General features: G+C 59.5%; 102 protein-coding genes and 4 tRNA genes (1 of these 106 cut by a window edge). 66 read left to right on the top strand and 40 right to left on the bottom strand.

Annotated features, from left to right (window positions below; all coding sequences use genetic code 11):
- The 3 genes in view from DTQ13_RS00765 to DTQ13_RS00755 are tightly spaced (at most 45 nt apart) and all read left to right on the top strand, a layout consistent with a single transcriptional unit that may run on beyond the window.
- A protein-coding gene (locus tag DTQ13_RS00765) for an aminotransferase class V-fold PLP-dependent enzyme (protein ID WP_248460756.1) crosses the window boundary here: on the top strand, positions 1-996 show its 3' portion. 216 nt of this gene lie to the left of the window's left edge; 996 of the gene's 1,212 nt are visible here — the last part of the coding sequence; its start codon lies beyond the left edge, outside the window; it ends in the stop codon at positions 994-996.
- Positions 997-1,003: 7 nt separating this feature from the next.
- Positions 1,004-1,450, top strand: coding sequence for an SUF system Fe-S cluster assembly protein (locus DTQ13_RS00760; RefSeq protein WP_081563230.1), 447 nt, complete (start codon positions 1,004-1,006; stop codon positions 1,448-1,450).
- Positions 1,451-1,495: 45 nt separating this feature from the next.
- Positions 1,496-1,852, top strand: coding sequence for an iron-sulfur cluster assembly accessory protein (locus tag DTQ13_RS00755; RefSeq protein WP_043561127.1), 357 nt, complete (start codon positions 1,496-1,498; stop codon positions 1,850-1,852).
- A gap of 39 nt (positions 1,853-1,891) precedes the next feature.
- On the opposite strand, the gene DTQ13_RS00750 is transcribed toward DTQ13_RS00755, so the two are convergent.
- The 3 genes from DTQ13_RS00750 to DTQ13_RS00740 form a co-directional block, all read right to left on the bottom strand.
- Entirely contained in the window at positions 1,892-3,190 is a 1,299-nt protein-coding gene (locus DTQ13_RS00750; protein ID WP_154981391.1) for a class I SAM-dependent RNA methyltransferase, read from the bottom strand.
- Positions 3,187-5,178 (bottom strand): DEAD/DEAH box helicase, encoded by a 1,992-nt coding sequence (locus tag DTQ13_RS00745; protein WP_248461257.1) that lies wholly within the window; start codon positions 5,176-5,178, stop codon positions 3,187-3,189. Before DTQ13_RS00745 ends, DTQ13_RS00750 begins: the two co-directional genes overlap by 4 nt.
- Before the next feature lie 486 nt (positions 5,179-5,664).
- Positions 5,665-6,108 carry a hypothetical protein gene (locus tag DTQ13_RS00740; protein ID WP_043559900.1) on the bottom strand — a complete coding sequence of 148 codons (444 nt, stop codon included), beginning with the start codon at positions 6,106-6,108 and terminating at the stop codon, positions 5,665-5,667.
- Between the two features lie 60 nt (positions 6,109-6,168).
- Here DTQ13_RS00740 and DTQ13_RS00735 point away from each other — a divergent pair, with 60 nt between their 5' ends.
- The 15 genes from DTQ13_RS00735 to dnaE all read left to right on the top strand — a co-directional run bounded on the left by DTQ13_RS00735 (position 6,169) and on the right by dnaE (position 24,789).
- On the top strand, positions 6,169-7,647 hold the full coding sequence (locus tag DTQ13_RS00735) for an NAD(P)H-hydrate dehydratase (RefSeq protein ID WP_248460755.1): 1,479 nt from the start codon (positions 6,169-6,171) through the stop codon (positions 7,645-7,647).
- A 146-nt stretch (positions 7,648-7,793) separates the two neighbouring features.
- Positions 7,794-7,878: transfer RNA gene (locus tag DTQ13_RS00730), tRNA-Leu, on the top strand.
- A gap of 67 nt (positions 7,879-7,945) precedes the next feature.
- On the top strand, positions 7,946-9,274 hold the full coding sequence (gene tig, locus DTQ13_RS00725) for a trigger factor (RefSeq protein WP_248460754.1): 1,329 nt from the start codon (positions 7,946-7,948) through the stop codon (positions 9,272-9,274).
- 149 nt (positions 9,275-9,423) lie between these two features.
- Entirely contained in the window at positions 9,424-10,065 is a 642-nt protein-coding gene (locus DTQ13_RS00720; RefSeq protein ID WP_043559905.1) for an ATP-dependent Clp protease proteolytic subunit, read from the top strand.
- Between the two features lie 69 nt (positions 10,066-10,134).
- Positions 10,135-11,397: an ATP-dependent Clp protease ATP-binding subunit ClpX gene (clpX, locus tag DTQ13_RS00715; RefSeq protein WP_043559908.1), complete on the top strand. Its 1,263-nt coding sequence runs from the start codon at positions 10,135-10,137 to the stop codon at positions 11,395-11,397.
- Between the two features lie 171 nt (positions 11,398-11,568).
- Complete coding sequence (gene lon, locus DTQ13_RS00710) at positions 11,569-14,172, top strand: endopeptidase La (protein ID WP_086431452.1); 2,604 nt, start codon at positions 11,569-11,571, stop codon at positions 14,170-14,172.
- Between the two features lie 126 nt (positions 14,173-14,298).
- Entirely contained in the window at positions 14,299-14,586 is a 288-nt protein-coding gene (locus DTQ13_RS00705) for an HU family DNA-binding protein (protein WP_043559910.1), read from the top strand.
- Positions 14,587-14,677: 91 nt separating this feature from the next.
- A tRNA-Val gene (locus tag DTQ13_RS00700) sits at positions 14,678-14,752 on the top strand.
- A 20-nt stretch (positions 14,753-14,772) separates the two neighbouring features.
- Positions 14,773-15,522: a biotin--[acetyl-CoA-carboxylase] ligase gene (locus DTQ13_RS00695; protein WP_192848253.1), complete on the top strand. Its 750-nt coding sequence runs from the start codon at positions 14,773-14,775 to the stop codon at positions 15,520-15,522.
- A 10-nt stretch (positions 15,523-15,532) separates the two neighbouring features.
- Entirely contained in the window at positions 15,533-16,366 is an 834-nt protein-coding gene (locus tag DTQ13_RS00690; RefSeq protein ID WP_043559914.1) for a type III pantothenate kinase, read from the top strand.
- An 18-nt stretch (positions 16,367-16,384) separates the two neighbouring features.
- A complete protein-coding gene (locus tag DTQ13_RS00685) occupies positions 16,385-18,043 on the top strand; it encodes a ribonuclease J (RefSeq protein ID WP_043559916.1) in 1,659 nt (552 codons plus the stop codon).
- 12 nt (positions 18,044-18,055) lie between these two features.
- Positions 18,056-19,372: a proline--tRNA ligase gene (proS, locus tag DTQ13_RS00680; protein ID WP_192848252.1), complete on the top strand. Its 1,317-nt coding sequence runs from the start codon at positions 18,056-18,058 to the stop codon at positions 19,370-19,372.
- Between the two features lie 2 nt (positions 19,373-19,374).
- Positions 19,375-20,622 carry a lipoprotein-releasing ABC transporter permease subunit gene (locus DTQ13_RS00675; RefSeq protein ID WP_043559921.1) on the top strand — a complete coding sequence of 416 codons (1,248 nt, stop codon included), beginning with the start codon at positions 19,375-19,377 and terminating at the stop codon, positions 20,620-20,622.
- Entirely contained in the window at positions 20,615-21,313 is a 699-nt protein-coding gene (locus DTQ13_RS00670; RefSeq protein WP_043559924.1) for an ABC transporter ATP-binding protein, read from the top strand. The genes DTQ13_RS00675 and DTQ13_RS00670 overlap by 8 nt, the downstream gene beginning before the upstream one ends.
- Positions 21,314-21,360: 47 nt before the next feature.
- The gene (dnaE, locus tag DTQ13_RS00665) at positions 21,361-24,789 is read left to right on the top strand and encodes a DNA polymerase III subunit alpha (protein ID WP_086431448.1); all 3,429 of its coding nucleotides are present in this window, start codon (positions 21,361-21,363) and stop codon (positions 24,787-24,789) included.
- A gap of 39 nt (positions 24,790-24,828) precedes the next feature.
- Here dnaE and DTQ13_RS00660 read toward each other — a convergent pair whose 3' ends face one another.
- The 4 genes from DTQ13_RS00660 to DTQ13_RS00645 all read right to left on the bottom strand — a co-directional run bounded on the left by DTQ13_RS00660 (position 24,829) and on the right by DTQ13_RS00645 (position 29,316).
- Entirely contained in the window at positions 24,829-25,725 is an 897-nt protein-coding gene (locus DTQ13_RS00660) for a hypothetical protein (protein ID WP_248460746.1), read from the bottom strand.
- Between the two features lie 54 nt (positions 25,726-25,779).
- A complete protein-coding gene (locus DTQ13_RS00655; protein WP_081563220.1) occupies positions 25,780-27,606 on the bottom strand; it encodes a cobaltochelatase CobT-related protein in 1,827 nt (608 codons plus the stop codon).
- A gap of 5 nt (positions 27,607-27,611) precedes the next feature.
- The gene (locus DTQ13_RS00650) at positions 27,612-28,580 is read right to left on the bottom strand and encodes an AAA family ATPase (RefSeq protein ID WP_043559934.1); all 969 of its coding nucleotides are present in this window, start codon (positions 28,578-28,580) and stop codon (positions 27,612-27,614) included.
- Between the two features lie 127 nt (positions 28,581-28,707).
- Positions 28,708-29,316, bottom strand: a complete 609-nt coding sequence (locus tag DTQ13_RS00645; RefSeq protein ID WP_043561138.1) for a J domain-containing protein — start codon at positions 29,314-29,316, stop codon at positions 28,708-28,710.
- Between the two features lie 142 nt (positions 29,317-29,458).
- On the opposite strand from DTQ13_RS00645, the gene DTQ13_RS00640 reads away from it, so the two are divergent.
- Both DTQ13_RS00640 and DTQ13_RS00635 read left to right on the top strand, forming a co-directional pair.
- Positions 29,459-29,740, top strand: a complete 282-nt coding sequence (locus DTQ13_RS00640) for a BolA family transcriptional regulator (RefSeq protein WP_227431452.1) — start codon at positions 29,459-29,461, stop codon at positions 29,738-29,740.
- Positions 29,737-30,369, top strand: coding sequence for an outer membrane lipoprotein carrier protein LolA (locus DTQ13_RS00635; protein ID WP_227449710.1), 633 nt, complete (start codon positions 29,737-29,739; stop codon positions 30,367-30,369). Before DTQ13_RS00640 ends, DTQ13_RS00635 begins: the two co-directional genes overlap by 4 nt.
- On the opposite strand, the gene lipB is transcribed toward DTQ13_RS00635, so the two are convergent.
- On the bottom strand, positions 30,353-31,045 hold the full coding sequence (gene lipB, locus DTQ13_RS00630; RefSeq protein ID WP_043561142.1) for a lipoyl(octanoyl) transferase LipB: 693 nt from the start codon (positions 31,043-31,045) through the stop codon (positions 30,353-30,355). The two genes, DTQ13_RS00635 and lipB, sit on opposite strands and share 17 nt — an antisense overlap.
- A 92-nt stretch (positions 31,046-31,137) precedes the next feature.
- Between lipB and DTQ13_RS00625 the strand changes: the two genes are divergently transcribed.
- The 7 genes from DTQ13_RS00625 (at position 31,138) to DTQ13_RS00595 (ending at position 36,670) form a co-directional block, all read left to right on the top strand.
- Positions 31,138-31,223: transfer RNA gene (locus DTQ13_RS00625), tRNA-Leu, on the top strand.
- 235 nt (positions 31,224-31,458) lie between these two features.
- On the top strand, positions 31,459-32,328 hold the full coding sequence (gene galU, locus DTQ13_RS00620) for a UTP--glucose-1-phosphate uridylyltransferase GalU (protein ID WP_043559938.1): 870 nt from the start codon (positions 31,459-31,461) through the stop codon (positions 32,326-32,328).
- A 14-nt stretch (positions 32,329-32,342) separates the two neighbouring features.
- Positions 32,343-33,752, top strand: a complete 1,410-nt coding sequence (pgmG, locus tag DTQ13_RS00615; protein WP_248460741.1) for a phosphoglucomutase/phosphomannomutase PgmG — start codon at positions 32,343-32,345, stop codon at positions 33,750-33,752.
- Positions 33,753-33,809: 57 nt separating this feature from the next.
- Positions 33,810-34,559, top strand: a complete 750-nt coding sequence (locus DTQ13_RS00610; RefSeq protein ID WP_248460740.1) for a ComF family protein — start codon at positions 33,810-33,812, stop codon at positions 34,557-34,559.
- Between the two features lie 32 nt (positions 34,560-34,591).
- The gene (grxC, locus tag DTQ13_RS00605) at positions 34,592-34,852 is read left to right on the top strand and encodes a glutaredoxin 3 (protein ID WP_081563490.1); all 261 of its coding nucleotides are present in this window, start codon (positions 34,592-34,594) and stop codon (positions 34,850-34,852) included.
- Complete coding sequence (locus DTQ13_RS00600) at positions 34,830-35,312, top strand: DUF2147 domain-containing protein (RefSeq protein WP_166651602.1); 483 nt, start codon at positions 34,830-34,832, stop codon at positions 35,310-35,312. The genes grxC and DTQ13_RS00600 overlap by 23 nt, the downstream gene beginning before the upstream one ends.
- A 116-nt stretch (positions 35,313-35,428) precedes the next feature.
- Positions 35,429-36,670, top strand: coding sequence for a lactonase family protein (locus DTQ13_RS00595; protein WP_081563215.1), 1,242 nt, complete (start codon positions 35,429-35,431; stop codon positions 36,668-36,670).
- 63 nt (positions 36,671-36,733) lie between these two features.
- Here DTQ13_RS00595 and ubiG read toward each other — a convergent pair whose 3' ends face one another.
- Positions 36,734-37,498 carry a bifunctional 2-polyprenyl-6-hydroxyphenol methylase/3-demethylubiquinol 3-O-methyltransferase UbiG gene (gene ubiG, locus DTQ13_RS00590; protein WP_043559948.1) on the bottom strand — a complete coding sequence of 255 codons (765 nt, stop codon included), beginning with the start codon at positions 37,496-37,498 and terminating at the stop codon, positions 36,734-36,736.
- 127 nt (positions 37,499-37,625) lie between these two features.
- Here ubiG and DTQ13_RS00585 point away from each other — a divergent pair, with 127 nt between their 5' ends.
- From DTQ13_RS00585 to prfA, 6 genes are all read left to right on the top strand, one after another.
- Positions 37,626-38,909, top strand: a complete 1,284-nt coding sequence (locus DTQ13_RS00585; RefSeq protein WP_043559949.1) for an aspartate kinase — start codon at positions 37,626-37,628, stop codon at positions 38,907-38,909.
- Positions 38,906-39,955, top strand: coding sequence for a nitronate monooxygenase family protein (locus tag DTQ13_RS00580; RefSeq protein ID WP_043559951.1), 1,050 nt, complete (start codon positions 38,906-38,908; stop codon positions 39,953-39,955). Before DTQ13_RS00585 ends, DTQ13_RS00580 begins: the two co-directional genes overlap by 4 nt.
- 72 nt (positions 39,956-40,027) lie before the next feature.
- The gene (locus DTQ13_RS00575) at positions 40,028-41,200 is read left to right on the top strand and encodes a RodZ domain-containing protein (protein WP_248461256.1); all 1,173 of its coding nucleotides are present in this window, start codon (positions 40,028-40,030) and stop codon (positions 41,198-41,200) included.
- 72 nt (positions 41,201-41,272) lie between these two features.
- The gene (gene ispG, locus DTQ13_RS00570) at positions 41,273-42,394 is read left to right on the top strand and encodes a flavodoxin-dependent (E)-4-hydroxy-3-methylbut-2-enyl-diphosphate synthase (protein ID WP_043559955.1); all 1,122 of its coding nucleotides are present in this window, start codon (positions 41,273-41,275) and stop codon (positions 42,392-42,394) included.
- Positions 42,394-43,644: a histidine--tRNA ligase gene (gene hisS, locus DTQ13_RS00565; RefSeq protein WP_248460739.1), complete on the top strand. Its 1,251-nt coding sequence runs from the start codon at positions 42,394-42,396 to the stop codon at positions 43,642-43,644. The genes ispG and hisS overlap by 1 nt, the downstream gene beginning before the upstream one ends.
- Positions 43,641-44,714, top strand: a complete 1,074-nt coding sequence (gene prfA, locus DTQ13_RS00560) for a peptide chain release factor 1 (RefSeq protein WP_043559958.1) — start codon at positions 43,641-43,643, stop codon at positions 44,712-44,714. The genes hisS and prfA overlap by 4 nt, the downstream gene beginning before the upstream one ends.
- Before the next feature lie 21 nt (positions 44,715-44,735).
- Here prfA and DTQ13_RS00555 read toward each other — a convergent pair whose 3' ends face one another.
- Positions 44,736-45,224, bottom strand: coding sequence for a hypothetical protein (locus DTQ13_RS00555; protein WP_248460738.1), 489 nt, complete (start codon positions 45,222-45,224; stop codon positions 44,736-44,738).
- Positions 45,225-45,274: 50 nt separating this feature from the next.
- Between DTQ13_RS00555 and prmC the strand changes: the two genes are divergently transcribed.
- Together prmC and DTQ13_RS00545 are read left to right on the top strand one after the other, a co-directional pair.
- Positions 45,275-46,114 carry a peptide chain release factor N(5)-glutamine methyltransferase gene (gene prmC, locus DTQ13_RS00550; protein WP_248460737.1) on the top strand — a complete coding sequence of 280 codons (840 nt, stop codon included), beginning with the start codon at positions 45,275-45,277 and terminating at the stop codon, positions 46,112-46,114.
- A gap of 200 nt (positions 46,115-46,314) precedes the next feature.
- Positions 46,315-46,773: a DUF4167 domain-containing protein gene (locus DTQ13_RS00545; RefSeq protein WP_081563211.1), complete on the top strand. Its 459-nt coding sequence runs from the start codon at positions 46,315-46,317 to the stop codon at positions 46,771-46,773.
- A gap of 177 nt (positions 46,774-46,950) precedes the next feature.
- On the opposite strand, the gene DTQ13_RS00540 is transcribed toward DTQ13_RS00545, so the two are convergent.
- Positions 46,951-47,025 (bottom strand) — tRNA-Met (locus DTQ13_RS00540).
- Positions 47,026-47,207: 182 nt separating this feature from the next.
- On the opposite strand from DTQ13_RS00540, the gene DTQ13_RS00535 reads away from it, so the two are divergent.
- Positions 47,208-48,413: a mechanosensitive ion channel family protein gene (locus DTQ13_RS00535; RefSeq protein WP_081563210.1), complete on the top strand. Its 1,206-nt coding sequence runs from the start codon at positions 47,208-47,210 to the stop codon at positions 48,411-48,413.
- 58 nt (positions 48,414-48,471) lie between these two features.
- On the opposite strand, the gene DTQ13_RS00530 is transcribed toward DTQ13_RS00535, so the two are convergent.
- The 3 genes from DTQ13_RS00530 to DTQ13_RS00520 all read right to left on the bottom strand — a co-directional run bounded on the left by DTQ13_RS00530 (position 48,472) and on the right by DTQ13_RS00520 (position 52,622).
- Entirely contained in the window at positions 48,472-50,013 is a 1,542-nt protein-coding gene (locus tag DTQ13_RS00530; RefSeq protein ID WP_081563209.1) for an APC family permease, read from the bottom strand.
- A gap of 114 nt (positions 50,014-50,127) precedes the next feature.
- On the bottom strand, positions 50,128-51,630 hold the full coding sequence (locus DTQ13_RS00525) for an APC family permease (protein ID WP_081563208.1): 1,503 nt from the start codon (positions 51,628-51,630) through the stop codon (positions 50,128-50,130).
- Positions 51,631-51,761: 131 nt separating this feature from the next.
- Positions 51,762-52,622, bottom strand: coding sequence for an undecaprenyl-diphosphate phosphatase (locus tag DTQ13_RS00520; RefSeq protein WP_043559970.1), 861 nt, complete (start codon positions 52,620-52,622; stop codon positions 51,762-51,764).
- Between the two features lie 165 nt (positions 52,623-52,787).
- Here DTQ13_RS00520 and DTQ13_RS00515 point away from each other — a divergent pair, with 165 nt between their 5' ends.
- Positions 52,788-53,246: an MlaD family protein gene (locus DTQ13_RS00515; protein WP_043559972.1), complete on the top strand. Its 459-nt coding sequence runs from the start codon at positions 52,788-52,790 to the stop codon at positions 53,244-53,246.
- A 71-nt stretch (positions 53,247-53,317) separates the two neighbouring features.
- Here DTQ13_RS00515 and DTQ13_RS00510 read toward each other — a convergent pair whose 3' ends face one another.
- Positions 53,318-54,382 carry a D-alanine--D-alanine ligase gene (locus DTQ13_RS00510; RefSeq protein WP_248460736.1) on the bottom strand — a complete coding sequence of 355 codons (1,065 nt, stop codon included), beginning with the start codon at positions 54,380-54,382 and terminating at the stop codon, positions 53,318-53,320.
- A 3-nt stretch (positions 54,383-54,385) separates the two neighbouring features.
- A complete protein-coding gene (locus DTQ13_RS00505; protein WP_086431524.1) occupies positions 54,386-54,931 on the bottom strand; it encodes a DedA family protein in 546 nt (181 codons plus the stop codon).
- 150 nt (positions 54,932-55,081) lie between these two features.
- Here DTQ13_RS00505 and DTQ13_RS00500 point away from each other — a divergent pair, with 150 nt between their 5' ends.
- The 7 genes from DTQ13_RS00500 to DTQ13_RS00470 are packed head-to-tail and all read left to right on the top strand — an operon-like array spanning position 55,082 to position 62,183.
- A complete protein-coding gene (locus DTQ13_RS00500; RefSeq protein WP_043559976.1) occupies positions 55,082-56,104 on the top strand; it encodes a lytic transglycosylase domain-containing protein in 1,023 nt (340 codons plus the stop codon).
- A 57-nt stretch (positions 56,105-56,161) separates the two neighbouring features.
- On the top strand, positions 56,162-57,448 hold the full coding sequence (locus tag DTQ13_RS00495) for a D-alanyl-D-alanine carboxypeptidase family protein (RefSeq protein WP_043561153.1): 1,287 nt from the start codon (positions 56,162-56,164) through the stop codon (positions 57,446-57,448).
- Positions 57,435-58,091 (top strand): dTMP kinase, encoded by a 657-nt coding sequence (gene tmk / locus DTQ13_RS00490; protein WP_043559977.1) that lies wholly within the window; start codon positions 57,435-57,437, stop codon positions 58,089-58,091. The genes DTQ13_RS00495 and tmk overlap by 14 nt, the downstream gene beginning before the upstream one ends.
- A gap of 23 nt (positions 58,092-58,114) precedes the next feature.
- Positions 58,115-59,023, top strand: coding sequence for a DNA polymerase III subunit delta' (locus DTQ13_RS00485; protein WP_086431523.1), 909 nt, complete (start codon positions 58,115-58,117; stop codon positions 59,021-59,023).
- Between the two features lie 51 nt (positions 59,024-59,074).
- Positions 59,075-60,616 (top strand): methionine--tRNA ligase, encoded by a 1,542-nt coding sequence (gene metG, locus DTQ13_RS00480; protein ID WP_248460735.1) that lies wholly within the window; start codon positions 59,075-59,077, stop codon positions 60,614-60,616.
- The gene (locus DTQ13_RS00475; protein ID WP_043559984.1) at positions 60,613-61,398 is read left to right on the top strand and encodes a TatD family hydrolase; all 786 of its coding nucleotides are present in this window, start codon (positions 60,613-60,615) and stop codon (positions 61,396-61,398) included. The genes metG and DTQ13_RS00475 overlap by 4 nt, the downstream gene beginning before the upstream one ends.
- The gene (locus DTQ13_RS00470; protein ID WP_192848240.1) at positions 61,395-62,183 is read left to right on the top strand and encodes an MBL fold metallo-hydrolase; all 789 of its coding nucleotides are present in this window, start codon (positions 61,395-61,397) and stop codon (positions 62,181-62,183) included. The genes DTQ13_RS00475 and DTQ13_RS00470 overlap by 4 nt, the downstream gene beginning before the upstream one ends.
- Before the next feature lie 18 nt (positions 62,184-62,201).
- On the opposite strand, the gene DTQ13_RS00465 is transcribed toward DTQ13_RS00470, so the two are convergent.
- Complete coding sequence (locus tag DTQ13_RS00465; protein WP_248460724.1) at positions 62,202-62,630, bottom strand: hypothetical protein; 429 nt, start codon at positions 62,628-62,630, stop codon at positions 62,202-62,204.
- 399 nt (positions 62,631-63,029) lie between these two features.
- A complete protein-coding gene (argH, locus tag DTQ13_RS00460; protein WP_043559990.1) occupies positions 63,030-64,472 on the bottom strand; it encodes an argininosuccinate lyase in 1,443 nt (480 codons plus the stop codon).
- On the opposite strand from argH, the gene DTQ13_RS00455 reads away from it, so the two are divergent.
- Genes DTQ13_RS00455 through DTQ13_RS00425 form a run of 7 tightly spaced genes read left to right on the top strand, consistent with a single transcriptional unit; the run spans position 64,471 to position 70,312 of the window.
- Complete coding sequence (locus tag DTQ13_RS00455) at positions 64,471-65,055, top strand: TlpA disulfide reductase family protein (protein ID WP_181005209.1); 585 nt, start codon at positions 64,471-64,473, stop codon at positions 65,053-65,055. The two genes, argH and DTQ13_RS00455, sit on opposite strands and share 2 nt — an antisense overlap.
- A gap of 11 nt (positions 65,056-65,066) precedes the next feature.
- Positions 65,067-65,855, top strand: a complete 789-nt coding sequence (locus tag DTQ13_RS00450; RefSeq protein WP_248460723.1) for an N-formylglutamate amidohydrolase — start codon at positions 65,067-65,069, stop codon at positions 65,853-65,855.
- Positions 65,852-66,700 (top strand): shikimate dehydrogenase, encoded by an 849-nt coding sequence (locus DTQ13_RS00445; RefSeq protein WP_248460721.1) that lies wholly within the window; start codon positions 65,852-65,854, stop codon positions 66,698-66,700. The genes DTQ13_RS00450 and DTQ13_RS00445 overlap by 4 nt, the downstream gene beginning before the upstream one ends.
- Before the next feature lie 24 nt (positions 66,701-66,724).
- Positions 66,725-67,339 (top strand): dephospho-CoA kinase, encoded by a 615-nt coding sequence (coaE, locus tag DTQ13_RS00440; RefSeq protein WP_081563202.1) that lies wholly within the window; start codon positions 66,725-66,727, stop codon positions 67,337-67,339.
- A 1-nt stretch (position 67,340) separates the two neighbouring features.
- A complete protein-coding gene (dnaQ, locus tag DTQ13_RS00435; protein WP_248460720.1) occupies positions 67,341-68,036 on the top strand; it encodes a DNA polymerase III subunit epsilon in 696 nt (231 codons plus the stop codon).
- Positions 68,033-68,938 carry a glycosyltransferase family 9 protein gene (locus DTQ13_RS00430; RefSeq protein WP_248460718.1) on the top strand — a complete coding sequence of 302 codons (906 nt, stop codon included), beginning with the start codon at positions 68,033-68,035 and terminating at the stop codon, positions 68,936-68,938. Before dnaQ ends, DTQ13_RS00430 begins: the two co-directional genes overlap by 4 nt.
- Before the next feature lie 51 nt (positions 68,939-68,989).
- The gene (locus DTQ13_RS00425; RefSeq protein ID WP_248460715.1) at positions 68,990-70,312 is read left to right on the top strand and encodes a dihydroorotase; all 1,323 of its coding nucleotides are present in this window, start codon (positions 68,990-68,992) and stop codon (positions 70,310-70,312) included.
- A 46-nt stretch (positions 70,313-70,358) separates the two neighbouring features.
- Here DTQ13_RS00425 and DTQ13_RS00420 read toward each other — a convergent pair whose 3' ends face one another.
- Positions 70,359-71,282, bottom strand: coding sequence for a glycosyltransferase family 2 protein (locus DTQ13_RS00420; RefSeq protein ID WP_248460714.1), 924 nt, complete (start codon positions 71,280-71,282; stop codon positions 70,359-70,361).
- Positions 71,283-71,402: 120 nt separating this feature from the next.
- Here DTQ13_RS00420 and DTQ13_RS00415 point away from each other — a divergent pair, with 120 nt between their 5' ends.
- The 5 genes from DTQ13_RS00415 (at position 71,403) to DTQ13_RS00395 (ending at position 77,772) form a co-directional block, all read left to right on the top strand.
- Positions 71,403-72,095, top strand: coding sequence for a tetratricopeptide repeat protein (locus tag DTQ13_RS00415; protein ID WP_143539930.1), 693 nt, complete (start codon positions 71,403-71,405; stop codon positions 72,093-72,095).
- The gene (locus DTQ13_RS00410; protein ID WP_248460713.1) at positions 72,092-73,501 is read left to right on the top strand and encodes a PQQ-binding-like beta-propeller repeat protein; all 1,410 of its coding nucleotides are present in this window, start codon (positions 72,092-72,094) and stop codon (positions 73,499-73,501) included. Before DTQ13_RS00415 ends, DTQ13_RS00410 begins: the two co-directional genes overlap by 4 nt.
- The gene (gene der / locus DTQ13_RS00405; protein ID WP_043560004.1) at positions 73,494-74,861 is read left to right on the top strand and encodes a ribosome biogenesis GTPase Der; all 1,368 of its coding nucleotides are present in this window, start codon (positions 73,494-73,496) and stop codon (positions 74,859-74,861) included. The genes DTQ13_RS00410 and der overlap by 8 nt, the downstream gene beginning before the upstream one ends.
- Positions 74,862-74,948: 87 nt before the next feature.
- A complete protein-coding gene (locus DTQ13_RS00400; protein ID WP_043560006.1) occupies positions 74,949-76,382 on the top strand; it encodes a sugar porter family MFS transporter in 1,434 nt (477 codons plus the stop codon).
- Between the two features lies 1 nt (position 76,383).
- Positions 76,384-77,772: an MFS transporter gene (locus DTQ13_RS00395; protein WP_043561164.1), complete on the top strand. Its 1,389-nt coding sequence runs from the start codon at positions 76,384-76,386 to the stop codon at positions 77,770-77,772.
- A gap of 110 nt (positions 77,773-77,882) precedes the next feature.
- On the opposite strand, the gene ubiA is transcribed toward DTQ13_RS00395, so the two are convergent.
- Entirely contained in the window at positions 77,883-78,812 is a 930-nt protein-coding gene (gene ubiA / locus DTQ13_RS00390; RefSeq protein WP_081563198.1) for a 4-hydroxybenzoate octaprenyltransferase, read from the bottom strand.
- 88 nt (positions 78,813-78,900) lie between these two features.
- Between ubiA and DTQ13_RS00385 the strand changes: the two genes are divergently transcribed.
- The 3 genes from DTQ13_RS00385 to DTQ13_RS00375 all read left to right on the top strand — a co-directional run bounded on the left by DTQ13_RS00385 (position 78,901) and on the right by DTQ13_RS00375 (position 81,792).
- Positions 78,901-79,617 carry a 16S rRNA (uracil(1498)-N(3))-methyltransferase gene (locus tag DTQ13_RS00385; RefSeq protein ID WP_154981411.1) on the top strand — a complete coding sequence of 239 codons (717 nt, stop codon included), beginning with the start codon at positions 78,901-78,903 and terminating at the stop codon, positions 79,615-79,617.
- A 142-nt stretch (positions 79,618-79,759) separates the two neighbouring features.
- Positions 79,760-81,145 carry a glutamate--cysteine ligase gene (locus DTQ13_RS00380; protein ID WP_043560012.1) on the top strand — a complete coding sequence of 462 codons (1,386 nt, stop codon included), beginning with the start codon at positions 79,760-79,762 and terminating at the stop codon, positions 81,143-81,145.
- Positions 81,146-81,162: 17 nt separating this feature from the next.
- Entirely contained in the window at positions 81,163-81,792 is a 630-nt protein-coding gene (locus DTQ13_RS00375) for an outer membrane lipoprotein carrier protein LolA (protein ID WP_156878888.1), read from the top strand.
- Here the strand turns inward: DTQ13_RS00375 and rsmI are convergent.
- Positions 81,789-82,688, bottom strand: coding sequence for a 16S rRNA (cytidine(1402)-2'-O)-methyltransferase (gene rsmI, locus DTQ13_RS00370; protein ID WP_193699524.1), 900 nt, complete (start codon positions 82,686-82,688; stop codon positions 81,789-81,791). The two genes, DTQ13_RS00375 and rsmI, sit on opposite strands and share 4 nt — an antisense overlap.
- Before the next feature lie 11 nt (positions 82,689-82,699).
- On the opposite strand from rsmI, the gene DTQ13_RS00365 reads away from it, so the two are divergent.
- Positions 82,700-84,229, top strand: a complete 1,530-nt coding sequence (locus DTQ13_RS00365) for a penicillin-binding protein activator (RefSeq protein ID WP_248460712.1) — start codon at positions 82,700-82,702, stop codon at positions 84,227-84,229.
- Between the two features lie 102 nt (positions 84,230-84,331).
- Here DTQ13_RS00365 and DTQ13_RS00360 read toward each other — a convergent pair whose 3' ends face one another.
- The 4 genes from DTQ13_RS00360 to DTQ13_RS00345 form a co-directional block, all read right to left on the bottom strand.
- Positions 84,332-84,718, bottom strand: a complete 387-nt coding sequence (locus DTQ13_RS00360) for a hypothetical protein (protein WP_227449703.1) — start codon at positions 84,716-84,718, stop codon at positions 84,332-84,334.
- Positions 84,719-84,885: 167 nt separating this feature from the next.
- Positions 84,886-85,797 carry a lysophospholipid acyltransferase family protein gene (locus DTQ13_RS00355; RefSeq protein WP_248460711.1) on the bottom strand — a complete coding sequence of 304 codons (912 nt, stop codon included), beginning with the start codon at positions 85,795-85,797 and terminating at the stop codon, positions 84,886-84,888.
- A 30-nt stretch (positions 85,798-85,827) separates the two neighbouring features.
- On the bottom strand, positions 85,828-86,763 hold the full coding sequence (gene lpxK / locus DTQ13_RS00350; protein WP_227449718.1) for a tetraacyldisaccharide 4'-kinase: 936 nt from the start codon (positions 86,761-86,763) through the stop codon (positions 85,828-85,830).
- 44 nt (positions 86,764-86,807) lie between these two features.
- A complete protein-coding gene (locus tag DTQ13_RS00345) occupies positions 86,808-88,082 on the bottom strand; it encodes a 3-deoxy-D-manno-octulosonic acid transferase (protein ID WP_248460707.1) in 1,275 nt (424 codons plus the stop codon).
- A gap of 174 nt (positions 88,083-88,256) precedes the next feature.
- Here DTQ13_RS00345 and fabI point away from each other — a divergent pair, with 174 nt between their 5' ends.
- The 5 genes from fabI (at position 88,257) to DTQ13_RS00320 (ending at position 94,722) form a co-directional block, all read left to right on the top strand.
- A complete protein-coding gene (gene fabI / locus DTQ13_RS00340; protein ID WP_043560018.1) occupies positions 88,257-89,108 on the top strand; it encodes an enoyl-ACP reductase FabI in 852 nt (283 codons plus the stop codon).
- Between the two features lie 5 nt (positions 89,109-89,113).
- Positions 89,114-90,208 (top strand): chorismate synthase, encoded by a 1,095-nt coding sequence (gene aroC / locus DTQ13_RS00335; protein ID WP_043560020.1) that lies wholly within the window; start codon positions 89,114-89,116, stop codon positions 90,206-90,208.
- Positions 90,209-90,406: 198 nt separating this feature from the next.
- The gene (locus DTQ13_RS00330; protein ID WP_373364576.1) at positions 90,407-92,314 is read left to right on the top strand and encodes a ribonucleoside-diphosphate reductase subunit alpha; all 1,908 of its coding nucleotides are present in this window, start codon (positions 90,407-90,409) and stop codon (positions 92,312-92,314) included.
- Positions 92,315-92,418: 104 nt separating this feature from the next.
- Positions 92,419-93,441 carry a ribonucleotide-diphosphate reductase subunit beta gene (locus DTQ13_RS00325; RefSeq protein WP_043560023.1) on the top strand — a complete coding sequence of 341 codons (1,023 nt, stop codon included), beginning with the start codon at positions 92,419-92,421 and terminating at the stop codon, positions 93,439-93,441.
- Positions 93,442-93,654: 213 nt separating this feature from the next.
- On the top strand, positions 93,655-94,722 hold the full coding sequence (locus DTQ13_RS00320; protein ID WP_373364575.1) for a polyprenyl synthetase family protein: 1,068 nt from the start codon (positions 93,655-93,657) through the stop codon (positions 94,720-94,722).
- Here DTQ13_RS00320 and murI read toward each other — a convergent pair.
- Both murI and DTQ13_RS00310 read right to left on the bottom strand, forming a co-directional pair.
- Entirely contained in the window at positions 94,719-95,543 is an 825-nt protein-coding gene (gene murI, locus DTQ13_RS00315; protein WP_081563193.1) for a glutamate racemase, read from the bottom strand. The two genes, DTQ13_RS00320 and murI, sit on opposite strands and share 4 nt — an antisense overlap.
- Before the next feature lie 92 nt (positions 95,544-95,635).
- On the bottom strand, positions 95,636-96,379 hold the full coding sequence (locus DTQ13_RS00310) for an orotate phosphoribosyltransferase (protein ID WP_052349051.1): 744 nt from the start codon (positions 96,377-96,379) through the stop codon (positions 95,636-95,638).
- A 205-nt stretch (positions 96,380-96,584) separates the two neighbouring features.
- On the opposite strand from DTQ13_RS00310, the gene DTQ13_RS00305 reads away from it, so the two are divergent.
- A complete protein-coding gene (locus DTQ13_RS00305) occupies positions 96,585-96,839 on the top strand; it encodes a hypothetical protein (protein ID WP_081563192.1) in 255 nt (84 codons plus the stop codon).
- 160 nt (positions 96,840-96,999) lie between these two features.
- Here DTQ13_RS00305 and DTQ13_RS00300 read toward each other — a convergent pair whose 3' ends face one another.
- The 13 genes from DTQ13_RS00300 to DTQ13_RS00240 all read right to left on the bottom strand — a co-directional run bounded on the left by DTQ13_RS00300 (position 97,000) and on the right by DTQ13_RS00240 (position 113,800).
- Complete coding sequence (locus DTQ13_RS00300) at positions 97,000-99,192, bottom strand: pyrroloquinoline quinone-dependent dehydrogenase (protein ID WP_248460703.1); 2,193 nt, start codon at positions 99,190-99,192, stop codon at positions 97,000-97,002.
- Entirely contained in the window at positions 99,185-99,565 is a 381-nt protein-coding gene (locus DTQ13_RS00295; protein WP_227431441.1) for a glycerol dehydrogenase, read from the bottom strand. The genes DTQ13_RS00300 and DTQ13_RS00295 overlap by 8 nt, the downstream gene beginning before the upstream one ends.
- 167 nt (positions 99,566-99,732) lie before the next feature.
- Positions 99,733-101,937: a pyrroloquinoline quinone-dependent dehydrogenase gene (locus tag DTQ13_RS00290; RefSeq protein WP_248460701.1), complete on the bottom strand. Its 2,205-nt coding sequence runs from the start codon at positions 101,935-101,937 to the stop codon at positions 99,733-99,735.
- Positions 101,930-102,274 (bottom strand): hypothetical protein, encoded by a 345-nt coding sequence (locus tag DTQ13_RS00285; protein ID WP_043560029.1) that lies wholly within the window; start codon positions 102,272-102,274, stop codon positions 101,930-101,932. Before DTQ13_RS00285 ends, DTQ13_RS00290 begins: the two co-directional genes overlap by 8 nt.
- 149 nt (positions 102,275-102,423) lie before the next feature.
- On the bottom strand, positions 102,424-102,771 hold the full coding sequence (locus DTQ13_RS00280; protein WP_248460700.1) for a chorismate mutase: 348 nt from the start codon (positions 102,769-102,771) through the stop codon (positions 102,424-102,426).
- The gene (locus tag DTQ13_RS00275; RefSeq protein ID WP_081563190.1) at positions 102,761-103,417 is read right to left on the bottom strand and encodes a metallophosphoesterase; all 657 of its coding nucleotides are present in this window, start codon (positions 103,415-103,417) and stop codon (positions 102,761-102,763) included. Before DTQ13_RS00275 ends, DTQ13_RS00280 begins: the two co-directional genes overlap by 11 nt.
- Before the next feature lie 147 nt (positions 103,418-103,564).
- Positions 103,565-108,112 carry an AAA family ATPase gene (locus DTQ13_RS00270; RefSeq protein WP_248460698.1) on the bottom strand — a complete coding sequence of 1,516 codons (4,548 nt, stop codon included), beginning with the start codon at positions 108,110-108,112 and terminating at the stop codon, positions 103,565-103,567.
- Between the two features lie 46 nt (positions 108,113-108,158).
- Complete coding sequence (locus tag DTQ13_RS00265) at positions 108,159-108,815, bottom strand: thioredoxin domain-containing protein (RefSeq protein ID WP_248460697.1); 657 nt, start codon at positions 108,813-108,815, stop codon at positions 108,159-108,161.
- Between the two features lie 87 nt (positions 108,816-108,902).
- Entirely contained in the window at positions 108,903-109,787 is an 885-nt protein-coding gene (locus DTQ13_RS00260; RefSeq protein WP_081563187.1) for a hemolysin family protein, read from the bottom strand.
- A gap of 56 nt (positions 109,788-109,843) precedes the next feature.
- Complete coding sequence (ybeY, locus tag DTQ13_RS00255) at positions 109,844-110,335, bottom strand: rRNA maturation RNase YbeY (RefSeq protein WP_081563186.1); 492 nt, start codon at positions 110,333-110,335, stop codon at positions 109,844-109,846.
- The gene (locus DTQ13_RS00250; RefSeq protein WP_043560041.1) at positions 110,304-111,407 is read right to left on the bottom strand and encodes a PhoH family protein; all 1,104 of its coding nucleotides are present in this window, start codon (positions 111,405-111,407) and stop codon (positions 110,304-110,306) included. Before DTQ13_RS00250 ends, ybeY begins: the two co-directional genes overlap by 32 nt.
- On the bottom strand, positions 111,404-112,789 hold the full coding sequence (miaB, locus tag DTQ13_RS00245) for a tRNA (N6-isopentenyl adenosine(37)-C2)-methylthiotransferase MiaB (RefSeq protein ID WP_248460695.1): 1,386 nt from the start codon (positions 112,787-112,789) through the stop codon (positions 111,404-111,406). Before miaB ends, DTQ13_RS00250 begins: the two co-directional genes overlap by 4 nt.
- 51 nt (positions 112,790-112,840) lie before the next feature.
- Positions 112,841-113,800, bottom strand: a complete 960-nt coding sequence (locus DTQ13_RS00240; protein WP_081563184.1) for a 1-acyl-sn-glycerol-3-phosphate acyltransferase — start codon at positions 113,798-113,800, stop codon at positions 112,841-112,843.
- Positions 113,801-113,985: the final 185 nt, after the last annotated feature.

The raw sequence follows: 113,985 nt of genomic DNA, 5'->3' as shown, positions 1-113,985 counted from the left end.
GTGGCCCGGTTCCTCAATGCGGCGGACCGGCAGGAGATCGTTTTCACCAAGAACAGCACGGAGGGCCTCAATCTGCTGGCCCATTCGCTGGGCAGCCAGCTTAGGCCCGGTCAGGCCGTGCTGATCTCCGCTCTGGAGCACCATGCCAACATCGTGCCGTGGCTCATGCTGCGGGACAGGCTGGGCATCGAGCTGCGTGTGGCCCCCATCAATGCGGATGGGGACATCGATCTTGCCGCTTATGAAGAGCTGCTGGGTGATGGCCGTGTTGCGCTGGTTTCCGTCACGCACATGTCCAACGTGCTGGGGACCATCACGCCCGTGAAAAAGTTGGCGGAGCTGGCCCACAGGCACGGGGCGAAAGTCATCGTGGATGGCTCCCAGTCCATCGTCCACCGCAGGGTGAACGTGCAGGCTCTGGGGGCGGATTTCTTCGTCTTTACCGGCCACAAGCTTTATGGGCCTACGGGTGTCGGCATCCTCTGGGGCAGGCTGCCCCTGCTGGAGGAGATGCCGCCTTTTCTGGGTGGAGGGGACATGATCCGCTCCGTCTCGTTCGAGAAGGCAAGCTGGGCCGATGCGCCGCACAAATTCGAGGCTGGCACGCCCGCCATTCTGGAAGTGCTGGGTCTGGGAGCCGCCATCCGTTTCGTGGAGGAGCTGGGGGCAGACGTGATTGAAGCACATGAGCGTGATCTGGTCTCTTATGCCCAGAAGGTGCTTGAAAAGACGGATGGTGTGAGCATCATGGGAAACCCGGTGGAGCGGGGCGGTGTCTTCTCACTTCAGGTGGAGGGGGCACACCCGCATGATCTTGCCGTGCTGCTGGATCAGCAGGGCATTGCCATCCGGGCCGGGCAGCATTGTGCTGAACCGCTGATGCAGGAGCTGGGCGTGCAGGCAACGGCCAGAGCCAGTTTTGCCATTTATACGACACGTGACGAGATAGACGCTCTGGCCCACGGCATTGAGCGTGCGCGTGCCTTACTTGCGTGAGGATGTCATGACAGAAACAGACGAGCTGAAGAGCAGAGATGAGGCGGTTTCTTCCGCTGTGGAAGAGAACGTTCCCGCCGGGCCGTCTGTTCCGACACGGGAGCAGGCCTATGCGGGGCAGGAGGAGCTTGTTCCTCCCCCCGTGGATGCGCCGCCACAGCAGGATGAGGTCATCGCCGCCATCGAGACCGTCTTTGACCCGGAGATTCCGGTCAACGTCTACGAGCTGGGGCTGATCTACGCCATCGACCTGCATGATGACGGGCGTGTGGATATTGAGATGTCCCTCACGGCCCCGAACTGCCCGAGTGCGCAGGAGCTGCCCCAGATGGTGCGCTATGCCGTGCTGTCCGTTCCGACCGTGCGGGAGGTGACCGTCAAGGTGGTCTGGGATCCGCCGTGGGACATGAGCCGGATGAGCGACAATGCCCGTCTTGCCCTGAACATGTTCTGATCCTGAATGAACACGCTGGAAACTGAAGATCGGGAGGGTACCCTCATGACAGATACTGCCCCCAAACGCAGCCTGCCACCCCTGATGACCATGACAGACCGGGCCGCCGCCCGCCTGAAGACCCTGTATGAGGGAGCCGAGAAGGGAAAGTTCCTGCGCATCAGCGTGGGCAAGCGTGGCTGTTCCGGCATGTCTTACGAGATGAATTTCGTGCCGGAAGTCCAGAAAGGGGATGAGCGGATCGAGGATCACGGGCTGACCCTGCTGGTGGACAGCAAGGCGACGCTCTTCCTGATCGGCACGGTCATGGATTATGAGGTGAAGGAGCTGGAATCAGGCTTCACCTTCACCAACCCCAATGAGAAGGGCCGCTGTGGCTGCGGGGAGAGTTTCCACGTCTGATGGTGGAAGCAGGCGCAACGTGATGAAGCGGGAGGGAGGTTATCCCTTCCGCTTTTTTTCGGCTTTGCGGATGCGTTTCGGATCTCTGGAAAGAACCAGCACGGTCTCGACATCCGTGGACCAGAGAAACTGGTCGATCACGGTCCATGACAGCACGGCAAAACCGGCCTGCTTCAGGGCGGGGAGTTCTTTTTCCAGCGCAGCTGGATTGCAGCTGACATAGACCACATCCTGCACTTTGGAGCGCAGAAGGGAGGCCAGCTGCTTGCCTGAGCCAGCATAGGGCGGGTCCAGCACGACAACACGGGCCTGATTCAGTTCAGGCGGCAGGAGGGGCTGGCGATTCAGGTCCCGCTCGGAGCCTTCTGCACGGCTGCCGTGGGTAGCGGCACGGAGGGAGGCGATGGCCGCCCTGTCGCCCTCATAGGCCTGCACGAAACCGTGCTGGGCCAGCGGGAAGGTCAGGGTTCCGCATCCAGCATACAGCTCGATGATCCGGTCCTTCCGGTTCAGCGGCGGCAGACCGGCAAGAACGGCTTCACGGATGGCCTGCTCACCTTCCTGACTGGCCTGAAGAAAACTGGCTGGTGGGGGTGAGACCCTGACACCGCCAAAATGATGGAAGACCGGCCCCGTCTGTGCAGCCGTTTCCATCATCCTGCCGGGAGCCGGACGCCATGTGATGCGTGGAATCCCATGGTCCCGTGCAAAAGCGGCCAGTTTTTCCCTGTCAGAACCGCTCAGGGGAGCGGGTGTCTCCAGCGTCAGGTCCGGGCCGCTGTCCAGAAGGTTGATGGCCAGATTGCCACGCCCTGTCAGGGCACCAAGGGAGGAGAGGCACTCACGGAGTGGAGGAAGCAGCTTCAGCAGTTCCGGGCGGATGAGGGGACATTCCGTCATGTCCACCGGGTCACCACCCCGTTGATGCAGCCCGAGAATGATGCCCCCCGGTACCCTTTGCAGGGCTACGTCCAGCCGCTGGCGGCTGTGAGGGGGCGTCTGGTACAGGGCAGGTTCTGGCAGGTCCGTAAAGCCGCTTCTGTTCAGGGCACGCTGGACCTGATCCTTTTTCCACTCCAGCAGGGCGGTCTGGTCCATGTGCTGGAGGGCACAGCCGCCGCAGAGGTCGGACAGGGAGCAGGGCGCTTCTACCCGATGGGGGGATGTGCTTTCCCGCTCCAGAAGTTCCGCTTCGCCGTCATGGAATCGCAGATGCAGTTGCTCGCCCGGCAGGGTTCCGGGAATGTACCAGGCCCGCCCCTCATGACGCACCATCCCGTCTCCCGAACGGCCGAGCTGTTCGACAGTGGCGTGAATCTGCGTGGACGTTTCCATCATGAGTCGGACGGATCACGTGGTTCCGGCAGGAAGCTGACCTTCATGAAAGCAGGTACATTCTCGCCAAAGCCATCCTGCATCCCGTTCTTTTCCGGTACGGGCGGCAGCAGTTCGGCTCGGCCGGACCGCTTGTGGTCATGCTTGCGGGCTTCCGGCAGAGGATCACGCTCCGGCTGCTTCTTGCGGGCCGGACGGTCTTCCTGCTTCGGTTCGGCAGTTTTCCTGTTTCTGCCACCCCGCTGCTGACCCTTGCTCTCATCCTTGGCGGAGGCAGGGGAGGCATCCTCCTCTCCACGCCATTCAAGATGGCGGAAGCCTTTTACAGTCAGCGGCTCGATCGTCTTGCCCGTCAGGCTCTCGACGGCCTCGAGCAGCTTCTGCTCATCAGGTGTGGCCAGACTGTAGGCCTTGCCTTCCTTGCCGGCACGGCCCGTGCGGCCAATACGGTGGACGTAATCTTCCGCATTGAAAGGCAGGTCATAGTTGAAGACATGGGACAGCCCGCCAATGTCAATGCCACGGGCCGCCACGTCGGAGCAGACGAGAATCTGGAGATCACCTGTGCGGAAGCGCTCGAGGGTTTCGAAACGCAGGTCCTGCGTCAGGTCGCCATGCAGGTGGCCGACAGAGAATTTCTGCCGTGTCAGATGGCGTTCCAGTGTGTCCACGTCACGCTTGCGGTTGCAGAAGATGATGGCGTTCTGCACGTCATCCTGCCGCAGCAGGGCGCAGAGGGCACGGCTCTTGTCCTTCTTCTCCACGACCAGCAGGCCCTCGGTAATGGTGCTGGCAACGGAGGACTGGCGGGCGACGGTGATTTCCTTGGGACTGTTCAGGAAATTGTCGGCCAGACGGCGGATCTCCGGAGCCATGGTGGCGGAGAAGAAAAGGGTCTGGCGCCGTCTGGGCAGCAGGCTCACGATGCGCTCAATATCGGGAATGAAGCCCATGTCCAGCATACGGTCGGCCTCATCAATGACGAGAAGGTCAGTCTGCGTCATCAGCAGTCCGCCCCGTTCGAACATGTCGAGCAGCCGCCCCGGGGTGGCGATGAGGACGTCCACGCCACGGTTGAGCAGTTCCTTCTGCTCGTTCATCTTGCCGCCACCGATCAGCAGAGCGTGGGTGAGGCGCAGATGCGCCCCGTACTGCTTGAAGTTCTCGGCAACCTGGAGGGCAAGCTCACGGGTGGGTTCCAGAATGAGCGAACGGGGCATCCTGGCCCGGGCTCGGGATTTGGAGAGCTTCTCCAGCATCGGCAGGGTGAAGGAGGCCGTCTTGCCGGTGCCAGTCTGCGCCACGCCAAGGACGTCACGCCCGGTCAGAATCTCTGGCACGGCCTGTGCCTGGATGGGCGTGGGATGAGTATAGCCCATTTCCTCCACGGCCCGGAGGATCGGTTCGGAAAGACCAAGATCGCTGAAGAGGATACGGCTTTCCGAGCCGGTCTCGGTGGGTGTTCCCTCAGCTGGTTTTTCTGCCTGCGGCTCAGCCGTTTCTGCTTCAGCCTTCTTCGCTCTTTTCCGGCGAGGCTTGGCTGGTGTGGCGGATGCCTTGTCTTCCGTTCCGGCTGGTGCGGCGCTGCCTGCCGTGGTTTCGACCGTTTCTTCAGCAGCTTTCCGACGGGTGGAAGGGCGGCGTGTTGGAGGGGTAGCCGACTCTTCGTGGTCGTCCACGGTTTCCGTGGCCGGTGTGGCTTCGGCCGTCTTTTTGCGGCGTGTGCGAGGCGTTGCCGGTTTTTTTTCCGGGACGTCGGCTTTGGCAGTTTCTGTTTCGGCTGTTTTTCTGGTGCGGGTAGTCGCCCTGCGTTTGCGTGCGGGGGGAGCTTCCTCACTCCCGGCAGCTGCTGTGGGGTCTGCCGGGGCAGATGCTTCCTCAGCAGTGGCAGCCTTGCGGCGGGTGCCCTTTACTGTTTTCTTTGCCGGAGTGGAGGCGCTGCTTTCTGTCGCCTCATCTGGGGAGGGAGCATCTTTTGGCGTGGGTTTCACGCTGCGGCGGCGCGTCGTGCGCTTGGGTTTCTCGGCAGGCTCCGCAGCTTCAGCAGCCGGGGCTGTCTCATCAGCAGCCGTGGCGGCTGGAGTCGTGGCTTTCTTCCTGGTACCGGCTGTCGTGCTGCGGCGTCGCGTGGTTGGTTTGCGGGCGGCAGTGGTGGTGTCATCCTGCACAGTATCGTCCGCTGGCTGTTCCGTCCCGGTTTCTGTCCCGGTGCGGGGTGTCTTCGTGCGGGGAGTGGACGTTTTCCGCACGCGGCTGGTGCTGCTGCGGGTCTTGGACGGACCAGAGGATGGTTTACTGCTCAAATGACTCTCGGAATGTTTCTGTTACAGGGCAGGCTGCCCGGCAGCCTGTCGGGCAGATGAAAGGCAACCGGAGAGGAAGGGTATCAGCCTCTCCGGTTCGTTAATATCCGTTATCGTCAAATGCCGTTTTTGGCAAGGTAATAGGCGGTCGCTCACGGTGAAGAGAGCTGGATGTCAGGCGCCGCCACCAAGAGCACCGGCGATGATGGCGATGATGCCTGCCAGCGCCATGAGGGCTGCCCGCCGATGCAGGGAGCTGAAAAGCTGCGGCTGAGGGCGGATGGCACGCCGTGCTGCCCGCAGTGGGCCGAAAAGCATGCTCAGGAAAATGACGATCATCACCAGCCCGCAGAAGGCCATGAGGTGGAACGGCCAAGGCAGATAGGCGCCTGCATGGATGATGAGGGCGATTCCGCTGAGGACAGCCACAGGGACGACGTGGCAGAGCGCCTTGAGATAACGGCCATAGGTCTGAAGCAGAACCGTGTTGGCCTGCTGTGCTTCCAGCAGGCGGACGCTGCGGCGGGACTGGAGGCAGAAGATGGCGCCACCGACCCAGTAGGTGATGCAGAGGAGATGCAGGGCGAGGATGAGCCCCCAGAGAATGGAACTGGTCATGGTCAATCCGTAACGTGTAACTGAGTGATTGGCCACGTCTTATAGAGGGAAGATTCCATTATGTCCTGTTTTCCGTATCAGGAAGCCCTGTCGCAGGCTCTTCTGGCTCCTGAGGATACACGGCGGATGGATCATGCCATGGCATCGACTCTGCCTGTAATCATGGAGAGAGCTGGCATGATGGCTGCCCGGGCTGTCTGCCAGCATGTCCGGCCCTGCCGGGTTCTGGTGGCCTGTGGGCCAGGGAACAATGGGGGCGATGGCCATGTGCTGGCCCGTCATCTGGCCGAGCGTGGCTGGCCTGTGTCCGTGGCGGTGCTGCATCCGCCTGAGCCTGGCAGTCTGGCTGACAGGATGGCAAAGCGCTGGCATGGGCCGGTAGTGGCTTTCACGCAGGAAGAGGCCCGACGGGCTGATCTGGTGATTGATGCCGTATTCGGTGCTGGCATGAACCGGTCCCTGCCGGAATGTGTCGAAGATTTCTTTGCTGCGGCACGGCAGATCATTGCCATTGACGTTCCATCTGGTCTGGACGGTGCTACAGGGGCGTGTTCGGGGCGTGTGGCAGCCTGCCGGATGACCATTGCCCTGATCCGCAAAAGGCCGGGCCATCTGCTGGAACCGGGGCGGTCGCTCTGTGGTGAGGTTGTCTGCGTCGATCTGGCGGCGCCTGCCGCTGCCATGATCCAGATGGAGAGTGTCCGGCTGTGGGAGAATGCACCGGGTTTATGGCGGCTCCCGGCGCAGAGGCCTGGGGACCACAAATACAGACGGGGCGTGGTAAGCATCTGTGGTGGTGCTGCCATGCACGGTGCCGCCTTGTTTGCGTTCGAGGCAGCCCGGCATGTCGGTGCCGGGCTTGTCCGCCTTACGGTGCCAGCCGAGGCTGCCACGCTGTACCGACTCGCTTCACCGGCTGCTATTGTGGATGCACAGCCCATGGAGCAGGCGCTGGAGGATGAGCGCCGGCACGTCTGGGTCTGTGGCCCCGGCCTGTGTCTGGAGGAGGTGGAGCGGACACTGCCATGCCTTCAGAAGTCTGGTCGAACAATCGTGGCTGATGCCGGTGCGTTGTCATGGGCGGCCGGGCACCCCGAGCGACTGAAGGGGGTTTCCGTCATGACGCCGCACATGGGTGAGTTTTCCCGCCTTTTCGGGCAGGTGGAGGGGAGCCGTCTGGAGGCCGCACGGCGGGCTGCAGCCCGGTTGGGTGTCGTGGTTGTTCTGAAGGGAGCTGATACGGTCATTGCGGCTCCGGATGGCCGTTCGTCCATCAACGTCCACGCCACGCCAGCTCTGGCCATTGCCGGGGCAGGGGATGTGCTGAGTGGGCTTGTCGGGGCCTTTCTTGCCGCAGGGCTGCCCGCCTGGGAGGCTGCTGCTGCGGCTGTCTGGGTTCATGGTGAGGCAGGACGGCGTGCTGCCCGCAGGAAAGCAGGCTGGATCGTACCGGAAGACCTTTTTGGAGAGCTGGGGGCAGCCCGGCATGCGGCTTCCAAGAGGCCTGAAGGGGACAGTGTGTGCGTGAGGGCAGAATAACAGGACCGCCCATGGCAGAAATGACATCTTTGCAAAGAGAAACCCTTGCCGATGCCTGTCTCATGCGCTAAATCCGCAGACTGATGAAGGGTCCGTGCCTGCCTGTCAGGGGGTGCGGATGCTGGAGAACAGGTCGTATGGTTCATGCGGGCGTGGTGAAATTGGTAGACACGCCAGATTTAGGTTCTGGTGGCGCAAGCTGTGGGGGTTCAAGTCCCTCCGCCCGCACCAAGGCAGTCTCCTCCTGAGTACAACAATGTTGATGATCCCCTTGTCATAGAGAAGGAATAGCGGTTTCATGCAGGTTACGCCCACACTCACCGAAGGCCTGAAGCGGTCCTTCACCGTAGTTATTCCCGCTGCTGACCTGCAGGGCCGTTGCGATGCCCGTCTGGCTGAAGTGGCTCGTGATGTGAAGCTTCCCGGCTTCCGCCCGGGCAAGGTTCCGGCCTCCGTCGTCAAGCAGCGCTTTGGTGAATCCGTCCAGGCGGAAGTGACGGAAAAGCTGGTGCAGGAGAGCGTGAAGTCCCTGCTGGAAGAGCGTGACATTCGCCCGGCCATGCAGCCGAAGGTTGAGATCGTTTCTGGTGGAACTGAGGGCAAGCCCTTCGAATTCACGCTGGAGATGGAAATCCTGCCGGAAATCCCGACCCCGGACATGGCAGGCACGAAGCTGACCCGCTACAGTGCCAAGGTTGCTGATGAGGTTGTGGACAAGGCTCTGGCCGAGGTTGCCCAGCGCAACCGCAAGTTCGAGACGGTGGATGAGAGCCGTCCGGCTGGCAAGGGTGATGTGCTGAACGTCAATTTCGTTGGCAAGAAGGATGGCGTGCCGTTTGATGGTGGCACGGCCGAGGATGTCAATGTCGAGATTGGCGGTGCTGGTTTCATCCCCGGTTTTGCCGAGCAGATGGAAGGCATGAAGCCGGGTGAGGAACGCACGATCGCGGTGACCTTCCCGGAGAATTACCAGGCCAAGGAGCTCGCCGGTCAGGAAGCTACATTCGAGATCAAGGCCAATGCGCTGAAGAAGCCGGTCGATCCGACGATTGATGATGAGTTTGCCAAGTCTCTGGGGCTGGAGAGCGTCGAGCAGATGCGCAAGCTGATTGCCGAGCAGGCAGAGGGCGAGTACAAGCAGCTTTCCCGTATGCGCATCAAGCGGGACCTGCTGGACATCCTGTCCAAGAAGGTTGACTTTGAGGCCCCGCAGAGCATGGTGGATGCCGAGTTTGGCCAGATCTGGAGCCGTATCGAGGCTGAGCGCAAGAATGGCAGCCTTGATGAGAAGGATGCTGCCAAGGATGAGGAAACCCTGCGGGCCGACTATCGCAGGATTGCCGAGCGTCGTGTGAAGCTGGGTCTGCTTCTGGCCGAGCTTGGCCGCAAGCAGGACATCCAGGTCTCGCAGGAAGAGCTGCTCTCTGCCATGCAGCAGGAGGCTCGCCGGTACCCGGGGCAGGAGCAGGCCGTGTTCGAGTTCTTTACGAAGAATCCTCAGGCCATCGATAACCTGCGCGGGCCAATCCTTGAGGATAAGGTCGTCGATTATCTGATCGAGCTGGCTGAAGTGACCGACAAGGAAGTGACGGCAGAGGAACTGGCCAACATTCCGGATGCTGACTGATTGCTGCATCTGAGGAAGGAAGGGGCAGCAGCCGCTGCCCCTTTTTTTTGCTCTTGGCAGGAAGATTCCTCTGATATTAGTCCATTCTGTGCGAAGACACGGGCAAAGAGGGTGTGCTAGGCTAGGGGGAGTTGTAAAGGAAAATACCTATGGGCATTGAAGACCGTAATCCTCTGGACGTGTTCAATAACACTCTTGTTCCAATGGTGGTGGAGCAGACCTCAAGGGGTGAGCGCTCTTTCGACATTTATTCCCGGCTTTTGCAGGAGCGTATCATTTTTCTGACAGGCCCGGTCTATGACCAGGTCTCGTCTCTGATCTGTGCGCAGCTGCTCTACCTTGAGAGTGTCAGCCCGACCAAGGAAATCTCTTTCTATATCAACAGCCCTGGCGGGGTCGTCTCTGCCGGTCTGGCGATGTACGACACCATGCAGTATATCCGTTCACCGGTCAGCACGGTCTGTATCGGTCAGGCTGCGTCCATGGGGTCACTGCTGTTGGCTGCCGGTGAGGCGGGCCGCCGTTTCTGCCTGCCCAATGCCCGTGTCATGGTCCACCAGCCTTCCGGTGGAGCGCAGGGGCAGGCTTCGGACATCGAAATTCAGGCCCGTGAAATCCTGCATATCCGTCGCCGGCTGAATGAGATCTACCGTGAGCATACAGGGCGTGCGCTGGAGGAAATCGAGGAGGCGCTGGAGCGTGACCGTTATCTCTCTGCTGCGGAGGCCAAGGAGTTCGGGCTGGTGGATGAGGTTGTGACACGTCATCCCGCGGAGAAGAAAAGGGCCTGATCTGATTGTTGAACAGGGCATTCAGGGGTCTGAACATACCCGTCTCCCATACGGGTTTGAGGAGCTGTAATGAGCGGAAAAGATAGCGATTCAAAGAATACGCTTTATTGTTCATTCTGTGGGAAATCCCAGCATGAGGTGAAGAAACTCATTGCCGGGCCAACCGTATTCATCTGTAATGAATGTGTTGAACTGTGCACGGACATCATCCGTGAGGAGCGGAACACAGGCCCTGTGACCAGTGGTGAAGGGGTGCCAACTCCACGGGAAATCTGCCAGATACTCAATGATTATGTCATTGGCCAGAGTGAAGCCAAGAAGGTGCTTTCGGTGGCGGTGCATAATCATTACAAGCGGCTGGAGCAGTCCGAAAAGGCTGGTGATGTCGAGATCGGCAAGGCCAACATCATGCTGATCGGTCCGACGGGAACGGGGAAGACCCTGCTGGCCCAGACACTGGCCCGCATTCTGGACGTTCCCTTCACCATGGCCGATGCCACGACACTGACAGAAGCTGGCTATGTGGGAGAGGATGTTGAGAACATCATCCTCAAGCTGCTTCAGGCCTGTGACTATAATGTTGAACGTGCCCAGCGTGGCATTGTCTATATTGATGAGATCGACAAGATTTCCCGCAAGGCGGAGAATCCGTCCATCACCCGGGATGTCTCTGGTGAAGGCGTGCAGCAGGCTCTGCTGAAGCTGATGGAAGGCACGGTGGCCTCCGTTCCTCCGCAGGGAGGGCGCAAGCATCCGCAGCAGGAGTTCGTGCAGGTCGATACGACCAACATGCTCTTCATCTGTGGCGGGGCCTTTGCCGGGCTGGACAAGGTCATCAGTGCTCGTGGCAAGGGCAGTGGCATTGGTTTTGGGGCGGATGTGCGCTCCGAGGATGACCGCAAGCTGGGAGATATCCTCAAGGATATCGAGCCGGAAGACCTCATGAAATACGGCCTGATTCCGGAATTCATTGGTCGTCTGCCGGTCATCGCCACGCTGAATGACCTTGATGAGGCCGCTCTCGTCCAGATTCTGACAGAGCCGAAAAATGCTCTGGTCAAGCAGTATCAGCGTCTCTTCCAGATGGAAGGGGTGGAGCTGGAGTTTGAGGAAGAGGCCATCAAGGGGATTGCTGCCCGTGCCATCGAGCGGCAGACTGGGGCCCGGGGTCTGCGTTCCATCATGGAAAAAATCCTGATGGAAACGATGTTTGACCTTCCAGGCCGGAAGAATGTCGACAAGGTTGTCGTCACCCGGGATGTGGCGGAAGGCCGTGCAGAGCCTGTCTATGTTCACGGCCAGCAGGCTGAGGAAGAAAAACAGGCGGACTGAAAGAGGCGGACGCTGGCAGATTTCCATCATCTGCCAGCGCTTCGCAGCGACAGGGGTATTGTCCCTTGTGCCTTGATACCCCACATAGAGATACAGAATGAAAGAGCCCCTTGCCGTGCCACTTTTTCAGGGCGGCGGGGGTTTGATCGTCCGTTATGGAGATCCTGAAGCATGAGTGACGAAAAGAAACCAAAGACAGCCCGCCGCAAGACTGCTGCCAAGGATGCCGACAAGGGTAGCGTCGCCCGGACGCGGCGTACGGCTTCCACGTCTGCTACCCGTAAAGATGGAGAGGCCAAGGCTTCTGCGGCTCCTCGCAGGAAGGCTGCGTCCTCCAAGGCTGAAAGCGGCAAGGCTACAGTGGCCGCTCAGTCGCCCCGGAAGGAAGCGCCTGTCATGCCGGTGCTGCCCCTGCGGAATATTGTCGTCTTCCCACACATGATTGTTCCACTCTTTGTGGGACGTGAGAAATCAATCCATGCTCTGGAGCAGATGCCGGAGGATGTCCGTGAGATCATTCTCGTGTCCCAGAAAGATGTGGGCAAAGATGAGCCGACTGTTGATGATGTGTTCCGCATCGGGACGGTTGCCAGCGTCCTCCAGCTTCTGAAATTGCCCGATGGTACGGTGAAGGTTCTGGTGGAAGGGCTGCGCCGTGTCCGTCTTGTTGGCCTGAAGGAGCAGGATGGCTATTTTCAGAGCTCTGTGGAAGACCTTCCCGATGAGCTGGGTGCCCGTGGTGGGGAACGTGAAGCTCTGGCCCGTTCTGCCGTAAAACGGTTTGAGGATTATGCCCGGCTGAACAAGAAGGTGGCGCCGGAGGTACTGGCCTCGGTCAGCCATCTGGAGGATCCGTCCCGTCTGGCGGATACGATTGCCAGCCACCTCAACCTGCGGATTCCGGAACGGCAGGAGCTGCTGGAAACCCTCTCCGTGGAGGAGAGGCTGGAGCGTGTCTTTGCGGGGATGGAAGCGGAAATAGACGTTCTTCAGGTGGAGAAGCGTATCCGCAGCCGTGTGAAGAAGCAGATGGAGAAAACCCAGCGGGAGTATTATCTGAATGAGCAGATGAAGGCCATTCAGAAAGAACTGGGTGAAGGCGAGGATGGCCGTGACGAACTTGCCGAGATCGAAGAGAAGATCGAAACGCAGGGGCTAAGCCAGGAAGCCAGGGAGAAGGCCCGTGGCGAGCTGAAAAAGCTGCGGAGCATGAGCCCCATGTCTGCCGAGGGCACAGTGGTCCGCAGTTATCTGGACTGGCTGGTCAGCCTGCCATGGAAGAAACGCTCCAAACTGGCAAAATCCCTCCAGAAGGCAGAAGACGTTCTTGAAGCTGATCACTATGGGTTGGAGAAGATCAAGGAACGTGTCCTCGAGTATCTGGCCGTCCAGAGCCGTGCGAAGAAGCTGAAGGGGCCGATCCTCTGTCTGGTTGGCCCTCCGGGTGTTGGCAAGACCTCTCTGGCACGGTCCATCGCCAGGGCGACAGGGCGGAAATATGTCCGCATTTCCCTTGGGGGGATGAAGGATGAATCCGAGATACGTGGTCACAGACGGACCTATATCGGTGCCATGCCGGGCAAGATTGTCCAGGGTATCAAGAAGGCCGGGGTAAGCAATCCACTCTTCCTGCTGGATGAGGTGGACAAGCTGGGGTCGGACTGGCGGGGGGATCCGTCTTCCGCCCTGCTGGAGGTGCTGGACCCGGAACAGAACAACACGTTCGGGGACCATTACCTCGAGGTGGAATATGATCTTTCTGATATCATGTTCATCGCCACGGCCAATTCTCTCGACATGCCCCAGCCGTTGCTGGACCGCATGGAGATCATCCGCCTTTCTGGATATACGGAACAGGAGAAGCTGGAGATCGCCAAGAGGCATCTGCTGGCCAAGCAGGCGAAAGAGCATAATCTGAAGCCTGGTGAATGGCACGTGACAGACGAGGCTCTTCTGGCGCTTATCCGGTCTTATACACGGGAAGCCGGGGTGCGCAGTCTGGAGAGGATGATCGCCCGTCTGGCGCGTAAGGCCGTGCGTGAGATTCTGTCTGGCAAGGTGAAAAAGATCGAGGTGACGCCAGAGACGCTGGAGGTTTATGCCGGTGTCCCACGTTACCGTCATGGTGAGGCTGATCAGGAGGATCAGATCGGTATCGTGACGGGCCTGGCCTGGACACAGGTTGGCGGAGAGATCCTGACCATCGAGAGCCTGACCATGCCGGGCAAGGGCACGATCCGTCATACCGGCAAGCTTGGTGATGTGATGAAGGAGAGCGTGTCTGCGGCTTTCTCCTATGTGAAGTCCCGTGCCGAGACATTCGGTATCGACCCGGCCGTGCTTGAGAAAACGGACATTCACGTGCACCTGCCAGAGGGGGCCGTGCCGAAGGATGGCCCTTCTGCGGGTTCAGCGCTGACCACGTCTCTCGTCAGTGTGCTGACACGCATCCCGGTCCGGCATGATGTTGCCATGACGGGGGAGGTGACCCTGCGTGGCCGTGTTCTGGAGATTGGTGGGTTGAAGGAGAAGCTGCTCGCAGCTCTGCGGGCTGGCATCAAGACGGTTCTCATCCCGGAAATGAATGTCAAAGACCTGGCTGAGATTCCTGAAAATGTGAAAGAAGGGTTACAGATCATTCCCGTCCAGCATATGGATGAAGTGCTGAATATTGCCTTGACAGAGCCGCCGAAGGCTTTGGCAGCGGGGCAGATGGCGGGCAGGAGTGCCAAGAAAGTGAACGGGGAAGGAATTTCTCGCTCAATTCAACATTAAGTAAGGGTATTCTTGGCTTCAGGCTGTTGACGCGGACGAAAACCGCTTCATAGTGCAGGTGTAAATCGCAATATGTGATTCTGGCCTCTTTGCGAGGCTGTCTCACCAAACGTTGAAAGGCTTACCATGGAGAAACCTCTGAACAAGCAGGAACTCATTGCTTCCGTTGCCGAGGCCGCTGATCTTCCCAAGGCGAAGGCTGGTGATGTCGTGGATGCCGTGTTCGGCACCATCGAGAAGACCCTGGCCAAGGGGCAGGAAGTTCGCCTGGTAGGCTTTGGCAGCTTCGTGACAGCCACCCGCAAGGCTGCCAAGGGCCGCAACCCGCGTACGGGTGAAGAGATCGACATTCCGGCTTCCACGTCCGTGCGTTTCAAGCCGGGCAAGGGCCTGAAGGATGCCGTCAGCAAGTAAGCTGGCATCGTGGAAACGGGGAAGATAAATTTCTGAAAAAAATGAGAATTCCCCGTTGCGCTCCGTGAGGCTTTTGCCTATAAACCGGGGCGGGCAATTAGCTCAGCGGTAGAGCGTCTCGTTTACACCGAGAGGGTCGGCGGTTCGATCCCGTCATTGCCCACCATCTTACATTCAAGTTTTTTTATGACCTGGCGTTTCGAATATCATGAAACGCTGGCATCCACTTCCGATCTCTGTCGGAAACGGGCTGAAGCCGGCGAAGAAGACAGGCTGGCCGTTGTGGCAGAGCGACAGAGCGCAGCCCGGGGAAGCCGGGGGCGCAGCTGGCAGAGTGGCGAGGGAAATCTGGCATTTTCCTTTCTTTTCCGTTTTTCCGAAAATCAGGCCATGCGGGCGGTTCTGCCCTATATGGTGGCTCTGGCCCTTCGTGATGGGCTCGTGGCCGCAGCGGATCTGTCGGGGGAGGCTTCAGCCTCGCTATGGCTGAAATGGCCGAACGATCTTCTGCTTTCAGGCCGGAAAATGGCAGGTATTCTGATTGAAACCGGTTTTCTGGCAGCCGGGGCAGAGGGGCTGCCCTGTTGGGCGGTCATAGGCATGGGGGCCAATCTGCGGCAGGCTCCGATCATGGAAGGCCGGACACTCGCAGCCCTTTCCGAGGTCTGCTCTCCGCCGGATGCCCAGGCCTGCGCCCAGGCCATCGTGCGAGCGTTCGATGGATGGATGGAACGCTGGCAGCGTGAGGGCAACGGTGTGATCTGGGAGAGCTGGATGGAGCGTGCTCATCCTCTGGGTACTCGACTGATCCTTCGAAGACATGGTAGGGAAGTAGCAGGACAATTCGCCGGGCTTGATGCGCAGGGACATCTTCTGCTCGCACTGGACGATGGTGGCATGACCTCGGTCGTGACGGGTGATGTGATCTGTGAGTAAGGGAGGGGATGTGCTGCTCGTCATTGATGCTGGCAATACAAATGTGGTTTTTGCCGTTCATGATGGCGAGGCATGGGTAGGACGCTGGCGCATCTCGACGGATGATCGCAGAACGGCGGATGAATATGCCGTCTGGCTGCTGGCCTTGATGGAACGGGCAGGTCTGGGCCCGGATTGTGTAACGCAGGCCATTATCGGGACGGTGGTTCCGGCTGCGTTGTATGATCTGCGGCGCCTGTGCCGTAGCTGGCTGCATGTGGAGCCTCTTGTGGCCAATCATGAGCTGGACTGGAACATGGATGTGCTGGTGGATACGCCGGCAGAGCTTGGGGCTGACCGCCTGCTGAACGGCCTCGCCGCCCGGCAGCTTTACGGCGGGGGCCCGCTGGTGGTTGTGGATTTTGGTACGGCGACAACCTTCGATGTTGTCGATGCTCGGGGCCGCTATTGCGGTGGAGCGATTGCACCGGGGGTCAATCTCTCGATGGATGCCCTGCATCAGGCAGCGGCCCGTCTGCCCCGTGTCAGTGTTGGCCGGCCGGTGGAAGCAATAGGTCGCAGCACAAGTGTTGCGATGCGATCAGGCCTCTTCTGGGGGTATGTAGGTCTGGTCGAAGGGATTGTTCACCGCATTGCCGGTGAGATGGATGGACGTCCCCGGGTTGTGGCGACGGGCGGTCTGGCTCCGCTCTTCTCCGAGGGGACAACGTTATTTGATGAAGTGGCACCCGACCTGACGCTGGAGGGACTGCGCCTCCTGGCCGGGCAGAACAGGGACCGTTTCATCACCGATTTTTCCGGGCAACAGGCCCATACCGCCTTCGGGCACCCTGATAATTCTTGAACAGGAACTGATGCGTTTATGACAGACCAGAAGAGTGATTTTGCCTTCCTTCCCTTGGGAGGGACGGGCGAGATCGGCATGAATTTCAACCTGTACCGCCTGCGCGAAAATGGTGAGGAACACTGGCTGGCCATCGATTGTGGCATCGGCTTCTCCGGCAATGATACGCCGGAAGCCGACGTGCTGATGTCCGATCCGACCTTCATCGCAGAACGGAAAGACAGTCTGCACGGGCTGGTCATTACCCACGCCCATGAGGACCATGTGGGGGCTGTAGCCCACCTCTGGCGGCAGATGCGCTGTCCTGTCTACGCCACGCCGTTCACGGCAGCCGTGCTGCGGCGCAAGCTGAGCGAGGCGAACCTTCAGAACCAGGTCGTCATCCACATCATCATGCCGGGTTCCCGGTTTGAGGTCGGGCCGTTCGATCTCCAGTTCATCCCGGTAACCCACTCCATTGTGGAAGCCCAGTCCGTCGCCATTCGCAGTCCGTATGGCATTGTCATTCACACCGGGGACTGGAAGCTGGACCCGACTCCACTTGTCGGTCCCGTGACGGATGAGGATGCCTTCCGTGCATTGGGTGATGAAGGCGTGCTGGCCATGGTGGGTGACAGCACCAATGTCATGAAGGAGGGGCGGTCCCAGTCTGAGGCGGATGTCCGTGTCGGCCTGACGGAAATGATCGCCGGGCTGGAAGGACGTGTGGCCGTGACGTGCTTCGCCAGCAACGTGGCCCGTGTGGAGAGCATCGCCAAGGCTGCGCTCGCTTCTGGCCGTGAGGTGATGGTGGTGGGACGCTCCCTGCGCAATCTGGAGGCCGCCGCCCGGGAATGTGGCTACTTTGCCGATCTGCCGCCTTTCCTGACGGAATATGACATCAAGGATGTTCCTGATGAAAACCTGCTGATGATCATTACGGGGAGCCAGGGTGAGGCCCGCTCCGCTCTGTCTCGTATCGCCTGTGATACCCATTCCACCATTTCCCTGGGGGAAGGGGACACGGTGATTTACAGCTCCCGTGTCATTCCGGGGAATGAGCAGGCCGTCATGACGGTGCAGGACAATCTGACACGCCGTGGCGTGACCGTGCTGACGGACAAGGATGGCATGGTGCATACATCCGGCCATGCAACGGGTGGGGATATCCGCCATCTCTACAGCCTTGTTCGCCCCCGTTACAGCATTCCCACCCATGGGGAATGGCGCCATCTGACAGCCCACGGGGCTTTGGCCCGTGAGGCCGGTGCTGAGGCCGTGCTGCTGGAGGATGGTGACATCCTCAATCTGGGGCCGGGGCCGGTCGAGGTGGTCGATACGGCTCCGACGGGCCTTCTGGCTCTGGATGGTGACCGCCTTCTGCCCATGACGGGTGGTGTGCTGGCGGCCCGTCGCCGGATGCTTTTCAATGGCGTGGTGCTGGCCAGCTTTGCCGTGGATGATGAGGGTTATGTCATTGGCGAACCACGCATCAGTGCACCAGGTCTTCTGGAGCGGGATGACCCTGAAAGCACCCGCATCCGTGAAGAATTCGCCTATGCCATTGATGAGATTCCTGATGAATTCCGTCAGGACGATCAGGCCTTCCGGGATGTGGCACGCACAGCCCTGCGGCGGGCACTCGGCCGCAAGCTGCGGAAGCGTCCGCTGGTTGATGTCCATCTCCTGCGCGTCTGAGGGAAAAAGAACATGCGGTTAAGTCAGGCATTCCAGCCTACTCTGAAAGAAGTCCCCGCCGAGGCGCAGATTGCCTCACACCGGCTGATGCTGCGGGCGGGGCTTGTGCGGCAGACATCCTCGGGCATCTATACGTGGCTGCCCGCCGGGCTGCGTGTCCTGCGGAACATCGCCACCATCGTGCGGCAGGAGCAGGACCGGATTGGCGGACAGGAAATCCTGATGCCGACCGTTCAGTCCGCCGATCTGTGGCGGCGTTCCGGCCGTTATGATGCGTACGGACCGGAGATGCTGCGTCTTGAGGACCGGCACGGGCGTGAGATGCTTTACGGCCCGACCAATGAGGAAATGGTGACGGACCTTTTCGGCAGCACGGTGAAATCCTACCGTGAGCTGCCGAAGATGCTCTACCACATCCAGTGGAAGTTCAGGGACGAGGTCCGCCCCCGCTTCGGCGTGATGCGTGGCCGTGAGTTCTACATGAAGGACGGTTACAGTTTCGACCTGTCCTATGAGGATGCGGTGAGCAGCTATTACCGCATCATGCTGTCCTACCTGAAGATTTTCCGCCGTCTTGGTGTGCAGGCCGTGCCGATGGCGGCCGATACGGGGCCGATTGGTGGCGAGCTGAGCCATGAGTTCCTCGTTCTTGCTCCGACAGGGGAGAGTGAGGTCTTCTATGATGCTGGCTGGGACGAGATTGACTGGGACAGCATCGGCCTGGACCCGCAGAAGGAGGAAGACCTTCAGAAACTCCGTGAGATCGTGAAGACGACCTATTCCGCCACGGATGAAAAACATGACCTTTCCGCCTGGGAGGCCGTGCCGGAAGACCGCCGTCGTGGTGGCCGGGGCATCGAGGTCGGCCACATCTTCTATTTCGGCACGAAATATACCGAATCCATGGGTGTGGAAGTGAGCGGTGCCGATGGTGCGCCCCTGCATCCGCACATGGGGTCCTATGGCATCGGGGTGTCCCGTCTGGTCGGAGCCATCATCGAGGCGTCTCATGATGAAGCCGGGATCATCTGGCCGGAAGAGGTGGCTCCCTATCGGGCGGTTCTGCTCAACCTCCGCCCTGGTGATGAGCTGTGCGACCAGCTCTGTGAAACCATCTACAGCCGTGACCCGGAAGGGCTGCTCTATGATGACCGGTCCGACCGTGCCGGGGTGAAATTCAATGATGCCGACCTGATGGGTCATCCGTGGCAGATCATCGTTGGTCCCCGTGGGGCCAAGGCGGGAATGGTGGAGCTGAAGCACCGTGCCTCCGGCGAACGCAGCGAACTGCCTCTTGATGAAGCTCTGGCGAAACTGGGGCTTGGCTGAGCATGTTCGGGCGGTTTGAGCGAACGGTTGCCCTGCGTTATCTGAGGGCCCGCAAGGGGGAGCGTTTTGCGTCGGTCATTGCGCTGTTCTCCCTTGTCGGCATCTCTCTGGGGGTGGCGACGCTCATCATCGTCATGGCCGTGATGAACGGCTTCAAGGCCGACCTCATGGGCCGGATTCTCGGCCTGCATGGAGACCTGAATGTCTATGCCTATGGGCAGGTCATCCGGGACTACAAGGATGATGCCGCATTGATCCGCAGGGTGCCCGGCGTGACGCAGGTCCTGCCCATGACGCAGGGCACGGTCCTTGCGGAGGCGGGGCGTTATTCCACCGGGGCGATGCTGGAAGGGCTGGCACAGGAGGACCTGCGGAACTGGAAGGCTCTCAGCGATGGAATCATGGAAGGTAGTCTGGATGACTTCCAAGGGGATTCCGCCGTTGCCGTGGGGGTCACGCTGGCCGAGCGGGCCGGGCTGCATGTCGGTTCGTCGCTGACCATTCTCTCGCCCAACGGGCAGGCCACGCCATTCGGCACGATGCCACGGGTGCGGAAACTGCACGTGGCCCTGGTCTTTGATGCCAACTGGAATGATTACAACAGCAACATCATTCTCATGCCACTGGCAGCCTCCCAGAAATTCCTGATGATGGGAGACGGGGTCTCGCTGATGCAGGTCAGCACCTCCGACCCGCTGAATGTCAGGCCGGTCAGCCGCCAGATCACGGAGGCCTTGAATGATCCCCGTCTTCAGGTGCTGGACTGGACACAGAGTGCCAACGGTTTTCTGGATGCCGTGACGGTAGAACAGAACGTGATGTTCCTCATCCTTACGCTCATCATTCTGGTGGCGGCCTTCAACGTGATCTCCTCGCTCATCATGATGGTCAAGGACAAGACACGGGACATCGCCGTCCTGCGGACTTTCGGAGCCAGCCGGGGCAGCGTGATGCGCATTTTCCTCATGTGCGGAGCGTCTGTTGGCGTCGTGGGGACCGTGGTGGGGACGGGGCTGGGCATCTGCTTCGCCCTGAACATCGAGCGGATCCGTCACGTTCTGGAATCCCTGACGGGCACGGACCTGTTCAATCCTGAGGTCTATTTCCTGGCCCGGCTGCCGGCCCGTCTGGTCTGGTCGCAGGTTGTGGAAGTCGCCGTGCTGTCGCTGGCCCTGTCCCTGCTGGCCACGCTGTATCCCTCATGGCGTGCGGCGAAGACCGACCCGGTGGAGGCCCTGCGTCATGAGTGACACGAAACAGACCACGGTTCTGACGCTTGAGAAGCTGGGGCGGTCCTTCCGTTCCGGGGATGAAGAACTGCACATTCTCCGGGAGGCTGATCTTTCCCTGAAAAGTGGTGAGCTGGTTGCCCTCGTGGCCCCGAGCGGCACGGGCAAGTCCACGCTGCTGCATCTGGCTGGCCTTCTGGAACGCCCCGACAGGGGAGAGGTTCTTATCAGGGAGAAGGCCACATCCAGACTGGGCGAGGCGGGACGGACGGCCTTGCGGCGGGATGAAATCGGCTTCGTGTATCAGTTCCATCATCTGCTGCGGGAATTCACGGCCGTGGAGAATGTCATGCTGCCCCAGCTTGCGGCAGGCGTGAAACCTGCCGAGGCCCGGAAGCGGGCAGAAGACCTGCTGGTCCGTTTTGGGCTGTCCCATCGGCTGGAGGCTCTGCCGGGACGCATGTCCGGTGGGGAGCAGCAGCGTACGGCCATCGCCCGTGCGCTGGCGAACCGGCCCAGCCTGCTGCTGGCCGATGAGCCGACGGGCAATCTGGATACGAAAACCGCCGATCTCGTCTTCGCCGAGCTGATGCGTGTGGTGCGGGAAGAGGGCGTGGCGGCTTTGATCGCCACCCATAATGAGGCTCTGGCGGCGGCGATGGACCGTACCGTCACGCTGGATGAAGGGCGGATCGTTCCTTTTCAGGGGTAGGGCGTTTTCTGTTCCGCCCCGGCGCGGGGGCGTGGTAAATGGGCGGCATGTCCTATGCCAGCTTTGTTCATCTCCGTAATCATTCCGCCTATTCCCTCAGCCAGGGGGCGATTCGTGTCTCCGAGCTTGTGGAGCTGGCCAAAAAGAATGCCATGCCCGCCGTCGCCCTGACGGACAGCGGCAACATGTTTGGCGGGCTGGAATTTTCCCAGAGCTGCCGCAAGGCCGGTGTGCAGCCCATCATCGGGTGCCAGCTGGCCCTGCCGTCAGCTTCGGGCAGGCCCGGTGTTCCGGCGGAACCGCTGGTCGTTCTGGCCCGGACGGAAGAAGGGCTGGAGAATCTTCAGTATCTTTCCACGCAGGGCTTCCTGAATGGGGATTCGGCAGACCCGTCCATGCCGCTGGACGTGCTGTGCAGCCGTGCCGGTGGGCTGTTCCTGTTGACGGGTGGCAACCGGGGGCCGATCAACCGGCTCCTGCTGGGGGAGCAGAGGGCTGCGGCGAAGCAGATGCTCGAGCGTCTCAGGGAGGCCTTTGGGGGGTATGTGGCCGTCGAGATCAACCGGCTGGATGAAGCTGGTGAGGAGATCACGGAGCCGCAGCTGATCGCTCTGGCCGATGAGCTGGACCTCCCGCTTGTGGCGACCAATGAATGTTTTTTTCCTCGACCGGAACTGCATGAGGCGCACGATGCGCTGCTCTGCATCGCCCAGGGGCGTACCATGGCGGAGGAAGACCGCTGGCGTGTTTCCCGTCAGGCATGGTTCAAGACTCCGGATGAAATGCGGAAGCTCTTCCATGACCTGCCGGAGGCCTGCGACAATACGCTGGTGATCGCCCGTCACTGTGCCGTGGCGGTGAATACCCGCAAGCCACTCCTGCCTGTCTGTCCGAAAGTTCGTGAAGGCAGCACGGAAGAGGAAACCCTGCGGGCCATGGCGCAGGAAGGGCTGGAGAAACGTCTGGCTGTCATGAAGGATGGGGAGAACCGTCGGGCCGAGTACGAGGAGCGGCTGGAGACCGAGCTGAAAATCATAGCCGATATGGGCTTCCCCGGTTACTTCCTCATCGTGGCGGACTTCATCCAGTGGGCCAAGGCGCATGACATTCCGGTGGGTCCGGGGCGTGGGTCCGGTGCTGGATCACTGGTAGCCTATGCGCTGACCATCACGGATATTGATCCCATTCCGTTCGGGCTGCTTTTCGAGCGGTTCCTGAATCCCGAACGTGTATCCATGCCGGACTTTGATATCGATTTCTGTCAGGACCGGCGGGATGAGGTCATCCGCTACGTGCGGAATGAATATGGCCACGAACGTGTGGCGCAGATCATCACCTTCGGGAAACTCCAGGCCAAGGCGGCCGTGCGGGACGTAGGGCGTGTGCTGGGTCTACCTTACGGTATGGTCAACCGTGTGGCGGAGTTGATCCCCAACAATCCGGCCAAACCGACACCACTGGCCCAGGCCATTGAGGAAGAACCCCGGCTCCAGGAGATGCGGGACACGGATGAGATGATCCGCCGCCTGCTGGAGATCGCCCTTCAGCTGGAGGGATTGTACCGCCACGCCTCGACCCATGCGGCCGGTGTGGTGATCGGGGACCGTGATCTTGTGGAGCTTGTGCCTCTCTACCGCGATCCACGAAGTGAGATGCTGGTCACCCAGTACAACATGAAGTTTGTGGAGCAGGCCGGGCTGGTCAAGTTCGACTTTCTGGGGCTGACGACCCTGACCATTCTCAAGCGGGGGGTCGATTTCCTGCGGGAGCTGGGGGAAGAGGTGGACCTCTCTCATATTCCGCTGGATGACAAGAAAACCTTCGAGATGATGGCCCGGGGAGACACGGCGGGTGTGTTCCAGTTCGAAGGGGCGGGCATGAGGGACATGCTCAAGCAGATGGCTGCCAGCCGTCTGGAAGACCTGATTGCCGGCGTGTCGCTCTACCGCCCCGGCCCGATGGAAAACATTCCTGAATATTGCCGCCGCAAGCATGGGGCACCGTGGGAGCCGCCTCACGAGGAAATCCGCCCGATTCTGGAAGAGACCTACGGCATCATGGTCTATCAGGAACAGGTGATGCAGATTGCCCAGAAGATGGCGGGCTACAGCCTTGGCGGGGCCGACCTGCTGCGGCGGGCCATGGGCAAGAAGATCGCCTCGGAGATGGAGAAACAGCGGGCCATTTTCTGCGAAGGGGCTACGAAGAGGGGCATCCCTGCCGAGAAAGCCGAAGAGGTGTTCGACCTCATGGCCAAATTCGCCAATTATGGCTTCAACAAGTCTCATGCTGCCGCTTATGCCTTCGTGTCCTATCAGACGGCCTGGATGAAGGCGAACCATCCTGTTCCCTTCCTGGCAGGCTGCATGTCTCTGGCACGGGAAAAGACGGAAAAGCTGGCGGCTCTCTGCCAGGAAGCCAGACGCATGGGGATCCCTGTCCTGCCGGTGGACATCAATAAATCCCAGGCCGATTTTTCCATCGAGAGGATGGAGGACGGGCAGCTGGGCATCCGCTACGCTCTGGCAGCGGTCAAGCGGGTTGGTTTCGTGGCTATGGAAGGGCTGGTGCAGGACCGTGGAGAAAAGCCGTTCTGCGATCTCACCGATTTTGCCGAACGGTGTGATTCCCGGCACATCAACAAGATACAGATGGAGAGTCTGGCCAAGGCAGGTGCGTTCGACAGTCTGGAGCCAGACCGTCACACCGTGTTTGCCAGTGCGGAGATCATCCTGCGGCGGGCGCAGTCCCGGGCGCAGGAGAAGGAAGTGGGACAGGCCGGTCTGTTCGGTGGGGGTGTCGATAGCAGCCTGCGGGAGGTCCTGCGGTTGAAGAAGGTCCGTCCCTGGCCGGATTTTGAGCGTCTCTCTCATGAGGCCGGGGTAATCGGGTTCCATATGAGTGCCCATCCGCTGGATGCTTACAGGCAGGTGCTGCGCCGACTGGGGATCACGCCTGCTCTCCAGCTGGAGAGCAGGGCGCATCAGGGTGTATCACGTGTTTCCATTGCGGGCTGTGTGGTGGACAAGAAGGAGCGTCCCACCAAGACCGGCAAGAAGATGGCATGGGTCACCCTGACGGATGCCAGCGGTGGCTGCGAAGTCACGTTATTTTCGGAAACATTGCAGAGTTGCCGGGACATGCTTGTGGCTGGGCAGGCTGTCCTGGTGCAGGCGGAGCTGAAATTGGATGGAGATGCCCTGCGCATCACGGCCAATAGCGTGCAGGACCTGGAAACAGCCGCAGCCAATGAGCAGGGAGAGCTGCGTATCTGGATTGATGATGAGGCAGCTCTGGCCCCCCTTCATGACATGCTGGCAGAGGTCAGGGGCGGGCGGGGGCGTGTCGTGCTGTTGCCTACTCTTGAGGAGACGCAGGCGATTGAGATCAGGCTGCCGGGTTTCTATCGTGTCACACCCCGTCTGGCGGAGCAGATGCACACACTGGAAGGAATCAGAAAGCTGGAACAGGCCTGAAACAGAAAGCCCCGCCTGTCAGGGCGGGGCGCTGTGGCATCAGAAGGGGATGGGAAGTTCGACACCATTGACCTTGACGGTGCCATTCTTCACGACGATGTGCCAGCCAACATGGTGGTCGGGCTCTCTGGCGCTCATGAAGCGGGCAATGAGCAGGGCGGCTTTGAGTTCTGTCGGGGCTACCCTGTTGACCCGATCGATCATTTCGCCGATCCGCCCAATGGAAAGGTGAACATCCGCCTTGAGGTTTTTTGTTCCTTCACCTGCCACGACCGTGCCCGTTCCAGTTACATCGCTGCCGTTGATGACGGTCTGGAACCTGTTGATGGTCAGATGATAGGGGGGCTGGGCTGCTGGTGTGAAGCTGACATCGCCAGACAGGGTCGGTGGCAGCAGGATGGCGCCGGGGGAATGAAGACCACTGGCATCAAACACGACATGAATGGTCGGTGTGGTGCTGAGGACATTCACATGTGCCGAGCTGGCGGTGGAGACCCGGTCTGGCCGGGTCATGGTGATGCCGCTCCAGTGCAGTTCCGGCAGGGTGTTTTTCACCTCTTCCACTTCGGGCAGAGGCTGTGTGGAGCAGACATCCGTCATGCCACGGTGATAGGCTGTCAGGGCAGCATAGGCGACCGCCGCATTGAGGCGGGTCAGGGCGGCCTCATCCATTTTCTGCTTATGATCAACAGCCGTGGCGGAGACGACCGAGATGCGGTGCTGCGTGCCTGTCAGCTCGGCTTTCATGCCCTGGATGGTTACGCCATGGCCGGTCCTGATGACCTGGCCGGGAGAGTAGGTAAAACAGTCCGCCGAAAGGTGCGGCAGCGTATCGGCCGCTGCCGTGGGCAGGAGGGACTGGCTGCTCAATGCCAGCAGGGAGAGGCTGGCTGCAGCGGCCAGCGTGCGGAAAGGACGGGCAGGATGATGTCGCATGATGTTTTTGAGAGTGGCGGAGTCCGGGGCGCCTGACAATGGGGGAGAGGAAAATTATCCTCTCCGTCCCTGCCGGGCAGAGCGTGGGGCAAAAAGGGCTGTCAGCTGGGCTACCATGGTGTCCCCCAGGTCTTCGGCTGAACTGATGGTTACGCTGTTGGCGTAATATCGTGTGACGTCATGACCGATGCCAATGGCCAGCAGTTCCCCGGATGGATCATTTTCCAGCTGATGGATGACACGGTGCAGATGCAGGTCCAGATATTCTGGCCCATTGGCGGAGGAGGTACTGTCATCGACTGGTGCGCCATCGGAAATCACCATGAGGATACGACGATGTTCCGGACGGTGTTTCAGGCGTTTCCATGCCCAGAGAAGGGCCTCGCCGTCGATGTTTTCTTTCAGCAGGCCTTCCCGCAGCATGAGGCCGATGTTGCGGCGTGCCCGCCGCCATGGCGTGTCTGCCGATTTGTAGATGATATGGCGTAGATCATTCAACCGTCCCGGTTTTGGTGGCCTGCCGTCTTGTGTCCATTTCACACGGCTTTCTCCGCCCTTCCATGTCCGTGTGGTGAACCCGAGAACCTCGACCTTGATGCCGCAACGTTCCAGCGTGCGGGCCAGAATGTCCCCACAGATGGCCGCTGTCGTGATGGGACGGCCCCGCATGGAGCCTGAATTGTCGATCAGCAGTGTGACGGTCGTGTCCCGGAAGTCGATCTTGCCTTCCTGCTTGTAGGAGAGTGGCAGGGAGGGGTTGCTGATGATGCGGGGCAGACGGGCTGCATCAAGAATGCCGTCTTCCTGATCGAAATGCCAGCGACGCTGCTGCTGGGCCAGCAGCTTCCGTTGCAGTCGATGGGCCAGACGGGAAACAAAACCTTGCGTCTGCTGGAGCTGCTCATCCAGTCTTTCACGGAGCAGGTCCAGCTCGGCCGGGTCGCAGAGATCGCTCGCATGGACCTCTTCGTCAAATTCCTGCGTATAGGCCTGATAGCCCCCAAGCCCTTTTACGGGACAGGGCCGTTCCTCTTCCGGCTGGGCAGAAGGACCTGCTGGCTGTTCGTATCCATTTTCACCCTCTGTCAGGATGGTTTCCATCTCATCAGAGGACAGACCTTCCGGGTTTGCTGATTCGTCGGAATCGTCGCTCAGGGCTGCCTGGGCATCTTCAGCCGTGCTGTCTTCTTCTTCCTGCCCGTCCGGGTCAGGGGCAGAGGATTCGCCACTTTCTGTCTGGTCGTCCTGGCTCTGCCCACGGGATTTTGAAGGGTCCGGCTCTTCTTCGGCCTCGCCTGTCTCCTTCAAGGTAAGAACATGCACGAAACGCTGGGAGGCTTCATTGAAGAGTGTCTGGTCGTTCTGCACGTCAGCCAGACGGGCCAGAGCCTCACGGGCCCTGGGGGTAAGGGACTGGCGCCATGCGGCCAATGCCGGCCCGGTCATGCTTTCCGGCAGTTTGCGGCCAGAGAGGGCCTCCCGTGTCAGCAGTTCCAGTGCGAGCGGCATGGGCATGTCGTCCTGCACAATCATTTTTGCGCTGTTGAGGGCATGAAGCCGCCGCCCCAGATAGTCTTCCAGATTGGCCTGCACCCCGGCCATGTGGCGGGCCCCATAGACCTCACAACGGGCCTGCTCCATGCCATCGGTGATGGTCTGGGTCTGGGCATCGGGGATGGTGATGCGTTTTTCCGGGTCGTGGTGACGCTGGCGCAGGGCCACGGCATCGGTGGCCCCCCGGATATAGGTCTTGTCCTCGGGAGTGAGAGCCGCACGCTCCAGAGAAGCCAGAGCGGGTGTCATGGGAACATCCTGATGACCACTCAGGGCGCGCTGCGTGGCAAAAGTTGCCTTGCGGAAGAGTTCGTGCGGATCGGACATGAGACTTAACCCAGCGGCGAGGCGTTGAAGCAGCGCTGATAATATTCAGCCACGATGCTGCGTTCGGCTTCATCACATTTGTTGAGGAAACTCAGGCGGAACGCGAAGGGAACATCATTGAAGATCGTGATGTTTTCTGCCCAGGAGAGGACCGTCCGGGGGGAGATGACGGTGGAGATGTCTCCGTTCATGAAACCGGCACGGCTCAGGTCGGCCAGTTCCACCATCTGGCCGATGAGGGTCTCCTCCAGAGCATCGCCCATCTTGGCCTTGATGATGCGGATTTCCTGTTCCTTGGGCAGGTAATTCAGGGAGGTGACAATGTTCCAGCGGTCCATCTGGCCCTGGTTGATCTGCTGGGTGCCGTGATACAGCCCTGTTGTATCGCCCAGCCCGACCGTGTTGGCCGTGGCGAAAAGGCGGAAAGACGGATGTGGGTGGATGACGCGGTTCTGGTCCAGCAGGGTCAGGGCCCCGTTGGCTTCCAGCACGCGCTGGATGACGAACATCACGTCGGGCCGTCCGGCATCATATTCGTCAAAGATCAGGCTGCATGGATTCTGGAGACACCATGGCAGCAGACCTTCTCGGAATTCCGTGACCTGCTTGCCATCTTCCAGCGTGATGGCGTCCTTGCCGATGAGGTCGATGCGGGAGATGTGACTGTCGAGATTGATGCGGACGCAGGGCCAGTTCAGCCGTGCGGCGATCTGGTCGATATGGGAGGATTTTCCGGTCCCGTGAAAGCCCTGCACCAGAACACGGCGGTTATGCATGAAACCGGCCAGAATGGCCCGGGTCGTATCCCGGTCGAACTGGTAGGCGGAGTCGATCTCGGGGACATGGTCCGTCTTCTGTGACCAGACAGGGACTTCGAGATCAAGGTCGAGCCCAAACAGCTCCCGGGCGGATTTCAGGCTGTCAGGTGTCTGGGGCAGTGTCTCGGAGAGGGACTGTGCTGAAGGGAGAGCCATGACATGATTCCTGTCACTAAGTAGGGTGGTACAAGGAAGACCGAATGAGTGTCTATCCTATTAAGGACTCTACAGGTACGATTACACAATCACCCGGTCATGAAAAGATGCAGGGAAGGCAAGGCAGCTATCCGGCTCCGGCCGTTGCCTGCTCGGTGCTGTTGGCAAAATGGTCCCGCAATGTGGCGTAGGCCGTTCCGATGACCTTGAAGCGTTCTTCCGCTCTTGGGTCGTCCCTGTTGGCATCAGGGTGATAACGGCGTGCCAGGACACGGTAGCGGGTCTTGATGATTTCAAGCGTGGTCGGCCATTCAAGATCAAGCTGGGCCAGGGGCTCACGTAGGGCTGGCGGGGCCTGCCGTCTCGTTTCGGTTGCCCGGGAAGGGCGACGGTGCCGGTTCAGGATGTCCAGGGGGTCATGCAGATCATCCAGTGTGAAGGAAGCCCGTGCCGAATCGTTGCCTGGCGTGCCCATTTTCCATGAAGGGCGCTGCCAGGAGGTATCTTCCCGCAGGTGGCGTTCGATCTGCCCCGGCGTCATGCCCCGGTAATAGTCCCAGCTGGCATTGTACTGGCGGACATGCTCCAGGCAGAACCAGTAATAGCTGCGCAGGTTGTCCCGTCCCCGGGGGGCCCGGTACCCTGCCGGCCTGTCACAGTCCGGGTGGTCGCAGCATTGCTGGGGGGCGTCCGGGTCCGGTGCGAAGGCTTTGTGTCTGGATGGTTTGCATTGCATGATGGACGATATGGGGAGAGGTCTGGCATGGATGCAAGCATCCTTTTCCTGGTGGGGAAAGATTCCTGTTATGGGCAGGACAGATGGAACCTGTAACTCCGTGGATGAGCGTGGAAGAAAACCGATGAAAAGAGTCGACCGCATGAGGGCAGTACTGGAGGAGGCCCTGAGCCCGTCCATACTGGAGATACGGGATGACAGTGCACGCCACCGGCATCATGCAGCCATGCGTACCCAGGCCCAGGAAAGCCGGGGGCCGGAGCAGGTGGGCGAGACGCATTATCATCTGCATGTCGTCAGCCGCCGGTTTGACGGGATGAAGACCCTGGCCCGACACAGGCTTGTGAATGACCTGCTGGCCGGGGAGTTCCAGACGGGCCTTCATGCCCTCTCCCTGTCTCTGGAAGGGGAGAGCCAGCCATGAAGCGCATGATGGCAGGCAGCCTGCTGTTCTGGGCCGGCATGGTGGCGGCTCCGTTGGCTGTTTCTGGTCTCACGGGGTGTGCCACATCAGGCTATGATCATCTTGTCACGAATGACAGGCACGATATCCGTCGGGTGGAGACCTATCTCAACGGGTTGTCGTCCCTCCAGGCGTCATTTGTGCAGGATGGCCCGGCCCAGCAGCAGGGGGATGGACATTTCACCTATGTGCCCGGACGGTTCGAGATGGTGTATGAGGTTCCTCATGCCATGAGGGCCGTGGCCCGTGATGGTCGGTTTGTCCTCCGGAATGCTGATAATGGTGCCGTGACGCACCTCTCTCTCAAGCGGAATCCGCTCGGACTTCTGCTCCGTCATCCTGTCAGTTTTGACAGGGATGTTCAGGTGACGAATGTCTCCCGTGGGACAGAATCGCTCCAGCTTTCCGTGGCAGAGGCTGACAATCCTTCCCAGGGGCTGTTGACCCTCCAGTTTTCTGACGTGCGTGGCCATCTGACCCTTGTTGGCATACAGGGGGTGGATGCCCGTCACCATCATTTTGGTCTCTCCCTGTTCGACGTGCAGGAGAACCAGCCTGTTTCCGAAAGCAGCTTCAGTCTGCCGGAGTAGCAGCTGGATGGATCACAGGGCCGAACAGGGCCGTCCAGCTTTTCAGTAGGGCCCTGTCGGCATCTTCCATCTGTAGGGCTGGGTTGAAGCGTTGCAGGCTGGTCACGCCATAGTCCCGGATGCCGCAGGGGATGATCCCGTCAAAGTCACTGAGTCGTGGCGAGACATTCAGTGAAATTCCGTGCCAGCTGACCCAGCGTGTGACACGGATTCCCAGAGCGGCGATCTTGGTTTCCAGCCCGCTTTCCCTATCGAAACACCAGACGCCGATACGGCCTTCCCGGGTGAAGGCGTCAATTCCCAGCTCCTGAAGGCTCATGATGAGCCAGCGTTCCAGCAGCTGGACGAAGGCCCGTATGTCCCGTGCGGGGAGGGGGCCGTGCGGCTGCGTGAGGTCCAGCATGACATAGGCGATGCGTTGTCCGGGACCGTGATAGGTCCACTGGCCACCCCGTCCGGCTTCGAACGTTGGATAGCCCTGAGAGTTGATGAGGTCTTCAGCCCTGGCAGAGGTCCCGGCGGTATAGAGGGGGGGGTGTTCTGTCAGCCAGATACGTTGGGGGGCCTGCTGATGGTGGATGGCCTCCACCTGCTGGCGCATGAAGGACAGGGCTTCGGGATATGGGCAGGTTTTTTTATCCGCCTGCCAGATAATTTCTTTATAAAACCGTGTCATGACCATTGCCCTCCCTGTTTTGATGGGCTATAGGCCATTTCACCGAAGCGGTCACGCCTCAGACGAGGGAAAACGGGACTGCTGATCACGGAGCGGCCGTGGCGGAATGGTAGACGCGCAAGCTTGAGGTGCTTGTGGGGGAAACCCCGTGGAAGTTCGAGTCTTCTCGGCCGCACCATATTTCTTCTGCAATTTGAGGATATGGTCCGTAACATGGGTTCCACCGTGTTACGTCTTTTTCATGAAAAACTGATTGTTGGCATCGGGATGGCCCCTGTATCGAAGATGTACTTTAGGTTACATCTTGCGTGGCGGCCTGTTTACCTGTGAGCAGCCGCCTTATGCCGAGATTGATGGATGAGTGCTCTGTCGGATGATGGAAGGCAGGGCAGACAGACCGAGAGAGAGCTGAGATGATCAAGCCATTGAAAAAAGCCGTTCTGCCTGTTGCAGGTCTGGGGACACGCTTCCTGCCAGCAACAAAGGCCATGCCAAAAGAAATGCTGCCCGTCGTGGACAAACCACTTATCCAGTACGCTATTGATGAGGCCCGTGCTGCCGGCATTGAGGAGTTCTGTCTGGTTACGGCCCGTGGCAAGGACAATCTGATTGATTATTTTGATATTGCCTACGAGCTTGAAAGTACCCTGAAAGAGCGGAAAAAGACGTCCGCCATCAAGGCTCTGGAAAGCAGCAGTGTGGAGGCTGGTTCACTGGTGGCTGTGCGCCAGCAGAATCCTCTGGGGCTTGGTCATGCCATCTGGTGCGCCCGCAACTTCATCGGGAATGACCCATTCGCCATTCTTCTGCCGGATGACATCGTCCAGGGTGGGCGCAGCTGTGTGGCCCAGCTGGCTGATGTCTACCATCAGACAGGGGGAAATGTGGTTGCTGTGGATGAGGTCCCCCGGGAGTGGACGGACCGCTACGGTATTCTGAAAATTGGCGAGGATGATGGGCGCAAGGTGGAGGTCAAGGGACTGGTTGAAAAGCCCGCTCCGGCAGATGCTCCTTCCAATCTTGCCATCATTGGCCGGTATGTCCTGACAGCTGACGTGCTCAAGCCACTGTCCGCTCTGAAAACCGGCGTGGGTGGTGAAGTGCAGCTGACGGATGCCATGGCCGAGATGATCGGCAAGGTGCCGTTCCATGGTCTGCGTTATGAAGGCACGCGGTTTGACTGTGGCAGCAAGCTGGGCTTCCTCGAGGCTCAGGTTGCTCTGGCGCTCCAGCGTGAAGACCTGGAAGATGACGTGCGTGCCTTCCTGAAGAAATATGCCTGAGAGGATGTGAGCTCATGACGGGATTCAAGCATCATTTTGAGCCGACCAGCCTGCGGGAATACGATATTCGCGGCATTGTGGGGAAAACCCTTCATGCCGAGGATGCCTATGCGCTGGGCCGTGTTTTTGCGAGCATGATCCGCCGGGGCGGTGGGAGCGTGGTGACGGTGGGCTATGATGGCCGCCTGTCATCGCCGGAACTGGAGGAGGCACTGGTCCGTGGTGCCGTGGATTCCGGTGTGACGGTGCGCCGTGTCGGGCGTGGGCCGACCCCGATGCTGTATTATGCGGCTGTCACGGGGGAGTCTGACGGTGCCATCATGGTGACGGGCAGCCACAATCCACCGGATCATAACGGCTTCAAGATGATGCTGAAGGGCAAGCCGTTTTTTGGCGAGCAGATCCGTGAGGTTGGCCGTCTGGCCGCAGCGGGTGACGTCGTGCCCAAGGCAGAAGGGAAGGTCGAGACGATTGATCCTTCTGAAGCCTATATTGAGCGTCTTCTCAAGGATTATGACGGGGAGCGGCCGCTGAAGGTCGTGTGGGACAATGGCAACTCCGCTGCTGGTGAGGTGCTGACCCGCTTGGTGAAGAAGCTGCCTGGTGAGCATACGGTCCTGTACCCTGAAATTGATGGGACCTTTCCGAATCATCATCCAGACCCGACCGTCGAGGGGAACCTGCAGGATCTGATCAGGACCGTCCGTGAGAAAAAAGCGGATATTGGCGTGGCCTTTGATGGCGATGCCGACCGGGTTGGCGTCGTGGATGGCAAGGGAGAGATTCTCTGGGGGGATCAGATTCTCGTTCTGCTGGCCCGTGACGTGCTGAAGAAACACCCGGGAGCGACCATCATTGCAGACGTCAAGGCCAGTCAGGTGCTGTTTGATGAAGTCGGCAAGGCTGGTGGTGAGCCTCTGATGTGGCGGACCGGGCACTCCCTCATCAAGAGCAAGATGGCCGAGACGTCGTCTCCTCTGGCGGGTGAGATGTCCGGGCATATCTTTTTTGCCGATAAGTGGTATGGATTCGATGATGCCCTCTATGGGGCGATCCGTGTTCTTGGGATCGTCGCCCGTCTGCCCGGCACTCTGGCAGACATGCGGGAGGCCCTGCCACAGATGGTCAACACGCCGGAGCTGCGCTTCCCTTGTGATGACACCCGCAAGTTTGATGTCATCAAGGAAGTGGCCGAGCGCCTGAAGAAGGAAGGGGCTGATGTGTCTTCCGTGGATGGCGTGCGTGTGAATACGCCTGATGGCTGGTGGCTGCTTCGTGCTTCCAATACGCAGGCGGTTCTTGTCGGGCGTATTGAGGCGCAGTCTCATGAGGGGCTGGCCCGCCTGAAGAAGGCGTTTGTCAGTCAGCTGGAGGCCTCTGGGCTTCAGGCGCCGGATTTTGACGCTGCCGTTGCCGGACACTGAGACCTCGGGGGAAGCACCGCCATCTCGTTTCTGAGGATGGCGGTGCTCTGAGAAAAGGTGGACTGGCTTTGCAGAAGTAAATGGCTTGGGCGGAATGTGCTGGACTGGCTCATTCCGCCCAATTGCGTTTCATGCGGGGAGGAAGTGGCGTCGGGTGGTGGCTTTCTGTGTGGGCGCTGTTTTGCTGGGCTCCGGTTTGTCCATTCTCCCTTCTGTGATGCCTGTGCCCTGCCCATCACGCAGGAGGAGATGGCCGAGCGTGGGATGCTTTGTGCAGACTGTGAAAGGTCTCCACCGCCATGGCACAGGGCACGGGCGGCTTTTCTGTATGAAGGACAGGCCCGCAGCCTTGTCATGGGACTGAAATATGGAAGCCGGACAGAACATGCTGCAGCTCTGGCCCATTTCATGGCCCGGGCAGGGGGGGACCTGATAGGACCGGATGTGGTGCTTGTGCCTGTTCCTGTGCATCGTGGGCGTTTGTGGCAGCGTGGATATAATCAGGCGGCCCTGATGGCCATGGCCCTTGCCCGACGGGAAGGGCTTGCCTGTTATCCAGATGCGATGCAACGGCGGTTCAGGACTGCATCTCTCGCAGGGCTCTCCCGGCAGGGGCGGCGGAGGCAGATGGCGGGAGCTGTCACGCTGCGGCCCCGTTACTGGAGTTTGCTGCGTGGGCGCCGGGTCGTGCTGGTTGATGATATCCTGACAACAGGGGCTACGGCAGAGGTCTGTGTAAAAGCATTGCTTGAGCATGGCTGCCTTTCCGTGGATATTCTTGTGGCAGCCCGGGTGACACTGGCATGACATCCGGCTTTGAGACCAGAAAGGATTGTTACATGCCAAAAGTTGAAATCTACACGCAGCCAGGGTGCCCTTACTGTGTCCGGGCCATCAGCCTGCTTCAGTCCAAGGATGTTCCCTTTGAGGAAATCCATGCCCCTCGTGGTTCTGCGGAGCGGGAAACAGCCCGGGAACGTTCAGGAGGAGGGACGACAGTGCCGCAGATTTTCATTGGCGGCAAAGCGGTAGGAGGGTGCAGTGAGCTCATGCAGCTGGAGCAGGATGGACAGCTTGATGCCTTGCTGGGCCGCGGCTAGGGCGTTGTTCGCCGCTGTTCTTGTTCTTGCTGGGGGTGTGATGGTCACGGTATCCCGTGCGCAGGCTCAGGCGGCATCCAGTCTGGTCGGGACATGGCTGGTAGAGGAAAAAGACGGCATTTTCAGTATTGCGCCCTGTCCGTCGGATGCCAGCCGTCTCTGCGGCTGGCTGGTGGGCATGGATTATACGGAGGCCGAGCCGGAAAAGGATGTCTGGGGACGTTCGGAATGTGGGCTCGAGATCATCAGCAACATGAAGCGCCGCAAGAATGGACAGTGGCATGGGACGATTCTGGACCCGAGGAGCGGGCGGACCTACCAGGCGATCATGTGGCAGGGGAAGGGAGATACTCTCAAGCTGCGTGGCTATGTAGGGCTGAGTCTGTTTGGTGAAACGCAGACATGGAGCCGCATTGCGGCCCCGGTGATCGGCAGGCAGTGCCGCATGAAGATAAACTGATTGATTTTCCAGTCATTTTTCTTCCTATGATGAATGGCTCTTATGGAGAGAGGCCTTTTTTGGTAGCGTTGGCCCGTTCTTCCCGTAGGGGCAAAGTTGAAGGAGAGTAATACGTTATGTCACAGAGTCTTTCCCGGCGCCGGTTTACTCTGGCGCTTGCTGGATTAGGGGCCGCCACGGCCCTGTCGCCTCTGCGGGCAGCCCAGGCCCAGAAGGGGCCGTTGCCCCGTATCCTGTGCTTTGTTGGTGGTTATACGGAGCATGGTCCTCCGGGGGGAGCTGGTAACGGCAAGGGAATCTCTGTCTTCGAGATGGACCGTGATACCGGGTTTCTGACACCGGTTGCCACGTTCATGGACATTCCCAGCCCATCCTTCATTACGTTGAGCCGCAACCGGAAGTTCCTGTACGCTCTCAGCGAGATCAATGATTACGACAAGGCTGGCAGTGGCTCTGTGACGGCATTCTCCGTGGATACCCGCAATGGGACACTGGCCAAGATCAACACTGTCAGCTCCGGTGGTGCTGTCCCGGCCCATCTGAGTGTCCATCCATCCGGGAAGTATCTGCTCGTTGCCAATTACATGGGTGGCAGTGTGGCTGTCCTGCCCATCCATGCTGATGGGTCACTGGGCAAGGCTACGGATGTGGTCCACAACAGCGGGCCGAAGCAGCCGGAACGGGCGGCAGACAATCCGGAAGGCAATTTTGCCGTTTCCGATCATTCCAGTGCCCATCCGCACATGATTGCGACCGATCCGAGCGGTGCGTTCGTTCTGGTGGATGATGCCGGGCTGGACCGTGTCTATGTCTGGAAGCTGGACCTGGCCACAGGCAAGCTCATCCCGGCACAGAAGCCGTTCTACGACATGGAACCGGGTTCTGCCCCCCGTCACTTCGTGTTCGATCATTCGGGCCGTGTGCTGTACAACCTCTGTGAGCAGAACTCCAAGGTCGTGGTGTCCAAGTTTGATCCGCAGACAGGCGCCATCACGCAGATTCAGTCCGTCAGCACCGTGACCTCCCACTTCCGCGGGTCCACGCTGGCTGCGGAAATCCTGATCGCTGAGAGCGGGCGGTTTGTCTATGTTTCCAACCGTCTGGGTGACTCCCTGGCGGTCTTTTCCGTTGGCATGGATGGCACGCTGACGCTGGAGGATGAGGTCTGGATGCATGCCGACTATGGCCGTGCCATGATGTTCGACCCGAGCGGGTCATTCCTGTTCTGTGCCAACCAGCGCTCTGACTCCGTCACGGCTTTCCGTGTGGATCGTGAGACCGGCAAGCCTGTCTTCATGAACCACTTTACCGCCGTCGGCAGCCCGACGACGTTTGCCTTCATGGTGGCGGATTCCTGAGAGGTCTCTTCCCTCGTGAAGTAGAAAAGGCGCCTGTTTGTGGCGCCTTTTCTTTTGGTAGTGTCAGTCTTTCTGGAAGAGGGCGATGTAATTGATGCTGGTATCGTGGCTCTCCTGCCAGTGTGGCGGCCGGAAGGACAGCCCCTTGAGGTCCAGCAGGCGTAGCCCGACCTGCCTGGCCATGCTGTCCAGTTCTGTCGGACGGATGAATTTTTTCCAGTCATGGGTACCGACAGGGAGAAGGCGCAGCACATATTCCGCCCCCAGCTTGGCCATGAGGAATGAGCGCAGACTGCGGTCCATGGTGGAAATGGCGACATACCCGCCCGGCTTTGCCAGGCCTGATAGCAGGGAGAGAAAGACTTGCGGGTCCCGTACATGTTCAATGATCTCCAGGGCAGAGATCACGTCAAATTGCCGACCTTCCTCAAGAAGGGTTTCGGCACTGCTGCATAGATAGTGCAGGGGGGCGGCCTGCGGCGGCAGGGGGTGAAGGGCGACGTGTGCCCGGGCGGCCTGTATGCCGTCTTCGCTGGCATCAACGCCCAGAGTATCAAAACCAAGCGTGGCGAAGCGCTCACTCGCCAGTCCGGCACCGCAGCCAATATCCAGCAGGGTTGGCAGTTCGGGGAGATGGAAAAGCGAGGCAGGCAGATGCCGGACAATCCAGGAGGTGCGCAGAGGGTTCATGGCATGGAGCGGGGCCATGGGTCCTTTCGGGTTCCACCAGTCTTTGGCCAGTGCACTGAACTGAATTATTTCATCATTGATAACAGATGATGTTCCGTTACCTGCTCCGTTGGATGATGATGGTGATGAAACAGACATTCTTGGCGGTCCTCCCGGCTTTCATGGTGCTTTTCTGCCATGTTGTGGCTAGACGCGAAAGGGCAGGAGAGCTATGTGGAACGGATATTTATGTGATGCTAGCCTTATTGTTGGAGCTTTCTCCCCGATGTCCATACACGACTGTTCGGATGATGTAACACGGTCCGCGCCCCGCACGGTCGTGATGAAATTTGGCGGGACGTCCGTCAAGGATCTGGAGCGCATCCGCATCGTGGCTGAGAAGGTCCGGAAGGAGAGAGCCAGAGGACAGCGCATTGCGGTTGTCGTCTCTGCCATGTCGGGCGTGACCAACCAGATGGTGGATTATTGCCGCTCGCTGGATGCACAGGCTGATCCGGCGGAATATGACGCTGTTGTGGCGTCTGGCGAGCAGGTGACGAGCGGTCTGCTTGCCATTGCTTTGGGGGCGCTGGGTGTGCCGGCCCGTTCTTTCCAGGGGTGGCAGATTCCCTTGCTGACGGATGAAGCCCATGGCTGCGCCGCCATCGAGGATGTAGATGGGCGTGCCCTGCGGGAATGCATGGATGAAGGTATCGTGCCCGTGATCGCCGGGTTCCAGGGAGTGGATGCCAGAGGCCGTATTGCAACACTGGGCCGTGGTGGCTCCGATACGTCCGCCGTTGCGCTGGCGGCTGCCATCAGGGCGGACCAGTGTGACATCTATACGGATGTGGATGGCATTTACACGACCGACCCAAGGATTGTTAAGCAGGCCCGCCGTCTCGAGCGGATCACTTATGAGGAAATGCTGGAGCTGGCATCCGTAGGTGCCAAGGTTCTCCAGACCCGCAGCGTGGGGCTGGCCATGCGGGAAAAGGTGCATGTGCGTGTCCTGTCCTCTTTTGTGGAGACGGATGACAGCAGCGGAACCATTGTAGTGGATGAGGACGAAAGCGTGGAAAAGAAGCTGGTGACCGGTATTGCGTATTCCATGGATGATGCGAAGATCACCATCCGACAGGTACCTGACGAGCCGGGCATTGCGGCAAGAATCTTCGAACCTCTTTCCGCTGCAGGGCTGAATGTGGACATGATCGTCCAGAGCATCGGTGCGGATCGCAGCACGAACATGACTTTCACGGTCAGCAAGGGGGATGAGAGCCGGGCCTGCCAGATTTTGGAGGCAATGCGTGCCGAGATCGGTTTTGGCGGGTTGAGCACATCCCAGAATGTCGTGAAGATCAGCGTGGTCGGCGTGGGGATGCGGTCCAATACGGGCGTGGCCACCACCATGTTCCGGACACTCGCCGAGAAAGGGATCAACATTCAGGTCATTTCCACCAGCGAGATCAAGATTTCCGTTCTGATCGATGCAGAATATATGGAGCTGGCCATGCGGGCGCTGCACACCGCCTATGGGCTTGATGCCTCCGAGGGAGCACAGGCATGAGCGGGGAAGCAAACGCACGCGAGACGCTGGACCAGCTCTGGAAACCGGGATGTGATTTCCTGGGCAGTCGGTATGCCATTCTGGGCGGGGCCATGTCCTGGGTCAGTGAACGGAATCTGGTATCGGCCATTTCCAACGCAGGCGGCTTTGGTGTGATTGCCTGCGGTGCGATGGAGCCGGAGCGGCTTGAGGAAGAGATCGTTGCCACGCAGGCGCTGACAGACAAGCCTTTTGGCGTCAATCTCATCACCATGCATCCGAAGCTGGATGCGCTGGTGGATGTCTGTCTGGCCCACAAGGTGACCCACGTCGTGCTGGCTGGCGGCGTTCCGACCGGTGCGACCATCCGCCGGGTGCGGGATGGCGGCGCTAGGGTCATGGGGTTTGCTCCGGCGCTGGCTCTGGGCAAGCGGCTCGTGAAGCTGGGGATTGAGGCTCTGGTCATTGAGGGATCCGAGGCGGGCGGTCATGTCGGCCCGGTTTCCCTGAATGTTCTGGCGCAGGAAATCCTGCCCAACATCACGGAAGTGCCTGTTTTCGTTGCGGGTGGCCTTGGCCGTGGTGATGCCGTCCTGTCCTATCTGGAGCAGGGGGCAGCCGGTGGCCAGTTCGGGACAGTGTTTGCAGCCTCCCGGGAAAGCATCGCCCATGAGCGTTTCAAGGAGGCCTTCCGTCGGGGTAATGCCCGTGATGCCGTGATGTCCGTGCAGCTGGATGAGCGCTTTCCTGTCATTCCCGTGCGTGGCTTGGCCAATGCAGCTACGCGCCATTTCATGACCCATCAGGCGGATGTGATCGAGCGTTTCCGCAAAGGAGAGATCGAGCGGGAAGCTGCCCAGCTGGAAATCGAACATTTCTGGGCTGGGGCTCTGCGCCGGGCCGTCATTGAAGGTGACGTGGAAAACGGATCCATGATGGCCGGGCAGTCTGTCGGCATGGTCAAGGAGATCCGCCCGGTAGCGGATATCATCACCACGCTGGTGGATCAGGCTGTAGAAGCCCTCCAGAAGCGTGAGAAGCGCCTCCATGCGGCGGTTGCACGGTAACGGCAGGATACTGGACAGACAGCGCTGTGTTCGGACTGGAGCTCTGGTCAGATGAGGAAGAGGGGTGACGTGATGGACGATAAAGCAAGGCAGAATATGGCCGGTCAGTCATCGGCCACTCTGGGAGCTCGCCTGATGGCCCGACGCAAAGAGTTGGGCTGGAGGCTTGAGGATGTCGAGGCTTACCTGAAGGTAAGGCTTGCAACACTTCAGGCCATTGAAGGCGGGCGTTATGCCGAGCTGCCAGACAAGGTCTATGCCCTTGGTTTCATCAAGAGCTATGCCCGTCTTCTGGGGATGGAGAGCGAGGAGTTCATGCAGCAGGCCAGGCAGGAGTTGTCGTCTCTTGCGCCGCCACGTCAGAGCGTCCATCTGGTTCTTCCCGGCCCTCAGGAAGGACGTTCAGCCGGTCTCTGGGTGTTGTTGGCTGTTGGTCTGGTGGTGATCGCCGGGGGATATGCCGGGTGGTATCACTTCTCTTCCCATGGGCAGCTGGCTTCGTCCGTTCTGCCGTCCCATCTGGCAGAGACTGGTGAAACGCCAGCGGCTGCGGTACCGCCTGTTGCCACACAGCCGACTGTTCCGTCTCCAGCAGCCGGGCAGTCTGCCACGGCGCGGCCCACAGCACCGGTTCTGTCTTCTGGTACCCCGGGGGCGGCCACGGGGGCAGGGGATACTCCGAAAGATACGCCTGATCTGCCGCCAGCGCCGGAGGCTGTTTCTCCTTCTGCTACGGCCATGCCTTCTACTGTTGATGCAGCGGGTAATGAGGTGCTTCACAATGAGGGTGATCACCCGGCCGGTTCGTCTTCTGGTGACAGTGTGACGGGGAATGCCCCGTCTGCCATGGAGACATCGAAGACCCAGTCCCCGCAGCCAACGCCAGCGCAGCAGGCTCCTGCTCCGAGTCAGGAAGCAGCTGACAGAGTTGCAATACTGGCCCGGGAAGACAGCTGGGTGCAGGTTACGGATGCCTCTGGCAAGGTTCTGCTGGTTCGTGTGCTGAAGAAGGGAGAGAGCTGGCAGGGGACTGCTGGTGAAACCTATCGTGTGACGAGCGGCAATGCCGGGGGTGTTGTTTTTCAGGCGGGGAATGTTGTAAGCGCTCCCCTAGGGCTGCGTGGCAGGGTTGTCCGTAACGTGACGGTCGATGCAGCATCTGTGGAGCAGGGCCATTATGGTTACGGTTCCCTGGCCACCGGGGCCGGTGAGGTGCCGGGACCGGTGGACAAGCGCAGCCAATAAAATTCTGTGACCGTCCATGAGGCGGCCACGTTTATCATGGGTCAGTCCAGTCAGGACCCGGAGAGGTTATTGATGAGCAGTTTACGTCCCTATCAGCATATTGAACGCCGTAAATCACGGAAGATCTATGTTGGTAATGTTGCCGTTGGTGGCGATGCACCTGTTTCGGTGCAGACCATGACCAACACGCTGACAACGGATATCGAAGGAACGATTGCTCAGATCCGCAAGGCCGAAATGGCCGGTGTGGATATCGTCCGTGTATCCTGTCCCGATGAGGCCAGCACGAAGGCCCTGAAAACCATTGTGGAAGAAGTCAATGCGCCGATCGTGGCGGACATTCACTTCCATTACAAACGGGCTATCGAGGCAGCGGCGGCCGGTGCGGCCTGCCTGCGCATCAATCCGGGTAACATTGGCAGTGCCGATCGTGTGCGTGAGGTCGTCAAGGCAGCGCGTGATCATGGCTGCTCCATCCGTATTGGCGTCAATGCTGGGTCTCTGGAGCGGCATCTGCTGGAGAAATATGGCGAGCCGAAGCCGGAAGCACTGGTGGAAAGTGCGCTGGAACATGCGAAGATTCTGGAAGATCATGACTTCCATGAATTCAAGATCAGCGTGAAGGCTTCTGACGTTTTCATGGCCGTGGCGGCCTACAAGCAGCTGGCAGAATGCTGTGACCATCCGCTGCATATCGGCATTACGGAGGCTGGCTCCAAGCGGGCGGGGACGGTGAAGTCTGCCCTCGGGCTGGGCAATCTGCTCTGGGCTGGTGTGGGTGACACGATGCGCGTTTCCCTCTCTGCTCCTCCAGAAGAAGAGGTGCTGGTGGGCTGGGACATTCTCAAATCGCTCGGCCTGCGTCACCGTGGTGTGAAGATCATTTCCTGTCCGTCCTGTGCCCGTCAGGGTTTCAATGTGGTGGATACGGTCCAGACGCTGGAGGACCGTCTTCAGCACATCAAGACACCGCTGACACTTTCCATCATCGGTTGTGTGGTTAACGGGCCTGGTGAGGCGCTGATGACGGACATCGGTGTGACAGGTGGCGGGTCTGGTCGGCACATGGTCTATGCAGCGGGCAAGCAGGACCATACCATGCCGGCTGAGAACATGATCGACCATATCGTGGAGCTGGTGGAAGCCCGTGTGGCTGCCATTGAGGCCGGAACGGCCGAGAAGGCAGCGCACTGATGGCACGGTTTCAGCCGCCACGGGGGACGAGGGATCTGCTGGGCGAGGAGATGCGTCGCCACCAGCATGTTGTTGGTACGGGCAGGACGGTCTTCCGCCGTTATGGTTTCAGCCAGTGGGCCACTCCCATTTTTGAGGACACCCATGTTTTTGCCCGCTCTCTGGGGGAAAGCTCGGATGTTGTTTCCAAGGAAATGTATACGTTCGAGGATCGGGGAGGGGAGAGCCTGACCCTGCGTCCGGAGGGAACGGCGGGTGTGGCTCGTGCGCTGGTTTCCAATGCGCTGACACAGGCCCTGCCACAGAAGATTTTCTATACGGGCCCAATGTTCCGCTATGAACGGCCGCAGAAAGGGCGCTTCCGTCAGTTCCATCAGATCGGTGCAGAGCTGATCGGTGCGGAAAGTGCCTTCCGTGATGCCGAGATCATCGCCATGGCCCGGGACTTTCTGGTCTCGCTTGGTCTGGCGGATGATCTGCGTCTGGAGCTGAACACGCTGGGTGACAAGGCCAGCCGCATGGCATGGCGGGAGGCTCTGGTGGCCTATTTCCGCCAGCATGAGGATCGCCTTTCCGAGGACAGCCGGTCACGGCTTGAAATCAACCCGCTGCGGATTCTGGACAGCAAGGCAGAGCAGGACAGGGCCCTTCTGGCTGATGCACCAGCTTTTGATGACTATCTCAATGAGGAATCCCGTACATTCTGGGAGGAGCTGAAGGCTGGTCTGAAGGCTTTCGACGTCTCTTTCGTGGAGAATCCCCGAATTGTTCGTGGGCTGGATTATTACAGCCATACCGTATTCGAGTTTGTTACGGACAAGCTTGGTGCGCAGGGGACCGTTCTGGCCGGTGGCCGGTATGAGGGGCTGGTTGAAGAAATGGGCGGCCCTGCCGTGCCCTGCATCGGCTGGGCCGCTGGTGTTGAACGTCTCGCCGCTCTGATTGATGCTCCGGCTGAGGAGGTCAGTGATGTGGCCATCCTACCGATGGGAGAAGCTGCCCTGCTCAAGGCCGCTTCCATTTCCCGGGCGTTGCGGGATGGTGGTCTGGCTGTCTCGATCGAGACACGGGGCAACATGAAGAAACGCATGGACCGTGTTGTGCAGTCCGGGGCGACACATGCGCTCTTCCTGGGGGATGATGATCTGGCACGGGATGTCGTGCAGCTGCGTCATCTGGCATCACGGGAACAGGAAGAAGTGCCCGTGACGGACATCCTTGTTATCCTGGAGCGTGCCCGAGCCTCATGAGTGCGGCTATGGAGCATAAGCTGGAGCAGATCATTGCCCGCTTTGAGGAAATGCAGGCAATGATGGCCTCTGGTGAGGCCAGTGGAGACGAGTTTGCCCGTCTTTCCCGGGACTATGCTGCCATGGAAAAACCTGTGGCAGCCATCCGGGCGTGGCAGGCTGCTCAGAAGCGTCAGAAAGAGGCGCAGGCTCTGGTGCAGGACCCGGAGATGAAGGAGCTTGCCCAGCTTGAGCTGGAAGAGGTCGAGGCCGTGATGCCCGCTCTGGAGCAGGCCATGCAGCTGGCGCTTCTGCCTCGGGATGATGCTGATGAACGGAGCGCCATTCTGGAGGTCCGCCCCGCTGCCGGTGGGGATGAAGCAGCGCTGTTTGCGGCAGAACTCTTCGAGGCCTATCGTCGGTTTGCCGAGAGCAATGGCTGGCGTTTCGAGGTCATGTCCCTGACGGAAAGTGAGCTTTCTGGCATCCGGGAAGGCATGGCCACCATTACAGGGCGAGGCGTGTTTGCCCGTTTCAAATATGAGTCCGGCGTGCATCGTGTCCAGCGTGTCCCGGCGACAGAAAGCCAGGGACGCATCCATACATCTACCGTTACCGTTGCTGTGCTGCCGGAAGCGGAAGAGGTTGATGTGCAGGTGAATGAAGAAGACCTGCGGATTGATGTGTTCCGGGCCTCCGGTGCAGGGGGACAGCATGTGAACAAGACGGAGAGTGCTGTCCGTATCACGCATCTGCCGACAGGTGTTGTCGTGGCCATGCAGGAAGAAAAAAGTCAGCACCGCAACAAGGCCAAGGCCATGCAGATTCTGCGGGCCCGCCTGTATGAGGCGGAACGGCAGAAGGCGCATGACAGCAGGGCAGCCGACCGTAGATCCCAGGTTGGTACAGGAGACCGGTCTGAACGGATAAGAACCTACAACTTCCCCCAGGGGCGGGTGACAGATCACCGCATCAATCTTACTCTGTACAAGATTGATCAGGTCATGGGTGGCGAGTTTGACGAGATTGTCAGCGCCCTGACCCACCATGAGCAGATGGCCCTGCTGGCGGCGGAAATCGGCAGTTCCTGACAAGTCCCCTGGGCAGGGTGATCAGCTGTTGGAGGAGAGGCAGCGGGAGGAGTTGCCGTTGTGGTGATCGGTAGCAGCCGGATCGTTTTCATCCATCAGGAAGAAATCTCGGAAATTTTCGCTACCCACGGCTTCGAAATAATGGCCGTCCGGATTATGGAGGACACCATCTCCGCTCACGTCCCGTGTTTCGGCCTTGCCATCATGCATGACGGTAACGGTGCCGCAAAGAGTATAGGGAATATCAACACGGCCCAGAGGCAGAGGGATCACGGCACTATCATCAGCATGGGCGAGGTCAAGGCGGAATGTCGCTGCCAGATGACCATTGAGATAGAGGCGTGTCGACTCTGACACCTCATCGGGCGCACGTCCGTCATGAACGGTGAAACTGCCCCCCGTTGGTCCATCCGGCATGGGCCCGACAGTTTCACCCTTTGCGGCTGGCAGCATCAGGATGCCGAGGCAGAGTGAAACAGGCAGGGAGCGCAGGAAACGGGCTATGGTCATCGTCTGGTTTTCCTGGATGATGGGAGGCGACAGGTCAGGGAATGAAATTCATGCGTAAAATAGACCTTTTGCAGCAGGCCGGGGAGAGGCTTTTTCAGGCCGGGATTGAAGAGGCAGCATTCGAGGCTCGCTTGCTGCTCTGCTGGGCCTGCGGGTGGACCCGGATGGAGCTGATGCAGCATGACGGGATTCCGGCCGAGGGTGTGGACCGCTTCCAGCGTGCCATTCAGCGCCGCAGCCAGCGGGAGCCGGTTGCCTTCATTACCGGGGAGCAGGGCTTCTGGACACTGGATTTTCATGTCTCGCCGGAGACATTGATCCCCCGGGGCGATAGTGAGACCCTGCTGGAAGCGCTGCTGGACCATAAGCCGGATCGTCAGTCTGTCAGATCCATTCTTGACCTTGGAACGGGCACAGGCTGCCTGCTTCTGTCTGCTCTGAGTGAATATCCACGAGCCTGGGGGTTGGGTGTGGATATTGCTCCCGCCGCCGCCGCCCTTGCCCGACGGAATGCAGGCCGCAATGGCCTGTCGGGCCGGGTGGCTTTTATGGCGGGAGACTGGGCTGCTGCGGTGGGAGGGCGTTTTGATGTCGTGTTGTCCAATCCTCCCTATATTGAACATGCGGACATGGCCCATCTGATGCCTGATGTTGCGGCATATGAACCGCATCGGGCTCTGGATGGGGGAGATGATGGCTTGGTGGCCTATCGCATCCTGTGCCGGAGCCTGCCACATCTGCTTATGCCGAACGGGTGTGCCGTGCTGGAGCTGGGGATGGGACAGGCAGATGCTGTCACAGGACTGGCCGAGGCGGAAGGACTTGCGGTGCTGGAGTGCCGGAAGGACCTGGGAGGTGTGGAGCGTGCCCTGGTGCTTGCCTTTTCTTAGGAAAGCAGTTGGCTTATGGGCTGATGCCTGATAGATTGCCGCAGGAAGATACAGGGGATGGACAGCGTTACGGTGATGGCTGTCGGTCAGGCGGTAAAGTGTCGTTTCCTCTGGGAGTGATGTTTCTTCGGACAATATGGGAAGAAACGGCAGATTGGCTGCTGAAGGCGCCATTGTGACAAGATTGCAGGTTTGAAAATATGAAGCGAATGAGGAACCGTCATCATCGTTCAGGCGGCGGTGGAGGAGCATCCCGTGGCAATAATGGTCAGATTCCTCTGAACCGGAACCATGTTTTTGAGAGCAACGGGCCTGATCTGCGCATTCGTGGCACTGCCCAGCAGCTGTTCGAAAAATATCTTCAGCTGGGTCGTGATGCCACCGGTACCGGGGACAGGGTGCAGGCGGAGGCCTATTTCCAGCATGCCGAGCATTATTTCCGTATGCTCAATGCCATGAATCAGGCAGCTCAGGCGGCCCAGCAGGAGCGTGCCGAACGGCAGCGCAATTATGAGCAGACACGTCAGGAGCGCCGGGAACGTCAGGAGCATGAGGACGAGGCGGCAGCTCCGGCCCCGGTGAGTGAGCGTCGTCCGTCCGAGCGTCGTCGTCGTGCTGAAAAGCGTGATGAAGAGGCCGAGCAGGACAGCGAGGACTGAGGCCACTTTCCCGACCGTACGGCACCAAGAGAGGGCGGGTTGGCTCAGGTCAACCTGCTTTCTTTTTATGAGGCTGTCAGTGTTCTGAAATTATGGGGAAGATACCTGCCAGCACCAGAGGCACGGCATCCGCAACGGCTCATTCAGCAAATTTTCAGGGGATAGGAAAAGGGAAGATGGTAGCGGCGGACGGATTTGAACCGCCGACCAAGGGATTATGATTCCCCTGCTCTACCGCTGAGCTACGCCGCCATCATGTCCTTCAGGAGGCATCTGCCTTCCGATGAAGGTGCTTTTATGGCAGGCAGATGAGGAAGTCAACAGGGAGGTGGGCTATCATCATGTTTTTTTGTTCTTTTCTATTCACTTCCTGAGGAGAGGCTGTCATTTTTCGCTGACAGCCTGTTACACCTTCAGTCAGAGGGCTTTTCCTTTTGTCCCAGCATTTCACAAACATCCTCTTTGCGTTCAGCAATGCGCTTTCCTGGTTGCCACCTGCGATCGTATCGATCCTGATGCTCGTGATCGTTGGTCTGACAGCGTTTTATGCCGGACATGGGGCGAGTGCGCTGATCCTGCGTATTCCTGGTACACGCAGCGGGGCGATGATCCGCAACACCGTCAGCGTGTTGCGTCGGCCCATGCAGGTCATGGTTACATTGCTGGTCCTTCTGGCAGCGCTGCCAGCGGCCACGGGCTTTTCATATGAGGAGGAGCAGAATCTCAGGCTGTTCTTTTTCTTTCTGCTGATTCTGGTTTTCGGCTTTTCTCTCATCAGCATGTTCCGCCTGATGTCAGAGGCATATCTGAATCGTCTGGCACGGTTGGATTATGCGGATGATATCATGGCCCGTGCTCATCAGACACAGATCAAGGTGCTGCGGCGGCTTGGAGAGATTCTCATTGGCCTTGTGACGGTTGCTTCGGCCCTGATGCTTTTTCCGTCTGTCAAACAGTATGGTGTGTCCCTTTTTGCTTCTGCCGGAGCGGCCTCGCTGATTGTCGGTCTCTCGGCGCGGGGACTTCTGACGAACCTGATAGCGGGGGTGCAGATCGCCATCACCCAGCCCATCCGGATGGAGGATCTGGTCGTCATCAATGGTGACTGGTGTTGGGTGGAGGAAATCACGGCAACGTATGTCGTGCTGCGTGTCTGGGACTGGCGACGCCATATCGTGCCCATTTCCTATTTTCTTGAAAATCGCTTTGAAAATTGGACGCACAACTCGGCCGCCATAACCGGCGTCGTGTTTCTCTGGCTTGATTATGATGCCCCAATGGATGAAATCCGGGATATGCTGAGGGAGATCGTGCGAAGCTGCCCGCTCTGGGATGGCAAGGTGTTCGATGCCCAGGTGTCGGACTGCACAGATCAGGCCATGTCGGTCCGTGTCATTGCCAGTGCCCGCAATGCCATGCAGAGCTGGGATCTGCGTTGTGACATTCGGGAAAAAGCCATTGCCCGCATCCGGGCGGAGTTCCCGCAGGCGCTGCCACGGCGGCGTGTGGCGTTCGTTTCGCCGGAAACAGGGGCAAAACTGGATGTGACAGACCCGGATACCCTTTTGTCTCCTCCAGTACATCGCCCGCCACCGGGCAGTTACATGGGGCCCGGTAGCAGGGCCGATGGGCGCAGATAGTGTGGCGAAGGAGGGTCCCCCATCAGTCTCGGGCAAGTCAGGACTGATGGGGGCGGTATTATTCTGCTGAGGCTGACGGATTGGCCATGCGGGAGTTGTGATACCCGTAGAAGCGATAGGTCAGCGCACCGATCAGGAAGTAGGTGACCAGCAGAATGACGGGAACAGGATTGCCGCCCAGCAGGGCGTGGATCATGTTGAAGATCAGTGGCAGGATCATGATCAGGCAGAAAATGATCCCCAGAACAGGCGTAAGGCCAATCCAGAATCCCCGGATACGGATTCCTCCCAGTGGCACGCTGAAGGGGCGCCGGGTATCGGCAGCATAATTGCGCTGCCAGATGACCGTAAAGCAGACCATGGCGAAGGCCAGTGCTGTCCCGAGGGAAACGAGATCGCTGATGATGTCGATGGGCAGGGTGGCTGTCATCAGGGCAATGATGGTCCCCATGATGAATGTCCCACGGGCTGGTGTGCGGTAGCGTTTGTGGATCCTGCTAAAGACGGACGGGATGAGCCCGTCCCGCCCGGTGGTCAGCAGGATGCGGGACTGACCATACATCAGGCCCAGCAGGACGGAGGAAAGGCCGATGGTGGCGCCGCCATTCACCAGCAGGGCCAGCCACGGTTTGCCCATGGCCTGTGTGGCAACGGCCAGGGGGTCAGCCACATTCAGCTTGCTGTAGGGCACGATTCCCAGCAGTACGGCTGCTACGGCAACATAGATCAGCGTACAGATCAGCAGGCTGCCAATGATGCCGATGGGAATGTCACGTGTTGGATTGCGGGCCTCTGATGAAGCAGTGGAAACGGCTTCGAACCCTCCATAGGCAAAGAATATGATTGAGGCTGCCCGGAAGATGCCAGCCACACCAAAGTGGAAATGGGCCTGGGCCGGTGGAATGAAGGGGAACCAGTTGGCCGGGGTGATGTAACTGACACCGATGATGAGGAAGAGGAACAGGACACCAATTTTCAGGGCGACAACGAGAGAGTTGAAGCGGGCGGATTCTTCAACACCACGGGCCAGCAGGGCGGTTACCAGCAACACGGAGATGAAGCCGATCAGGTCCAGCCGGAATCCGGCTGTCAGCGCTGTTCCTTCGGAGCCGGGCACCGGCTGAAGGCTTGTCTGTGTCAGCCAGACTGGCAGATGGATGTTGAAAATGCCCAGCAGGGAGTTCATGTAGCCCGAAAGACCAGCCGCCACAGCGGTGCAGGATATGCCGTATTCAAGCAGCATCAGCCAGCTGACATTCCATGCTGCCCGTTCTCCCATGGAGATGTAGGCATAGGAGTAGGAGGAGCCGGATACCGGGAAGGTGGAAGAGAGCTCCCCATAACAGAAAGCCGTGAAGAGACAGGCTGCCGCCGCTACAAGGAAGGAGAGCAGCACGGCAGGTCCGGCATATTCAGCCGCCGCCGTACCCGTCATGACATAGACGCCCGCCCCAACGGTCGTTCCGACCCCCATGAGCAGAAGCTGCGTGGCTGTCAGACTTCTTTTGAGCGTGACGGAATCATTTTCTGCCGTGATCTGGCTCATGGTCTTGCGCCGTGGATCACGACGCCTGGCGGAGGAGGAGGAACGTTTACGCATAAAGAGGGTGGATCATCCAGAAATAGACAGCGGACTTGATGGATGGGCAGGTTGCCCCTGCGGCCATCCTCGCCTCGTAATCGGAAATGGAAACCATGCAGCAGCCTGCGCCCTTCAGGATGGAGGCTGCTTCATGGTCGAGTTATGCCGTCCATAGAACAGATAGGTCGCAAAACCCAGCCCTGTATAGAGGATGAAGAAGGCCAGCGGGATGATGTTACCCTGCAGGGTGACGTGCAGTATGTTCAGCCCCAGGGGAACAATCATGCAGAGGCAGAAGAAAATGCCCAGCATGGGCGTGATGCCCAGCCAGATCCCCCGGATGCGGATTCCTCCGAGTGGCACCTGGAAGGGCCGGTGTGTCTCCGGTGCCCTGTTGCGTTGCCAGATGACAGTGAAGCAGACGATGCTGAAGGCCAGTGTGGTGCCAATGCAGAGCAGATCCCCCAGCAGTGCGATGGGCATGGTGGCGCTCATCAGCCCCAGGATGAGGCCCAGCAGCAGCGTGGCCAGCCATGGTGTCCTGAAGCGTGGATGCACGACGCTGAAGATGCCCGGTAGAAGTCCGTCATGGCTGATGGCGTGGACCATGCGGGAAATTGCATAAAGCAGACCGATAAGAACGGAGAACAGCCCGACCGTGGCCCCTGCATTGATGAGAAAGGCCATCCACGGCTGATTCATGAGGCCCGTTGCGATGGCCAGAGGGTCTGGCACATCCAGCATCTGATAGGGCGCAATGCCCAGCAGTACGGCCGCCACGGTGACATAAACCAACGTACAGATGATGAGACTGCCGATGATGCCTATGGGCACATCCCTGGTGGGGTTGCGGGCTTCTGCCGCTGCGGTGGAGACGGTTTCGAAACCACCATAGGCAAAGAAGATGATCGAGGCAGCCCGGAAGATGCCAGCCACGCCGAAATGGAAATTCCCTTCCGAAGGCGGGATGAATGGGTGCCAGTAGGCAGGATGGAGATAGAACAGGCCAACCCCGACAAACAGTGCCAGCACGCCGATCTTGATGCTGACGAAGGCCGTGTTGAACCGTGCTGCGACCTCAATCCCACGGGTCAGGACCAGGCTGATGAACAGCATGACAACCAGGCCGATCAGGTTGAAGCTGGGATGAAAGGCCAGCAGGCCGGTACTTGAATGAGGGATGGACTGAAAGGTTGTCTGGGAAATGACAGCCGGAAGATGGATGCCGAACCCACTGAGCAGGGATGTCAGGTAGCCCGAAAAGCCGGCCGCCACGGCGGTACCGGCAATGCCATATTCCAGTATGAGCAGCCAGCCGGTCACCCATGCCATTTTCTCGCCCATGGAGAGATAGGCATAAGCATAGGCTGACCCGGAGACAGGGAAGGTGGAGGCCAGCTCCCCATAACAGAGTGCCGTGAACAGGCACGCCGCAGCGGCAATCAGGAAAGAGAGAAGGACGGAAGGCCCGGCATACTCTGCTGCCGCCGTCCCCGTGATGACGTACACGCCCGCTCCAATGGCGGTCCCCACGCCCATGAGCAGGAGCTGCGTGGCGCCAAGGCTGCGCTTGAAGTTATGCTGTTCACCAGCGGACTGTATCTGGGAGAGGGTCTTGCGGCGCGCCTTGTTCATGGCGTGGTCAGCTGGGGCATGAGTGTCACGATTCCTGCATAACGGGGCTGGAACGGTATGATACCGGAATGTTTTTATTCATGACTCCTTGGAAAGCCTTTGTAAATTATGCTTGCGGAGTTTTTCTGTGCTCAGGGGTGAAAATGAAGAAGGCAGGCGCTGCCAAGGCCTGCAAGGATGCAGTAAATGCCGAATCCTGTCAGGGTGTGCCGGTTGTCATCATGGAAGAAGCGCAGCAGGAGCCGGGAGCAGATGAGGGCCGTTACGCCAGCCACGACAGCGCCGATGAGGGACTGCGTGATCATGCTGCTGGAGAGATGGACATGGCGGAGCTGCCAGGCCTCTTTGGCCGTGGCTGCCAGAATGATCGGCTGGGCCATGAGCAGGGAAAAGCGTGTCGCTGTCAGATGGTCCAGTCCCCGCATCAGCCCACCATTAATGGTGGCACCGGAGCGTGATAGCCCGGGGAACAGGGCCAGACATTGCCAGAGGCCGATGATGAGGGCATCTTTCCAGGAGAGTTCCTGTGTCTGGTAGGCATTGTCCTGTTCATGCCGGAGGGCCCGGCGGCGCATGATCTCCGTCAGGATGAGCAGCAGGCCGTTGAGGGTCAGGAATCCTGCCACCATGAGCGGATTGGCAAAAACGAGCCGCAGGTGGTGCTCAAACAGTCCGCCCATGATGACGGCTGGTATTGTGGCCACGACAAGCAGGCTGCACAGGTGGATCGCCTTGTTGCGGGTTCTGGCTGTCCTGCGGGGGGAGAAGAGGCCGAGCAGGATAGCCCGCCAGTCCCCCCAGAAGACATGCGCCAGAGCCACCAGCGTGCCGACATGCAGCATGGTCAGAAAGGGCAGGAAGGTCGGGCTGTGTTCATCCAGCGACCAGTGAAGGATTCCGGGCAGAAGGACGGCATGGCCAAGGCTGCTGACAGGGAAGGGTTCCGTGATGCCCTGGATGATGGCGAGGATGAAGGCCTGGAGATCTGTCATGCGGAACCATGGTCTGTCTGGAGGTGGGGGAGATTGAGGAAAAGCCGTGACGGATGCTGGTGGGAAAGTCCCATCTATGGTAGCGGTAACGTTCTGTTGTTTTTCATGAAATCAGCTTCTCCGGTCGCAAGGCTAGCAGACTGGGGCGTGAATTTCGAGGTATCTATGTGGGCGATCCTTAAAGGGCGTGGCGGAGCATTCATTGCCAGCAGCTGTGTTCTTCTGGCAGCCGGCGGGTTCGTTGCCTATGGGCTGGGCCTGCTGGAGGGGCCGGATCGCCACATGACAGGCTATCATGCGACATTCAGTTCCGCGAATGGTCTGGATGAGGGGGCTGACGTGGACCTTGGCGGTGTAACCGTGGGGCGTGTGCGTTCCATCACGCTGAATCCGGAAACCGCCATCGTGGACGTGCAGTTTGCCGTACGGGATGATCTGAAGCTCCCGCAGGATACGGCTGTGGCCATTGCGGCACCGACCATTGGCGGGGACAATGCCCTTCAGCTGCTGCCCGGCAAGGCAGGGCAGACATTGCCGGCTGGTGCCACCATTCTGGATGCCCATCCCCTGCTGTCTCTGGAGCAGCAGATCAGCAATTACATATTTGGTGCGGGCAGGCTTTAGGCTGTGTTTTCCCGCCGGGCTCCCGCCGGGCGGGAAAGGACCGGCGGGATCTGGCCCGGTTGTTGCCTGCCTCAGTCGTTGGTCGGGTAGGACGCCAGCAGGCGCCGCTGCTTCAGCCAGGAGCGGAGCATCCCCAGAATGCCGGAACTTTTCCAGCCTTCTTTCTTTTTTGCAGCACCGATGAGGAAGGCCTGCCGGTAATGGTAGATCTGGGTGCGGTAGGCTTCTATCAGAGTCGTGCGCCGGTCCCAGATATGGATGGCCTCTGACCCGACCCCATTGATCTCGATGATCTGAAAGTCTTCCCCACGCTTCAGAGCTTCTGGTGAAGCCATCTTGAGGTCGATCCGGCCGAAATGGAAGTCCGGTATGTCAAGCATGATGGCGTTGATGCGTTCCGTGAGTGCCGGAGTGACGTCCGGCCTCCCATTCCGGAAGATGGACCCCTTGCAGTGATTTCCGGCAAAAACCAGTGACAGCGTTTCTCCGGCGGGCAGAATCTCGGTTTCACGGCCACTGATACGGGGCAGATAGAGCTGTGGCACCTGTCGCATCCGGGGGTCGGCCATGATGAGCTCCTTGAGTGTGGAGCGACCATTGCCAGTCAGGACAGGGGCTTCCTTGTAAGTGAGGGAGGTGATGCGGCCGACAGGCTCATCAGGATGACGGATATAGAAGATGCCTGCTTCCATCGGGTAGGTGATGAGCTGCTGCACCATCAGGGCCACACCCGCCGGGAAGAGTGGCAGCACCTCGTGGAGCATGGCCAGGGAGGTGATCAGCCTCACTCCCGTACCGTTACAGCCGATGTCAGGCTTGAGCACGACCGGGAAGTCGATCCCCATTTCCTTCATGGCGGCCAGCACATCCCGGGCTGCATCAGCTCCGTTATGAATGATCCGATACGGGGCAATGGCCTCTCGGGCCGTGGGGCCGACCATGTCCAGAATGGAGCTTTTGCTCTCGCCACAGAGGCCACCTGTTTCGATACGGGGATTGGCAGCCGTGGAGATGCTGAGGTCTCCATGACGTAACCCCATGAGAATCCAGTAGATGACGATGGGGGTATAGAAAATGCTGTCGGGCCAGAACTCGAAGAGGGACAGCGTCTTGTGATGGGAAGAAGGTGCTGTCATGGACTATGTGTTCCTACGTTGCAGGTGGCTGATGAAACGTCCCATCAGGAAAATGCAGAGGATGAAGCCGATGATTCCCGCCCAGCGCCAGCCACCCTGATGCGCCAGAAGCCACCCGCCAACATGCAGTGCCAGCAGGAAGAGCAGGCTTGTCCAGACCAGCGTTGCGCCTATGGCCGTCAGGGCGAAGGCCAGAAAGGGCGCACGGAAGAAACCGCAGGCCGTATAGAGCGGCAGGCGGCTGCCTGGAACAAAGCGGGAAATGGCCACAACCCCTATGATGTTGCGGGAGAACCACCGTTTTGCCTGCTCCTCGCTGGGGAGGGTCAGGAAACGGCGCAGGAACGTCCATCGGCTTCCTGCCAGACCGAGGGCATAAAGGCCCATGTCACCCAGGGCCACCCCGGCATAAAGGCTGCCAAGTGCCAGAGGGATGGAAATCTGGTTTCCTTTGGACGCAATGGCCGCCAGGACGGTTGCAACATCTTCCAGGATAAAGGTACCAAGGATGACAGAAAAGGCTTTCAGCCAGACAGGCTGGGACGCCATGATAGCGCTGATACGGATCACAAAGAACGGTCCTGGCTGTGGTTGGCGGGACTGTGCCATGAAATGCGTCTGTCCGCAATCGGCAGTGCCGGGTATATCGGGGCGTTCCTTTGGATGATGAAGGGGAGATCAGGCGTGATGGGAAGTGGAATGATGAAGAGGCGTCATTTTCTGGCTGCCACGGCGGGAGGGTTGATGATGGGCGGTCTGCCTGCCTGGGCAGGTGGTCGGGCGGTGGCCTCTCGGGGGACGGCTGATTATGCAGCATTCCTGGGAGGTGTGCGGCAGCAGGCCCTGTCGGCTGGTGTGCCGTCGGCTATTGTGGAGCAGTCCCTGGCGCTGGCTCAGGCCCCCAATCAGGAGGTTTTGCGGCTGGACCGGCACCAGCCGGAATTTACCCTGACATGGGCGCAGTACCGTGCACGTGTGATCTCGTCTGCCCGGGAAGAAAAAGGGCGGCAGGCCTGGCAGAGGGTGCGGGGGACACTGTCGCCTTTGGGGCAGACGCTGGGCTGTGATGACAACGCCATCATGGGCATATGGGGGCTGGAATCAGGGTTTGGAGAGCATCAGGGCCGTTTTAATGTCATCGAGGCCTTGGCCACTCTGGCCTTTGATGGCAGGCGGGCTGCCTTTTTCCGTAGCGAGCTGATCAAGGCCATGCAGATATTGGCTCAGGGGGTCATCAGTCCGGCCAGCATGCTGGGCAGCTATGCCGGTGCCATGGGGCAGCCTCAGTTCATGCCGAGTGCCTATCTGCGTTTTGCGGCGGATGGTGATGGTGATGGAAAGGCGAATATCTGGAGTTCCGAAGCGGATGTTTTTGCCTCCATTGCCAATTACCTGGGACGGTCGGGCTGGCGGCGTGGTGAACCCTGGGGAGAAGAGGTTGTGGTCCCGCTGGGGAGCAATGGGCAGTTCACGGCTCTGGCTGCCACGAAATCCCGCCATGCCCCCGTGCATCCTGTCAGCACGTGGCAGGCTATGGGGGTGAGGCCGGTCCAGTCTTCCGGGTTCCTGGCACCGCAGGCTACGGGCAGCCTGCTCCAGCCGGATGGACCTGGTGGACAGGCCTTCCTCGTTTATCATAATTTCCGTGCGATACGGGCCTACAATCCTTCCGATTATTATGCATTGGCGGTCGGGATTCTGGGCGATAGGATGACCCGATAATCACGCCGTCCGGCATGGTGCCGGGTGGCCCGCATGGCGGGCATCGCAGGTTTTTTCATGAAGGCCCCGCCGGTATGGCGGGCATGCAGTGCGGGGATTGACGTGCAGACAAGACGTTCTCTCATGGGGGGAGTTGCCGGTTTTACGGCATGTTCCCTGCTGGCATCATCACGGGCCGGGCAGGCCGCCGGGCTGCACAGGCAGGGGCGGGGGCGTCCGGCAGGGCAGGTGAAGGAAGCAGGTCCGGCCACCGATTCGGTCGTGGGGGATGCCGTGACTCCAATGGGCCCCATGCCGACCTCTGCCCGTTGGGCCTATATTCTCGACAGCACGACGGGGACGGTGTTGCTGAGTCGCAATGCGGAAGAGCGGATGCCGCCATCATCCCTTACCAAGATGATGACGGCCTATGTCGTTTTTGCTTTTCTGGCCTCCGGGCGTATCCGGCTGGAGCAGGAATTCCCTGTCAGCTCCAGGGCCTGGAAGATGGAAGGTTCCCGCATGTTTGTCCCGCTTGGCAGTTCTGTCAGCGTGGAGAATCTGATCCGTGGCATGCTCATCCAGTCCGGCAATGATGCCTGTGTCGTGCTGGCGGAGGGGATTGCGGGGTCTGAAGAGCGTTTCGTGGCCTTGATGAACGAGGCAGCCCAGCGCATTGGCTTACGCAACTCTCATTTCATGAACGTGACCGGTCTGCCGGATGCCAGCCATTACATGTGCGCTCAGGATGTGGCCATGCTGGCGCAGCATCTCATTCGTGATTTCCCCCGTTATTACGGGTTCTTCGGGGAGAAGGAATTCACCTTCAACCATATCCGTCAGGGGAACCGCAATGTGCTGGTCGACAAGGGGCTGGCTGATGGTCTGAAGACTGGCCATACCGATGCAGGGGGGTTTGGCCTGTGTGCCAGTTCAGAACGGAACGGCAACCGTGTCATTGTCGTCATCAATGGGACTGCCTCTACCAATGAGCGTGCTCATGAGGGTGAGCGGCTGATGAGCTGGGCATTCTCCAGTTTTGAGACGGTTCAGCTGCTGCACAAGGGGCAGGTTGTGGAGCCGGCCGCTGCCGTGTGGAATGGGGAGCATCGCACGGTTGGTCTGGCTGTTGCGGAGGATGTCAGCCTGACCATCCCTGTCGGCTGGTCCTCGAAAGTGCAGATCAGCGTGGATTATCCGTCCCCCATTCCGGCACCGGTGGCAGCAGGGCAGAAGTCTGGCCATGTTTCCGTTGGCCTGCCAGGTCAGCCCAGGGTCTATTCACCACTTTATACGGTGTCTCCGGTCGGTGAGCTTGGCTTTGCAGGGCGGATCCTGTCACGGTTCGGCCATGCTCCGCAGTAAGACCGGGGGAGTGTTCATTACATTGGAAGGGGGGGAAGGTGCGGGCAAAAGCACGCAGCTGGCCCGCCTTTCCGAGCAGCTGGAAGGCGCTGGTTTCCCGGTTTTCCAGACGAGAGAGCCCGGTGGGACGCCAGCAGCCGAAGCGTTGCGGAACCTGCTTCTTTTTGGGGAGGAGAGTTTCTGCTGGCAGGCGGAGATCATGCTTCATATGGCGGCCCGGGCGGATCACCTCGCCAAGGCAATCCGACCGGCTCTGGCAGAAGGGAAAATCGTCCTCTGTGATCGGTTCCATGATTCCACATGGGCCTATCAAGGGTATGGAATCGGAGAGGGCCGGGCAGAAGTTCTGGAGTATATCCGCTCCTTGCGGCAGGTCGTGGGAGGAGAGCCTGATGTAACGTTATGGCTGGACCTGCCCTGCGAAGTGGCCCGTCAGCGTATTTCCCGGCGGGGTGGAAAGCTGGACAGGTACGAGGGACAGCAGATGCAGTTTCATCAGCGTGTGCGGGCTGGTTTTCAGGATATTGCCGAGAAGGATCCTGCCCGCATCCGGCGGGTTGATGCCAGCCAGTCGCTGGAAGAGGTGCAGGCGCACCTATACGCTCTCGTGCGGCAGCATATGGCTGGAGAGGGCGCTGCGTGAGGGGGACCCCGCCTGAACCACGTTTGGCAGCCCATGTGTATGGGCATCAGGCAGCTATACAGCAGTTTGAAGAGTCTTTTGCGTCTGGCAGGCTGCATCATGCGTGGCTGATTTCTGGCCCGTCCGGTGTAGGCAAGGTGACATTGGCGTTCCATCTGGCCCGCAGGCTGCTGGGGGGCAGCGATCTGGAAAGTCCTGCTGGACGGCGCATCTCTGCGGGGACGCATGGAGATCTGTTGACGATTGCCCGGAAGATGGACCCCCGCAAGGGACAGCTGAAGGGGGAGATCACGGTTGCTGATGTCCAGCCCATCCAGAATTTTCTGCATCACACGGCCACGGAGGGTGGCTGGCGGGTCGTGGTCGTGGACGGGCTGGAAAGTCTGAACCGTTTTGCCGCCAATGCGCTGCTGAAGATTCTTGAGGAACCTCCGCCGAAGACCGCTCTCTTCCTGACGACTTCTTCACCGGGCACATTGCTGCCGACATTGCGGAGCCGTTGCCGTGTGCTGGCCCTGGCCGGGCTGGATGAGGCTGACATGAAGGCCGTTCTGCCTGACGTGCCGGATGATGTCCTGCACCGTGCCCATGGGTCTCCCGGTCGTGCCCTGTTTCTGGCACAGGACCGGGACGGCATCTGTGCCGGGCTGGTGGAGCGGGCATTGGCCGGTGAAGAGCTGGATCATGAAAATTGGGTGATCGTCAGCCAGATCGCTCGTGAAGCAGAGGGTTTTGCGTTAGTGTGCGATCTGCTAGGCGAGGCACTGGCCGGTCAGGCACGGGATGCCGCCTTTGCGGGAGATCTGCCCCGGGCAGCTCTCATGGCGGATCGGGCCGGGCGGTTGGGGCAGATGCGGTTGCAGAGTGAGCGCTTCAGCCTTGACAGGGCCGAGGCCATCCGGGAAGTCCTTGCTCTGGCCCGCCAGGGGTAGCAGGCCCGGTTGTGGGTTTTGGTAAAATTTGGACGACAGGACAGATAGATCATGAAGCGGCATTTCACCATCACGACTCCCATTTTCTATGTGAATGGTGCGCCGCATATCGGCCACGCTTATACCTCCATCGCCTGTGATGTGATCGCCCGTTTCCATCGGCTGGATGGCAACGATGTTCTGTTCGTCAGCGGGACGGACGAGCATGGACAGAAGGTGGAGCAGAGCGCAAAGGCGCAGAATGTTCCTCCGCAGGATTTTGCGGACCGCATCTCCCAGAGCTTCCGCCAGATGCAGAAGGACATGGCGGTCCAGACGGATGAGTTCATCCGCACGACAGAAGCCCGACACAAGAAGGCAGCCCAGACCCTTTGGGAGAAGGTTGCCGAAAATGGTCATATCTATCTCGAGGCCTATGAAGGCTGGTACTCCACCCGGGATGAGATGTTTGTCGGTGAGGATGAGATCACCCGGCATCCCGACGGCAGCCGGACGGCACCTTCCGGCGCGCCGCTGGAGTGGGTGCGGGAACCATCCTACTTTTTCCGCCTTTCCGATTTTCAGGACAGGCTGCTGAAGCTGTATGAAGAAAATCCCGATTTCATCGGCCCGCATGGTCCGAAACGGGAGGTGGTCAGCTTCGTGAAGCAGGGGCTGCGGGACCTCTCCATCAGTCGGACCAGCTTCCGCTGGGGCGTGGAGGTGCCGGGTGACCCGGACCATGTCATGTATGTCTGGTTCGATGCGCTGGCGAATTATCTGACAGCCGTTGGTTATCCGGACATGAAGGATCCCCGGCATGTTCACTGGCCCGCCGACGTGCATGTGGTGGGCAAGGAGATCATACGCTTCCACTGCATCTACTGGCCGGCCTTCCTTATGGCGGCCGGTCTACCGCTGCCGAAACGGGTTTTCGCTCATGGCTGGTGGACGGTCGAGGGTGAGAAGATGAGCAAGTCTCTCGGCAACGTGCTGGACCCCAAGGCTCTGGCCGATGAGTTCGGGCTGGACCAGCTGCGCTTCTTCCTGATGCGGGAAGTGCCCTTTGGTGGGGATTCCAATTTCAGCCGCCGTTCCCTCATCACACGGATGAATGTCGAACTGGCCAACGACCTTGGCAATCTTGCCCAGCGGACGCTCAGTCAGGTGGCCCGCAATCTTCAGGGTGTCCTGCCGGAACGTGGTGCCCTGACAGAGGATGATGAGAAGATTCTGGCCCAGGCCACCCTGCTGCCGTCTCTCACACGCACGCATATCGAGCGTCTGGCCATCAGTGATGCGCTGGAAGATATCTGGAAGCTCATCCGGGAGGCCAATGCCTATATCGACCGGCAGGCCCCCTGGGTGCTGAAGAAGGAAAATCCGGCCCGCATGGCGGATGTGCTGCGGGTTCTGGTGGATGTGATCCGCACCGTGGCGACGCTCCTCCAGCCCTATATGCCAGATACGATGGAGAAGATGCTGGACCAGCTGGGTGTGGAGAAGGGCGAGCGTCATATCGCTGCGCTGGAAACACCACTGCCCGGTGGGCGTACCCTGCCCAAGCCACAAGGTCTGTTCCCCCGTTTCGTGGAGGAAGAGAAGGACGCATGAAGGGGCTGATTGACACGCACTGCCATCTGGACCGTCTGGAAGACCTCCCTGCCAGTCTGGATTTTGCCCGGCAGGCTGGTCTGGCGGGAATGGTCACGATCGGGACACGCTGGTCAGAACGGGCCAGGCAGAAGGCCCTGACGGAGCATGACAGTCCGGACCTGCGTATCTGGTGTGCGTTGGGCACACATCCCGATCATGCCCATGAGGAGGCTCTTCCCAGTCTTGATGACATGCTGGCAGAGCTTGAGGCTCCGCAGGTAGCGGCCATCGGGGAGTCTGGCCTTGATTATTTTCATGGCACGGAGGAGGTGAAACCAGTCCAGCATGCATCCTTCCGCCGTCATATCGAGGCAGCCCGTGTGACGGGTCTGCCGCTGGTCATCCATACGAGACAGGCGGATGATGACACCATCGCCATTCTGCGGGACGAGCATGAGAAGGGGGCTTTCCCTTTTCTGATCCATTGCTTTGCCTCCGGTCCGAAGCTGGCCGGAGCCGCTCTGGAGCTGGGGGGGTACCTGAGCTTTTCCGGGCTTCTGACCTTCAAGAAGTGTGAAGAAATCCGGGACGTGGCCCGTCATGCGCCGGAGGACCGTATCCTCGTGGAAACAGACAGTCCTTTTCTGGCCCCCGTTCCCAAGCGGGGCAAGCCGAACACGCCGGGCTATGTCGTGCATACGGCGGCTCGTCTGGCCGAAGAACGTGGTCTGACGGGTGAGCGGCTGGTGGAGATTACGCAAGCCAACACACGGCGTCTCTTCACACGGGTAGCCGTATGAAGATCACGATTCTCGGTTGTGGTGGCTCCGCTGGCGTCCCCATGATCGGGGGTGAGGAAGGGGCCGGAACGGGCCTATGGGGTGCGTGCGATCCGACAGACAGGCGGAATCGCCGTCTGCGTTCATCCATCGTGATCGAGCATGAGGGGTTCCGTCTTCTGGTCGACAGTGGGCCAGACCTGCGGCAGCAGATGCTGGCAAACGGGCTGACCCATATTGATGCCGTGTTCTACACGCACGCTCACAGTGACCATATCGGTGGGCTGGATGAATTGAGGGCTGTCAATCGTGTGATCGGTCGGCCGATCCAGCTTCTGGCCACGGCAGAGGTTCTGGCCGAGCTGCGGCAGCGTTTCGACTACGCTTTCCGGCCGTGGGAGGGAGGCACCTTCTATCGTCCTGCTTTTGACGTGCAGGAAATTCCCACCCATGGCCCGCTGAAGGTCGGCCCGCTGGAAGGCTGCATCTTCCCGCAGAAGCATGGCTGGACGACAAGTCTCGGCCTGCGTCTCGGGTCGTTTGCCTATTGTACGGATGTTGAGAGTTTCCCCACAGAATCACAGGCCGTTCTGCATGGCCTGTCCTGCTGGGTCGTCGGGTGCTTCCAGCGGGAGGCACATCCATCTCATGGCTGGTTGGGGCGTGTCATGGAATGGCGGCAGCAGTTCCGGCCCCGGCATACGGTCCTGACCCACATGGGGCCGGACATGGATTACGGCCAGCTCTGCGAAAGCCTGCCCGAAGACGTCCGCCCAGCCCGGGATGGCCTGGTCCTGACCCTCTGACTGGGGGAGACTGCCTGTTCAGGCAGCGTTTAATCTGTCCCGTTCAAGATGCACGCAGAAGAGCCCCCGTACCCAGCGGGGCATGGGTGGGAGGCCGACCCAGGCAGTTCTGGCCTGGTTGCTCTGTCTGGGAGAACGGGTGAGAGCAGAAGGAACGGGTAGAGACCATTCCTGAGCCCCCATGAACAGGATCACGTCTCTGATGGTCTGATCCAGCAGGGTAGTGGCCGTCATGTCCAGGAAGACATGAGGTGTTTCAGCGGGGAGAAGGAAGTTGAACCATCCCCTGTGGTGGTGTTGGCAGGGTATGACGTTGCCTGTCGGGCCGAGCAGGCGAAGTTCTGTTTTCATGGCAGGAGAGACCCAGAAGGGAGTCGTGTTGCCAGCCCGCATGTACTCATAACGGGCTGGATCCTTCAGAATGATTTCTGTCAGCGTTACCATCATGACCACTCCATCCTGAACAAGGCAGATTGCAGGGTTACTCTAGGAAGGTCATCTTGATAAAGCGTGAAGAAAGGAAAATCTTTTATCTGTTATCAGTCATTCTTATTGGTAAATAGCCAGTTTTTGCGGTCAATGCCCTGTAATCATGAGAAAAGGTGAAAGCAGGAACTCCCACTTTCACCTTTCTTGATAATCTCTCGCATGATTTCTGAAGAATCACGTCATTTCATTCTGGCGGATATATCTGCGGATACGTCACTTTCTCAGACGGGCCGGGAGGCTTGGGAGCCCCCGGTCGGCCGCAGGCGCTCAGTCCCAGCAGGAAAACGCCACCCATGAGGGCCAGAACGGCCCTCGTCATGAAAGAGGATTGAAGCCGATGCATGATCATCTCTCCGTTCAGGCCTGTCCAAGCTGTTCCAGCCACCCCTTGGCCTGTGCCTGCACATTGGCTGGTGCCGTGCCGCCGTGGCTGGTGCGGGAGGCGAGGGAGGAGTCCACGGTCAGGACGTCATAGATGGACCTGTTGATGCCTGATTCCACGGCCTGCATGTCTTCGAGTGAAAGGTCGGCCAGATCGCAGCCTTTCTGCTCGGCCAGACTGACAAGACGCCCTGTGACATGATGGGCCGTGCGGAAGGGCAGACGCAGCTCCCGCACCAGCCAGTCGGCAAGGTCCGTGGCGGTGGAGAAGCCAGCACCTGCCAGCTCCCGCATCCGTTCCTTGTTTGGTTTGAGGTCCCGGATCATCCCTTCCATGGCGGCCAAGGACAGGGTGATGGCCGTCGTGGCGTCAAAGACGGGTTCCTTGTCTTCCTGCGTGTCCTTCGCATAGGCCAGTGGCAGACCTTTCATGACCGTCAGCAGCCCGATCAGATCGCCGGTGATGCGGCCCACCTTGGCACGGACCAGCTCGGCAGCATCCGGGTTGCGCTTCTGTGGCATGATGGAGGAGCCGGTGGTGAAGGCGTCGGACAGATGGACGAAATTGAAGGCCGCAGAGGCCCACTGCACGATCTCTTCCGAAAGGCGGGAGAGATGCATGGCCTCCATGGAGAGGACAGACAGATATTCCAGCGCAAAGTCGCGGTCGGACACGGCATCCAGCGAGTTTGACGTCGGGCGGTCGAAACCGAGGGCCTGCGCCGTCATGTCCCGGTCGATGGGGAAGGACGTGCCTGCCAGGGCGGCAGACCCCAGCGGGCATTCATTCATCCGGCGGCGGGCATCACGCAGGCGGGAGGCATCACGGGCCAGCATTTCCACATAAGCCAGCAGATGATGACCGAAGGTGACGGGCTGGGCGACCTGAAGATGGGTGAAACCCGGCATGGGGGTGTCATGATATTCCAGTGCACGGCGGGCGAGGGTGCGCATCAGGGCTTCCGTCTGTTCCACGATGCCGTCGATGGAATCCCGGACCCAGAGGCGGAAGTCCGTGGCAATCTGGTCATTGCGGGAACGGGCGGTGTGCAGCCGCTTTCCGGCTTCCCCGATCCGCTCGGACAGGCGGGACTCGATATTCATGTGAATATCTTCCAGTGCCGGGGAGAAAGCGAAGCGGCCTTCTTCGATTTCCGTGGCAATATCGGCCAGACCCTGCTGGATTTCGGCTTCTTCCTGTTCTGTCAGCAGGCCAACCTTGCGGAGCATGGCAGCATGGGCGAGGGAGCCACGGATATCCTGCCGCCAGAGAATTCTGTCGAACCCGATGGAGGCGTTGATCTCCTCCATGATGGCTGCCGGACCGCTGGCGAAACGGCCACCCCACTGGGGGTTGGCAGCGTCCGTGCTGGCGGGTCTGTTTGCAGGGGAGGCGTTGCTGGTATTATTGTGCGTCATGAGGACCGATATGATCAGAAACTGGAAAAAGATTCGTACATGCGCCGTTCTGGCGGGCTGGCTGAGTGTAGCGGCTGCGGGCCTGTGGCACAATTGTGTGCGGGCTGAAGCGTTGCAGAGTTTGCAGGAGCTGGAGCCGGAACCGGCCCTGTCAGCCCCGGTCACGCTGGCCATTGCGGGGCTGGGCGGCACGAAGGCAAGCCTGCCCATGAAGGCGGGGAAGCCGTACATGCTGCATCTCTGGGCCACATGGTGCACACCCTGTCGGGAAGAGCTGCCCCAGCTGGCCGCTTTTCTGGACAGAAATCCCGATCTGCCCGTGATCCCCGTTGCTCTGGACAGTGGTTCACCGGAGCGTGTTCAGGCAGCCCTGCCCCGTCTCCATGCCGAGGGCCTGCCCGTCTGGACGGCGGAGCGTCAGGCTGTGGATCCGTTCCTGAAGAGTCTTCGGGAACCCGGACTGCCCATGACGCTGCTGATTGATGCCCAGGGGCAGGTGCGGGCCATTTCTGATGGCGGCGTGGAGTGGAAGGACGCCGCTGCGGCCAGCACGGTCCGCTCCCTTCTTCATCAGGTTGAGTGAGGTTGGGCGTGATGAACAGGCAGACTGAGGCCATGCCCCTTCTGGGGGAGAGTGAGGCCCGCCCTTATCATGTCCATGCAGCGGTGACGGACAGTCCTTTCGTCATGATCAGCGACCATGCGGGTCGTGCCGTGCCAGAAAGGCTGGGTGATCTTGGCCTGCCCGTGGATGAATGGGACAGGCACATCGCCTATGATATTGGCATCCGGGAAGTGGGGAGGCACCTCCAGCAGGCTCTCGGCTGCCTGCTTGTGGAGCAGGTCTATTCCCGCCTCGTGATCGACTGCAACCGGGCTGCCGGGCATCCGACCTCCATTCCTCCCGTCAGTGACGGTGCGCCCGTGCCGGGGAATCAGGGCCTGTCAGCTGTGGAGAGACGGCAGCGGGAAGAGGCCATTCTTCATGCCTATCACGATGAGATAGAACGCCATCTGGCCCGACGGAAGCCGGAAACGACGTTGTTCGTGTCCCTGCACAGTTTCACTCCTGCCATGCAGGATGGGCGGAGACGCCCGTGGGACATCGGGCTGCTGCACGATCATGACCCTCACTCAGCCCGCCTGATGCGGACATTGCTGGAGGAGGAAGGCGGCCTCCATGTGGGGGACAACCAGCCCTATGTGCTGAACAGCCAGAATGAATACAGCGTGCCCTATCACGCCGGACGGCGGAATCTGCCAGCCCTTGAGATTGAGATAAGGCAGGACCTCATCAGTGATGAAGTGGGGCAGAAGCTCTGGGCGGAGCGTCTGGCCCGTCTGCTGCCCCGCTTCTGGGAAAGACGGAAGGAGATGGCGTGACGATTGATGGCAGGACCAGACTGGCTGGCGTGATAGGCTGGCCGGTCGATCATTCCCGGTCTCCCATGTTGCATAACCACTGGTGCCGGGTGCATCAGGTCAACGGGGCCTATGTGCCGCTGCCGGTCAAGCCGGGACAGCTGGAAACGGCCCTGAAGGGGCTGGCGGCAGCGGGGTTCCGTGGGGTGAATGTCACGATTCCACACAAGGAGGAGGCTTTCAGCCTCTGTGACGAACTGACAGAAACGGCCCGCCGGGCCGGGGCAGCCAATACGCTGCGTTTTGTGGAGGGGCGGGTTATTGGCGACTGCACCGATGGCACCGGCTTCTGCGACAATCTTCTGGCTCATGGCGTGAGGCTGGAAGGGCGTGCTCTCATCCTCGGGGCGGGGGGAGCCGCCCGGGCCGTAGCGGCAGCGTTACAGGATCGTGGCTGTGAGGTCTTCATTTCCAACCGTACAGCTTCCCGGGCCGAGGCTCTGGTGCAGGCCCTGGGGGGTGGAATCGTGCTGGACTGGACAGACTGGCCCAGCAGGCTGGGAGAGATGAATCTGCTCGTCAATGCGACATCACTGGGCATGGGAGGACGTGATGACACGGCATGGTCCAGCCTGCTGCAGAAGGGGCAGGAGGGGCTGAGCGTGGCGGACATCGTCTATACGCCTCGGCAGACACCTCTGCTGAAGGCAGCGCAGGAGCGTGGCTTCCGCACCGTGGACGGGCTGGGCATGCTGATCTGTCAGGCACGGGCCGGGTTTCAGGAATGGTTCGGCGTGCTGCCAGAAGCCGATGAAGCCAGTTTTGACCTTCTGGCGCAGGACCTCGCCCGGCATGGCCTTTCCTGACATGGTGATGGTCGGGGCCTGTTCGTGAAGGTTCTGGGGCTGACGGGTGGCATGGCCGCCGGGAAGAGTACGGTGGCATCTCTCTTCCGCAGGGCGGGTGTGCCTGTTTTTGATGCCGATGCCTGCGTCCGTCAGCTTCAGGCCCCTCATGGGCGGGCGGTTCCTGCCCTGCAGAAGGCGTTTCCCGGCATCGTGCATGATGGCGTGCTGGACAGGGCAGCCCTGCGTCGCCTCATAGCGGCCGATCCAACCGTCCTGCCCCGGCTGGAAGCCATCATCCATCCGATGGTCCGGCAGGAGAGACAGGCTTTTCTGAGGCGTTGCCGGTCCCGTCAGGTGCCGTTCTGTGTTCTGGACATTCCCCTTCTGTGGGAAACGGGGGCGGATCGGGACTGTACGCTCGTCATGGTGGTGTCGGCTCCGCTGTCTGTCCGTCTGTCCCGCATCCGGCGGCGTTACAGGAGGGGTGGGCAGATGAGCGAGGCGGATGCGAAAGCCCTGCTGGCCCGGCAGATGCCGGACAGGGAGCGGCGACGCCGGGCCGATATCGTGATAAGGACGGGCCTCTCCCGTGCCTGTGCGGCCCGTCAGGTCCGTGCCATTCTGGCCTCCCTGTGGCAGATGCGTGAAAGACGATGACATGACCCGTTCCATTCTTTTTGATACCGAGACGACAGGGCTGGACCCGGATACCGGGGACAGGGTGATCGAAATTGCCGCCCTGGAGCTGGTGAATGACCTGCGGACGGGGAATTATTTCCATGTGCTGGTGAATCCCGAACGGGACATTCCCCCCGAGGCCACGAAGGTGCATGGTTTCACGCTGGCGGACCTGGAAGGGAAACCTCTTTTCGCTGACATTGCTGATGAGTTCCTAGAGTTCATCGGTGACGGGAAGATGATCGCCCATAATGCACCGTTCGACTTCAAGTTCATCAATGCGGAGCTGAAGCGGGCCGGACGTCCCGTGCTGGATTATGACAGTCGGGCCATTGACACTGTCATCATGGCCCGGAAGAAATTCCCCGGGATGCCTGCCAATCTGGACGCCCTCTGCCGCCGTTTCGGGATCGACCTCTCCGAGCGTGGCACCCACAATGCCCTGCTGGACTGCCGCCTGCTGGCCGACGTGTATGTGGAGCTGATCGGGGGGCGGCAGCGTGGCCTTGGTCTGGGCAGTGACCGGCAGCAGGCTGCCGACCCGGGTGGGGCGGGAAAGCGCAGGGCCGTGACGGGTCGCAAGGCCCGCCCCATGCCATCACCGGATGAGGCCACTCTGGCCCGTCATGCCGAATTTCTCGCAACCCTGTCAGACCCGATCTGGTTGCAGGAGTGAAACGCATCCTCTTCATCACGGCGCATCGTCTTGGTGATGCCGTGATTGCCATGGGGGCGCTGGCCGGGATGATGGAGCGTCATCCTCAGGCCCGATTCACCATCGCCTGCGGTCCGGCCGTGCAGGACCTGTTCCGGTACATGCCCCGTTGCGAGCGGATCATCGTGGTGGAGAAGAAGCCTCATAACAGGCACTGGCTGGCCCTGTGGTGGCAGGTTGTGCGCCATCGCTGGGAAGTGGTGGTGGATCTCCGTTCATCGCCTCTGGCCTATGGAGTATGGAGCCGTTCCCGTCATGTCGTCAGGGGGGGCAGGCGGACAGGGCTGAAGCTGGAGCAGCAGGCCCGGTCGCTGGGCTTCAGGCAGCCCTTCCGTCCGCATGTCTGGCTGGGACCGGAGGAGCAGGACATGGCCGCCCGCCTCCTGCCCGGTGATATCCGCTGGCTGGCTCTGGCTCCGACAGCAGGAACGGAGACGAAACTCTGGCCTGCCTCATCTTTTGCGGCTCTTGCAGACCGGCTGGGGGCAGAGGGGATGCGTCCTGTCCTGTTCTACGGTCCGGGAGAGCGGGAGGCGAGGCTGGCCGCTCCGGCCCGGGCTGCCATGCCGGAGGCTCTGGACCTTGGCGGGAGATATTCACTGGCGCAGGTTGCAGCCCTGCTGGTCCGCTGCTGCCTGTTTGTCGGGAGTGATTCAGGGCTGATGCACCTGTCAGCAGCTCTGGACGTGCCAACGCTGGGCCTGTTCGGTCCCAGCCGTGCCGCAGAATATGCGCCTTCTGGCCGCTGGACGGCTGTGGTTGAGGCTCCCGGCCCGCCCGGTGCCGGAAACATGGAGGGCCTGAAGGCTGAAGATGTCTGTCAGGCCGCCCTCTCTCTTTATGAATGGTCCGGAGAGGGGTAAGAACCGGTCATCACTGTGATGAAACGATGACAGATTTTTCAGGGAGACATCATGCATTTTGATCTCATAATCCGTAATGGACGGTGCGTATTTCCATGGGGTGAGGCACAGGCCGACATCGGCATCCGTGATCAGCGGATCGCTTCCCTGTCCGTTTCCGCCAGTGATGAGGCTGACCGTGTCATTGATGCCACGGGCCTGCATGTCCTGCCCGGGCTGATCGACTCTCACGTGCATCTGCGTGATCCCGGCAAGCCGGAAGCTGAAACGCTGGAGACAGGCACCCGGGCGGCGGCTCTGGGTGGCATCACGGCTGTGTTTGACATGCCGAACACCAACCCGACCATCACGGACAGGAAGATGCTGGACTGGAAGCGTCAGCGTATCGTGGAGACGGCGAATATTGACGTCGCCATGTATATTGGTGCGACCCGGGAGAACACGCCCCTTCTGGCCGAGTTCGAGCAGGAAGAGGGTGTCTGTGGCGTCAAGGTTTTTGCGGGGTCTTCGACCGGCGATCTCATGATCGAGGATGATGAGGGGATCGAGGCGGTCCTGCGCTCCGGCCATCGCCGTGTGTCCTTCCACTCGGAGGATGAATACCGCCTGCGGGAGCGGCGGAAGCTGTTCGAGCCGGGGCAGCCTTACCACTGTCATGCCGAGTGGCGGGATGCGGAATGTGCCATTCGGGGTACGCAGCGTATCCTGGCCCTGTCCCGCAAGACGGGGCGGCCCATCCATATCCTGCATGTCTCAACGGAAGAAGAGTTCATTCTTCTGGGCGAAAACCGCCGTCATGCCACGGTGGAGGTTCTGGTCAATCATCTGACCAACGAAGGGCCGGGCTGTTATGAGCGTCTGGGTGGCAAGGCCGTGATGAACCCTCCGCTGCGGAATGAGCGGCGTCATTTTGAGGCAGGCTGGGCCGCCCTGCGGGATGGACGGGTGGATGTGGTGTCTTCCGACCATGCGCCGCACCCCAAAGAGGCCAAGGAACTGCCGTGGCTGGAATGTCCATCCGGCCTGACGGGCGTGCAGACGATCGTTCCGCTGATGCTGGATCACGTCAATGCAGGGCGTCTGAGCCTGACCCGGCTCGTGGACGTTATGGCCGCTGGTCCGGCCCGGGTCTATGGGCTGCCGAACAAGGGCCGTCTGGCCGTCGGGTTCGATGGTGACATCACCCTTGTGGACATGAAGAAGCAGCGGACCATCACCAATGACTGGATCGCCTCTCCCGCAGGCTGGACACCTTATGATGGAAAGACCGTCACGGGCTGGCCCGTGGGGACCATCGTCCGGGGGCAGGTCGTGATGCAGGATGATGAGATCGTCACCAGCAATGTGGGGCGTCCCATCAGCTTCCAGCCTTGAGGGGAGAAAAAGAGGGGCCCTTCCGGCGGGAGGGGCCCCTTTCCGGTTAGTGGAGGCTGCGTCCTTCGGGAAAGCCATACATCAGATAATGGGCCAGTGGTCCTGATTCATAGCCTGCCACATCAGGGTGACGGGCCAGATAGGCGTGGCTGTTCCAGACATGAAGCCTGCCAGACCGGGAACGGATCAGGGGCAGGCCCTCACGAAAATAGATGTGAACCTCATCCCGGTAGAGAGTCTCATACTCGTCATGGGAGCGGAGAAGCATGTGGCAGAGATGACTGCCCGGGCAGTGTGGTCTGGAGAGGTGAGCAAGAATCTTCTGCCGGTCAAATACATCGTCAGGGCTCTCCATTTCGGGCATCAGTTTTGCCCGGGAGAGGTCGATCATTTCCTGATAGGGCCGGTTGTGGCTGTGGAGATAGACAAAACGTGTCATTTTCACATCCGTGGTGTTGGCCAGAGCAGGGGCATGGTGCCCATTGTCGATGGTGGCGTCGTGGTAGGCGGGCACGAAGCCTTTGTGAAAATGACGGTTGGGGGCGTACCAGCCTTCATGTCCGTCCCCAGGCAGGTTGAACAGGCTCAGCTCGATGCGGAAGGGGCAGCCCCAAGGCTTCAGGCGTGCAAACTCGGCCAGAATGTCTGCCTTTCCTAGAGAAAGCCCGGTCTCCGTAAAAACGCAGAGCAGTTCATCGCAATCTACCGGCAGGGCGAAATCATACTCTGCATCCTGATTCAGGGAGCGTATGACGTTCGTGAAATGCCCGCCCTTGTTCTGGAAATCAAACGCCGTATCCAGATCCCGCCGGACATGGGCGCCGCATCGTTCGGCTTCATCCAGCAGGGCCAGAGTGGTGACCTCTTCCGATCCGTTATCAAAGATGAGAAGATTTTCCATGCCGAAGAGGCAGGCATAATGGGTCAGCCAGCGGGCAAGGCGGGGCCCCTCATCCTTCTGCATCATCATGACCTTGACGATGGGGGGGCGGGCTGGAGCGGTAATTTTTGTCGGGGAGGATGTTTGCCGCTGGTCCGTCATGCTATAGGAGTGTCAGAATTATCATGATTGGTCCAGCAAGGATATGGCGTGTCAGACGATTTGATTAAGGAAGTGGAAGAAGAGCAGCGTCTCCTGCGGCTCAGATCCATGGCCCTCCGTGTGGGCGGCGTGCTGGTGGTTCTTCTGGTGCTGGCTGGTGTTGCCGGTGGTGTATGGGGATGGCAGCAGCACCGGCTCCATACGGCTCAGGCCGTGGCGTCGGACCGCTATTTCGAGGCCATGAAGCTTCTTGGTGATCTGAATGCTCTGCCGTCTGCTGAAAGTGATGCACGACAGAAGGCCGAAGGCATTTTCTCGGATCTGGCCCAGTCCGCCCCGCAGGGTGTACGCAGCTATGCCGCCATGTATCTGGCCGAGCTGAAAGAGCAGGATCATGACCGTTCCACAGCGTTGAAGCTGTGGCAGCAGGTGGTGGATGATCGAGCTTCCGAAAGGTCTCTGGCGTTGATGGCGCAGTATCGCCTCCTGAATGCCCGGATGGGTATCGCTCCCAGGGATGAGCTGAGGCGTGGTTATCAGGCGCTCGTTCAGACAGGGGGAAGCTGGGTCCCTCTGGCGAAGGAAGGGTTGGCCGTGCTGGACCTGAGGGACGATGCCAAACCGGAGGAACGGGCAGAGGCACGCCGCCTGCTGCTGGAGGTTCAGACATCAGCGGACAGCACGGATGATTTACGGCGTCGGGCCGGACTATTGTTGCAGACTTTGGGAGAGGCTGGATGAACCGCCATTTTTCTTCACTGCCGGGGATGGGGGGCGTAAAGGCTTCCCGTCGTTCTCTTCTCAAGGGCGCCTGTTCATTTGCTGCCATGACGGGGCTGGCGGGTTGTGGTGCCTTCTCGGACGATCCGAAGAAAACGGTTCTGCCGGGCAGACGGATTGACGTTCTGTCAACCGGGGCAGGTCTGGCCGTGGACACGCATGATACAGCCCCCATCACCCTGCCTGCCGTACAGCCCGTCACTGCATGGATGCAGGAAGGGCGGACAGCGTCGCATGAAGCGGTCAATGCAGTCTGGAATGGTACGCAACAGCTATGGAATGAGTCGGTTGGCTCCGGTGTCAATCGGGTTGGCTGGCTTTCCATGGTGGCGTTTGTCCCCAATCGCAAAGGGGCCTTGCAGTCCCCGCCCGTGATTGGCGATGGTCGCATGTTCACGGTGGATGCCCAGGGCGTCATCCGGGCCTGGAGCTGGCCGGAGCGCAGGCAGCTCTGGCACCTCCAGCCAGCCCGCAAGACCCGTTCTACCAATATTGGCGGTGGCCTCGCCCTGGTGGGGAATACGCTTTATGTCGTTGATGGCGTGGCGCAGGCCCTGGCGCTGGATGCTGCCACGGGTCGACAGAAATGGGCCGTGGATATCGGGACGCCGGGGCGCTCCGCCCCGACTGTTGTCGGTGGTCTGATGGTTTTCACGACCATTGATGCCCGCCTGTACGCTCTGGATGCGGCAACGGGCCAGCAGCGCTGGACCTATCAGGCGACCGATGTCAGCACGACCCTCTTCGGGGCTGGGGCTCCGGCCATTGTCAATGACATTGTGGTGGCTGGTTTCGGCAGTGGTGATCTGGTGGCCCTGCGTGCAGCTTCTGGCGAGGTTGTCTGGAGTGACAGCCTTGGCGGAGGCAACGGGCTGGGCGCCATGTTGGATTTCGCCTGCGTGCGTGGGGGGCCTGTCGTTGTTGGCGGGACAGCCTATGCCATATCTTTGTCTCGTGTGCTTGTGGCCATCGACATGCGCTCGGGGCGTCGTCTGTGGGAGCGGGAGGTCAGTGGTCAGTCGCCGCTCTGTGTTTGTGGCGAATGGCTGTATCTCATCTCCCTGGACCAGCAGCTGGCCTGCCTGGACCGTGTGACGGGACAGGTACGGTGGGTCAAACAGTTGCCCCGTTTCAAAAAACCGGAGCATGAGAAGGGTCCCATCCAGTGGATGGGACCGATCATGCTGAACAACAGGCTTGTCTGTCTTTCCAGCATGAACCGTGGTGGCATGGTGATCGTGAATGCCAGGACGGGCCAGGAAGAAGGAAAGATAGAAACACCGTCATCCTGCCAGGTACAGCCGATTGTCTGTGATGGACAGCTGCTCGTTCTGAGCGAAGATGGTGTTCTGCGCGCTTATGGTTGATCCCGCTGGGACAGGCAGGCTGCCTGTCGTCGTTATCGCAGGGCGCCCCAATGTGGGGAAGTCCACCATCTTCAACCGGCTTGTCGGGAGGCGTCAGGCGATCGTGTCGGACGAGCCCGGTGTGACGCGGGATCGCAAGGACGGCGTGGCCATGCTGCGTGGTCGCCGTGTGCGGCTCGTGGATACGGCAGGGCTGGAGGAAGCAGCTCCCGAGACGTTGTTTGGCCGTATGCGGGCTTCGTCCGAGCAGGGGATCGCACAGGCTGATCTGGTTGTTTTCTGCGTGGATGCACGGTCTGGCATCACACCTGCTGATGCACATTTTGCCAACTGGTTGCGGCGGCAGAACCGGCCTGTCCTCCTCGTTGCCAACAAGGCCGAAGGCCGGGCCGGTGCAGAAGCAGCCATGGAGGCCTTCTCTCTTGGGCTGGGAACCCCGCTTGCCATGTCTGCTGAACATGGTGAGGGACTGGCCGACCTGATGAGCGAGATCGTCAGCCTTCTGCCGGATGAGGAGACACTCGCCGAGCAGGATGGAGAGAAACCGCTGCGCCTTGCCATCATTGGCCGTCCGAATGCTGGAAAATCAACGCTTCTGAACAGCCTTCTGGGCGAGGAGAGGATGATCACGGGGCCGGAAGCTGGCCTGACACGTGATGCTGTCAGTGTCATGCTTGAGGACGAGGCCGGGCCGATCGAAATCGTTGACACGGCTGGAATGCGGAAGCGTGCCCGTGTTCAGGAAGGGCTGGAGCGTGTCTCTGTTTCAGCCTCTATTGAGGCCATGAAAATGGCTGAAGTGGTTGTGCTGGTTCTGGATGCAGATCGTGGTGTTGATGAGCAGGACCTCCAGATTGCCCGTCTGATTGAGCGGGAGGGGAGAGCCTGTGTTCTTGCTCTCAACAAGTGGGATGCCGTCAAGGAGCGTCAGGCAACACGCAAGGCGATTTCTGATCGTATCGAAATTTCACTGGCGCAGATGCGTGGGATCGAGGTTGTGACATTCTCGGCTCTGACAGGCGAGGGGCTGCACCGCCTTCTGCCGGCCGTCCGAAGGGCCAGCGAGGTCTGGAACGCCCGTGTGGGCACGAGCGATCTTAACCGCTGGTTTGAGGAGGCGGTGGAACGTCATCAGCCGCCGCTGGTGGATGGGCGCCGACTGAAGTTACGCTACATGACACAGGCCAAAAGCCGCCCGCCAACCTTTGTGCTGTTTGGCACAAGGGCGGAGCAGCTGCCGGACAGTTACAAAAGATACCTCATAAATGGGTTGCGGGAGACCTTCCATCTTCCCGGCACGCCGATCCGGCTTCTGCTGCGGGGGAGCCGTAATCCATTCGTGAAGCAGGATGAGCGATAATTTATTGAATTTGGAGCAATAACGTCCATAATCGCCGCACGCCCCGATGCCGGAGGGGTGTGTGACCTTTATGAATGAGGAGTTATCATGGTAGGAGTAACGCCGGCAGCCAGGAGTGGGGGCGGTGCCTCTTCGTCTCAGAAGACGACAGGGCGTGCTACGTTTCTTGGCATTCTTGCGGCCCTTTCCGGGTTGATGTTTGGGTTGGATACAGGCGTTGTCGCTGGTGCTTTGCCGTTCATTGCGACTGATTTCCATGCTGGTGCTGCCATGCAGGGGTGGATCGTGTCGTCCATGATGGCTGGTGCTGCTGTTGGTGCTACATTTGCTGGTCGCATTTCCGTTTCTTTTGGTCGCCCGGGTGCCATGCTGGGCGCTGGGATCCTTTTTCTGGTTGGTACGCTTTTCTGTGCGTTTGCTCCCGGGGTGGCCCTGCTCATCACAGGGCGTGTCCTGCTTGGTCTGGCTGTTGGCGTGGCAGCATTTGCAGCGCCGCTCTACATTTCTGAGATCACGGTCGAATCGGCCCGTGGTGCCATGATTTCTTTCTATCAGCTGATGGTTACGCTCGGGATTTTTCTGGCATTCGTGTCCGATAGCATCCTGTCCGAAGGTGGGCACTGGCGCTGGATGCTCGGGATCATGGGCGTTCCGGCGGCCCTGTTCCTCGGTGTAGTGCTGATTCTGCCGCACAGCCCCCGCTGGCTGATGATGCGTGGTGATACGGAGCGTGCCCGCAAGGTGCTGCGTATGCTGCGTTCTGACGAGGAAGTGGCGGAAGCAGAGCTGGCCGATATCAACGACCGCCTCTCCAAGAGCAGTGATGCCGGATATGGGCTGTTTCGCAGCAATCCGAACTTCCGTCGTTCCGTGTTTCTGGGTATCACCCTCCAGATCATGCAGCAGCTGAGCGGAATCAACGCCCTGCTTTACTACGCACCGCGCGTGTTCGAAGCTGCCCATTTCGGGACCAATGCTGCCGTGTGGGCCACGACACTGGTCGGGCTGACCAACATGGTTTTCACAGGTGTGGCCATCCGATACGCCGACAGGTGGGGCCGTCGTCCGCTGCTGTTGACGAGCTGTGTCATCGTCGGTGCTTCGCTGGTTGGTGTCGGTGCAGTGCTGGCTTTTGGTGGTGGCAGCCTGGCCGCTTCCATCCTGCTCTGCGCTCTGATCCTTGTCTTTGTGGCCGGTTTTGCCATTGGTGAGGGACCGCTTGTCTGGGCCCTGTGCTCCGAGGTTCAGCCGACACGTGGCCGTGACTTTGGTATCGGCTGTTCCACGGTGACAAACTGGGTGGCCAACTGGGTTGTTTCCAGCATTTTCCCGCTGATGATGCTGGCGATGGGTGCGTCTTGGACCTTCATCCTGTTTGCAGCGTTCAATGGCCTGTTCGTGCTGATTACTCTGGGTTTTGTCCCGGAGACGAAGGGTGCTTCGCTGGAGCGGATCGAAGCGAATCTTTTTGCAGGGGTGCCCCTGCGTAAATTGGGAGAACCAGAGGGTAATGGGCAGTAAGATGGCAGATCCTAGCCTTGAGGGAGAATACGACCCGGAGAGGCACGCAGGCCTTTACGGGATGCAACGCTTCAAGGCGATGTCATCTGTCATTCTGGCATTGATGCTTTCGATCCTGGATTATTCCGTTGCGAATGTGGCCCTGCCCACCATCGCAACGGATCTCCACTCTTCTGCTTCGCAGGCGATCTGGGTCATCAATGCCTACCAGCTGGCCAATCTGGCCTGTCTCCTGCCATTGGCCGCCATTGGGGCCAGGGTTGGTTTCGGGCGGATGAGCCAGCTGGGAATTGTCCTGTTTCTCATTGCGTCTGTGGCCTGTGCCATGTCGCAGAACATGCTGGAGCTGACGCTTGCCCGGGCTCTTCAGGGTGTTGGCAGCTCCTGCATCATGAGTGTGAATATTGCGCTTGTGCGCTTCATTTATCCGCACAAGCTCATAGGCAAGGGGATTGCGCTCAACGGGCTGTTCATCGGCCTGGGTGTGGCGCTGGGGCCGACCATCGGCTCCTTCATCCTCTCCATTGCCTCCTGGCCCTGGATTTTCTGGGTGAATCTGCCGCTGGGTGGCATTGCCATCCTTCTAGCCAGCAAGGCTCTGCCCAAAACGCCGCGGAGCGACGTGAAGGTCGATATCCCTGGTTCCTTGCTCACGGTGGCTTCTTTCGCCCTGCTGGGGATCGGGCTGGACAGCCTCATGCATGGTGATCTGGGCTGGGGTGCCGGGTTGACGGGCTGGAGCCTTGTCAGCTGGTGGCTTCTTCTGCGCTGGCAGAAAAAGCGGCAGGAGCCTATTGTGCCGCTGGACCTGCTGAAGCGTGTGCCCTTTCTGCTGGCCTGTCTGGTCAGTTTCTGTGGGTTTGTGGCTTCGAACCTGTATATTGTGGCCATGCCTTTCACGCTGGCAGTGGCTTTTCATAAAAATCCGGCCACAGTCGGTCTGTTGATTGCACCGTGGGCTGTGGGCGTGGCGGTGATGTCTTTTATTGTCGGAAAGATTGCCGACCGTTTTCCGGCAGCTCTGCTGTCTTCCATTGGGCTGCTGGTGACATGTCTTGGCTTTGTGCTTCTCTGTACCCTGCCGCTGGATGCCGATAACACGGCCATTGCCTGGCGGACGCTTCTGGCTGGCATGGGGTTTGGCTTTTTCCAGCCACCGAACAACCGGGCCATCATGGTGACAGCCCCTCCCGGCCGGGAGGGCGGTGCAAGCGGGATGCTTTCCGTGGCCCGTCTTTCAGGGCAGACGACAGGGGCATTGCTGGTCGCCGGGCTGTTCACCCTGTTCCCTCATCCTGCGTTCATCTGTCTCGGAGCCGCCGCTGCCGTGGCTTTCTGTGGAGCAGCATTGAGTGCAGGGCGGACGCTCTTCAGAAGGCGCACGACCTGAGCAGGTCGCTCGATACAGGTCAGTCTGTTGTATGAAAAATCCCCGGGGTGCTGGTTCTGCCCCGGGGATTTTTCATGTCGGCCCTCTCACGCTCATGGAGCAGATCAGGTTTAGTGCCAGAATGTCGGGCTGGCCCCCAGGATGAAGGCGGCTGCCAGGACGAAGCCTATTGCGACGTTCTGCCGGAAGAAGTGCAGACAGAGAGGAGCATCATAGGGCGAAAGCCGGACAGTCTGACGGCCCAGCAGGAGGCAGGCCAGCAGGAAAGGCAGCCAGAAGAGTGGGTGCAACCCGGCCTGTAGAGCCGAGAGTGCAAACAGGCAGAGGGCTAGGGCGTAACAGCTGCCTACGAAGAGGCGGGCATGGTTCAGCATCAGGCGGGAGGTGGATTTGACCCCGATACGGGCATCATCCTCCATATCCTGAAAACCATAGATGGTATCGAATCCCAGCTGCCAGATGATGACGCCGCCGTAGAGCAGCAGGCCCGGCAGGTCCAGAGTGTTCTGGCTGGCCGCATAGCCCATGGGAGCGCCGAAGCCGAAGGTGAATCCCATGACAAGCTGGGGCCACCATGTCAGTCTTTTTGCGGCCGGGTAGAAGGCGACAAGGATCAGCGCCAGAGGTGCCAGCATCCAGCAGATGGGCGGCAGGGCGAGCAATACGGCCAGCCCTCCGAGTAGCAACACTGCCAGCAGAGCCAGCCCCTGTGTCAGGTTGAGTGCGCCGCTGGCCAGGGGCCTGCCTGCCGTGCGTGAAACCTGGGCATCAATTTTGCGATCCCAGATGTCGTTGATGACACAGCCCGCCGAACGCATGAGCAGCGATCCGATGGCGAAGAGCGCCGTATAGAAGAGCCGGCGTTCCAGAGGGGGCCCTTGTGGGGCAAGAAAGATGCCGAACACGCCGGGCAGCAGCAGCAGCCATGTACCAACGGGACGGTCCAGCCGGGCAAGCAGTGCATAGGATCGCCAAGGGTCTGGCAGCCGGCCGATCAGGCCATTGCTGCGGATATCGGTATGAAGATGGGTCTGGGACATGGGATGAGTGATTGGCCAGAAACAGGATGAGGTCAATATTTTATCGCAGATGCTGGAAAGTGAGTGGGGAAAGCGGTATGCCCGAAACATGAGCCGTACTGATCCACGCCTTTTTATTGTTGATGCAGAGTCTCCCTGGCAGGAAGGGGAGACGGTGTCCCTGTCTGCCGGTCAGGCCCATTATTTGGGCAAGGTCATGCGTCTTCAGCCGGGCGATGGTGTGGTGCTGTTCAATGGCCGGGATGGCGAGTGGCAGGCGACTGTCGAGGGGCTGAAAAAAAATCAGGGCACGGTGCGCCTTACGTCCTGTCTGCGGCCCCAGCAGGATACAGAAGGGGTGGAGCTTCTTTTTGCGCCACTCAAGAGGGATGCGACGGAGCTGCTCATCCGCATGGGGACAGAGCTGGGTGTGACACGCTTTCGCCCCGTCCTGACAGCCCGGACAAACACACATCGCCTGAATCTTGAGCGGTTGGGGCTGATCGCACAGGAAGCTGCCGAACAGTGTGAGCGGCTGGATGTCCCGACCCTCATGCCGCTGGAGCCTCTGGCGGCTGTTCTGGCCCGCTGGCCGGTTCGGCGCAGGCTTGCCGTGGCGCTGGAGCGCCATGGGCAGGGAGGGCCTCCCGCTGGCTGTGATGCATTGCTCATCGGGCCAGAAGGAGGCTTTGCGGAGGAAGAGGTCCAACGGCTTTCCCGGCATGAGGCCATACAGTCTTTTTCGCTCGGCCCCCGGATATTGCGGGCAGATACGGCAGCCTGTGCTGCCTTGGCCCAGATCGGAGCAGCCAACCGGCAGGCATGAACGGCCCGAGGCTGCTCGAATATGTGTCGGTTCTCTTGAATGAAGGTAAATATGCCCCCTAGTATAGGGGGTATCTGGCTTACGGACAGTCTGAGCGTCCTGCGGCATAGCGTGGTGAATTTTAGCCGATAAGGGTTTGTGCATGTCCAATCCAGGTGAAAGCAATACGACACTGATCGAGAGCAGGGCGCAGCTTGTCGAGGTTCTGGCTCGTGGCTGCAAGCCGAAGGCTGAATGGCGTATTGGGACAGAACATGAAAAGTTCGGGTTCCGTCTGCCAGAACGGGCCAGAGGAGAGCTGAAGCCGTTTGCGCCACCAGCGTATGAGCCGGATGGCATCGGTGCCCTGCTTGGCGCTCTGGAAGGGCCGAACTGGCAGGCCATCCGTGATGATGGCCATTTGATAGGCCTGAAAGGTGCGGGCCCGCACAAGGGGCGGTCCATCTCTCTGGAACCTGCGGGACAGTTTGAGCTCTCCGGTGCGCCTGTCAGGACGGTGCAGGAAACCGAACAGGAGATGATTGCCCATTTCAGGCAGATCACCGGGCCTGCGCAGGAGCTGGGCCTTGGTTTTGCGCCTCTTGGTTTTCAGCCTCTCTGGCCCCGGGAGGCCATGCCGTGGATGCCCAAGAGCCGGTATGCCATCATGCGCCGCTACATGCCAGAGGTCGGGCGTCGTGGGCTGGACATGATGACACGGACCTGCACTGTGCAGGTGAATCTGGATTTTTCCAGCGAGGCAGACATGGCCCGCAAAATGCGGGTGTCGCTCGCTCTCCAGCCTCTCATCACGGCCCTGATGGCCAATTCGCCGTTTGCTGATGGCAGGCCGACAGGGCGTCTGTCCAACCGGGCCTATATCTGGCTGGATACGGACAATCAGCGCAGTGGTCAGCCGACGTTCTTTTTTGAGGAAGGCTTCGGGTTTGAGCGCTACGTGGACTGGGCGCTGGATGTCCCTATGTATTTCGTCAATCGTGAAGGGCGGAATATTGATGCCGCAGGCTGTTCGTTCCGTAAATGGCTCGATGGTGTCGAGCAGGAGCCGTTGGCAGGCCTGCGCCCAACGGTCGGGGATTTTGAAGACCATCTGACGACACTGTTCCCTGATGTCCGGCTCAAGCAGTTTCTTGAGATGCGTGGTGCCGATGCTGGACGGCCAGACATGATGGTGGCCCAGTCTGCGTTCTGGGTGGGGCTGCTATATGACGAAGATGTGCTGGCTGAAGCCGAACGGGTGGTGAAGGAGCAGTCTTGGCTGCATTATCAGTCTCTGGCGGAGCTTGTTGTCGAACAGGCCATGGATGCTCCTTTCCCGGGCGGGCTGCGTCATCTGGCAAAGCGTATTCTGACACTGGCCGAGCAGGGACTTCAGAAACGGGGCCATGGGGAGGAGTATTATCTTGCTCCGCTCTATGAGATTGCTGATGGTGCCAAAACACAGGCGGAGCGGTGGCTGGAGCGGTACCATGATGTCTGGCAGGGTGATGTCCGGCACATTTTCCGGGAAGCGGATATTTCCTTGTGAGGAAAGGAAGCGTGGTGATGGTGGTGCGGCGTCTTGTCATGGCCTGCGGCGTGGCTTTTGCTGTGGGGGGGATGGGTCTGCTGGGGAATCCGGCACTGGCGGCAGGCGTTCCCCTGACCCAGGCCCAGCAGGGATGGGTTCACAGAATTGAGTCCAGCCTTGCGGCGACGAAGACATTTCAGGCCCGGTTTGAGCAGGTGACCGAGCATGACGGGACATCCACCGGGACAGTTCTGCTGGAGCGGCCGGGAAAGATGCGGTTTTCTTACGATCCTCCCAGCCCGCTTCTGCTTGTGGCCAATGAAGGCAAGGTCGTGTTTCAGGACCGCAGCATCGGTCAGATCACGACAATCCCTCTGGATCATACGCCATTGGGTCTTCTTCTGCGGCCGGATCCCCGTTTCTCGGGGGATGTATCCATTCTGGGGTACGAACAGCAGAATAGCGAGATCCAGTTGCGGGTGACACGGACGGAAAATCCGGGTGAAGGCGAGATGACGCTCTTTTTCTCCACCCGTCCGCTCAGTCTGAAAGGCTGGACAGTGCTGGATGCTCAAGGGCACAGGACGATCGTGCATTTTTCCAGCGTGCAGACCGGCATCAGCGTTCCGTCTTCAAGTTTTGTCCTGCCAAAGGATGAGGACTAACCGCCCTTTTTCTGTCTGGCCAGCTCAAGTGCCCGGTTATAGACGGTGCGCTTGGGCAGGTTGACGATCCCTGCTATCAGCGCTGCGGCATCCTTGACGGAGTGGGTTTTCAGGGCATCCTGCAAGGCCTGGTCGAGCTCCTGTGCTCCCGTATCGTCTGCGGCTGGTGGACCAAGAAGCAGGGTGATCTCTCCCCGTGGGGCTGTTTCTTCAAAATGGGCAATGAGTTCGGCAAGACTGCCCCGGATCATTTCTTCAAAATGTTTTGTCAGTTCACGCCCTACGGCCGCAGGGCGGTCTGAGCCGAATACCTGCTGCTGTGTTTTCAGTGTTTCCAGAAGTCGGTGCGGTGATTCATACCAGATGAGCGTGGCAGCCAGACCAGCCTGTTCGGCAGCACGCAGGGCGGTAAAGCTGTGTCGGCGGGCCTCTCCCCGGGGAGGAAAGCCCAGAAACATGAAGGGAATGGGAGGCAGGCCGGAGAGTGTCAGAGCCGTGACGGCAGCATTGGCACCGGGCAGGGACGTGATGGCGATATTTTCTGCCTGTGCGGCCCGGACGAGGCGGTATCCGGGGTCCGAAACAATGGGTGTACCGGCATCAGAGACCAGGGCCAGACATTCTCCCTGCTGGAGGCGCTCAATGAGGGCGGGGATGCGGTCCTGTTCATTATGGTCATGGAGAGGGAAGAGCTGGTTGCTTATGCCATAATGCCGCAGCAGTTTTGTGGTAACGCGGGTATCTTCACACAGGATGGCATCAGCGGTCCTTAAAGCATCAAGGGCACGCTGGCTTATGTCGGCGAGGTTGCCGACAGGCGTTGCCACCAGCACGAGCTGCCCGGTAGAAGAAGGAAATGTTCCGTGATCGGGGGGAGTATATGGTTTCTCAGACATCGTTATCCTCAATGAGCCGCTCTGGCCTTTATAGCCGTGGTGGGCAGGGGCGCGGCAAGAGAGGAAACGGCCAGGCAGCATTGGCCGTTGGTATTTTCATGTTTCTGGGAGCCTGCTCCGGGGAAAATGGTCATGAAAGGAAACTGGCCCCGGTGGCAGCCGCTCCGCAGCCAGTGGAAAAACCAGCCCGTGTCGGGCTGATCGTACCGTTGAGTGGCCCTCATGCTGCCATCGGCCTGCGCCTGAGGGATGCGGCCCGGCTGGCTCTGCCGGACAACCAGCCTCCTCCCATGGATGTATTTGACAGTGCCCAGCCAGCAGGGCCTGCCCATGCCGCCCAGCAGGCTCTGGAGGCCGGAGACAGTATTGTTCTGGGGCCGCTTACGGCAGGTGATACGCAGGCCGTGTCCTCTGTCCTGCAGCCAGCGAATGTGCCGGAGCTGGCTTTCACCAGTGATGTGGCTCAGGCCAGACCGGGTGTCTGGGTCATGGGACTGACGCCAGAGCAGCAGGTTCGTCGTCTTGTTGACGCTGCCCGGGTAGAAGGACGGAAGCGTTTTGCTGCGTTTCTGCCAGATACGGCGCTGGGGCACGCCATGGGGGAAGGGCTGACCCTGGCCTGCCAGGAGGCTGGGCTGGATGTCCCGCAGATTACGTTCCACAGCAGTGACATCAATGACATCACGCAGAAAATGGCGCAGCTGAGCCGTCGGCCGGTTGCATCTGCCGGTACTGCACAGGGGGCGGCCACGGCGGAGAGCGGACCTTCTGCCATTGACCCTCTGAATGAGGGTGATGAAATGACGGTTTCTTCCTCCCGGCCAGCCCAGAAGGACCAGACCGCTTCGACCCCTTCGGAGGTCAGCCCGCCGCCATTTGATGCCCTGCTTCTGGGTGATACTGGGCTGGATCTGGCCCGTGTGATCGATGCGCTGAAGAACAACCAGCTTCTGGTTCCTCAGGTTCGTATTCTTGGTCCGATGCTCTGGCGTTCCTTTGACGCCAAACTGGGGGACCTGCGCGGTGCCTGGTATGTGGCGTTTGATGAGAAACAGCGCAGTGGCTATGTGCAGAGTTATCAGAATGCCTATCAGCAGAAGCCTTCTCCTGTCGCAGATTTTGCCTACGATGCGGCCGCTCTGGCTGGCGCCCTGATCCGCCAGAACAAGCTGAATGTGGCAACACTGACCCAGCGTGAAGGCTATCTGGGCGTGAATGGTCTCTTCCATCTGCGTCCGGATGGCCGGATGATTCGGGCGCTGGGCATCTATCAGATTGCTCCGGGTGGGGGCAGCCAGCTGATCGTCCCAGCCTCCCGTGATCTGACATCGCCATCATCTCTTTCCGTAGGGCCGGCCGTGCCGGGGCGGGGGACTGCCTCGGCATCGGCTGGTATGGCCGTATGGTCACCTGCAAAGCAGACAGCTGGAGCAGTACCGGCACAGGCTCAGGCTGGGAAGAAACCGGCCGCTCCTGATGTGGCGGTCTGGTCGCCATCCCGTCATGCGGGTGCTGGGAGCGGCACGTCCTCAACACCCTGACAGGTTTTGGCTTTTTGCCTGCTTCCATGGGAAAAACCCCCGTCTGCATGCCAGACGGGGGTTTTTCTGTAGGACGAAAAATCGTTTCAGCAGGACGTCATGTCAGGCTGATGCATGCAGGGGCAGAACGGGACGGATGGTATGAAGTGCTTCGGAGAAGGTCCGGTAACGGCCAAGCTCGTTGTCTCTCAGGCAGTCCGTGAGAACCCAGTAGGGACCACGCAGGCTGATGAGGTAGGCAGGGTCGGCATTTTCCCGAACCCAGATGACCACCAGGCTGGGATCGGCTGTCTGCTGGTCCGGAGATGATTCAATGGAGGCATCAAGAATGCCCATTTTCTCGCTGGCAATGAGCCATGTGGCCAGGTAGTGGCGATGATGGGAAAGGAGCTTCTGGCGGAATGGGACGACAACACCGCCCGCATGTTCCCGGGCGCTGGAGGAGGGGGCCGTGGCGTGTTCTGCCACGCGGAATGCTTTCTGAGCCATGTCAGCATCTCCTTCATGGGAACAGGGAAACCCCTGCTGCATCACAATCAGAACAACCCATGGTGCCGAAGCGCGCTATCTGAAAACTGAACAGGAAGGCTTGGCTGCTATGATCTTGTTCTCATTTTGCAATCCTACCATGTTTCGGACGCATGGCTAGGTAAAATTTACTTTTTCTTATTCCGGTAACAGGATTTTGCCCACCGCCGATGCAACCAGAGCCAGTTTTCCGGGCGTTTCGTAATCCATTGTTCCAGCTCATCATTCAGGAGCTGGGTCAGGTGACGAATCATGTCATGGCGGGAACGGGCTGTGCTGGCATGATCTTTCGGGTCAAGGCAGGACCCCACCTCCAGAACCAGACGGGCCGGGCCTTCCCGCCAGACATGCCCTGTAATGATCAGAGCATCGAATCTGAGGGCCAGGGCCGCAGCAGCCGGGGCTGTCATGGTAGGATGGCCGAAGAAGGAAACCTCAATCCCATCGTTCATTTTCTGGTCCCCCAGCACGCCAAGATATCCACCTCTGGCGAGATGGCGGACAGCATCCCGTGCTCCCTGCTTCCCTTTTGGGAAGAATGAAACGGGTGTGCCGACAATGTGGCGTCGCAGCCGACAGAGCAGCTGGTCAACCAGAGGGTTGTTGGGGGCACGGTAGAAAGGGGAAAAAGCCATGTCATAACGGGCAACAATCAGGGGCATGAGTTCCCAGTTGCCGAGATGGCCTGAAAAGAAAATGACAGGGCACCCGCTTTTGCGGGCCTGGTGCAGGAGTTCATCATTCAGGACACGCCAGCCGGGACCTGTAGCAGCCCCTTCCGGCAGGTCAGGAAGGTGGGGGAGTTCTCCCAATGTGCTGCCAATGTTCCACCAGCAGCCTCTGACGAGCCTCCGGCGTGTCTTTCGGTCCATCGTGGGAAAGGCACGGTGCAGGTTGATGTCGGCAATGCGGGATGAGGGAAGGCACGGCCCGACAAGAGCCGCCACGGTTCCTCCCAAACGGGAAGAAAGACCCGCAGGCAGCTTGCTGGCAAACCAGAGAAGCCCCTTCAGGCCCCATGCCTCAAGATAATGTTTCATGGGTGCGGGGCCGGGACATGAGAGGGGCAGTTACTCTGCCAGAAAGTGGTCAAGAAGTTCATCCATCAGCCTAGGGTTGCTCCATCGGGGTTCAACATCAAGGCTAACCACGAAATTCTGGAAGAGTGGGGGCAGTTTTACAAAATCTTTTTCCGTCGTGACCAGAACGGTCTCTGGCATATGGGCCAGCTGGGCCAGTTTCTTCAGTTCACGGGCCGAGTAGATGTGATGGTCAGGGAATGTGAGAGTCCGCAACAGGGTAAGGCCTGCATCCTGAAGGGTGGAGAAGAATTTCTGGGGGCGACCGATCCCGGCAAAGGCAATGAGCTGATAGCCCCGCAGCTTCTGGATGGCGGCGCCAGGGGAGAGGGTTCCTTTCAGGACAGGAAGGGACGGAGGCAGCTGCCCGGCGATATGCTGGCGGTCGTCACCGAGGATGACAGTGGCGTGTAGCCGGGGCAGGAGATCAGGAAGTGATTCCCGCAATGGCCCGGCAGGAAGCAGGCGCTGGTTGCCCAGCCCCGCCGGACCGTCAATGACCAGCAGGGAGAGGTCTTTGTGGAGGGAAGGGTCCTGTAGACCGTCATCCATGACCAGGCAGTCTGCCCCTGCTTCGATGGCCCGCAGGGCATTGGCTCTGCGGTCCGGTCCTCGCCATGTGGGGGCAAGGCGGGCCAGCAGGATGGTTTCATCGCCGACATCAACGGCCCTGTCCAGTGTGGGGGAGATCAGTCCTGTCTTTTTGGACCGGCCACCGTGACCACGGGTTAGGGCATGGGGAGTCCGTCCTCTCTGGATCAGCTTTTGGAGCAGATGGAGGCTCATGGGCGTTTTGCCAGTTCCGCCTACGGTGATGTTTCCACAGCATAGAACAGGAACGGGCAGCCTGAGTGAAGGCTGGGTCTGACGTTGCCTGGCGACGAACCCCGTCACTTTACTGAAAGGCAAAAGAAGATTGGAAAGCATGGTCGGGGCAGGGGTCTGCCAGAAAGAAGGGGCCGTCAGTTTCATCAAAATGCCTTTTTAGTCAAAATTGTGTCCTTAATAAGGCGAATTGCCTGCCTGCCTGCCTGATTCTGCTGAGGGGGCCTGGGGCTGGGAAGATGGCGGGCTTTCAGCCAGCGTGCGAGTGCCTCCTGATGCTCAACAGGATGGAGTGAGCCTGCATGACGGGCGCAGAGTGCTGTCCAGTTCTGCATGTATGGACCGATGGCCGTAGGGCGGCGGAAATGGAGGGATTCCAGAGGGTTGTGGCCTCCTCCGGGTGGGACAAGGGAATTGCCGATGAAGACCCGCTCGGCAAGCTGAAAGAAGAGGCCGACTTCTCCCAGCGTGTCGATGATCCATACATCATCCCCACCTCCAGGAACCTGTCCCTTGGAACGGCAGGGAGCCTGATGGGTCTGGGTCAGTTCTTTGCCTCTTTCAGGATGACGGGGGATGATGACGGTGAGCAGGTCAGGGCGTTCTTTTTTGGCCTGCCGGGCGGCTGCAATGATGATCTCTTCTTCGCCCGGATGCGTGGAAGCCGCCACAAAAATGGAGCGTTCCCCAAGTTGCCTGCACAGGGTGACAGCCTCGGATGCATCAAAGGGCAGAGGGGGCGAATCTTCTTTCAGATCCGCCGGGGGCAGGAGTGGCCCGATTCCGAATCGGGCAAAAGCCTGCGCATCATCCATGCTTCGGGGCATGATCCAGTGGCAGGCTTCCAGGAGGTGGCGCAGCAGGGGTGATGCCCACCGCCAGCGTGCGGCAGAACGGGGCGAGAGACGTGCATTGAGCAGCATGACAGGCAGTTTTTTTTGTCGGCTCAGGCAGAGCAGGCCCGGCCAGAGTTCACTTTCCGTAAGAACCAGCCCGATCGGTTGCCAGTATGCCATGAAACGCTCAAGGAGATGCGGGGCATCATAGGGGATGAGCTGATGGATCAGCCGCCCCGTGTGACTGGCCGGATGGGCGGCGACCGTTTCTCCACCGGTCAGGGTGGCTGTTGTCATGAGGATGGTCAGCTTTGGGCTGTCTGCCAGAAGCTGACTGACAACAGGCAGGATGCACCGGCTTTCTCCCACACTGGCAGCATGAACCCAAAGGAGCGGTCCGTCATGGGAGGGGCGGGGCATTCCTGCCCGGGCGAAACGTTCCGGCAGGCGGGTTCTGTTTTCCCTGCCCTGCTGCAGCCTTTTGCGGGCATGACGGCGGAGCCATGGCATGGCGGCATGGCCGATCAGCGACCATATTGTGAAAAGGGGGGCGGCCAGAGGCGTGAAGGAAGGGTAACGGCCCATTGCGTGTTCCATGCGGCACGGGTGGTGCATTTTCGCATCATCTCCCCAGCACAACGCAGAGGGAAGCGTAAAAACGTTTTCCTCGTGACGGGAGGGCCTTGCCGAGTGGCCAGCCTTGTGCGACGAGATGACCCACTTATTATATATCCAGGATTATCCTCAAGGGGGCTGACCATGTCAGAAACGGAAGCGCACACGCAGCAGGAAACAGCCAAGGGAACACTCATGGCTGGCAAGCGTGGTGTTGTCATGGGTGTGGCAAACAAGAACTCCATTGCCTGGGCCATTGCCAAGGCCTGTGCGGACCAGGGGGCTGAAATCGCCTTCACCTATCAGGGTGAGGCTCTGGGCAAGCGTGTACGTCCGCTGGCAGAAAGTGTGGGGTCCACCATGGTCCTGCCCTGTGATGTGAGTGATGACGCTGCCATCAATGCCACGTTCGATGAGGTCGAGAAGGCCTGGGGCAAGATCGACTTTGTCGTTCATGCCATTGGCTGGGCTGACAAGCAGTATCTGCGCGGGCGCTATGTGGATACCCCCCGTGAGGCTTTCCTCCAGGCGCTGGATATTTCCTGCTTCTCTTTCACGGCAGTGGCCCGTCGGGCTGCGGCCATGATGAATGCCGGTGGCTCCCTGCTGACCCTGACCTATCTGGGGGCAGAGCGTGTCATGCCGCATTATAATGTGATGGGTGTTGCCAAGGCAGCACTTGAAGCCTCCGTCCGTTACATGGCGGTGGATCTGGGTCGTGATGATATCCGTGTGAACGGCATTTCTGCCGGACCGATCATGACACTGGCAGCCAATGGCATCGGGGACTTCCGCTACATTCTGCGCTGGAATCAGGTCAATGCTCCGATGGAGCGCAATGTGTCCCTGAAGGATGTCGGTGGTTCCGGCCTGTATCTGCTGTCAGATCTTTCCAGCGGTGTGACGGGTGAGGTGCATCACGTGGATTGCGGTTACAACATCATTGGCATGAAGAACCCGGAAGCTCCCGACATGAGCCTCTCCTCTGGGGAATAAGAATAATGTCTGAAAACAGTTTTGGGCGTCTGCTACGTGTTACGACATGGGGAGAGAGCCACGGTCCAGCGATTGGCTGCGTGATTGATGGCTGTCCGCCACGCCTGAAACTGTCGGAGGATGACATTCAGCCCTGGCTGGAGAAGAGGCGGCCGGGCCAATCCCGTTACACGACGCAGCGGCGTGAACCGGATGAGGTGCGGATTCTCTCCGGGGTGTTTGAGGGGCAGACGACGGGCACCCCCATTTCCCTGATGATTGAGAATACGGATCAGCGGTCCCGGGATTATGGGGAGATTGCCCGGCAGTATCGGCCTGGCCATGCAGATATTGCCTATGATCTGAAGTACGGCATCCGTGACTATCGTGGTGGCGGGCGGTCTTCCGCACGGGAGACGGCCATGCGTGTCGCAGCGGGAGCCGTGGCACGGGTCATCCTGCGGGAGCTTGTCGGGCCGCAGCTGCTCATCCGTGGTGCCCTTACGGGTATTGGTGGGCAGTCCGTGAACAGGGAACGCTGGGATTGGGATGAGGTGGAACGGAATCCGTTCTTCTCTCCAGATGCGGGAATCGTTCCGGCGTGGAGCGAGCAGCTGGAAGAGGTGAGAAAGTCCGGATCCTCCATCGGTGCGACGCTGGAGGTCGTGGCGGAAGGCGTTCCTGCCGGGCTGGGGGCGCCTGTTTATGGCAAGCTGGACTCCGAACTGGCTGGCGGCCTCATGGGTATCAATGGTGTAAAAGCGGTCGAGATTGGTGATGGCATGGGGGTTGCCGCCCTCCATGGCGAGGAAAATGCGGATCCCATCCGTCCCTCCGATAATCCGATGGAGCCTGTATTTCTCAGCAATCACGCCGGGGGTATTCTGGGGGGTATCTCCACGGGGCAGCCTATCGTGGCCCGCATGGCGATCAAACCAACCAGCTCCATATTGCTGCCCGTACCGAGCATCACGCGGGATGGTGAGGCGGTGGATGTCCGGACAAAGGGGCGGCATGACCCCTGCATCGGCATCCGGGCCGTACCGGTGGCCGAGGCCATGATGGCCTGCATCCTGGCGGACCAGTTGCTGCGTAACCATGCCCAGTGTGGGTGGCTCTGAAAACTGTTGTTATTCAGCAGGAAGGGTGAGAGCTCGTTACAATATATAGTGTTCATTGTGAACGGGTTAACCCTATATATGCGAAAATGCATAAAACCTGACGAAAAACAAGCCTTGAAATATGCCCTTCATCCATGGGAGATGGGAGGACTGTTTAAGCCGAAAATGATGCCGAAATGAGGGGCTCGATTCATGACCATGCATGATGCGCAGACGTTCGCTCACCCGCTGGGTGGGACAGAAGAACCCGAGCTCTTCCCCAATGTTGTTCAGCTGCCGGGGCATCCGCCTGTGCGGACGACGCCGGAACGTGACGAGCGCCTGACAGACTTCGGTCGTGCCACTCTGGATGACCGCTACCTGCTGGAAGGTGAGACATATCAGGGGCTGTTTGCGCGCGTGGCATCCCGGTATGGAGCTGATGAGGGGCATGCACAGCGTATTTACGATTACATGTCCCAGCACTGGTTCATGCCAGCCACACCTGTTCTTTCCAACGGCGGGACGAATCGTGGTCTTCCGATTTCCTGTTTTCTCAATGAATCGGAGGACAGTCTCGAGGGGATTGTCGGGCTCTGGAATGAGAATGTCTGGCTGGCTGCCAAAGGAGGGGGGATTGGTTCCTATTGGGGCAATCTGCGGTCTATCGGGGAGAATATCGGCCGGAATGGTAAAACATCCGGTGTGATTCCCTTCATTCGGGTGATGGACAGCCTGACGCTCGCCATCAGCCAGGGCAGCCTGCGGCGTGGTTCCGCTGCAGTTTATCTGCCTATCTGGCATCCCGAGATTGAAGAATTCATCGAGATGCGCCGTCCCACCGGTGGTGATCCCAACCGCAAGGCCCTCAATCTGCATCATGGTGTGCTGCTGACGGACGATTTCATGCGGGCCGTGGCGGGTGATGAGGAATGGCCACTCGTTTCCCCCAAGGATCATAGCGTCATTCGCAAGGTGTCGGCCCGTGGCCTGTGGATACGCCTTCTGACAGCACGCATGGAACAGGGCGAGCCCTACATCGTGTTTTCGGACACGGTGAACCGTGCCCGGCCGGAACATCACAGGCTGGCAGGGCTGGAGGTGAAGACCTCCAACCTCTGTGCCGAGATCACCCTGCCGACGGGGATTGACCATCATGGCAAGACCCGTACGGCTGTCTGCTGTCTTTCATCCCTGAATCTGGAATATTGGGATGAATGGAAAGATGACCCGCACTTCATCAAGGATGTGATGCTGTTCCTCGACAATGTGCTGCAGGACTTCATCGACAATGCGCCGGATGACATGGCCCATGCCCGTTATGCCGCCATGCGGGAGCGGTCGGTCGGGTTGGGTGTGATGGGTTTCCATTCCTTCCTTCAGTCCAGGATGGTGCCCTTTGGTAGTGTCATGGCGAAGGTGTGGAACAAGAAGTTCTTTGAGCATATCTCGAAGCAGACGGCTGAGGCATCCCGCGAGCTGGCAAAGACACGGGGCCCGTGTCCGGATGCTGAAGAATATGGTTTTCAGGAACGGTTCTCCAACAGGATGGCCGTGGCACCGACAGCGTCCATTTCCATCATTGCGGGCAATGCCAGCCCGGGAATTGATCCCATCAGTGCCAACGTGTTTCTCCAGAAGACACTGTCCGGCTCCTTCACGGTGCGGAACCGCCATCTGGCGAAGCTGCTCCAGAAGTATGGGCGGGATACGGATGAGGTCTGGTCCTCCATCACATTGAGCAAGGGGTCCGTACAGCATCTCGATTTCCTGACACAGGATGAGAAGGATGTTTTCAGAACAGCCTTCGAGATTGACCAGCGCTGGGTGATTGAGCATGCTGCCGACCGTGCTCCGTTCATCTGTCAGTCGCAGTCGGTCAATCTGTTCCTGCCGGCGGATGTGCACAAGCGTGACCTTGTCCGCATCCATTACGAGGCATGGAAGAAGGGCGTCAAATCGCTGTATTATTGCCGCTCCCTTTCCATCCAGAGGGCCGATACGGTGTCCAATGTTGCCGTGAAGCGTGACATCATGGAGGGGGATGACGATCATCTTCCGCAGGCTACGCCACGCCATGCGGAGAGTGGTGCCGGGAGTTATGAGGAATGTCTCTCCTGCCAGTAAGGCGGAGGGTGTGAGGTGGGGCCTGCCCGGCATGGCCTCATCTCTGGATATTGGAGGGATTCAGCCTGGAAGGGCTGTGTCTCAAGGGAAAAAGGTTTCGCGAGATGACAGATGGCACTCCATTGCCGCCGGCCCCGGAAGCGGCCGAGCAGGCCAATCTTCTGGTTGAAAACCCGGTTTACAAGCCATTCCGCTACCCTTGGGCCTATGATGCCTGGTTGACCCAGCAGCGTCTGCACTGGCTGCCGGAGGAAGTTCCGCTGGCCGAGGATGTGAAGGACTGGCACCGTAAACTTTCAGAGGCCGAGCAGAATCTCGTCACGCAGATTTTCCGCTTTTTCACGCAGGCAGACGTGGAAGTGAACTCCGCCTACATGAAGTATTACAGTCAGGTCTTCAAGCCGACCGAAGTCCTCATGATGCTCTCCTGTTTCTCAAACATCGAGACCATCCATATTGCGGCCTATTCCCACCTGCTGGATACGATCGGGATGCCGGAGACGGAGTATTCCGCCTTCCTGAAATACAAGGAAATGAAGGACAAGTATGATTTCATGCAGTCCTTCAACATCAACAGCAAGCGGGATGTTGCCAAGACGATGGCAGCCTTCGGAGCCTTCATGGAGGGTCTCCAGCTGTTTGCGTCTTTTGCCATCCTGCTGAATTTCCCCCGCTTCAACAAGCTGAAGGGGATGGGACAGATCGTTTCATGGTCCGTGCGTGATGAAACGCTGCACTGCCTCTCCATGATCCGGCTTTTCCGCACCTTCATCCGGGAAAATCCGGAACTCTGGACGGAAGAATTCCGGGCTGAACTGGTGGAAATCTGCCGTCAGACAGTCGCCCACGAGGATGCCTTCATCGAACTGGCCTTCGAAATGGGGCCTGTGGAGGGCCTGTCTGCCGGGCAGGTGGAGCGCTACATCCGCTTCATTGCTGATCGCCGGCTGATCCAGCTTGGTCTGGACCCGATCTATGGCATCGAGGAAAATCCGCTGCCATGGGTGGATGACATGCTCAATGCGGTGGAACATACGAATTTCTTCGAGAATCGTGCGACTGAATATTCCCGTGCTTCCACGCAGGGGACATGGGAAGATGCCTTCGAAAGTGGTGTGTTCTCCTGAGAGGAAAGCAGGGAAATTACCCGTTATCTGAATGGTTTATGATAGGGCTGTCTTGACCGGGCCTGCTTTGCTGCTCATATGGACGGAAGTATTTTCTAATAGGGGTATGGGCTGCGTTCTGCCCGGCCATACGTTCTGAAAAGACGTATCCCGGAGGAAAGGCAGCCGCCCGAGACTGTCTGCTCCAGCGTGCTGGAGCAGGGAGAACTGGAGTTGTGCGTTTTGGTTTCTTCCTCATCAGAGCCCAACACTGTATCTGGCGGTGAGGCTGCGGGTAGAGAGGTCAAAGGGGAAGATGCCCTGAAGGCCCTTTCCGCCTATCTGGCCGATGACATGACAGCCTGCAATCAGGCCATCATTGACAGGATGCAGAGCTCTGTTCCGTTGATTCCCCAGCTGGGAGCGCATCTCGTGGCGGCTGGTGGAAAGAGGCTGCGTCCATTGCTGACGCTCGCTTCTGCCCGTCTTTGTGGTTATGGGGAGAAGGAGGGGGAAACACGCCATATCGGCCTGGCGGCCTGTGTGGAGTTCATCCATACAGCAACGCTGCTGCATGATGATGTGGTGGATGAAAGCACGCTGCGGCGTGGCATGGCCTCTGCCAATGCCCTTTTTGGCAACAAGGCTTCCGTGCTGGTGGGGGACTTCCTGTTTGCCCGCTCGTTCCAGCTCATGACGGCGGATGGATCGCTGGAGGTCATGGCCATTCTTTCAGCTGCTTCGGCAACGATTGCTGAAGGTGAAGTTCTCCAGATGTCCACCCAGAATGATCTTTCTACCCCGATAGAGCGTTATCTGGAGGTCATCCATGGCAAGACGGCGGCCCTGTTTGCGGCGGCATGTCGGGTAGGCGCCGTTGTGGCCGGGCATGGTCGTGAGGCTGAGCTGGCGCTGGAGCAGTACGGAACCAGCCTGGGTATGGCCTTCCAGCTTGTGGATGATGCGCTGGATTATGCAGCGGATCAGCAGGTGCTGGGGAAGACGGTCGGGGATGATTTCCGTGAAGGGAAGATCACGCTCCCGGTGCTGGCTGCTTATGAGCAGGGTACGGAGGAAGAACGCCAGTTCTGGAAACGTGTGATCGAGGATAATGAGCAGACAGAGGCTGATCTGCCTCATGCTCTGGAGATCATTGCCCGGAGGGATGCCATCCGTAAGACGATTGAAAAGGCCCGGGATTATGCGGCGCAGGCCGTGGAGGCGTTGTCCTGTTTCCCGGAGAGCGGGTTGAAAAATCTGTTGCGTGAGACGGTGCTTTATACGGTCGAGCGGGCCCGTTAAGAAAAAACGTCCCAGCCATTGGCGAATCCCAGCCAGGCGATGTTTCTGGCAAGCTCCTCTCCGTTCTGTGGATGAGCTGTCAGGAAGAAGCGGTCCGCCGGGCTGGACGGGCTGGCGGGAAGCGAGGCTTCCGTTACATCACATAACCGCCGGAGGGCCTGCTGGGCGACGGCGGGGGCGGGGTCCAGCCACATGATGCCCGCAGGGCCGAGGCGCTGGAAGTAGGGTAGCAGAAACGTATAGTGCGTGCAGCCCAGCCCAACAGCGTCAATGTCATTTCCACCGGGCTGCTGAAAGAGGCATGCGAGTTCCTGCTGCACTTCAGCCGGATCCAGCTGCTCGCCCCGAAAAGCCCGCTCGGCCAGATTGGCCAGATGGCGGGAGCCATGTATGAGCAGTCGGCAATCGGCAGCAAATTCGTCATGAAGCTGTTTGAGATAGGGGCGTCGTGCCGTGGCGCTTGTAGCCAGCAGACCGATGGTGCGGCTGGCAGAGACCCGTCCGGCCCAGCGGATGGGCGGGACACAGCCTACGACAGGCAGATCGAGCCGCTCCCGTAATATGGGCAGTGCCAAGGTGCTGGCCGTGTTGCAGGCAATGATGGCCAGAGCCGGTTCCAGTGTATCGCAAGCCTTGCAGACGAGGTCGGCAATGCGCTCCCGCAGGATATCATCCGGCTGTTCCCCATAGGGAAACAGGGCCGTATCGGCGAGGTAGTCTATTGTCAGGGAAGGGGCCAGACTGCGCAGCGCCTGAACAACACCCAGCCCGCCGATGCCTGAATCAAAGACCAGAATGCGGGGAGAGGATGGTGCAGGCATGGGCGTATCCGCTGAGACGTGATGGTGGGGCCTGAAAAGGAGAGAAAGGTTGCCCTCCTTTCATCGTCCTTTTCAGGCTGGGTGTGAAACGGTCAGCCCCGTTTGAAGGCAAGTGCTTCTTCTGCGCTGCCGACACCGCCATGGGCTTTGGACCAGCTGCATGGGTCCTCAAGGAAGCGGCGAACTTCTGCGCTGTCTTCGGCAGAGAAATACTGACCATCGGCGCAGGCTTCCAGTACATCCCACCAGGTGCAGAGTGCATGCAGGCTGATGCCCATGTCCTGAAGGGTTTTCTGGGCGCCGGGGAAGACGCCGTAGAAGAAGACGACAAAGGTGTGATCCACGATGGCACCTGCTTCACGCAGGGCATTGGCAAAACGGATCTTGGAGGCGCCGTCTGTTGTCAGGTCCTCTACCAGCAGGGTGCGCATGCCCTCTGGCACGTCACCTTCAATCTGTGCATTGCGGCCAAAGCCTTTAGGCTTCTTGCGCACATAGGCCATTGGTGTCATCAGCCGGTCAGCAATCCAGGCGGAGAAGGGAATACCTGCCGTCTCACCGCCCACGACAGCATCAATGCTTTCATAGCCGATGTGGCGGCCAATTTTTTCAACGGCCAGTTCCATCAGTTTCTTGCGGGCGCGGGGGAAGAAGATGATCTTGCGGCAGTCGATATAGACGGGGGATTTCCAGCCGGATGTCAGCGTGTAAGGCTCGCTGGGCCGGAAGTTGATGGCTTTGATTTCCAGAAGAATGCGCGCCGTTGTCAGCGCAGCATCACGGTCCCACTGTGTGGGGCGGATGCCCAGATTTGATGCTGTGCCAGATGCAGGCATTATTCTCTCCGTAATCTCGAAAAATGGTTCCTTTGGAGACATCTACCCGTTAGAAGGAAGGAGGGGTAGGGCAAAGATGTCTTTTTTGCCCATTCTCTTATTGGTGACGCTTTATTCTGTTATTGGTAGGGCTGATGATAGTGGCCCGCCTTTCCTGATGGAGGTTTTTCCTGGGGAAAACAGGGTATCGTAGGGGTTATGGGATATGAAAATCGACACCGGGCACATTGGTCGCAAATGCGAACGCGCCGTAATTACAGCTTATCAGGAGCTGCATGATATGGGGCAAAGCGAGATGAGTATTTTTGCTGCCTGCACAACCCTGTATCGCATCCATCATCCAGAATCGTCCCTGCCAGAAGCCCGGCTGCTTGTCTCGGAGTGGATAGATCATCACATCGTCCGGCGTTCGGCTGCGCCTACGCGTGGCTGTAACTGCCCTCCAACCAGGCCACATTGAAGCCACAACATGGCCTGATGCTGTCCTTCGCTCTTTGGGCCAGAGACACATGATGAAGCGGGGTGCCGGATGGCTCTCCGCTTTTTTGATATTTTCAGTTTTGATCAAATCTCTCAGGCCCTCTGGCTGCCCGGAGAAGCAGACAGCCAGAGGGAGCAGATCATTTTGTTGCCTGCTCTGGCAGGGTATAGACAACCAGCTGATCGGAAACAGGTGTCCCCATGAGGTGGTGCCCCCCGGCCATGATGGCGACATATTGCCGACCATTGACGGCATAGGTCATGGCGTTGGCCTGTCCTCCACCGGGCAGCACGTCCGTCCAGAGTGTCTTGCCTGTCTTGAGGTCGACGGCGTGAATCTGGTTGTCGGTTGACGCCCCGATGAAGGCCACACCGCCAGCCGTCATGACAGACCCGCCATTGTTTGGCGTGCCGATTTCGATGGGCAGACCTGTCGGCAGCCCCCATGGACCATTGGCACGGGCCGAGCCGAAGGGCCGCTGCCACAGAACCTTGTGTGCCTTGAGATCAATGGCGGTGAGCATGCCGTAGGGAGGTGCGTTGCACATTACCCTCGTGAATTCGTTCCAGAAGGGACCAACCAGAGTGCCATACGGCGTCTCAGCCTGGGCGGCATTGCCGGCTGTCATGCCATGGCGTGGCGTGTATTCGGGAACATCCACAGGGATCAGTCGCAGCTGGTCCGCCGTTTTGCGGTTCACAAGCTGGTTGTACATGGGAACATTGTTCCAGTTGGCCAGCATGATGCCCGTCTGCGGGTTATAGGAGATGCTGCCCCAGTCACTGCCCCCATTATAGCCGGGGGATTCAATCCATGGCTTTTTGAGGGAAGGGGGTGTGAACTCGCCAACATAACTGGCCCGACGGAACTTGATGCGGCAGGCCAGCTGGTCCAGCGGCGAGACGCCCCACATGTCCGACTCCTTCAGGTCTGGAAAACCGAGGCGGGGAACCCCGACAGACCATGGCTGCGTCGGCGTACGGGGATCATCCTTCATGACACCGGCGGGGGCCGGTTTTTCCACGACAGGGAAGTCTGGCAGCGGCTTGCCTGTCCGACGGTCGAGGATGAAGGTCTGGCCCCGTTTTGTAGGCATGATGAGGGCCGGGATGATGCTTCCGTCATCGGCATGATAGTCGAACAGCGTTGCCTGGGAACCAATGTCGTAATCCCAGACATCCTTGTGGACGGTCTGGAAGACCCACCGGGGTTCGCCCGTGCGGACATCAAGCGCCACCACGGCGGATGACACCTTGTTTTCCGCATCGCTGCGCATGGCGCTGTAATAGTCAGCCGAGGAATTGCCCATGGGGACATAGACCAGCCCCAGGGCATTGTCGCCCGTCATGGCCGTCCATGAATTGGGTGTTCCACGGCTGTAATAATGGTCCTTGTCCGGCTGGTGGTGGTTGTCCGGATTATTGACATCCCAAGCCCAGAGGAACTTCCCACTTTCGGCATCATATCCCCGGATGACGCCTGATGGTGCCCAGCGGCGCTGACCGTCCAGCACTTCATGATTGACCACGATCACGCCATTGATGATGGGAACCGGACTGGTCACCCCAACAAAACGGGGCACGGACCAGCCCATGCCCTGCATGAGATTGACCTGCCCGCCATGGCCAAAGGCCTCGCACGGTTTGCCATCTTCGGCATCAACGGCGATCATCCGGTTGTCCAGCGTGGCCTCAATGATGCGGTTATGGCAGGTCTGCCCATCCGCTGCGGCGGATGACGTGTAATAGGTGACGGATTTGCAGGCAGAGGTGAAGGGAATGGCATCGTAGCTTTCATGGGCATGGAAGTGCCATTTTTCCTGCCCCGTAGCGGCATCGACACGCATCATGTCATTCGTGGCGGAGCAGAGATACAGGGAATCACCCACCTTGATGGGGGCCGTTTCCGGCGCCAGTCGATTCAGTTTGCCTTTTGGTTGCAGGACTCCGGTATGGTAGACGAACGCCCGTTGCAGCCTGCTGACATTCTCCGGTGTGATCTGGGTCAGCGGGGAATAGCGTGTTGCCCGGTCGTCCCGCCCATAGGCAGGCCAGTCCTCAGCTTTGGGATTGGCACTCTCCTGAGGGACGGCCTGGGGGAGCTGGTCGATGGGGAGCTCATCAATATCCGGCAGGTTGGCGGCATTGACGCCTGTGGCCTGGGGTGTGTTGGGAGCAGGGGGATGATAGATGGTGGAAACCGTTTCCTCCGCAGGTGCCGTCTCGTGAGACGTGCTGGGGGAGGCGGCCTCCTGGGCTTTTACGGCGGATAGTGATGTGCCGAGGATGGTACCTCCCAGAAGGAGACCAAGAAGACGGACTTGATTACGCATCGGGAGTGACTTTCTGGTTGCGGAGGAGACGGGGAAGAAAAGCAGCGACCACGATGGCCAGCAGGGTGGGCCCGAAGAGGCGCGGCAGCCATCCCCAGAAATTGAAACCGACCTCGTAGATTGTCCAGGGAATTGTCAGGGCCCAGGCGAGAAGATAGGTCCAGGCACCCACAGGGCTCTGGCGGAAAAGATAGATGCCTGATAGGCAGAGGAGCAGTCCGCAGAGGGTGTAATACCAGGACCCACCCAGCAGAATGAGCCATGAGCCGAAAATGACGAAATAAAGCCCGAAAAGCAGAATCAGCAGGGCAAATGCCCAGATGGCTATATCTGCGCCTTTGGGTTTTTCATTGGGATAAGAGAGAAAAGACACAGTTCCATCTCCAGTTGACCAGAAAATATCAGGAAACCATGGGGATACACGCTTCGGATAAAAACGGATTGACAAGATCAAACCATATATTTGGTCAGGGAACTCAGGTTGATACACTGGACATGCCGGTTACATGATTTTTTCATGCAACCGGCACGATCCCGGGGTTACTTGCTGTCTGCCTCTGGCAGAGCATAGACAACCAGCGCATCAGACACCGGGCTGCGCATGAAGTGGTGCCCCCCGGCCATGATGGCGACATATTGCCGACCATTGACGGCATAGGTCATGGCGTTGGCCTGTCCCCCACCGGGCAGCACGTCAGTCCAGAGCGTCTTGCCTGTCTTGAGGTCAATGGCGTGGATCTGGTTGTCGGTCGATGCTCCGATGAAGGCGACACCGCCAGCGGTCATGACAGGGCCGCCATTGTTGGGCGTACCGATTGTCAGTGGCAGGTGCGAGGCGATGCCCCACGGGCCATTGGCACGGGCCGAACCAAGTGGCTTCTGCCACAGGACCTTGTGCGCTTTGAGGTCAATGGCGGTGACCATCCCGTAGGGTGGCACATTGCACATCATCTGGGTGAAGCTGTTCCAGTACGGGGTGACGACAATTCCATAGGGCGTCTGCGCCTGTGCCCCGTTACCTTCAGCCCCACCAGCGCCAGCTTTGAACTGGGGTGAATCAATGGGAATCAGCCCCATTTTGTCAGCTTTCTTGCGGCTGACGAGCTGGTCATACATGGGCAGGCTGCTCCAGTTGGCCAGCAGGATGCCCGTCTGCGGGTTATAGGAGATGCTGCCCCAGTCACTGCCCCCATTATAGCCGGGGTATTCCAGCCACGGCTGCTTGATGGTAGGCGGTGTGAACTCGCCGACATAATGGGCCCGACGGAATTTGATGCGGCAGGCCAGCTGGTCCAGTGGTGAGATGCCCCATGTGGCGGCTTCTGTCAGCTCCGGGAAGCCAAGACGGGGAACCCCGACAGACCACGGCTGCGTTGGAGCCCGTGGATCACCCTGGACGAAGCCCGGGCTGGGAGCCGGTTTTTCCACGACGGGGAAGTCTGGCAGCGGCTTGCCTGTCCGACGGTCGAGGATGAAGGTCTGGCCCCGTTTTGTAGGCATGATGAGGGCCGGGATGATGCTTCCGTCATCGGCATGATAGTCGAACAGCGTTGCCTGGGAACCAATGTCGTAATCCCAGACATCCTTGTGGACGGTCTGGAAGACCCAACGGGGTTCGCCCGTGCGGACATCAAGCGCCACCACGGCGGATGACACCTTGTTTTCCGCATCGCTGCGCATGGCGCTGTAATAGTCAACCGCAGAGTTGCCTGTGGGCACATAGACCAGCCCCAGGGCATTGTCGCCCGTCATGGCCGCCCAGGAATTGGGTGTTCCACGGCTGTAATAATGGTCTTTGTCCGGCTGGTGGTGGTTGTCCGGATTATTGACATCCCAAGCCCAGAGGAATTTCCCACTTTCGGCATCATATCCCCGGATGACGCCTGATGGTGCCCAGCGGCGCTGGCCATCAAGCACTTCATGATTGACGACGATCACGCCATTGACGATGGGCGGAGCTGTTGTCATGGCCACGAAACCGGGGACGGACCAGCCCATGCCCTGCATGAGATTGACCTGCCCGCCATGGCCAAAAGTCTCGCAGAGCTTGCCATCTTCGGCATCAACAGCAATCAGCCTGTTGTCCAGTGTCGATTCAATGATGCGGTTATGGCAGGGCTGCCCATCCGCTGCGGTGGATGACGTGTAGTAGGTGACGGATTTGCAGGCCGCCGTATAGGGAATGGCATCGTAGCTTTCATGGGCATGGAAGTGCCATTTCTCCTGCCCCGTAGCGGCATCGACACGCATCATGTCATTCGTGGCGGAGCAGAGATACAGGGAATCACCCACCTTGATCGGCGTGGTTTCTGCAGCCCACTTGTTGGCCTTCCCTTTGGGAGGGAGGCTGCCGGTATGGTAGACGAACGCCCGTTGCAGTCTGCTGACATTTTCCGGCGTGATCTGTGTCAGCGGAGAATAGCGTGTCGCCTGGTCATCACGCCCATAGGCAGGCCAGTCCTCAGGTTTGGGATTGGCACTCTCCTGAGGGACGGCCTGGGGGAGCTGGTCGATGGGGAGCTCATCAATATCCGGCAGGTTGGCGGCATTGACGCCTGCTGGCTGGGGGGTACCCGGCTCAGGGTCGTGGTAGATGCTGGAGCTCGTCTGCGCTTCGCTGTCATTGTCCGGGCCGGGGGTTTCCAGCGAGGGAGGAATCTGGGCATGGGCCACATGGACCGGGAGCGAGGCGCCAAGGATGGTGCCACCCAGAAGGATACCGAGAAGGTAAGCCTGGTTACGCATTGTAGTGTTCCTTCTGGTTGCGGAGAAGGTGAGGCAGGCAGGCAACAACGGCAACCGCCAGCAGGGTGGGCCCGAAGAGGCGCGGCAACCATCCCCAGAAATTGAAACCGACCTCATAGATCGTCCAGGGAATTGTCAGGGCCCAGGCGAGAAGATAGCTCCATGCTCCTGTGGGGCTCTGGCGGAAGAGATAGATGCCGGAAATGCAGAGAAGGAGTCCGCAGGGGGTGTAATACCAGGACCCACCCAGCAGAATGAGCCATGAGCCGAAAATGACAAAATAAAGGCCGAAAAGCAGGATCAGAAGCGCCAGTGCGTAAGTCGCCAGGCTTGCCAATCCTTGCTTCGGTCTGGAGGACGATGATGGTGACACGACATTATCTCCAGTCTAGCAGAAACCATGTCGTAACTATGAGGCCATCCAGGATGGGAGAAAAATAGATAAATAAAGTTAATTTATATTTATGATAGGTAAAATGGATCAATCTATTCTTTATTCAGGACGGGATTTTGTGGCGTATCCTGAAACTGTGCAGCAATAGCTTTATGATTGGCAATGACCTCCCCAACAAGAAAGGCAAAGAACTTTTTTGTGAAGTCAATGTCCAATCCGGCATCCTGGGCCAGAGCATGCAGGCGGGTCAGCTGCTTTTTCTCCCGGGCCGGGTCGCAGGCAGGGAGGTGGGAGGAGGCTTTCAGAGCCCCCACATCGGCTGTGCAGCGGAAACGTTCTGCCAGCATATAGATGAGGGCAGCATCGATATTGTCGATACGCTGGCGGAGAGCGGTCAGCTGACGGGTTGGATCAGGCAATGTGTCATTTTTAGAGGTCATTGAGGTCAATCCATGCGAGATGGCCGCCTTTGCCGGCGCCGAGATCCATGAAGATGGCTTTTCCTCCCAGCCGGCCAGTCCGGTGCAGTGGGCGGCCATCAAGGGACCGTCTGTCATGCCCGACATAAACGGTTATACCTTCTGGAATACGGTTGATCCAGCTCAGGCGTCGTTCTGGATACCCGTCCGGCTGGAGGCGGCTTGTCGTTTCTCCGAAGAGTGCCCGTGAAAGAGGGGCGGACATGTCGGCAAGCCCTGTCTGTGGCGGGGGGCCGGAGAGCATGGCCGTGTGGAACCCACCATGAACGAAGAGCATGTTGCCCAGCCTCTGCCATGCCGGTGCCTGAGCGACGGCTTTGAGGGAACGGTTAGCGAGGTCTTCGGCTGTGGAGGTCTGAATCTGTTTCAGGGTGGTTTCCAGCGGGAGGTCACGGCGCAGCCGCCGCCCTTCCAACGCTCGGCCCAACTTGCGGTCGTGATTGCCGAGAACGAACATGCCCCTGTGCGTCTCCAGCAGGTCCAGCATGGTTTCCAGCACGCCAGCACTGTCCGGCCCGTGATCGACGAGATCTCCCAGCTGGATGATGAAGCGCTTTGTGGCTATGGCATGGCGGAAAGCGTTGAGATCACCGTGCACGTCTCCCACAATGCGAAGACCATGCTCGCGAATGCGGGATAAAACCGATTCGTCAAGCCGTGGTTCTGAAAAGATAGGTCGATCGCTCACGGTTTTGTAAACTCAGCCTCCAGTTGCCTTAAAGGGCACTAATTGTCTGATGATAATGGGAGAAGGTCAACCATTTACCATGCGGATGCTTTCATCCAGATTGACAGAGAGCAGGCGGCTCACGCCCCGTTCCTGCATGGTGATCCCATAGAGACGGTCCATATGGGCCATGGTCAGCTGGTGATGGGTGATGACCAGAAAACGGGTGCCCGTTTCTTTGGTGATGTCACGGATGAGCGTGCAGAAGCGCTCCACATTGGCATCATCAAGGGGGGCATCAACCTCATCCAGAACGCAGATGGGAGCTGGCGTGCAGTGAAAGGCTGCAAAAATGAGCGAGAGGGCTGTGAGAGCCTGCTCTCCGCCGGAGAGAAGAGACAGGGTTGAGAGTTTCTTTCCGGGGGGCTGGGCAAATATTTCCAGCCCGGCCTCCAGCGGATCGTCGCTGCCAACCATCTGGAGATGTGCCTTGCCTCCACCAAACATGCGGGTGAAGAGCTTCTGGAAATGCTCATTGATGTCCGCAAAGACGGCCATGAGGCGTTGTCGGCCTTCCCGGTTGATCGCCCCGACCCCGCCACGCAGGCGGGCAATGGCGGTTGAGAGGTCCTGATGCTCCCGGGCGATTCGTTCGGATTCTTTCTGGGCTGTCTGGAACTCGTCTTCGGCACAGAGATTGACCGGGCCCAGATCATCACGGCGCTTCAGGGCCCGTTTCAGGGCCTGCCGCAGGGCCTGTTCAGCATCGGCTGAAACAGTGTCCGGGGCTTCGGCATTGTCTGGCAGGGGGGAATCATGGCGCAGGAGAGCCAGAGCCTCTTCTGCCTGTTCGGCCCGTTCACCAAGCCGGATGGTGTCTTCACGGTAGCGGCTGCTGCCATCCTTGTGGTGGTCCAGCAGGGCCTGCTGGTCATGCAGGGTGGCTTCGGTCTGGGCCAGGTGGCTGGTGAAGACCTTCTCTTCTTCTTCCAGCGTTCTGAGCGTTTCCATATCCTTCTGGAGCTGCTCTTCATGGCGGGCAAGGCTGCAGTCTTCCGCCTGCTCCGGGGTGGCCGTCATCAGGGCTGCGTGGCGGTCCGTCAGGTCCTTGATGAGGGTCTGGAGCTGGGCATGCCGGTCGGCCTGTTTCTGGCTGTCCGTCAGCAGATGCCCGTGTCGTTCTTTTAGCAGGGAAAGAGTCTGCGACAGGGTGTTATGGTCTGCCCGGTGCTGCTGAAGGGCATCCGTGGTGCTGGTCAGCCCGGCCTTCGTCCGGTCGAGTTCTTCTTTCAGAATGGCGATGTCCGGCAGATCGGACTGATTTTTCTGGCAGGCTGCTTCATCAGTCAGGCGTTTTTCCAGAGTGATTTTCAGGGTCTGGATCTGCTGCTGGAGGCTTTCCCGCCGGGCTTGCAGGCCAGCCAGAAGGCGGCTTCGCTCCTGAAGGGCCTGTTCCTGTCGTGTGGCCTCTTTGCGGACTGTTTCGGCCTTTTGTATGGCCTCTGCTGCGGCCTGTCGGGCATGATGGAGTGCGTCTTCTGCTGTTTTCAGAGCCGACTGAAGAGCTGGAAGGTCGATCTTTGCCTGTGTGTCCAGTACGGTCTGTTTCTGTCCGCTCAGCTCCCTGATGTCCTGCTCCAGCTGGTCGATGGTCTGTGTCCGTTCAGCGAGCTGTTTCTTCAGGGCATCGTTCCTGAACAGGGCCTGTTGTCGCTCGTTTTCAGCTTTCTGGTGTTGGGAGCGGGCCTCTTCAGAGGCCAGTCGGGCTGACTGTTCTTCATCCCGGATGGTCTGGAGTACTGCCGCAGCGTCGGAGACGGCCTTGTCTGAAACGGGAAGGGCCTTCAGCTCTGACTGTACCGCAGCAAGCTGTGACTTTGTCCGGTTCTGCTGTGCCTCATGGCCGGAGGCTTCCTGTTGGAGAAGGGAGATCTGCTCCTGCTGGAAGGCATGGCGTTCCGTAAGTCCTTCCAGCTGGTGCTTCTGCCGTGCCTGTTCGTCACGTTCGTTTTGGGCAGACTGGCGCTGTTCTGCCAGTGCCTGTGCCAGTGTTTCACACTGTGTGTGCAGTGTGTCGGCGGCAGCTTTCTGGACAGCGTGCTGCTGGTCGAGTGTCTGAATGGCGGCAGCGGTCTTCTTGAGGGCCTGTGCCTGCTGGAGGCGTACCATTTCTGCCGTGGGCGTGTTGGGCTGGCGGATGAAACCATCCCAGCGCCAGAGGCCCCCTTCTTTTGTGACGAGGGCCTGACCAGGCTGAAGATAGTGGTGGAGGGCAGGGCCGTCTTCAGTCTTTTCCAGCAGGAAAATGGCCCGGAAAGCCCGCTCAAGTGGAGCCGGTATATTGATAAGGGATGCCAGACTGGGCAGGGCCGCCAGTGCCTTGACTGCGGGTGTCTGTTTCCCAAGCGGGGGCAGAGGGCGCCATTGCCGTGGCGTATCAGTCAGGGGTTCTCCCTCAGGGGGGAGAGACGCTTCCAGCCCATCTGTCAGGGCGCTTGCAACGGCCCTGATGAGGGCGTCCGGGATTTCCAGCTGTTCCAGTACGGGATGGGGGATGGCGAGGAGACTGCCTTGCAGGGTGCTTTGCAGCCCTTCATGCTCGCTCTGGTAACGCAGCCGGTCCGTTTCGATCTGTTGCAGGGCCTGCCGTGCCTCTTTTTCCTGTTCCAGAAGAGCATTGTGCTGTTCTTCGGTCTGGGTGATGGCTTCGAGGCGGGAGTTGATCTGCTTTGCCAGCATGTTGAGACGGGTCCGTGCGCCATCGAGCTCTTCGATGCTGATCGCACGGTCAAGGGCGTCCTTCAGGGCGGCCTGCGCTGCTGTGGAGCGTGCCTGCTGGTCTGCCAGCTGTTCGGTCAGGCGTTTGATGTCCTGTTGCAGAAATTCGCGGCGTTGCTGGCATTTTTCCAGCGCAGCCTGCTCGCTGAGCCAGAGCTGCTCTGCCTGTTCACGCGTCTGTATCAGACCTTTTTCAGCAAGGGCGGTCTGTTCTGCCAGTGTCCGTGTGGTCTGACAGGCTGCCTGCAACCGCTCTTCTGCGGTCTTGTCAAGCAGGCCGTGTCTGGTTTCCTGCTTCTGGGTTCGTTCCGTTTCCAGACGGGACTGCTGCCTGGTCACTGCCTGGGTCAGTTCTTTTTCACGCTGTTGCAGCTGTTCAAGCCGGGTTCTGGCTTCATGCAGATCACGCTGTGTGCGGTCGGTGAGAAGTCTCTGTTCCTGAAAATGAGCTTCGGCCTCCCGGGCGTTGCGTTCGCAGCTGCTGGCTTCCTCCATGCTGGCGGAGACCTGCTGGCGCAGCTGATCAGCAATTGCTTCCCGGGTGCAGTCCTGTTCGATGGCCTGAAGTTCGATTTCCAGATGGTTGAGGTTTTCCCTGTCATCAGCAATCTGACGTGCCAGCTCCTGCTGGCGGCTCTGGAGCCGTTCATGCTGGAGTGTTCCATCCTGATAACGGGATGACAGCGCAGCATGGTCGGCCCGCTGGGTGGCTTCTGTCTGTTGCAGGGCCGTGATCGTCTCTTCCAGCGCAGGGAGCTTCGTGGCGGTGGCCCGTTGCTGGTCCATGATCTGTTCCAGTGCCAGCCGGGTCTGAGCCTGCTGTTCTTCCAGCTGGCTCAGCTCTTTTTTCTGTCGGGCCAGATCATCTTCCAGCTGGGCCCGCTGTCTGGCATGGTCGGCCGAGGCCTGCTGCATGTGCTGGAGGGCAGCTTCTGCTACGCCGACATGGATGCGGTACTGCTCCAGCCGTTGGCGGAGCGTGGCCAGGGCTTCGCTTTCCTGCTGGCGTTTTTCTGCCTGTAGTTCGACATGCTTTTTGGCATCCAGAAGAGCCTGCTCATTTCTGGCCAGGGCTTCTTTGGCTTTTTCCAGAGCAGCCCGGCGGCTCTGGACGAGCTCTTCGGCTCTGGCATGTTGAAGGATGAGCAGAGACCGTTCATGCTGGCGTATATCCTCTGATGCCTGCCGGTAGCGTCGGGCCTGTTCGGACTGGGTGGAGAGGCTGCTGAGCTGCTGGTCCAGCGTTCTGCGATGCTCTTCGGCCCGTTCCAGATTGCTTTCAGCCTGACGCAGTTTCAGCTCAGCGTCCCGGCGGCGGACATGCAGGCCGGTGATCCCGGCGGCTTCCTCCAGCAGGAGGCGACGCTCTTCCGGTTTGGCAGCGATGAGCTGGCTGACACGGTTCTGGCTGATGATGGATGAGCTGCGGGCACCGGAGGACAGGTCCGCAAAGATGGTCTGTACGTCTTTGGCCCGCATGACACGATTGTTGATGCGGTAGGTGCTGCCCGCACCACGTTCTGCCTGACGGGAGACTTCCAGCTCTTCCGATTGCTGGAAGGGCGGCGGCGCAAGACCGGCAGCCGCACCAAGATGGAGGGTGACACGGGCCAGATTGCGGGCCGGGCGGCTGCCTGTCCCGGCAAAGATGAGGTCATCGCTCTCTCCACCACGTAGGGCACGGGCGGAGCTTTCCCCCATCGTCCAGCGCAGGGCCTCGACAATGTTGGACTTGCCGCAGCCATTGGGGCCGACAATGCCGGTCAGGCCCGGCAGGATGTCCAGATGGACCTCATCAGCAAAGCTTTTGAAGCCGACAATATCGAGGCGGGTCGTGATCGCCTTGTGCTGTGTCATTGAACCCCGTGTGGACTGTGGCGATGGAGGAAAGCGGAAGAGGGGATCAGGCCTTGCTGACGAGCTCGGCAAATTTCTCCACGGTCTCAGGGTCCTGAGCGAATGGTGTGCTGTTGAAGCGGAAGTAGGGTGTTCCCTTGATGTCGTAGGTCTGTCCGTCCTGCTGGGTCAGCTGATACAGTTCCTGCCCGAAGGTCATGTCCTTGCTGATCCTGTCGAATTCATCCGGGGCAATTCCGGCCAGGGCAGCCTCCTGCTTGAGGTGGGCAACCGGGTCTCCACCAGAGAAGGCCCACTGCATCTGGCGGGAGAAGAGGGAGCTGATGAAGGGTAGGTAACGTTCTTCAGGCAGGGAGCGTGCCACCATGGCAGCAATCATGGCAACCTGATCCAGTGGGAAATCGTGGAACTGATAACGGATCTTCCCGGTATCGATGAACTGTTCCTTGACCTGGGGGAAGATGTCCGTCGCAAAATGGGCGCAGTGGGTGCAGGTCAGGGAGAACCATTCCTGAACGAGCACGGGAGCCTTGGCATCACCGATGATGCGGGGAGAGAGGCGGGGGTCTTTCGGTGCGGCAGCCTGTGTCTGTGCCAGAGCGGGACTCTGGGCAAGGAGGGTGCCGGTAGTCAGCCCGGTTGCCAGCAGGGCAGAACCACTGGTCAGAAAATGACGGCGTGAAAATGGGTGGTGGGAGGTCATGACGGCTCCTTTGTTCTGGGGGAAAGGCTACGGTGCGGTATCGGTCAACGGTTCATCCTGCCATGAACGGCAAGAGAGGTGGTACCGTCAAGAGGATGGGCCGGTGGAGGGTGTCTGCCCGTCCGCCGTTTCCGGCTGCCGCCGCAGGTGGGCAGGGACACGCATCCGCAAGGTCAGGATATGCCGGGCATCGGAATCGATCACCCGGAACTCCAGCCCGCTGGGATGAACCAGCACTTCATCACGGGCCGGGACATGCTCGGCCAGATGGAAGACAAGACCACCGACAGTTTCGATTTCTGCCTCCCGTTCCTCCCGTGTCAGAACAGGGCCAAGGCGCTCTTCCAGCTCCTTGACGGGTAGTCGGGCATCAAGGTCGATCGTGCCATCGGGACGGTTGAACCATGGTGTGGTGACCGGCTCGTCATGTTCATCAGAGATGTCGCCAACAATGGTTTCGATGAGGTCTTCAATAGTCACAAGGCCATCGATGCTGCCATATTCATCAATGACAAGCGCCATGTGGGTACGGCGCTGACGCATCTGGAGCTGGAGGTCCAGCACCGGGATGCTGGGTGCGACGAGTAGAGGCTGGCGGAGAAGGGAACGCAGGTTGAAAGGTTCTTTCGTACCGATATGGGCGACAAGGTCCTTGACGTGGATCATCCCGACGATGTCATCCAGCTCATCATGGTAGACGGGCATTCGGGAGTGGTTTTCCTCCCGCATCAGCCCCAGAGCCTCATCAAAGGAGAGATCATCCGACATGGCGATGATGTCGGCCCGGGGGATCATGACGTCATCAGCGGTGATGGTACGCAGGCGCAGTACGTTCATGATGAGCGCTCGTTCCTGCCTGTCCAGCTCGGGAGAGTCAGGATTGGTCTTCCCCAGACTGGCGGCTTCCCGGACGAGGTCAGCAATATGCTGCCTTATGGTCTTTGTGCGTGCCTTGCGGTGGAAAAGTTTCATCGGGTGCGGAACGTTCCTGTTTGCGGGCGGAAGAAAATGTGACGGTTTTTCAGGGATCAGCGGCGGGAGTGAGGGCGTGGCCTCCATGGGTCGCCGAACCCCATCCGGCAGAGAATGAAAGTTTCCAGCCCTTCCATCTGCCGGGCTTCACCGGGATGATGATGGTCATGTCCGGCCAGATGGAGCAGGCCATGAACGATCAGATGTGCCGTATGGGCCCGGAGGCTCTTGCGGGCCTGTAACGCCTCCCGGTGCATGGTCTGGTAAGCAAGGATGATGTCTCCACCCAGCATGGGAGCAGGGGGCTCGAATGTTAGGACATTCGTTGGCTTGTTCTTGCTGCGGAACTGCGCATTGAGCCGCTGGATGTGGCGGTCGTCCGTAAAGACGAATGAAGGGCCCGGCCTGCCTTGAGGGAAGACATTCCCATAGCGCTGGGCCATCTGGCAGGATTGTCGGACAAGCCGCTCCACATCTCCCAATGCAGCCCGCCAGCGTGGATCAGAAACCAGAACCTCAGCGTGGGGAGTAACGGGGCGTTTCATCATCTGTCCGGTAGGAGTGGTAGGGGTTGGCCGCTGCATCGACACCCTTCTGATCGTAGGCTTCGACGATGCGGGCGACAAGGGGGTGGCGGACAACATCGGCTGCTGTGAGCGGGCAGACAGCAATGCCTTTGACCCCTTCCAGCGTGGCCACGGCGTCCCGCAGGCCGGATGTCACACCACGCGGCAGGTCTATCTGGCTCAGGTCGCCCGTAATGGCCATGCGGGTACCAGCCCCCATGCGGGTCAGGAACATTTTCATCTGGGCAGGGGTGGTGTTCTGGGCCTCGTCAAGAATGACATAGGCATGGGCCAGTGTCCGTCCCCGCATGAAGGCCAGTGGCGCCACTTCGATTTCTCCACTGGCCATGCGGCGTGAGACCTGATCACCGGGCATCATGTCGTGGAGGGCATCGTAAAGGGGGCGCAGATAGGGGTCGATCTTTTCCCGCATGTCGCCGGGCAGGAACCCAAGTCTTTCTCCGGCTTCAACGGCAGGGCGGGAGAGGATGATGCGATCCACCTGTCCTGCCTGGAACATGGCAACGGCCTGTGCCACGGCCAGATAGGTCTTCCCTGTACCCGCAGGTCCAAGGCCGAAGACAAGCTCTTTGCTGGCCAGAGCCTTCATGTAGGCGCTCTGTCCGGGGGAGCGGGGAGCAATGGCTCCGCGTTTTGTCTGGATATGCGGGAGATTGTCCAGTGAGGAAGCATCCATGGGTGGAGCAGTTTCTTCAGCTGTGGGGCGGCGTGGGCTGCGGCGATGTGATGGCAGGGCTGTCAGCCTGATGACGCCATCAACCTGGTCTCCATCCAGTGTCACGCCTTTGCCAGCCTGCTGGTAGAGCGCCTGGAGGACGGCCTGTGCCCGATTGACGGCATCCGTCTCTCCGGAAATGGCCACACGGTTGCCGCGGCAGACCAGTCTCGTGCCGGTTCCCTGTTCCAGCCGGATGAGGTGACGGTCATGGTCCCCGAGGACTTTCTGCAGGCGATGATTGTCCTCGAAGCGGAGTGTCGTCGTGCGGTGTCCTTCCTGACCGGAGGAAAAGGACGCTGGGGCGGAGCGGCTCAAATGGCTGTGCTTTCCTGTTCATGAAGGTGGCCACCAAGGGAATTGGTGAAGGGCGCTGTAATGCGAACCTTGACGATCTCGCCGATCAGGGAGGGGGAGCCCTCAAAATGGACAGGCTGAAGATAGGGTGATCGTCCGTTGAGTTGCCCCGGCTTGCGACCGTGGCCTGTGACGAGAACATCCTGAACCGTACCGACAAGGGAAGCATTGAATGCATCCTGCTGTTCTCGCAGAAGAGCCTGAAGGGCTGCAAGCCGTTTTTCCTTCACATTTTCAGCCACCTGGAAAGGCTGTCCAGCAGCAGGCGTGCCGGGGCGCTGGGAGTATTTGAAGCTGTAGGCACTGGCGAATCGTACATCTCGCACCAGCTGCATGGTGGCTTCAAAATCCTCATCTGTTTCGCCGGGGTGACCGACGATGAAGTCGGATGTCAGGGCTATGTCAGGACGGGCCTCTCTCAGACGTCTGATGATCTCCCGGTATTCATCAGCCGTATGGCCACGGTTCATGGCTTTCAGCACCTTGTCGGACCCGCTCTGGACTGGCAGGTGGAGGTACGGCATGAAAATGGGATTGCTCCGGTGGGCATCTATCAGTGCCTGCTCCATATCCCTGGGATGGGACGTTATGTAACGCAGACGTTTGAGCGCTGGAATCTTTTCATGCAGGAGGGCGGCCAGTTCCGGCAGGGAGGTCGTGCCGCCGTTCCAGTCGCCATGGAAGGCATTCACGTTCTGTCCCAGCAGGGTGATTTCCTTGACACCACTGGCGACGAGCCGTTCGGCTTCGGCCAGGATGGAGGCGACAGGGCGGCTTGTCTCGGCCCCGCGGGTGTAGGGGACCACGCAGAAGGAGCAGAATTTGTCACAGCCTTCCTGGATTGTGAGAAAAGCGGTCAGGTTGCCTTCATTCTGCGGGGCGGCTTCCTCCGGAAGGAGGTCGAATTTGGATTCAACGGGGAAATCCGTATCAATCACGCTGCCACCGGCACGGGCGATGCGGGCGACCATCTCCGGGAGGCGATGGTATGTCTGCGGGCCAAGCACGAGGTCCACATAGGGGGCCCGGGCCAGAAGCTCCTTGCCTTCTGCCTGTGCCACGCATCCTGCGACAGCGATGAGGGTCTCTTTCCCCTCCAGCTTGCGGGCCTCACGGATCTGGCGCAGCCGCCCCAGTTCCGAGAAGACCTTCTCGGCCGCCCGCTCACGGATATGGCAGGTATTGAGGATGATCATGTCCGCATTGTCGGGCAGGTCCACCGGGCTGTAACCCAACGGACGCAGAACATCCGCCATACGGGCGCTGTCATAGACGTTCATCTGGCAGCCCCATGTGATGATGTGCAGGCCCCGTGATGGGGAGGTGGAAATCTGTTCTTGCATGATGATCGCAGTCTGTCCGTGAATCAGCGGGCTATGGAAGAAAGAAGCAGGTCATGAGCGGGTGGAAGGGGTGATATCCCGCAGACGGTTCTGCCGCAGGTCTTCGCTGCCCTGTTCGATGGCGGCCCGTGCAGCATTGGAGAGGGCCTTGCGGGACGGGTAATCCTCCGGCTTGATGGGAGGGTGGAACACGACAGTGGCCCGCATGGAGCGCCACTTGCCAAGGCCCATCAGATGGGGGCCAAAATCCATGTCTCCGAACCACGAAAAGACGAAAGACCGTCTGTGCCGCCCTACGGGCAGGCCCTCCAGCTGGTCATAAGCCACCGTGACGGGCTGGATGATGCAGGAGGGGTGATCGTCAGTGGCCGGGTCACTGGGGCGGCGGACTGGTTTCGCAATGGCAAAGAGTGACGACATGAAAGGCAGCAGACCATTGCCTTTGGAGGTCGTACCCTCCGGGAAAAAGGCGATGTCATACCCTTTGCGCAGTTGGTTGATGACGTTTTCGACATCCTGTCCGGCTTCCTGCCGGTTGCGGTTGATGTAAATTGTCCGGCCAAGAAAGGTCAGATAGCCGATGACAGGCCAGTGGCGGACTTCCTGTTTGGCGATGAAGAAGGCCGGAAGAACTTTCCCCAACACCAGCACGTCCAGCCATGAGCAGTGGTTGGCCACGTAGATGACCCGTCGTCCATCAGCCCGTGGCGTGAGGGACCCCGCCCGCTCTCCGATCGTGCGGACTTTCAGGTTGAGGATGCGGCAGGCCACGCTCCAGAAAAAGAGAGGGAACCGGCGGAACATTTTGCCGGGCATGAGCAGGCACGACCCCTGCCCGACGCACCCGGCAGCAGCCCAGGCCAGCAGGGCACCAGCCCGCAGGCGGGCCCGCAGACGGTCCGTGAATGTATCCTGCAAGGCACGGTTCTGCTCGGCAAAAAGACGGTCCGGGTCGAAAACCGGCCGATGGCTCTTTCGTTTTTTTGTTGGGTGAGGCTCTGCAACAGACATAGTCGTCTAGATAGGCATTTTATGGAAGAGAGACAATCTTTATCAGCAGGATAGGGCGATCTTCCTGTCGTGACAGTGAAGAATGCTTCATATGACAGAACAGAAACTTTTTTAGAACAGAACTGTCTGTCATAAGGGGCCGGAACAGCCAGTGTTCTGGAATATATGCCGGAACTGGTTGAATC

The sequence above is a fragment of the Parasaccharibacter sp. TMW 2.1888 genome, from assembly GCF_023167265.1.
GTDB lineage: Bacteria > Pseudomonadota > Alphaproteobacteria > Acetobacterales > Acetobacteraceae > Bombella > Bombella apis.
The sequence above is the reverse complement of the archived record's forward strand: the minus strand, read 5'-3'. Positions and strand labels throughout refer to the sequence as shown.

Excerpts from the sequence above, each read along its gene's own strand:
- DTQ13_RS00750 (WP_154981391.1), bottom strand. The coding sequence starts at position 3,190 with ATGATGGAAACGTCCACGCAGATTCACGCCACTGTCGAACAGCTCGGC.
- DTQ13_RS00580 (WP_043559951.1), top strand. The coding sequence starts at position 38,906 with ATGAGCGGGGAAGCAAACGCACGCGAGACGCTGGACCAGCTCTGGAAA.
- DTQ13_RS00380 (WP_043560012.1), top strand. The coding sequence starts at position 79,760 with ATGTCCAATCCAGGTGAAAGCAATACGACACTGATCGAGAGCAGGGCG.
- DTQ13_RS00515 (WP_043559972.1), top strand. The coding sequence starts at position 52,788 with ATGTGGGCGATCCTTAAAGGGCGTGGCGGAGCATTCATTGCCAGCAGC.
- pgmG (WP_248460741.1), top strand. The coding sequence starts at position 32,343 with ATGACGGGATTCAAGCATCATTTTGAGCCGACCAGCCTGCGGGAATAC.
- prmC (WP_248460737.1), top strand. The coding sequence starts at position 45,275 with ATGCGTAAAATAGACCTTTTGCAGCAGGCCGGGGAGAGGCTTTTTCAG.
- DTQ13_RS00695 (WP_192848253.1), top strand. The coding sequence starts at position 14,773 with ATGACCTGGCGTTTCGAATATCATGAAACGCTGGCATCCACTTCCGAT.
- DTQ13_RS00685 (WP_043559916.1), top strand. The coding sequence starts at position 16,385 with ATGACAGACCAGAAGAGTGATTTTGCCTTCCTTCCCTTGGGAGGGACG.
- DTQ13_RS00425 (WP_248460715.1), top strand. The coding sequence starts at position 68,990 with ATGCATTTTGATCTCATAATCCGTAATGGACGGTGCGTATTTCCATGG.
- DTQ13_RS00505 (WP_086431524.1), bottom strand. The coding sequence starts at position 54,931 with ATGGCGTCCCAGCCTGTCTGGCTGAAAGCCTTTTCTGTCATCCTTGGT.
- DTQ13_RS00465 (WP_248460724.1), bottom strand. The coding sequence starts at position 62,630 with ATGATGGTAACGCTGACAGAAATCATTCTGAAGGATCCAGCCCGTTAT.
- DTQ13_RS00520 (WP_043559970.1), bottom strand. The coding sequence starts at position 52,622 with ATGACAGATCTCCAGGCCTTCATCCTCGCCATCATCCAGGGCATCACG.
- DTQ13_RS00270 (WP_248460698.1), bottom strand. The coding sequence starts at position 108,112 with ATGACACAGCACAAGGCGATCACGACCCGCCTCGATATTGTCGGCTTC.
- DTQ13_RS00455 (WP_181005209.1), top strand. The coding sequence starts at position 64,471 with ATGAGGACCGATATGATCAGAAACTGGAAAAAGATTCGTACATGCGCC.
- DTQ13_RS00310 (WP_052349051.1), bottom strand. The coding sequence starts at position 96,379 with ATGCCTGCATCTGGCACAGCATCAAATCTGGGCATCCGCCCCACACAG.
- grxC (WP_081563490.1), top strand. The coding sequence starts at position 34,592 with ATGCCAAAAGTTGAAATCTACACGCAGCCAGGGTGCCCTTACTGTGTC.
- DTQ13_RS00240 (WP_081563184.1), bottom strand. The coding sequence starts at position 113,800 with ATGTCTGTTGCAGAGCCTCACCCAACAAAAAAACGAAAGAGCCATCGG.
- DTQ13_RS00595 (WP_081563215.1), top strand. The coding sequence starts at position 35,429 with ATGTCACAGAGTCTTTCCCGGCGCCGGTTTACTCTGGCGCTTGCTGGA.
- lon (WP_086431452.1), top strand. The coding sequence starts at position 11,569 with ATGAGTGACGAAAAGAAACCAAAGACAGCCCGCCGCAAGACTGCTGCC.
- DTQ13_RS00420 (WP_248460714.1), bottom strand. The coding sequence starts at position 71,282 with ATGATGATGCAGAAGGATGAGGGGCCCCGCCTTGCCCGCTGGCTGACC.
- ybeY (WP_081563186.1), bottom strand. The coding sequence starts at position 110,335 with ATGATGAAACGCCCCGTTACTCCCCACGCTGAGGTTCTGGTTTCTGAT.
- DTQ13_RS00360 (WP_227449703.1), bottom strand. The coding sequence starts at position 84,718 with ATGGCTCAGAAAGCATTCCGCGTGGCAGAACACGCCACGGCCCCCTCC.
- DTQ13_RS00755 (WP_043561127.1), top strand. The coding sequence starts at position 1,496 with ATGACAGATACTGCCCCCAAACGCAGCCTGCCACCCCTGATGACCATG.
- DTQ13_RS00555 (WP_248460738.1), bottom strand. The coding sequence starts at position 45,224 with ATGACCATAGCCCGTTTCCTGCGCTCCCTGCCTGTTTCACTCTGCCTC.
- DTQ13_RS00330 (WP_373364576.1), top strand. The coding sequence starts at position 90,407 with ATGCATGATGCGCAGACGTTCGCTCACCCGCTGGGTGGGACAGAAGAA.
- DTQ13_RS00470 (WP_192848240.1), top strand. The coding sequence starts at position 61,395 with ATGAAGATCACGATTCTCGGTTGTGGTGGCTCCGCTGGCGTCCCCATG.
- DTQ13_RS00300 (WP_248460703.1), bottom strand. The coding sequence starts at position 99,192 with ATGCGTAATCAAGTCCGTCTTCTTGGTCTCCTTCTGGGAGGTACCATC.
- hisS (WP_248460739.1), top strand. The coding sequence starts at position 42,394 with ATGGCACGGTTTCAGCCGCCACGGGGGACGAGGGATCTGCTGGGCGAG.
- DTQ13_RS00760 (WP_081563230.1), top strand. The coding sequence starts at position 1,004 with ATGACAGAAACAGACGAGCTGAAGAGCAGAGATGAGGCGGTTTCTTCC.
- DTQ13_RS00740 (WP_043559900.1), bottom strand. The coding sequence starts at position 6,108 with ATGACCAGTTCCATTCTCTGGGGGCTCATCCTCGCCCTGCATCTCCTC.
- DTQ13_RS00365 (WP_248460712.1), top strand. The coding sequence starts at position 82,700 with ATGAGCCGCTCTGGCCTTTATAGCCGTGGTGGGCAGGGGCGCGGCAAG.
- DTQ13_RS00495 (WP_043561153.1), top strand. The coding sequence starts at position 56,162 with ATGAAGGCCCCGCCGGTATGGCGGGCATGCAGTGCGGGGATTGACGTG.
- murI (WP_081563193.1), bottom strand. The coding sequence starts at position 95,543 with ATGCCTGCACCATCCTCTCCCCGCATTCTGGTCTTTGATTCAGGCATC.
- DTQ13_RS00345 (WP_248460707.1), bottom strand. The coding sequence starts at position 88,082 with ATGGGCCGTTACCCTTCCTTCACGCCTCTGGCCGCCCCCCTTTTCACA.
- der (WP_043560004.1), top strand. The coding sequence starts at position 73,494 with ATGGTTGATCCCGCTGGGACAGGCAGGCTGCCTGTCGTCGTTATCGCA.
- DTQ13_RS00600 (WP_166651602.1), top strand. The coding sequence starts at position 34,830 with ATGCCTTGCTGGGCCGCGGCTAGGGCGTTGTTCGCCGCTGTTCTTGTT.
- DTQ13_RS00575 (WP_248461256.1), top strand. The coding sequence starts at position 40,028 with ATGGACGATAAAGCAAGGCAGAATATGGCCGGTCAGTCATCGGCCACT.
- aroC (WP_043560020.1), top strand. The coding sequence starts at position 89,114 with ATGTCTGAAAACAGTTTTGGGCGTCTGCTACGTGTTACGACATGGGGA.
- DTQ13_RS00585 (WP_043559949.1), top strand. The coding sequence starts at position 37,626 with ATGTCCATACACGACTGTTCGGATGATGTAACACGGTCCGCGCCCCGC.
- DTQ13_RS00545 (WP_081563211.1), top strand. The coding sequence starts at position 46,315 with ATGAAGCGAATGAGGAACCGTCATCATCGTTCAGGCGGCGGTGGAGGA.
- miaB (WP_248460695.1), bottom strand. The coding sequence starts at position 112,789 with ATGCAAGAACAGATTTCCACCTCCCCATCACGGGGCCTGCACATCATC.
- DTQ13_RS00375 (WP_156878888.1), top strand. The coding sequence starts at position 81,163 with ATGGTGGTGCGGCGTCTTGTCATGGCCTGCGGCGTGGCTTTTGCTGTG.
- DTQ13_RS00705 (WP_043559910.1), top strand. The coding sequence starts at position 14,299 with ATGGAGAAACCTCTGAACAAGCAGGAACTCATTGCTTCCGTTGCCGAG.
- DTQ13_RS00640 (WP_227431452.1), top strand. The coding sequence starts at position 29,459 with ATGAGGGCAGTACTGGAGGAGGCCCTGAGCCCGTCCATACTGGAGATA.
- DTQ13_RS00645 (WP_043561138.1), bottom strand. The coding sequence starts at position 29,316 with ATGCAATGCAAACCATCCAGACACAAAGCCTTCGCACCGGACCCGGAC.
- DTQ13_RS00635 (WP_227449710.1), top strand. The coding sequence starts at position 29,737 with ATGAAGCGCATGATGGCAGGCAGCCTGCTGTTCTGGGCCGGCATGGTG.
- metG (WP_248460735.1), top strand. The coding sequence starts at position 59,075 with ATGAAGCGGCATTTCACCATCACGACTCCCATTTTCTATGTGAATGGT.
- rsmI (WP_193699524.1), bottom strand. The coding sequence starts at position 82,688 with ATGTCTGAGAAACCATATACTCCCCCCGATCACGGAACATTTCCTTCT.
- DTQ13_RS00735 (WP_248460755.1), top strand. The coding sequence starts at position 6,169 with ATGTCCTGTTTTCCGTATCAGGAAGCCCTGTCGCAGGCTCTTCTGGCT.
- lpxK (WP_227449718.1), bottom strand. The coding sequence starts at position 86,763 with ATGCTTTCCAATCTTCTTTTGCCTTTCAGTAAAGTGACGGGGTTCGTC.
- galU (WP_043559938.1), top strand. The coding sequence starts at position 31,459 with ATGATCAAGCCATTGAAAAAAGCCGTTCTGCCTGTTGCAGGTCTGGGG.
- DTQ13_RS00720 (WP_043559905.1), top strand. The coding sequence starts at position 9,424 with ATGGGCATTGAAGACCGTAATCCTCTGGACGTGTTCAATAACACTCTT.
- DTQ13_RS00650 (WP_043559934.1), bottom strand. The coding sequence starts at position 28,580 with ATGGCTCTCCCTTCAGCACAGTCCCTCTCCGAGACACTGCCCCAGACA.
- DTQ13_RS00410 (WP_248460713.1), top strand. The coding sequence starts at position 72,092 with ATGAACCGCCATTTTTCTTCACTGCCGGGGATGGGGGGCGTAAAGGCT.
- proS (WP_192848252.1), top strand. The coding sequence starts at position 18,056 with ATGCGGTTAAGTCAGGCATTCCAGCCTACTCTGAAAGAAGTCCCCGCC.
- DTQ13_RS00260 (WP_081563187.1), bottom strand. The coding sequence starts at position 109,787 with ATGAAACTTTTCCACCGCAAGGCACGCACAAAGACCATAAGGCAGCAT.
- DTQ13_RS00500 (WP_043559976.1), top strand. The coding sequence starts at position 55,082 with ATGATGAAGAGGCGTCATTTTCTGGCTGCCACGGCGGGAGGGTTGATG.
- DTQ13_RS00325 (WP_043560023.1), top strand. The coding sequence starts at position 92,419 with ATGACAGATGGCACTCCATTGCCGCCGGCCCCGGAAGCGGCCGAGCAG.
- DTQ13_RS00450 (WP_248460723.1), top strand. The coding sequence starts at position 65,067 with ATGAACAGGCAGACTGAGGCCATGCCCCTTCTGGGGGAGAGTGAGGCC.
- DTQ13_RS00305 (WP_081563192.1), top strand. The coding sequence starts at position 96,585 with ATGAAAATCGACACCGGGCACATTGGTCGCAAATGCGAACGCGCCGTA.
- tig (WP_248460754.1), top strand. The coding sequence starts at position 7,946 with ATGCAGGTTACGCCCACACTCACCGAAGGCCTGAAGCGGTCCTTCACC.
- ubiA (WP_081563198.1), bottom strand. The coding sequence starts at position 78,812 with ATGTCCCAGACCCATCTTCATACCGATATCCGCAGCAATGGCCTGATC.
- DTQ13_RS00355 (WP_248460711.1), bottom strand. The coding sequence starts at position 85,797 with ATGAAACATTATCTTGAGGCATGGGGCCTGAAGGGGCTTCTCTGGTTT.
- ubiG (WP_043559948.1), bottom strand. The coding sequence starts at position 37,498 with ATGTCTGTTTCATCACCATCATCATCCAACGGAGCAGGTAACGGAACA.
- DTQ13_RS00385 (WP_154981411.1), top strand. The coding sequence starts at position 78,901 with ATGAGCCGTACTGATCCACGCCTTTTTATTGTTGATGCAGAGTCTCCC.
- DTQ13_RS00400 (WP_043560006.1), top strand. The coding sequence starts at position 74,949 with ATGGTAGGAGTAACGCCGGCAGCCAGGAGTGGGGGCGGTGCCTCTTCG.
- prfA (WP_043559958.1), top strand. The coding sequence starts at position 43,641 with ATGAGTGCGGCTATGGAGCATAAGCTGGAGCAGATCATTGCCCGCTTT.
- clpX (WP_043559908.1), top strand. The coding sequence starts at position 10,135 with ATGAGCGGAAAAGATAGCGATTCAAAGAATACGCTTTATTGTTCATTC.
- DTQ13_RS00475 (WP_043559984.1), top strand. The coding sequence starts at position 60,613 with ATGAAGGGGCTGATTGACACGCACTGCCATCTGGACCGTCTGGAAGAC.
- DTQ13_RS00530 (WP_081563209.1), bottom strand. The coding sequence starts at position 50,013 with ATGCGTAAACGTTCCTCCTCCTCCGCCAGGCGTCGTGATCCACGGCGC.
- fabI (WP_043560018.1), top strand. The coding sequence starts at position 88,257 with ATGTCAGAAACGGAAGCGCACACGCAGCAGGAAACAGCCAAGGGAACA.
- DTQ13_RS00660 (WP_248460746.1), bottom strand. The coding sequence starts at position 25,725 with ATGCGACATCATCCTGCCCGTCCTTTCCGCACGCTGGCCGCTGCAGCC.
- dnaE (WP_086431448.1), top strand. The coding sequence starts at position 21,361 with ATGTCCTATGCCAGCTTTGTTCATCTCCGTAATCATTCCGCCTATTCC.
- DTQ13_RS00655 (WP_081563220.1), bottom strand. The coding sequence starts at position 27,606 with ATGTCCGATCCGCACGAACTCTTCCGCAAGGCAACTTTTGCCACGCAG.
- argH (WP_043559990.1), bottom strand. The coding sequence starts at position 64,472 with ATGACGCACAATAATACCAGCAACGCCTCCCCTGCAAACAGACCCGCC.
- DTQ13_RS00510 (WP_248460736.1), bottom strand. The coding sequence starts at position 54,382 with ATGACAGCACCTTCTTCCCATCACAAGACGCTGTCCCTCTTCGAGTTC.
- DTQ13_RS00675 (WP_043559921.1), top strand. The coding sequence starts at position 19,375 with ATGTTCGGGCGGTTTGAGCGAACGGTTGCCCTGCGTTATCTGAGGGCC.
- DTQ13_RS00525 (WP_081563208.1), bottom strand. The coding sequence starts at position 51,630 with ATGAACAAGGCGCGCCGCAAGACCCTCTCCCAGATACAGTCCGCTGGT.
- DTQ13_RS00290 (WP_248460701.1), bottom strand. The coding sequence starts at position 101,937 with ATGCGTAACCAGGCTTACCTTCTCGGTATCCTTCTGGGTGGCACCATC.
- tmk (WP_043559977.1), top strand. The coding sequence starts at position 57,435 with ATGCTCCGCAGTAAGACCGGGGGAGTGTTCATTACATTGGAAGGGGGG.
- lipB (WP_043561142.1), bottom strand. The coding sequence starts at position 31,045 with ATGACACGGTTTTATAAAGAAATTATCTGGCAGGCGGATAAAAAAACC.
- DTQ13_RS00265 (WP_248460697.1), bottom strand. The coding sequence starts at position 108,815 with ATGACCTCCCACCACCCATTTTCACGCCGTCATTTTCTGACCAGTGGT.
- DTQ13_RS00280 (WP_248460700.1), bottom strand. The coding sequence starts at position 102,771 with ATGACCTCTAAAAATGACACATTGCCTGATCCAACCCGTCAGCTGACC.
- DTQ13_RS00670 (WP_043559924.1), top strand. The coding sequence starts at position 20,615 with ATGAGTGACACGAAACAGACCACGGTTCTGACGCTTGAGAAGCTGGGG.
- ispG (WP_043559955.1), top strand. The coding sequence starts at position 41,273 with ATGAGCAGTTTACGTCCCTATCAGCATATTGAACGCCGTAAATCACGG.
- dnaQ (WP_248460720.1), top strand. The coding sequence starts at position 67,341 with ATGACCCGTTCCATTCTTTTTGATACCGAGACGACAGGGCTGGACCCG.
- DTQ13_RS00395 (WP_043561164.1), top strand. The coding sequence starts at position 76,384 with ATGGCAGATCCTAGCCTTGAGGGAGAATACGACCCGGAGAGGCACGCA.